The organism is Xanthomonas sp. LF06-19, from assembly GCF_034105425.1.
In the GTDB taxonomy this organism is placed as follows: domain Bacteria; phylum Pseudomonadota; class Gammaproteobacteria; order Xanthomonadales; family Xanthomonadaceae; genus Xanthomonas_A; species Xanthomonas_A sontii.
Map to the genome: position 1 here is coordinate 170,549 of NZ_JAXGGH010000007.1, position 111,028 is coordinate 281,576.

Consider the following 111,028-nt stretch of genomic DNA (forward strand, 5'->3'; position numbering starts at 1 on the left):
GCGCTGACTGCGCAGGGCCGCCTGCAGGGCATCGTAATGGCGATGCTGCCAGCTGGACTGGTCGGCTTCCTGGTGCTGTTCTACCCGGAAACCATGAACCCGATGTTCCATACGCTGCTTGGTTGGTGCGTCATCGCCCTGATGTGCGTGCTGGAGTATCTGGGCTATCGCATGTGCCGCAAGATCATGACGATCGATATATGAACTGGATGCTTGCCCTTGTCGCCGTGCTGGCCGTCACCGCCGTCGGCCTGGTGCTGTTCGCGCTGCGGGGCATGTTGCAGGCGGTACCGCAGGACGACCGCAACTATCAGGATCCGCTGCCGTCGGTCCTGCGCATGCTGTGGCCCCTGGTCACGGCTGCCACGCATGTGGTCGGACCGCGCCTCAAGTCCTCGCAATTGGAACGTGCCCACCGTAGCCTGCAGTCGGCAGGCCAGGATTTCGTGCTGACCCCCGAAGAGCTCTACGGGACCCGCATCGTCGCTGCCGGCACGGTCAGCGTGGTCTTCATCGTCGTCGTGATGCTGCTCGGCAAGCTCAGCGTCGGCGCGTTTTGCATGTGTTTGCTGTTCGGCATCCCGCTGGGATGGATGTATCCCACGCTGTGGCTGGGCGAACGACGCAAGCAGCGTAGCAAACATGTGGTCCGCGACCTGCCGACATTCCTGGATTTCATCACCATGGCGGTGGAGGCGGGCCTCAACATCACCGGCGCGATCGAGCAATCGGTACAAAAGGGTCCGCCCGGCCCGTTGGCGCAGGAGTTCTCGCGCATGCTGCGCGATCTGCGCGCCGGACTGCCGCGTGCCGAAGCGCTGCGCCGCATGGCCGACCGCATGGATATCTCGCAGATCTCCAACTTCACCAGTGCCCTGATCCAGGCCGACCGGGTCGGTGCCAGCCTCAGCGAAACCCTGCGCTCGCAAGCCATGCAAAGGCGCGAAGAGCGCTTCCTGCGTGCGGAGAAGCTGGCGCTGGAAGCACCGGTCAAGATGATGCTGCCGCTGGTGCTGTTCTTCTTTCCGTTGATTTTCGTGGTGCTGGCGTACTTCATCTACTTGCAGATGAAGCAGCAGGGGATCCTGTGAGGTGCGGCACACTCCAACGCGAGGGACAGGTGCTGCTGCACAGCGTATGGCGCGCTGACACGTGGTGGTTACGACTGCGCGGCCTGCTTGGGCGCGCAGCGCTGCAGCCGGGCGAAGGCCTGCTGATCGAGCCGTGCAACAGCGTGCACACCCTGGCCATGACGTACCCGCTCGATCTGCTGTTCTTCGATCGCGGTGGCCGCGTCCTGGACTGGCGCGAGCGTGTGCGCCCCTGGCGTGGCGCCCTGTGCCTGCACGCCCACGCCACACTCGAACTGCCACCCGGTACGCTGCAGGCGTTGCAACCCGTCCGCGACGAGCATCTGGCGTGGTTGCCCGCGGAATCTCCCATCGCCACAGGCATCGTCGCTCCCGCAGGAGACCGTTCGTGACCGTACTCCGACATTCGCCGCGACATCAACGTGGTCAATCCCTGATCGAGTTCTGCGTCGTCGTCCCGACTTTCCTCTTCCTGGTCCTGGTGATCTTCCAGTTCGTGCTGATCTACCGTACCAAGACAGTGCTGGACTATGCCGCTTTTCAGGCAGCCCGGGCTGGAGCGGTCAACGGCGTCAGAAAGAATGACATGGCAGACGCATTGGCGGGCGGATTGACGCCGCTGTTCGCTCAATCGCCTGACATCGCCAACGTCATGCTGACAAAGCAGAAGATCCGTTACACAGAAGTGCAGCTGTTTTCCAAAATCGAGGTCATTGCACCGACCCGGGCCGCCTACAACGAGTTCCGCGAACGCCAGTACGACGGCCGCTACGCGCTTCCCAACGACAGCCTGGCGTTCCGCAACGCCAACGTCGGCGGCAGTCAGGTCAATGTGCAGGATGCCAACATCCTCAAGATCAAGGTTACCTACAACATGCCGTTGATCGTGCCCTTCGTCGACCGCGTCATCGTCGGCCTGTCGGATCTGGTCAGCGGGGGCGAAAGCTATACGCCTGCCTCAATGCTGTTCGAAGAGCCAATCAGCGGCCATCGCCGCCTGCCGATCGAATCCTATGCGGTGGTACGCATGCAATCCCCTATCTACGAAGCTGGCAATCTTGACCATTGAACGACCGATCTTGGTGTTGCTGGCTAGCTTGCTGATCGCTGCGACAACCGATCCCAGAGATGCAGCTGCGCAGGAGCAGAGCGAAGCAGCGGAGCCGTTGCAGGCGCGCCTGCAGGCACGCGCCTATGGCGTGGGTCCGCTGGGTCCGAAACAGGCAGGCGACGCCGTCCTGGTCGAGGTACGTTTGCGTGGCGATGCCATCCGCATCGACTTCGTCGGTACGCAGGCGCCCGATGCCTATCTGATCAACCCAGGGACCCGCGGCCGCGGCTGGCTCGTCAGCCACTCCGGGGACTATCGCCTGCCGATCGCCGACGCCAGCGGCCCCTATTGGTACGATCCCGCCGATCCTTGCGCCAGGATTGGCGGTCGCTGCGCGCCGGCGCCCGGGGAATTCATCGCCAGCCGTTTGGCTACGGGGTGGCGCTACGACGCCGCGCAAGGCCCTGACGGCACGACCTCCGGCACGCTATGGCTAGACCGCAGCGGCCTGCTGCTCGGCTATCGCGGCAAGGTCGGCAACCGCCGCGAGGAGCGCAGCCTGCGCGTAGATGCGGTAAGTTTCGAAGCCGTTCCCGCCGAGGTATTCACACCCCAAGAGAGTCTTCGTACACCGGAAAGCTCCCGGCTGCTTCATTGAGCCGCTTGTTTCCCCTGCATCCACATCCCATGCATCTCCGGAATCTCGGCGCGAGTGCGGCCATTTGATCTGGTATTGCGCACCTGCAAGGCCCACGACCTAGACAGCGCGCTGGATGCGGTTAGATCGGCAAGTCACGATGTGGCCTGACCGCGAGGCCGGCCTTGTGCTCGCCTATCGCGGCAAGACCGGTCTGGAACAGCAACAGCACTGGGACATCCAACGCGTCGACTACGGCCCGCAGCCGGATGCCTTGTTCCAGCCGCCCGAGCTCGCGCACTGATCTCGCGTCCCCAGGTAACCCAAGCGTGAGTCGCCCACTACTGATAGACGCGGGTTCATGGTTCTGCAGCAAGATCGGCCGATCGCACCGTTACACTAGTTTGGTTCGTCCCCCGACAAGGAGTATCTCCGTGAAAAGAGCAGTAGCGGCGACGTTGGCCATGGCCGTCATCGCAAGCCTGAGCGCCTGCAAGAAGCATGAGCAGCCGGCGCATCCCGACGATCAGGCGACGCCCCCCGCGGCGACCACCAACGCCACGCAGGACGCGTCCACGCAACACGCTGCCGCCAGCACGGCCTTCGACCCGGCCAGCCTGCCGGTGTCCGACGTCCCGCTCGGAGATTTCCCCTATATCGCGCTGCCCACCGGCTATGTCACCGGCAGTACTCCCGATATCGCGGACTTCGACCAAGTGCCGTTCTGGACCGGCGATCAGCTGCAGCCGGTCGAGGGCAGGGTCTGGTCGGCGCACATCGATGCGGCGCAGGGCAAGACCTTCTCAGACCTGGAACTGTCCCGCAACATCGAGGCCGTGGTGACCACACTCGGCGGCAAGAAGATCTTCGACGGCCGTATTCCCGACGCCGCCACAAAAAAGATCAACGAATGGCCGCGCGATTTCGCAATCAAGTACAACAGCGGCCTAGGCGACATCTGGAACAACCCGGCGCAGGTCTTCGTGGTGCATCGCGCCGACCGCGACATCTGGATCCACCTGTGCAGCTACCAGTTCGGTGGCGGCCTGCTGATCGCCGAGACCAAGCCGCTGCAGGTCACCGCCAGCCTGCTGCCGGCCAGCGAACTGAAGACGCAGATCGACAAGACCGGCAAGGTGGCCCTGCACGTCAACTTCGCCACCGACAAGACCGACATCCTGCCCGATTCGCAGCCGCAGATCGCGCAGGTCGTGCAATTGCTCAAGCAGGACGCCGCGTTGAAGCTGGCCGTCAACGGCTACACCGACGGCACCGGCGATGCCGCGCACAACAAGACGCTGTCGGAAGGACGCGCCAAGGCGGTGGTCGCCGCGCTCGTCGCGCAGGGTATCGACGCGTCGCGTCTGACTGCGGCCGGCTTCGGCGATGCCGACCCGGTGGCGGACAATGCGACCGAGCAGGGCAAGTCGCAGAACCGCCGCGTCGAGCTGGTGAAGAAGAGCTGAGCCGCACCGGGTACCGCTGCATGCGGTCACCCTGATGCGTGCTGGTCGTGGTGCGGCGCAACGGCATAGCCGATTGCGCCGCATCGTCGATAGGACCGCACGCGCGCCCGCTTGCCGGCATGCGTTCCCGCAGTCGGACGCCTCCCACTCCATGGCGATCCACGTCTCATGCGTATCCTGATTCTCGGAGCCGGCGCGACCGGCGGTTATTTCGGCGGACGCCTTGCCCAGGCCGGCGTCGATGTCAGCTTTCTGGTGCGACCACCACGGGCCGCACGCCTGCAACGCGACGGGTTGCGCATCCGCAGCCCGCGCGGCGACGCGGCGATCGCGGTGAGCACGCTCACCGCCGAGACGCTGCCTGGCGCGGCACAGGCGCGGCCGTTCGATCTGGTGCTGCTGAGCTGCAAGGCCTACGACCTGGAAAGTTCGCTGGACGCGGTGGCGCCGGCGGTCCACGAGGGCACCAGCGTGCTGCCGATCCTCAATGGCCTGCGCCACTATGGGGCGCTGGATGCGCGCTTCGGTTCGGAGCGGGTCGTCGGCGGGCTGTGCTTCATCAGCGCGGTACTGGATGCCGACGGCGCGATCCAGCACCTAGCCAAGCCGGCCTCGCTGACCTTCGGCGAACGCGACGGCCGCGGCGCCGACAGCGCGCGCGTGCGCGCCCTGGCCGCGGCGTGCGCGCAGGCCGACCTGGACCATCTGGCCACGCCGCGGATCGCGCAGGAGCAATGGATCAAGTACACCTTCCTCACCGCGCTGGCCGCGGCCACCTGCCTGATGCGTGCGCCGATCGGGCGTATCGTCGCCAGCGACGATGGCGTGGCGCTAGTGCGTGGCCTGTATGTCGAATGCACGGCAGTGGCCGCGGCGGCCGGCGAACCGGTGCCGGAAGCGGCGCAGGCCAGCGCGCTGCAATTGCTGACCCAGCCGGGTTCGCCGATGAAGGCGTCGATGCTGCGCGACCTGGAAGCCGGGCAGCAGGTGGAGGCGCAGCAGATCGTCGGCGACATGCTGGTCCGCGCCCGCGCCGCCGGGCAGGACGCGCCGCTGCTGATGGCGGCGTACTGCCACCTGCAGGCGTACCAGGCCGGCCTGCCCGCGCGCTGAGGGTTGCCGCGGAAAGCCGGCGCCGCGCGCAGCGCACCCCTGTCCTGCGCACGCCCGCCACGGTGCTACGGGCAATGCCGTATCCGCGCCGTCCCAAGGGCGGCGCTGCATCTTCGCGCGCCGCTGACGCGCCTGGCGCCTATGCTCGCCCACCACACAGGGGGCAAGCGAGCGGGCACGCACATGGAAAAACTGTTCCGCGGCGGGCATTTCCTCATCATCCTGCTGTTCCTGCTGTGCGCGACCGGACTGATCTGCATGGCCGTGCTCGAGCTGTGGCACGGCCTGACCCCTGGCGGCGAACTGGTGGTGCGCGACCGCTTCAATGTGGTGCTGGAAGCGATCGGGCTGCTCACGGTGGCGCTTGTGACCCTGGAACTGGGCCAGACCATCTACGAGGAGGAGGTGCAGCGCGACGTCAAGGTCAGCGGACCGACCCGGGTGCGTCGCTACCTGTCGCGGTTCTTCGTGGTCATCGTCATCGCCCTGGCGATCGAGACCCTGGTGTCGATCTTCGAACTGATGCACGACGATCCGTCCAAGCTGCCCTACGCTTCGGCGGTCGGCCTGTGCGCGGCGCTGCTGCTGGTCGCCTGGGGCGTGTTCGTCAAGCTCAACCGCAGCGCCGAGGAACTGGAGCCGGAAGCCATGGCGGAAGCCAAGCGCGAGGACGCGCAGGTCGATTGAGAGGCGGTAGTGCCGCCAATGGCGTTACCTGCGCAGCAGCGGCTTCACCCGCGACGAATGCAGACTAAAGCCGACTGACACCGTCGTGCGTCGGGACTGAAGTCCCTCCCACAAGAAAATGCCAGCCCATTCCGTCCAGGATCTCCACCGGCGCATCGGCCGGCACGGTCGCGCAGAGGATCGGCATGGCCACCGGACCATCGGCAACGACGGGTTGACCGGTCGCGGCTGAAGCCGCCCCCACAAAAGACGCGTACAGCCAAGCGCGCTTTTACGGATCCCCAATCCCCAATCACGAATCCCCAAACACGAAACCCGCCGCGTCGACGTACTCAGCCCGGCATCGGTAAACGGAAGAATGTCCGCGCGGCAGAAGTGCTGGCCGCGGCGACAGTGGCCACGTCCTCGCCACGGTCGCGTGCCAGTTCCTCGACGATGTGCGCCAGGAACGCCGGTTCGTTGCGGCGGTCCTTCGGCGTCGGCTTGAGCGTGCGCGGCAGCAGGTACGGTGCATCGGTCTCGATCATCAGCCGCTCGGCGGGAATGTGCTTCACCAGCTCGCGCAAATGCGCGCCGCGGCGCTCGTCGCACAGCCAGCCGGTGATGCCGATGTACCAGTCGCGATCCAGGTAGTCGAACAGTTCCTCGCGGCTGCCGGTGAAGCAATGCACCACTGCCGGGCCGAGCTTGCCGTCGAACTGGCGCATCAGCGCCACGAAGTCGGCATGGGCATCGCGCTGGTGCAGGAACAGCGGCTTGCCGGTGTCCACCGCCAGCTGCAGCTGCCGCTCGAACGCACGGTGCTGCGCCGGCCGCGGGGAGAAATCGCGGAAGTAGTCCAGGCCGCACTCGCCCACCGCCACCACCTCGGCGTGCGCATGCAGCGCGCGCAGTTCGGCGTCGCACTCGGCGGTGTACTCCACCGCGTGATGCGGATGCACGCCGGCGGTGGCGTACAACACGCCCGGATGCTGTTGCGCCAGTTGCAGCGCCAGCGGCGAGTGCTCGCGGCTGGCGCCGGTGACCACCAGTTGCATGACGCCGGCAGCGTGGGCGCGCTGCAGCACGGCGTCGCGGTCGCGGTCGAAGGACTCGTGGGTGAGGTTGGCGCCGATGTCGATCAAGGTCATGCGGTTGCGCGGGAATCAGCCGGGACAGCAGCCAATTGTACGGGCCACGCGCCTGCCGCCGCTCCCCGGCGGCGCGGCGGCCACGTATCCTTTGCCGATGACGTCCGCCGTGTTTCCGATCGATCCGCTGCTGCCGCAACTTCGCGACAGCCTCGCCGCCCATCCGCGCCTGGTGCTGGAAGCCCCGCCCGGCGCCGGCAAGACCACCCAGGTGCCGCCGGCGCTGCTCGACGCGCCCTGGCTGCAGGGCCGGCGCATCGTGATGCTGGAGCCGCGCCGGGTCGCCGCGCGCAGCGCCGCCGCCTTCATGGCCCGGCAGCGCGGCGAGACGCCGGGCGAAACCGTGGGCTACCGCATCCGCTTCGAGAACAAGGTGTCCGCGCGTACCCGCATCGAGGTGGTCACCGAGGGCATCCTGACCCGCATGCTGCAGGACGACCCGATGCTTGAGGGCGTCGGCGCGCTGCTGTTCGACGAGTTCCACGAGCGCCACCTGGCCGCGGACCTGGGCCTGGCGCTGGCCCTGGACGTACAGGCGCAGGTGCGCGATGACCTGCGCATCGTGGTGATGTCGGCCACGCTGGACGGCGAGCGCCTGGCGCAGTTCCTCGATGCGCCGCGACTGTCCAGCGCCGGGCGCAGCTTCCCGGTGGAGATCGCGCACTTTCCCGCGCGGCGCGAGGAATCGCTGGAGGCGCAGACCCGGCGCGCGGTCGAGCACGCGCTGCAGCAGCACCCGGGCGACGTGCTGGTGTTCCTGCCCGGGCAGCGCGAGATCGGGCGGGTAAAGGCGGCGCTGGAAGCGGCGGGGGTTGGCGGTGGTGCGGCGGGTGGTGCTCCAGCAGGTGCCGCGTCCGGCTCGACCCCAGCTAGCACCGCCTCTGGCGTACCCTCATCCGGCGCTGCGCGCCACCTTCTCCCGGGGGGAGAAGGGAGCGGAGTGGAGGTCCTGCCGCTGCATGGCGAGTTGCCGGTGGAACAGCAGAGCAAGGTGCTGCAGCCGGATCCGCAGGGGCGGCGGCGCGTGGTGCTGGCGACCAACGTCGCCGAGTCCTCGGTGACGCTGCCCGGGGTGCGCGTGGTGATCGACGCCGGGCTGGCGCGGGAGCCGCACTACGATCCCAACAGCGGCTTCTCGCGGCTGGACGTGACCGCCATCGCCCAGGCCTCGGCCGATCAGCGCGCCGGCCGCGCCGGCCGTGTCGCCAGCGGCTGGACCTACCGGCTGTGGCCGCAATCGCAACGCCTGGAGGCGCAACGCCGCGCCGAGATCCTGCAGTTGGAGCTGGCCGGGCTGGCGCTGGAACTGGCCGCCTGGGGCAGCGATGGCCTGCGCTTCGTCGATCCGCCGCCAGCCGGCGCAATCGCCGCCGCCCGCGAGCTGCTGCAGCGGCTCGGCGCACTCGCAGAGAGTGGTGCCATCACCGCCAGCGGCCGGCGCATGCTCGCGCTGGGCACGCATCCGCGGCTGGCTGCGATGCTGCTGGCGGCCGGCGATGCGCGCGCACAGGCACTGGCCTGCGACCTCGCCGCGCTGATCGAAGCGCGCGATCCGCTACGCCAGGGCGGCGATGCGCTGGCCGCGCGCTGGCGCGCCCTGGCCGCATTTCGCCGCGGCCGCGTGCCGCACGACGCCAACCGCAGCGCGCTGGCGGCGATCGATGCCGCCGCCAAGCAGTGGCGACGGCGCCTGCGCAGCGACGCCGCCGCGCCGGACAGCGTGGAGGCGCACGAACTCGGCGATCTGCTGGCGCACGCCTTTCCCGACCGCGTCGGCACGCGTCACCCCAGCGATCCGCTGCGCTACCAGCTGGCCAATGGCCGCAGCGTGCGCTTGTTCGACAACAGCGACCTGCGCGGCGAGCCCTGGCTGGTCGCCACCGAACTGCGCCACGAGGCCAAGGACGCGTTGCTGCTGCGCGCCGCACCGTTGGACGAGCGCTACCTGCGCGCGCAGTTTCCGCAGCGCTTCGCACAGGAAGACGTGGTGCGTTGGGACCCGGAACGGCGCGCGCTCACGGCGCTGCGCGAAACTCGTTTCGATCGCATCGTGCTCGACAGCCGCCCCGCCGGCCGGGTCGAGCCGGCGCAGGCAGCCGCGGCGCTGACCGACGCGGTGCGCGAATTGGGACTGCAGGCGCTGCCCTGGAGCGAGAACCTGTCGCAATGGCGCGCACGGGTGGCGGGACTGCGCCAGTGGATGCCGGAACTGGAGCTGCCGGACCTGGGCGATACCGCGCTGCTGGCCAGCCTCGACGACTGGCTCCGCCCGGCCTTCGCCGGCAAGACCCGGCTCGATGCGCTGAGCGAGGACGAGCTGGGCGAGGCGCTGAAGGCGCGGCTGCCGTGGGACCGCCGCCAGGCCATCGACCGCCATGCCCCGGTGCGCATCGCGGTGCCCTCGGGCATGGAACGGCGCATCGACTACAGCCTGGACCATGCCGGGCAGCCGCAGCCGCCGGTGCTGGCGGTCAAGCTGCAGGAGCTGTTCGGCCTGGCCGACACCCCGCGCATCGCCGACGGCCGCGTGCCGCTGCTGCTGCACCTGCTCTCCCCCGGCGGAAGGCCGCTGCAGGTCACCCAGGACCTGCGCAACTTCTGGTCCAGCACCTACCCGGAAGTGAAGAAGGAGATGAAAGGCCGCTATCCGCGCCACCCGTGGCCGGACGACCCCTGGACCGCCACCGCCAGCCATCGCGCCAAGCCGCGCGGCACCTGAGCGCGCATCGAAGTCCGGGCGCACCCTCTCGCGGCGCGGCGCATTGTGCCTTCCACCCGCGTTGCGTATGTTGCGCTGGCAGAGATGTCCAAGGCGCCGCGGCGTTCTCGCATCACGCCGCGACAGCCCAGTCCGTTGGCCCCGGCAGCATCGTGTTGGTTCTTCCTGTCCGGGAAATCGCCGGTTTCACGACAACGCCGGCACATCACACAAGGCGACGTGCGCATGGCTCTGGACGGCGTGAAAATCCTCGATGGCGACTTGGCACACGATGCTTATGCGGCCGTGCTCGCGGCCGTTCAAGCCGGGCAACCGGCCACTGCCATCAGGAAGGCCTTCCCGCTGTTGCCTCGCAAGACATTCGACGACCTCGACAACGAACTCTATCTCACCAGCACCGCGCTCGCCTATTGGGAGTCGGGCCTGCTGTCCGCGTCCGACGTAGCGGACCTGGAAACGAAAGTCTGGAGCCTCTTTAATGAAAAGGACTGGGTAGGTCTTTTCGGCGCCAGTGAGGGGAAGAAGCGCAAGACGCAGCTCCAGGCACTTTTCAAGAAACTCGGCAAGCCGCACGCCGTCGCCGAACCGAAACCGATTGAAGGCATCTTTCGGGAAGACCAAGCCTATGCCTTCGCGCTGGGCGGGGGACTGTTCGGCGCCTTTCTCTGCGTGGGAATCGAGTACGTCGGAAGCAAGATCTCCCGTTACTCGATCGTCTTCTTCGATTACCAAGGTCCCCTGCCCCGTCTGGACGATCTGAAAAACGCCAGGCTGCAGGGTGGATTCGTTGCCAGTGCCGGGGATCGCTCCTTCGTGGCCCGGCATCAGCCGGGAGTGGAGAGGCTCTGGCAATTCGCCGGCAACGAGACGCTCGGCGAATTCGGACTACACCAGAACACGATTCGGCACACGCATCTCCTGGACATCGGAACGGAGGCCTTCGTGGAGCTGGGACGCATCCAACTCCAGGCGTCGCTGAAAGCGATGAAGTCCTCCAGCGTGCTCGAAGCACTGGAGCATTTCCAGGAAGATCTGGAGATCGCGCTATCGGCCGCCGCCTCACGGAAGGAATTGACTTTCTTCCCGGTCAGCCTGCTCGTCGATGCAGGAGCCTCAGGGTAGACGCCTCGCCACCGCGCCCCATTCATTCAGCCGGCAGACGAATCCACGGCGCCGCGCTAACGCCCCGTATACGGTAGGCGGGCGACACTGCAGCCTTCATTCCTGCCAGTAGGGGACGCCCATGAGCAAGCTGACCATCATCACCGATCGCGCCCTGGATCTCGCCAGCCACGCCGGCGACAGCCTCAAGCACTTCGGCCCGCAGGCGAACAAGTGGTTGCAGTCGGGCAAGGCGATGGGCGCGCTCAAGGCGGGCGCAGCGATGGGTGCAGTGAAGACCGGCTCCAAGGTCGCGCGCACCGCCGTGCGCCGCAACCCAGCCATCGCGATCGCCGCTGCCGCCGTGGGTGTGGGTCTGCTCGGCTACGCCATCTACCGCAAGCGCCAGCGCGACAAGGGCGCGCCGATCGAAGGCAATGCGCAGCGTATCGAAGCGGCCAACAAGCGCGGCAATGTCGGTGCGCGCCGCAGCGCCGCCAGCACCCGTGGCACGCGCCGCAATGCCGCAGCGCAGGACGCCACCGAAGAGTGAGATCCGCGCACTGCCGCTGACGGCAGCCGCCGCATGAAACGCAGCGACCGGGAGACATCCCGGTCGCTTTTTTATGGTTCGCCGCGCCTCTGCTTTTCCAACCCAGGAGTGGCTTCAGCCGCAACCGAGGCGTTACCGATGCGCTCCGGTCGCGGCTGACGCCGCTCCTGCAGGTCATTCGGCACAACACGCACTACAGCGCGCGCCAGGCCCCAGGCACCAACCCGTCCAGGCGGTGCGCGCCCATCGCCGCACGCACCAGGCGCAGCGTCGGCAGGCCGACCGCGGCCGTCATCCGCCGAACCTGGCGATTGCGGCCTTCGCGCAGCACGACCTGCAACCAGGCATCGGGCACGCTCTTGCGGAAGCGCACCGGGGGATCGCGCGGCCACAGCGATGGCGGCGCGTCCAGCAACGTCACCTCGGCCCGCGCGGTCGGGCCGTCGTTCAACAGCACGCCGTCGCGCAGGCGCTGCAGTTGCTCCGGTTGCGGCGCGCCTTCCACCTGCACCCAGTAGGTCTTGGGCTGCTTGTGCCGCGGATCGGTAAGACGGTGCGCCAGCGCGCCATCGTCGGTCAGCAGCAGCAGGCCCTCGCTGTCGTAGTCCAGGCGTCCGGCCGCATACACGTCGGCGGGCAGGCCGAACTCGGCCAGGGTGCGCCGCGGCGGCGTGCTGCGGTCGGTGAACTGGCACAGCACGTTGAAGGGCTTGTTGAAGGCGATCAGCATCGACGGGAACGGCGGCGGGCCTGCGCCGCACGGCGCGGCGCAGGCATTGTCCCATGCGTCCGCGCCGCGCCGCTCGTGCGCCGGCTCAGCGCTTGACGAATTTCAGGGTCATCCGGTCGCTCTCGCCGATCGCCTGGTACTTTGCATCATCGGCGGCCTCGTGCTGGTTGCTCGGCGGCAATGTCCATACGCCCCCCGGATAATCCTTGGTGTCGCGCGGATTGGCGTTGAGCTCGCTCTTGCCGGCCAGCTTGAAGCCGGCGGCCTCGGCCATAGCGATCACCTGCGCCTGACCGACATAGCCGCTCTTGTCGTCGGCCGGCACGTCGGCCTTGGCGCGGTGCTCGACCACGCCGAGCACGCCGCCGGGCTTGAGCACGTTGTAGAAGCCCTTGAACATGCCCTCGGCCTGGCCGGCCATGCGCCAGTTGTGCACGTTGCGGAAGGTCAGCACCAGGTCGGCCGAGCCGGGCGGGCCGAACACCGGTGCGTTCGGCGCATACGCGACGATGCGCGCGTGGTCGTACTGCGCCGGTGCCGCGGCGAACTTCTGCTCCAGGCCGGCGCGCGCCTTCTGCTGGTAGTCGCGGCCGCGCCCTTCAGGCACGGCGGTCGGATCCACCACCGCAGCGATGTACTGGCCGTGCTCGCGCAGGTACGGCGCCAGGATCTCCGCATACCAGCCGCCGCCCGGGGTGACCTCGATCACCGTCTGGGTCGGCTTGATGCCGAAGAACGCCAGGGTCTGGCCGGGATGGCGGTAAGCGTCGCGGGCGACGTTGGCGCGGTCGCGCCAGCTGCCGTTGATCGCCGCCTGCAGGGACGCGTCCGGCGCCGGCAGCGTCGCGGTGTCGGCAGGCTTGATCGCTTGCGCGGCAGGGGCGAGCAAGGCGGTGGCGACGGCCAGAGTACAGGCGCAGGCGAGCGAGGTTCGAAGCGTCATGGCAGGCATCCACAAGAGGAGGTGGGGCGAGCCTAGCATGCGGCCCGACAAGCCCGAATGTTGCGCTCCCGTTAGCACGAATCACGCCGGCGGAACGCTGTTTTCGCGAGCATTGGCCGATCCTTCGACCCCCGGCGACTATCCTGTCGCCTTTCCCCACAGTGGAGCGTTTTCCATGCTGCACACGCGCGAACTCGGCCGCTCTGGCCTGCATGCGGCACCGCTGGCGTTCGGCGGCAACGTGTTCGGCTGGAGCGCCGACGCCAAGACCTCCTTCGCCCTGCTCGATGCCTTCGTCGAGGCCGGCTGCAATCTCGTCGACACCGCCGACATCTACTCGGCCTGGGTCCCCGGCAATCACGGCGGCGAATCGGAAACGCTGATCGGACAATGGCTCAAGCGCAGCGGCAAGCGCGACAAGGTGCTGATCGCGACCAAGGTCGGCAAGTGGGCCGAACGCCCGGGCCTGTCGGCCGACACCATCGCCGCCGCCGCGGAGGACTCGCTGCAGCGCCTGCAGACCGACGTCATCGATCTGTACCAGGCGCACGCGGACGACGATTCGGTGCCGCTGGAAGCCACGCTGGCCGCGTTCGGGCGGCTGATCGAACAGGGCAAGGTGCGCGCCATCGGTGCTTCCAACTACAGCGCCGCGCGCCTGCGCGAGGCGCTGAACGTCTCCGCGCAATACGGCCTGCCCCGCTACGAAACGCTGCAGCCGGAGTACAACCTGTACGACCGCGCCGGCTACGAGGCCGAGCTGGAGCCGCTGGTGCACGAACAGGGACTGGGCGTGCTGTGCTACTACGCGCTGGCCAGCGGCTTCCTCAGCGGCAAGTACCGTCGCGCCGAAGACGCGGGCAAGAGCCAGGCACGCGGCGCCAGCGTGGTCGCGCGCTATCTCAACGCGCGCGGCCTGCGCATCCTCGCCGCGCTCGACGACATCGCCGGCAAGCATGCCGCCACGCCCACGCAGGTGGCGCTGGCCTGGTTGATGGCGCGGCCCGGCATCGTCGCGCCGATCGCCAGCGCGACCAGCCTGGAGCAACTGCAGGACTTGCTCGCCGCCGCGCGCCTGCAGCTGTCGGCCGAGGACATCGCGCAATTGAATACCGCAAGTGAGGAAACCGCATGACCACCCCCACCCAGACCACCCGCATCGTGCTCGCTTCGCGCCCGCAGGGCGCGCCGGGCACCGACAATTTCAGCATCGAACAGGCCCCGATTTCGCCACCCGGCCCCGGCCAGGTGCTGCTGCGCAATCGCTGGCTGTCGCTGGACCCGTACATGCGCGGGCGCATGAGCGATGCGCCGTCCTACGCGCCGCCGGTGCAACTGGGCGAGACCATGGTCGGCAGCACCGTGGCCGAGGTACTGCACTCCAATTCCCCCGACCATGCGCCGGGCGATCTGGTGCTGGTGCAGAACGGCGGCTGGCAGACCCATCTGGTCGTCGACGGCGCCAGCCTGCGGCGCAAGCTCGACCCCAACTCGCCGCTGCCGCCGAGCACCGCGCTGGGCGTGTACGGCATGCCCGGCTTCACCGCCTACGCCGGCCTGCACGAGATCGGCAAGCCGCAGCCGGGCGAGACCGTGGCGGTCGCCGCGGCCACCGGCCCGGTCGGCGCCACCGTGGCGCAGATCGCCAAACTGCGCGGGGCCAAGGTCATCGCCATCGCCGGCGGCGCGGAAAAATGCCGCTACCTGCGCGAGGAACTGGGCGTGGACGTGGCCCTGGACCACCGCGCCAAGGACTTTGCCGAGCAGTTGCGCGCCGCCGCGACCGACGGCATCGACGTGTACTTCGAGAACGTCGGCGGCCACGTGTTCGATGCGGTGCTGCCGCTGCTCAACGATTTCGCGCGGGTGCCGGTGTGCGGCACCATCGCCACCTACAACGCCAACGGCGCCTTGCCACCGGGGCCGGACCGGATGCCGGCACTGATGGGCCAGGTGCTGCGCCAGCGCCTGACCCTGCGCGGCTTCATCGTCGGCGACTTCGTCAAGCTGTACCCGGAGTTCCTGCGCGAGATGGGCGCCTGGCTGGCCGACGGCCGCGTACGCTACCGCGAGCACGTGGTGGACGGGCTGGAAAAGGCGCCACAGGCTTTCATCGACATGCTGAGCGGCGGCAACTTCGGCAAGCTGGTGGTGCGGCTGGGCGACTGAAGCGAGAAGGTCCGAGGCTGTCGGGACTGATCCCACAAAATGCACGAGAGTCCTTCCCACATCGTGCCCGGACACTGATCACCGCGAGTCGCTGTAGCAGTCGCGATCGCTTGGCTTTGGATGTTGCTGTTGCCCTTGTTTTTGACTTACTGGGTTCCCTTCCGAAGCGGCGGCCATCGCGGGGAAACACCCGAAGGGCGGCGTACATGGATGTACGCCGTCCGCGGCAGGGGCAGGATGCCCCTTCCGCGGATCCCCGTGATGGACGCGGACCCGGAGCGCGCAGCGCGGAGGGCGCGAGGCAGGGCGCGCTTTCTTTTGGTTACTTTTCTTTGCGCGAGCAAAGAAAAGTAACTCGCCCGTGAGGGCGAAAGCCTTAGCTTTCGCTTGAGATTTGCGTGTCGGATGAAAAAGAACCGTAGGAGCGGCTGTCGCAGCGCCCATCTGCTTCATGACGCGGGACGATCGCCTGGCGCCTGGCGCCCTCGACCACACCCCAGCATCGACGCCCGCGAGTACAGCCACTACCATCGGACGCATCGCCGCCGCCGCCGCTTCCATGTCCGAGTCCCCGCGTCCCCCTCGCGCACGCCGCACCGCGCGCGCCGCCACCGCCCCCACCCCGCCCGAGCGCGGCCTGGCCGCGGAACTGATGCGGCGCATCGGCGAGTGCGAAGGCGACCCGAACTTCATGACCTCGCTGGCACGCGGTCTGGCCGTGCTCAGCGCCTTCGGCCAGCACAGCCGCGACGTCAGCATGGCCCAGCTCAGCGCCGACACCGGCATCCCGCGTGCCGCGGTGCGGCGCGTGCTGTACACGCTGGAGAAGCTGGGCTACGCCGGCACCCACGGCCGCGGCTACGTGCTGCTGCCGCGCGCGCTGGGCATCGGCAGCGGCTACCTGTCCACCGCCGCGCTGTCGGTGGCGGCGCAGCCGGTGCTGGACGCGCTGCGCGACACCCTGCACGAGTCCTGCTCGCTGGGCGTGCTCGATGGCGACGACCTGCTGTACGTGGCGCGTGCGGAAACCGTGCGGATCATGTCGATCGGCCTGCGCGCCGGCAGCCGCCTGCCGGCGTACTGCACCTCAATGGGCCGGGTACTGCTGGCGGCGCAGCCGGGCGACACCTTGAACAGCTATCTGGAGCGCAATCCGCTGCGCCCGCGCACCGAACGCACCGTCACCGACCGCGCGCAGTTCCAGGCCCTGCTCGAGCGCGTGCAGCGCGACGGCTACGCGGTGGTGGACCAGGAACTGGAGATCGGCCTGCGCTCGGTGGCGGTGCCGGTGCGCAACCGCCAGGACCGCGTGGTCGCCGCGCTCAACGTCGGCAGCTCGGTGGCGCGGATGACCCTGGGCAGCCTGCAGAGCACGGTGCTGCCGGCGCTGCGGCATGCGGCGCAGCAGTTGAGTCGGGTGCTGGACTGACCCGCATCCGCCCCTGCGGGGCACCTTTCCCTCCGACGAAACAAGGGATAAGCCCCTCTCCCCCCGGGAGAGGGGTTGGGGTGAGGGTCCGGCACGCGCCGCGATCTGGCCGATACCACGCATCTGCCGAAGCAACGCAACGTGTCAGCCACGCGTCGCATCGTGTCGTTCGCGGCGCTCGGTGCAGCGGACCGCGTGTCACGATCATTCCCAGCCGAGCCGCAACAGCGGCGCCGGGCTCAATCCGTCCCTTCGGCGGCCTGCTCGGCCAGGATCGGCGCGGCCAGGGCGAAGGCGTGGTTGGCCGCGGGCACGCCGCAATAGATCGCCGCCTGCAGCAGCACTTCCTTGATTTCGTCGGCGCTGACGCCGTTGTTGCGCGCGGCGCGCACGTGCAGCTTGAACTCTTCGTCGTGGCCGCGCGCCACCATCATCGCCAGGGTCAGCAGCGAGCGCGTGTGCCGCGGCAGGCCCTCGCGGGTCCACACCGTGCCCCAGGCGGTACGGGTGATGAACTCCTGGAACTCCTCGGTGAACGGCGTGCGCGCGGCCAGCGAGCGGTCGACGTGGGCATCGCCGAGCACCGCGCGGCGCACCTGCAGGCCGGCGGCGTAGCGTTCGTTCTCGTGCATCGGGGGCGACTCCTGAAACGTGGGGAAAAGCGGGCGTTGGCTACTGCAGCAGGAAGCGCAGCAGCGCGTCGTTGAAGGCGTGCGGCGACTCGACGTTGCACAGGTGGCGGCCGTGCACCTCGGCCTCCTCGCCCTGCGCCACCTGCGCGGCGATGGCCTGCAGATCGGCCGGCGGACACACCGGATCGTCGTGCCCGGCCACGGCCAGCACCGGCACGCCGATCTCGCCCAGGCGCGCGCGGAAGTCGGCCTCGGCCAGCGCCTGGCAGCAGCCGATGTAGGCCTGCGCATCGGTGGCGCGGAAACTCTCCAGGATCGCCTCGACGGTGGCTGGCTGCGCCTCGGCGAAGGCCGCGGTGAACCAGCGCGTGCGGGTGCCGTCGCACAGCGGCGCCAGGCCCTCGGCGCGCACTTGCTCGATGCGCGCCTGCCAGCTCTCGGCGCTGCCGATTTTGGCCGCGGTGGCGCACAGGGCGAGGCTGAGCAGGCGCTCGCCCGCGTGCAGGCCCAGCCACTGCCCGGTCAGCCCGCCGATCGACAGGCCGCAGAAATGGCTGCGCTCGATCGACAGCGCATCCCAGAGCGCCACCACGTCGCCGCCGAGGTCGGCGATGGCATAGGGCGCCGGCGGGGTGGTGGACGCGCCATGGCCGCGACGGTCGTAGCGCAGCACGCGGAAGTGCGGCGACAGCGCGGCAATCTGCGCGTCCCACATGTGCAGGTCGGTGCCGAGCGAGTTGCACAGGGTCAGCCACGGACGGCCTTCGCTGCCGTCGATGCGGTAATGCAGACGATGCGTGGGCAGGTCGAGGATCGGCATGGGCGGCGCTCGCAGGAAAAGTGGAAGGGGCCACGGCGGCACGGAACCGCGCGACACCGGCAAGTCTAGAACGTGGCGCCGACGCTGCGGCAGACAGGCACGGCGCGACGGCTCACGCGCGCGCCTGCGCGGCGAGCACGCGCTCGATCCACACCGCGGCCATGCCGCGCCAGCTGTCGCTGGCGAACAGCGCATCCAGATCCGCCGGCGCCAGCACCGCGGTCACCTGCGGCTCCTCGGCCAGCACCGCGCGCAGGTGCTGCTGCGTGGCCAGCGCGCGGCGCACCGCGGTTTCCACCAGCGCGTGCGCGGCAGCCTTGCCCAGATGCGCAGCCAGGGTCACCGCCACCGCCTCGGCGTAGAGCAGGCCGCCGTGGCTGTCCAGATGCGCGGACATGCGCGCGCGGTCCAGCTCCAGGCCTTCGATCAGCACCCGCACCTGGGCCAGGCTGCCGGCGCTCAGACGCACCAGTTCCGGCAGGGTCTCCCATTCGGCATGCCAGCCGCCGACCGCGCGCTCGTGTTCCTGCGGCAGCGCCGCGAACAAGGTCGCCAGCAGGCCCGGCGCGCGCGTGGCCGCGGCGATCGCGACCACGCAGCCGACCGGATTGCGCTTGTGCGGCATCGCCGAGGAGCCGCCCTTGCCCGCCGCCGCCGGTTCGAACGCCTCGGCCACTTCCGACTGCATCAGCAAGGCGACGTCGCGGCCGATCTTGCCGAGGCTGCCAGCCAGCAGCGCGAACGCCGCGCCGATCTCGCCGATCCGGTCGCGCGCCGCGTGCCAGGGCAGCGCCGGCAACGGCAGCCGCAATTCCTCGGCCAACGCCTCGGCCACGGCCAGGCCCTGCGACTGCAGCGCAGCCAGGGTGCCGGCGGCACCGCCGAACTGCAGCACCAACGCATCCTCGCGCAGCGCCTGCAGGCGTCGGCGGCTGCGCTGCAGCGCGTCCAGCCAACCCGCGGCCTTCAGCCCGAAGGTCACCGGCACCGCCTGCTGCAACAGGGTGCGCCCGGGCAGCCCGGTGTCGCGCTCGCGCTGCGCCAACGCCGCCAGCGCCGTGCACAGCGCGTCCAGTTGCGCTTCCACGTGGTCGAGCGCGGCGCGCAGTTGCAGCACCGCGCCGCTGTCGATGATGTCCTGGCTGGTCGCGCCCCAGTGCACCCAGCGCGCGGCGTCTTCATCGGCGGCGGCGACCTGCGCGGTGAGCGCCTTGACCAGCGGAATCGCCGGATTGCCGGCCAATGCGGTGGCGGCGGCAAGCGCCGGCAGGTCGTAGCGCGCGGCATCGCAGGCGGCGGCGATCGGCGCCGCTGCGTCGGCCGGGATCACGCCGCAGCGTGCCTGCGCGCGCGCCAGCGCCGCTTCCACGTCGAGCATGGCCTGCAGGCGCGCGCGGTCGTCGAACAGCGCATCGACGGCCGGATCGCCGAACAGCGGACGCAACAGGGACTCGGAGACGCTCATCGGTTCGTAGGCGGTGGAGAGATCATGCAGCGTAACCGCTGCAGCCTGTGCGGGATGTCGCTGCGCTCAGTAGCGGAAGAACACGGTCTCGTGCTCGCCCTGCATGCGCACGTCCCACTGGTAGCGGTTGGGCGCCTGCGGTTGCGCGACCAGGGTCGCGCGGCACTCGGCCGGCACCTGCGCCAGGATCGCGTCGCCCTCCAGGTTGTCGTCGCCGAAGTACAGCCGGGTCGGCGCGGCGCGCAGCAGGCCGCGCATGAACACCAGCACCACCAGGTGCGGTGCCTGCAGACCCTTGGGCCCGGCGACGCACCCGGGCTTGACCGTGCGGAAGGCGAAGCGGCCCTGCGCGTCGGTCGGTACCCGGCCCCAACCGTGGAAGGCGGGATCGTGTTCGCCGCGGCGCGGATCGGCGGCATGGTCGTAGATGCCGGCGGCATCGGCCTGCCAGATCTCCAGCAGCGCATCGCCGACCGGTGCGCCGTTGCCGTCGAACACGCTGCCCACGATCTCCACGTGGGTACCCTGCGCCTGCGCCGGCGCGATCTCGGTGCGGTACAGCGGTTCCAGCCCGATCCGGTAATAGGGGCCGACCGTCTGCGAAGGGGTTGCCTGGAAACTCATCGCCTCACTCCCAAGGGGTCTGCTTGCGTCCGCGCAGGACGATGTCGAAACGGTAGCCCAGCGCGAACTCGTTGGCGGTGGTCTCCCAGTCGAACGCGGAGACCATGCGCTCGCGCGCCTTGGGGTCCTCCACGCAGTTGAAGATCGGGTCGAACGCCAGCAGCGGGTCGCCGGGGAAATACATCTGGGTGACCAGGCGCTGGCCGATGCCGTCGCCGTGCAGCGAGAAATGGATGTGCGCCGGGCGCCAGGCGTTGTAGTGGTTGCGCCACGGATAGGCGCCGGGCTTGATGGTGGTGAAGCGGTAGCGGCCGTGGTCGTCGGTCAGCACTTGGCCGGTGCCGATGAAGTTGGGATCCAGCGGCGCGTCGTGCTGGTCGCCGGCGTGCAGGTAGCGGCCGGCGGCGTTGCACTGCCACACCTCGACCACGCTGTTGCGCACCGGCTTGCCGTTCTCGTCGAGCAGGCGCCCGCTGACGATGATGCGCTCGCCCAGCGGCGCACCGGGGAAGCCGGCGGTGAGATCGGCGGCGTGTTCGCCGAGGGTGGTGCGGTCCAGGGTCGGGCCGGTCGCTTCGGACAGGGTCAGCGGGATCGCGATCGGATCGCGGGTCGGGCCGCGGGCGCCGGTGGAGGCGTAGGGCGGGTGCAGGTAAGCCGGCTGCGTCCCGGGGTACGGGCGGCGATAGCCGAGCAGGGGATCGATGGGGGTGTCGTCGCGCATCGTGCGGTCTCGCTGGCTCCGCGCGGAGCCGGTTGGCTGGAAGAATGATGCAGGTGTGCGGGGCGCAGCGTCGATGGGGCGAGCGGCTACAGCCGCTCGATCGCCAGCGCCACGCCCTGGCCGACGCCGATGCACATGGTCGCCAGACCGCGGCGACCACCGCTGGCCTCGAGCTGGCGCAGCAGGGTCAGGGCGAGGCGCGCGCCGCTCATGCCCAGCGGATGACCGAGCGCGATCGCGCCGCCGTTGGCGTTGACGTGTGCGGCATCGTCGGCGACGCCGAGTTCGCGCAGGCAGGCCAGGCCCTGCGCGGCAAACGCCTCGTTGAGTTCGATCGCATCGAAATCGCCGATGGACAGCCCCAGCCGCGCCAGCAGCTTGCGCGTGGCAGGCACCGGGCCGATGCCCATGTAGGCCGGCTCCACGCCGGCGCTGGCGAAGCCCAGCACGCGTGCGCGCGGGGTCAGGCCCAGCGCCTGCACCTGCGCGTCGCTGGCCAGCAGCAGCGCGGCGGCACCATCGTTGATGCCCGAGGCATTGCCGGCGGTGACGGTGCCGGGCTGGCGGAAGATCGGCTTGAGCCTGGCCAGCGCCTCGGGCGTGGTGTCGGCGCGCGGATGCTCGTCGACGCCGACCTCGATGGTCTCGCCGCGCTTCTTGCCCGGCGCGGTCACCGGCACGATCTCGCCGTCGAAGAAACCGGCGGCCTGCGCGGCCGCGGTGCGCTGCTGGCTGCGCAGGGCGAAGGCGTCCTGGTCCTCGCGCGAGATGCCGTAGCGTGCGGCCACGTTCTCGGCGGTCTCGCCCATCAGCTCCACGCCATACAGTTGCTGCAGCTTCGGATTGACGAAGCGCCAGCCCATGGTGGTGTCTTCGAGCTGCTGGTTGCGGGCGAAGGCGCTGTCGGCCTTGCCCATCACCCACGGCGCGCGCGACATCGACTCGACGCCGCCGGCGATGGCCAGGCCCAGCTCGCCGGCGCGGATGCCGCGCGCGACGGTGCCGATGGCATCCAGGCCGGAACCGCACAGGCGGTTGACCGTGCTGCCCGGCACGCCGAACGGCAGGCCCGCCAGCAGCAGGCTCATGCGCGCGACATTGCGGTTGTCCTCGCCTGCCTGGTTGGCGCAGCCCAGGTAGACGTCGTCGAGTTGCGCCGGATCCAGCTGCGGCTGCCGCGCCAGCAGCGCCTGCAGCGGCACTGCGCCGAGGTCGTCCGCACGCACCCCGGCCAGGGCGCCGCCGTAGCGGCCGATCGGCGTGCGGATGCCGTCGATGATGTAGGCCTCGTTCATGCCGCCTCCGTGGAATCGGCCAGGGTCAGCGCCAGCCCGGTGGCCTGGCGCAAGTCGTCCAGGCTCACGCCTTCGACCAGTTCGAGCACGCGCGCGCCATCCGGCCCCAGCGCGAACACGCCCAGGTCGGTGTACACCCGCGACACGCAGCGCAGCCCGGTCAACGGATAGCTGCAGGCGCTGACCAGCTTGGGCTCGCCGCGCTTGGTCAGCAGTTCCATCATCACGTAGACCTGCTTGGCGCCGATCGCCAGATCCATCGCGCCGCCGACCGCCGGGATCGCATCGGCCGCGCCGGTGCTCCAGTTGGCCAGGTCGCCGTGCACCGACACCTGGAACGCGCCGAGCACGCACACGTCCAGGCGCCCGCTGCGCATCATCGCGAACGAGTCGGCGTGGTGGAAATAGCAGCCACCGGTCAGCAGCGTCACCGGCTGCTTGCCGGCGTTGATCAGGTCCAGGTCCTCCTGCCCCGGCGGCGGCGCCGGCCCCATGCCGAGGAGGCCGTTCTCGCTGTGCAGGAAGATCTCCTTGTCCGCCGGCAGGAAGTTGGCCACCGCGGTCGGCAGGCCGATGCCCAGGTTGACGTAGGCGCCCTCGGGGATGTCGTGCGCCACCCGTGCGGCCAGCGCGTTGCGGTCGATGCCGCGCCCGTTCAATGCGTGCATGCGCCCTCCTGTGCGGTGGCCACCGCCACCACCCGTTGCACGAAGATGCCCGGCGTCACCACCGCTTCCGGATCCAGCGCGCCGAGTTCCACCACTTTCTCCACCTGCACGATCGCGCAGGTCGCGGCCATCGCCATCAGCGGGCCGAAGTTGCGCGCGGTCTTGCGGTACACCAGGTTGCCCCAGCGGTCGCCGTGGTGCGCCTTGATCAGCGCGAAATCGGCGCGGATCGGATACTCCAGTACGTAGTGGCGGCCGTCGATCTCGCGGGTCTCCTTGCCGGCGGCCAGCTCGGTGCCGTAGCCGGTGGGGGTGAAGATCGCGCCCAGGCCGTTGCCGGCCGCGTGAATGCGCGCGGCCAGGTTGCCCTGCGGCACCAGCTCCAGTTCCAGCTCGCCGGCGCGGTAGGCCGCGTCGAAGTGCTGCGAGTCGCTCTGCCGCGGGAACGAGCACACGATCTTGCGCACGCGCTTGTGCTTGATCAGCGCAGCCAGCCCGGTCTCGCCGTTGCCGGCGTTGTTGTTGACGATGGTCAGCTCGCGCGCGCCCTGCGCGATCAATGCATCGATCAGCGCATCGGGCATGCCCGCCGTGCCGAAGCCGCCGATCATCACCGTGGCGCCATCGTGGATGTCGGCCACTGCGTCGGCGCACGAAGCCAGGGTCTTGTCGATCATCGGCGCCGCTCCACCGTCGCCGGCCGCGGGCGCAGCACGCGTTGGCGCAAGCGCATTACAAGGTCTGCCACGACATCCTCCTCCAGGTCGCTCCGGGAGGCCACGTTAGGCCCGCTCCGGCGGGCGGTCAATCCGATTATCGGATGAGCAGTTCGATAAACGAACAATTTAACGATGTGGCAACGGCACGCCGGCCCATCCCTGTTGTATACATTCGGCCATCGCCGCATCTCGGGCGATGGCGTAAAGGCAGTGCCAGTTCGCCCTCCGCCCGCAACACGCAAGGATCTTCCCCAGCCCGTTGTATACACAATCGAGGTCGCCGCCATGCAGTCGTCCGCTCCGGCATTTCCGCTCAATGCCTGGTACGCCATCGCCTGGGATCACGAGGTCAAGCACGCGCTGCTGCCGCGCAAGGTGTGCAATCTGGACATCGTGCTGTACCGCACCAGCAGCGGCCGCGTCGCCGCGCTCGAGGACGCCTGCTGGCATCGGCTGGTGCCGCTGTCGATGGGCCGGCTGCGCGGCGACGACGTGGTCTGCGGCTACCACGGCCTGGTCTACGACGCGAACGGGCGCTGCGTGCACATGCCTTCGCAGGACACCATCAATCCGTCCGCCTGCGTGCGCCGCTTCCCCACCGTGGAACGGCACCGCTACGTCTGGGTGTGGCCGGGCGATGCGGCGCTGGCCGACCCTGCGCTGGTGCCGGACCTGCACTGGAACGACGACCCGGCCTGGGCCGGCGATGGCCGCACCATCCACGTCAAGTGCGACTACCGGCTGGTGCTGGACAACCTGATGGACCTGACCCACGAGACCTTCGTGCACGGCTCCAGCATCGGCCAGGACGAGGTCGCCGAGGCGCCGTTCGACGTGGTCCATGGCGAACGCAGCACGGTGGTCTCGCGCTGGATGCTGGACATCGACCCGCCGCCGTTCTGGGCCTGGCAGATCGAACATGCGCACGGCTACCGCGGCAAGGTCGACCGCTGGCAGATCATCCGCTTCGAGGCGCCCTGCACCATCGCCATCGATGTGGGCGTGGCGGTGGCCGGCAGCGGCGCGCCGCAGGGCGACCGCTCGCGCGGGGTCAACGGCTACGTGCTCAACACCATCACCCCGGAAACCGATCGCACGTGCCACTACTTCTGGGCATTCGCGCGCAACCATTCGTTGCACGAGCAGTCGATCACCACGCGCCTGCGCGACGGCGTCAGCGGTGTGTTCGGCGAGGACGAGCTGATCCTGGAAGCGCAGCAGCGCGCCATCGACGCGCATCCGGACCACGTGTTCTACAACCTCAACGTCGATGCCGGCGGCATGTGGGCGCGGCGGCTGATCGAGCGCATGGTCGCCGCCGAGCAGCGCAACCAGGACCTGCAGCTGCGCATGGTCGGATGAACCGCCGCCAGGATCCCGGAGCCACCGCCATGTCCGCCGCGCATCCGTTCCGCTCCAGTGCCGCGCAGACCACCCGCGCCCTGCTGGAAGTGCGCGAGCTGATCCTGGCCGGCGCCCTGCCCGCCGGCGAGCGCCTGTCCGAGGTCGCGCTGGTGGAGCGCCTGGGCGTCTCGCGCACGCCGGTGCGCGCCGCCCTGCAGCGACTGGCCGAGGAAGGCCTGGTGCAGCCGCTGCGTGGCGGCGGCTACGCGGTGCAGGCGTTCGACGAGGCCGATGTGGACGACGCCATCGAACTGCGCGGCACCCTGGAAGGGCTGGCCGCGCGCCGCGCGGCCGAGCGCGGTGCCGAGCCGGCCTTGCTGGCGCGGGCGCAGGCGCTGCTGGCGCAGATCGACGCCGTCCTGGCGGCGCGACCGCTGAGCGAGGAGGCCTTCGCCCGCTATGTGGACTGCAACGCGCAGTGGCACGCCTTGCTGTTCGAGATGGCCGGCAGTGCGCTGCTCTCGCGCGAGTTCGCGCGCGTCGCGCAACTGCCGTTCGCCTCGCCCAGCAGCTTCGTGCTCGAGCGCGGCCAGGCCGCCACTGTGCTGTCGATCGCGCAGGACCAGCACCGTCAGGTGCTGGACGCGATCGTGCGCCGCGAAGGCGCGCGCGCCGAAGCGCTGATGCGCGAACACGCGCGGCTGGCGCAGCGCAACGCCCACCACGCCCTGCACGACCAGAACGCGCTGGGCCAGATCCCCGGCAGCCGTCTGCTGCGGCGCCGCCCACCCGCCTGATCGCGGCGCACACGCGTCCGATCTCCCCCTCCGCCTGCCGGACCCCGCCATGCGCAAAGACACCCAGTGGACCACCGCCCGCGTCGTCGCCGTCGCCACGCCGTGCCAGGACGTGCGCGAGATCGTGCTCGATCCCGGCCGCGCCAGCCGCCCGTTCACCGTGGGCAGCCACCTCGACGTGCGCGTGCGCATCGGCGAGGCCTGGCACGAGCGCTCCTACTCGCTGGTCGGCGAGCCCGCCGCAGATGGCCACTACCGCATCGCGGTGCGCGCGGTGCCCGGCAGCCGCGGCGGGTCGCGCGCGATGTGGACGCTGGCGCCAGGCGACCAACTGGAGATTTCCTCTCCCAACAACCACTTCGCGCTGGACGAGACCGCCGAGCACATCGTGCTGGTCGCCGGCGGCATCGGCATCACCCCGATTCTGGGCATGGCGCAACGGCTGGCGCGCGGGCGCATCCCGTTCCAGGTGCTGTACGCCGGCCGCAGCCGCGCCAGCATGGCCTACCTGGAGCATCTGCAGGACCTGCTGGGCGAGCGCCTGCAGCTGTTCTGCCCGGAGCATCTGGGTCAGCTCGAGCTGGCCGCGCAGATCGCGCAATGGCCGCGCAACGCCGACGTCTACGCCTGCGGCCCGCTGCCGCTGCTGGACGAACTGCGGCAACGCTGGCGCGACGACGGCCGCGCGCGTGCACGCCTGCATTTCGAGACCTTCGGCAACAGCGGCAACGCACCGGCGCAGCCGTTCGTGGTGCAGGTGCCGGCGCTGGGCAAGACCGTGCAGGTCGCCGAGAACGAGTCGCTGCTGGATGCGCTGAGCGCGGCCGGCGTGGAAGTCATGGCCGACTGCCGCCGCGGCGAATGCGGCCTGTGCGTGGTCGAGGTGCTGGACGCGGCCGCGCCCCTGGACCACCGCGACGTGTTTCTCAGCGACGAGCAGCGCCACAGCAACCGCAAGCTGTGCGCTTGCGTCTCGCGCGCGCTCGGCGGCAGCGTCAGCATCGACACCGGCTACCGCGCCGACGCGTTCTGACGCCTGCGCGCATTCCCCTCGCAGCGCGCAGGTGCCGTCCACGCGGGTGGACGGCACCTGCCAGCGATCAACGCGCGCGACGCGACCTCACTTGGTCGCCGCGTCCCAATGCTCCTGGATCTTGCCGTTCTGGATGCGGAACATGTCGAACCAGGTAGTCGTGTAAGTCTTGCTGGCGTCCTTGGGATCGGGCAACGTGCGCACCGACACCAGGGTCACGTAGTCGCCCTCGGCCAGGATCGCCACCAGCGGCAACTGCACCCGCGGCTGGATCGGCGTCGGCTTGACGAAGGAGGTCAGGAACGCCAGGAACGCATCGCGGCCATTGGCCACGTTCGGGTTGTGCTGAATGTAGTCCTTGGCCATGTACATCGGCGCATATTCGGTGTGCCCGGCTTCGAACACGATGCGCCAGAAGTCGTAGACCAGGCGCTTGTTGGCGGTGGTGCGCCAGTCCTCGCCGTGCAGCAGCTGCGCGTGGTTGGGATTGGCGGTGACCGCGGTCTGCGCGAACGCGGACGCGACCGGGAGCGCAAGCAGCAGCGCCAGCAGACAGGCCTGAAAACGGATCTTCATGGAAGACTCTCCGGTGGGGGAACAGGGGGAATGCGCAGTGCCGCTGCGCTGCCGCGATGCGCGGCAACGTCGGCACCGGCGCGGCTGCAGCGTAGCAACGCGCCGTGCCTGCGCGAGGCAGGAAATCGCGAAAATCACGCGGATTTACCGGCTTTTTTCCTGGTCTGGGAGAATCGCCACAGTTACCTCGATATCAGAAATGGCGCGGTAACACGCACCTGAAGGTGCGCATGCAGTGCATGGCGCCGCGATGTGTTGGCGCTCTGCACCCTCATCCATCGGCGCGCCTGATCGCCGTCATCGATCGCAATGACCGACGGCTCTTCTGTCGAGAGTGGGAATTCGGAATTCGGGATTGAAAGAAAGCGGAGAAAGGACACCATCGACGTGCGCAGGGGAACCGGGACGCGGCTTTACGAATCCCCAATCCCGACTCCCCAATCCCCCCGCTAAAGCGCCAACGGCAATCCCGCGTAATTCTCGGCAATGGTCGCGCGTCCGGCGGCACTGCCGAGCAGGTAGTCCAGTTCCGCATCGTGCAGGCGCCGGCTGAACGCGTCCTCGTCCGGGAAGCGATGCAGCATCGTGGTCATCCACCAGGAAAAGCGCTCGGCCTTCCACACGCGCTGCAGGGCCAGTTCCGAGTAGCGCTGCAGCGGCGCGTCGCTGCGCTCCTGCTGCGCCTGCGCGAACAGGTGCGCGAGCAGGCCGACATCGCCGGCAGCGAGGTTCAGGCCCTTGGCGCCGGTCGGCGGCACGATGTGTGCGGCATCGCCGGCCAGGAACAGGCGGCCGTACTGCATCGGTTCGGCGACGTAACTGCGCAGCGGCGCGATGCTCTTCTCCAGCGACGGGCCGGTGACCAGCGCCTGCGCCACGTCGTCGGGCAGGCGCCGACGTAGCTCGTCCCAGAAGCGATCGTCCGACCAGTCCTCCACCCGCTCGTCCGCCGGCACCTGCACGTAGTAGCGGGTGCGGGTGGGAGAACGCATGCTGCACAGCGCGAAACCACGCGCATTGCGCGCATAGATCAGTTCGTCGGCCACCGGCGGAGTGTCGGCCAGCACGCCCAGCCAGCCGAACGGATAGATCCGCTCGTACACACGCAGCACCTCGGCCGGAATCGCGCGGCGGCTGACCCCGTGGAAGCCGTCGCAGCCGACCACGTAGTCGCAATCCAGGCGCTGCGTGACGCCATCCTGCAGGAAGCTCAGCCACGGCTGCAGCCCGGCGATGTCGTGCAACTGCACATCCTCGACGGAATAGAGGGTAGCGGCGCCGGCGGCGCGGCGTGCGTCCATCAGGTCGCGGGTCACTTCGGTCTGGCCGTAGACGGTGACCGCACGGCCACCGGTCGCCGCACTCAGTTCGATGCGTTCGCGGCGCTGCTCCAGCGCCAGTTCGAAGCCGTGGTGGACGATGCCTTCGCGCCGCATGCGCGCGCCGGCACCGGCGGCGCACAGCAGGTCGGCGGTGCCCTGCTCCAGTACGCCGGCACGGATCCGCGACAGCACGTGTTCCGGCGTCTGCCGCTCGACGATGACGGTGTCGATGCCGTGGCCGTGCAGCAACTGCCCGAGCAGCAGCCCTGCCGGGCCGGCGCCGACGATGGCGACCTGGGTACGCATACGTCCTCCGAAGGATGGGACAGACCCACAGTGTTCCGGTTGCGGCGTGCCGAGGACATGGATCATCGCGACCGATTCCGGTACTTTTCGCCGATGCCCCGCACTGCCTCCGCCGCTGTCGCGTCGCCCGCCACGGTCCCGGCGTTTCGCCTGTACGGCGAGACCGGCGACAGAGGGACATCGGACCTGTTGCACTGGGAATCCATCGCCGCGCGCAGCCGCCTGCACGACTGGCACATCCGCCCGCACCGCCACGGCGATCTGCTGCAACTGCTGTATCTGCAACGCGGCAGCGCCGGCCTGCACTTGGACGGAACGCAGCAGCGCCTGCGCGGGCCATGCCTGCTGCTGTTGCCGCCGCTGTGCGTGCACGGCTTCCGTTTCCAGCGCAACGTGCGCGGCCATGTCGTGACCGTGTCGGCGCCGCTGCGGCAGCGCCTGGCGGCGCAATGGCCGAATCTGGACGAAGCGCTGGCGCGGCCGCTGTGCCTGCCCGCCGGCGATCAGCAAGCGATGCTGGACGCCTGCTTCGCCGCCATCGCCGCCGAACACACACAGCACCGCCCCGGCCGCGAGCCGATGCTGCAGGCGCTGGTCACGCAGGCCTTGCTATGGGCGGCGCGCGGCGCTCTGGCGGATGCCCATCGCGATCCGCACGATGCCGACCGCGGCGCGCGCCACGTGCGCGCCTACACCGCGCTGATCGACGCGCATTACCGCGAGCATTGGCCGCTGGCCCGCTATGCCGACCGGCTCGGGCTGAGCCGCAGCCATCTCAACGCGCTGTGCCGGCGCCTGGCCGGCGCCTCGGCGCTGGAACTGTTGCAACGCCGGATCATGCTCGAGGCGCGGCGCAGCCTGGTCTACACCACCTTGACCGTGCAGCAGCTGGCCGAAGTCCTGGGTTATGCCGATGCGGCGTATTTCAGCCGCTGCTTCCGCCGGCATGCGGGGTGTTCGCCGATCCAGTTCCGGCAGCGCGCGCAGGGGTGACACGACCCGCAGCCAGTACGGAGATCGCGGTGCGGTCGCTTTACTGTGGGAGGGACTTCAGTCCCGACGCGTGATCGATGATCGACCAGTCCCGCTTCGTTCGTCGCGGCTGAAATGGCGAGTCACCGCAGAAGCGTCGGGACTGAAGTCCCTCCCACAATGCAGTGTCGGCGCCGGTGCCGGTGCCAGGGCCCTATTGGCCGCGCGTAGCTCAACACGCACGCAACGGAACAATCATCTCTCCCGCAATCAATGCATCCACGCGCACAACCGGGCGCCACATCGACGCCCGGCGACTTGTCCTCAGAACGGATACTGCGGCGCGCTGTCCTGGATCGTCACCCACTGCCAGTGCGTGTACTGGCCCCAGTCGGCCGGGCCGCCCATGCTGGTGCCGTTGCCGGAGGCGCCGGTACCGCCGAACGGATTGGTGACTTCGTCGGCCACGGTCTGGTCGTTGATGTGCAGCAGGCCGGTGTGCAGGCGCTCACCCAACGCCATCGCGCGACCGACCGACGCCGACAGGATGCCGGCGGACAGGCCGTACTCGGTCTGGTTGGCCAGCGCCACCGCCTCGTCGTCGCTGTCGAAGGCGATGACGTTGGCGACCGGTCCGAACACTTCCTCCTCGAACGCCGGCATGCCCGGCTGCACGTTCGACAGCACCGTGGCCGCATAGAACAGGCCCTCGTGGGTGCCGCCGGCCTCGACCACGGCGCCGGCCGCCACCGAGGCATCCACCACGTCCTTGACGTGCTGCAGCTGGCGCTGGTCGATGATCGGACCGAGCGCGACGTGTGCGGTGGCCGGGTCGCCGACCGGCAGGTGCCGTGCCTTCTCGGCCAGGCGCCGGGTCAGCTCCGCGGCGATGCTGCGCTGGACCAGCACGCGGCCGGTGGCCATGCAGATCTGGCCCTGGTGGAAGTACGCGCCGAAGGCGATCGCCGACACCGCCTTGTCCAGGTCGGCATCCTCGAGCACGATCAACGAGTTCTTGCCGCCCAGTTCCAGCGCGGTCTTCTTGAGGTGCTTGCCGGCCAGTTCGCCGATACGGCGGCCGGCGGCGGTGGAACCGGTGAACGCGATCATCGGCACGCCCGGCGCTTCGACCAGCGCCTGGCCGGCATCCGCGCCGCCTGGCAGCACGTGCAGCAGGCCCTTCGGCAGGCCGGCCTGCTGCAGCACCTCGGCGATGACGAAACCGCCAGCGTACGGCGTGCGCGGATCGGGCTTGAGCACCACCGCATTGCCCACCGCCAGCGCCGGCGCCACCGAACGCAACGACAGCACCAGCGGGAAATTGAACGGCGAGATCACCCCGACCACGCCCAGCGGCAAGCGTCGCGCCAGGCTCAGCCGGCCCGGCGCGGTCGGCAGCACCTGGCCCTGCGCCTGCAGCGGCATCGCCGCGGCCTGCTGCAGCAGCACGATCGCCTCGCGCACCTCGTGCTCGCCCTTGGGCAGGATGCCGCCGGTCTCGCGGGCAATCAGCGCGGCGGCCGCGGCCGCATGCTGCTGCAATACCTGCGCGGCGCGATGGAACACGGCCGCGCGCTCGCGCGGCGGCGTGGCCGCCCAGGCGCGTTGCGCGTCGCGCGCCTGGGCTACCGCCGCGGCCACGTCGGCGGCATTGGCCTGGCCGACGCGGTGCAGCGGCGTGCCGCTGCCCGGTTCGATCACCTCGAGGACGCCGCCCTGGGCGGCGACCCACTCGCCGTTGAAGATGCGCTCGCTCCAGGTGGATGCGGCGGCCAGGGGTTCGGTGCTGTGCATGCTGTGTGCTCTCGTGGAAAGAGGAAGAAAGAGTCGTTCAGAGGGCGGTGGCGGCCAGTCCGCCATCCACCGGCAGGTTGACGCCGTTGATCCAGCGCGCCGCATCGGAGGCGAGGAACACCACCGCTTCGGCGACCTCGTCGGCATAGGCAGGACGCTTCATCTTTCCGGCATCGGCCTGGACCCGCTCGGGCCCGAGCATGGTGACGAAATCGCCCAGGATCGGCGTGAACACCGGACCGGGCGCGACGCTGTTGACCCGCACCGAATGCGCGGCGAACCAGTCGCGCGAGCGCAGCAGCGTCCACACGATCAGCGCTTCCTTGAAGTACTGGTAGCAGGTCGCCTGCGGCACCGGATGCGCCGCCAGCCAGTCGCTGCCGGCGGCGTAGCTGTCGGCGGCGGCCAGCTGCTTGTGCAGGTCCAGCCGCTGCGGCCACTCGGCGCCGAGGATGGAGGCGATGTTGATGATGCTGCCGCCGGGCACGATGCGCGGCAGCAACGCCTGGCTGAGGTGGCGCAGGCCCAGGTAGTTGACCTTCGCCACCACGTCCACCGGCGCGGTGCCGGGCACGCCGGCGATGTTGGCCAGCGCATCGATGCGCTCGGGCAGCTGCGCCACCAGCGCGTCGATCGAGGCCGGGTCGCCCAGATCGGCCTGGTGGAAGCCGTGCAGGGTCATGTTGACCGGCTGGCGGTCGATGCCGATCACGGTGGCGCCGTGGAAGCGCGCCAGGCGCGCGACCTCGGCGCCGATGCCGGAGGCCACGCCGGTGACGAGGATTGTCTTGTTGTGCAGGTTCATGGCAGCGCGTGTCCGTTGCGAAGTTGGTCAGAAGACGTGGATGTACTGGACGTTGACGTTGTGGCCGGAGGGCGCGTTCTTGACCTCCACCGGCATGTAGAAGTTGGCGTTGAAGATGTTCTTCTGGTCGATCCGCCAGGACAGGCCGGGGCCCAGGTAGAACTGGGTCTGCTTGCTGTCGGCGACGCGTTCGCCATTGGTGCGGTTGTCGCGCAACTGCTTGAGGTAGTAGCCGTTGATGCCCAGGTGCAGGTCCTTGACCACTTCCAGCGAACTGGCGAAGTTGAGCCAGGCGGCGTCGCCGGCCTGGCCGTTGCGGAACACGAAGCCGTCGCCCTGCGGCACGTTGGAGGCCTTGTCGGCGCGGAAGTTGTAGAGGTAGTTCAGGCGTCCGCTGATTTCCCAGCGCGGCGTCGGCAGGATGCTGAAGGCCCAGCTCGGCAGCACCGACCAGTAGCCCGCGCCCTGGTTGACGTCGCGGTTGCGGTCGAACTTGCCGATCGGCGCCAGCACATCCAGTTCGAAGCGTTGCGAGAACACCGGGCGGCCATTGCGGATCACCGGTGCCATCTGCAGGTAGGGGCCGATGGTCAGGTCGCCCAGGCCGGCGCCGTTGTCGCGCAGCGCCACCGGGCTGTCGTACGCGAACGACGTATCCAGATCGACCAGCGCCGCCAGTGCGGTGATGCCGAGGGAGCCGCCGAACAGCTTGTAGTCGCTGAGGTAGGCGACCTGGGTGACCCACACCGAGGAGCCGATGTGCGGATCGCGAAACACCGGCACGTCGTCGCCGTGCGCGTCCTTGATCGCGTCGAAGTCGTAGCGGCGCAGGTACTGGATCGCGGTCCAGCCCGGGTTGGGCTTGCTGAAACCGTCGAAGAAACTGGTGCCGCCGGTATTGATACCGGTCGGCAGGGTGGCGCTCTGCGGCACCGATTGCGCGGCCGCCGGGGCGACCCAGGCGATGGCCAGCACGGCGAGCAGAGACAGGCGCGCACGGGCACGCGGCGACGAGGGGACACGGTAGCGGACACGCTTCACGGGCAGGCACTCCAAGCGAAAGGGGAACGGCGGGGTGCGGGGGGACAGGAACGCGAACACGCAGCGCGCGCAGGGCGCGACCACGCGGCGACGCACGCCGTCAGCGGGACGCTGGCGGCGGGTCGGGAATCAGCGAGAAAGAAGGGCGGGCGGCAAGAACCAGCCGCGCCGCAGGGGGCCGCTACAGGCGGTCGAGCGCGTCTAGCCGGTCCAGCGCCTGCAGCAGCGCGCGTGCGGAGGTCGCGCCGAGCGCGGTGCCGAGTTGCTGCTCCATGCGCACCACTTCGGCTTCGGCCTGCGCCAGCAGCGCCGTGCCGGCGGTGGTCAGATGCAGGTGCTGCATGCGCCGATCCTGGCGCCCGCGGACCTGCCGCAGCAGCTTGCGCTTGACCAGGCGCGCGACCACGATCGCCAGGTTCGGCGGCGACACGCTCAGCACTTCGCCCAGTTGCCGTTGGTTGATGCCGGGATTGGCGTCCACCAGCACCAGCAGCGAATACTCCACCGGCTTCAGTTCGAAGGCGCGCACACAGTCCTGGAACAGCCGCCGCACCTGCAGTTCGGTGCGGGTGATGCGGTAGCCGATCAGGCTGGTCAGGCGTCGCTGGTCCACGCTGTCCGCCATGTGCGGATCGGCGGGCAACGCGCTGTTGGACATCTCGGGACTCGGTTTCGAACTCACTGCGCTTCCTGCATGGGGCGTCCTGCGGCCAGGTCACGGCGGCTGCGCACGCATCCGTCGGCGCCGGCCGGCGGTGCCGTCGCCATTGCATTGTAGGGGCATGGCCGCGCATGGTCACAACGCCGCGTCCACGCGCCGCAGCAGCGCCCGGTACGGCGCGGCGGCGGTCCACAGGCACAGCGCGCCGAGCAGCGCCGCACCCATGCACACCACGCCCAGCGACAGCCCGACCTGGCGCTCGTCGGCGAGCACGTGGTCGGTACCCAGCGCCACCAGGTATGGCCCCAGGCCCAGCCCGATCAGGTTGACCAACAGCAGGTAGATCGAGGTGACCTGGCCGCGCAGCCGGTTCGGCGTGACCGCCTGCAGGATCGCCGGCGCCAGCGCCACCGGCATGCCCAGCACGAACGTGGTCAGCGCGACTGCCGCCAGTGCCAGCCACGGCCCCGGCGCGATCGCGAACAACGCGTTGCTGACCACCAGCAGCACCGCCCCGACCAGCGAGATCTTCAGCGCCGCATCGCGGCTGCCGCGCGCCGCCAGGCGGTCGGCCAGAAAGCCGCTGAACAGCATGCCGGCGATGCCGAAGGTGAGGATGATGATGCCGTAGGCCGGGCCGATCTCGCCCGGGGTCCACTGCCAGCGGCGGATGAAGGTGGCCGGCAGCCAGGCGGTGATGCCGAAGGTGATCATCGCGATCACGCCGTTGGCCAGGAACAGCGACACGTACACCCGCGCGTTGTCGCGCAGGTGGCTCAGGTCCGGGCGCACGCTCGGCACCGCCGCGGCCTGCTCGCGCCGCGCCGGCTCGCGCACCGTGGCCATCAGCGCGATCACCACCAGGCCGGGCAGCGCGACCAGGATGAAGGCCGCCTGCCAGGGCCGGAAGCTGCCCAGCAGCGGCAGCACCACCGTGCTCTCCTTGCTGGTGGCCGCGATCACCAGGCCACCGACGATGAACGCCGCCGCCGAGCCGATGTAGACGCCGGAGGTGTACACGCTCATCGCCCGCGCGCGTTTTTCCGGCGGGAAGTAGTCGGCCAGCATCGAGTACGCCGCCGGCGACAGCGAGGCCTCGCCGACGCCAACGAACACCCGCGCCAGGAACAGGGTGAAGAAGCTGGTGACGTAGGCGCCGGCGGCGGTCGCCGCGATCCATATCACCACGCCGAGCACGATCAGGTTGCGGCGGTTGCGGCGGTCGGCGACGCGGCCGAGCATCACCCCGATCAGCGTGTAGAACACCGCGAAGGCGAAGCCATGGACCAGGCTGAAGGCCGAGTCGGACAGCTGCAGGTCGCGCTTGATCGGCTGCACCAGCAATCCGAGGATCTGCCGGTCGACGAAGGACAGCGTGTAGGCCAGCAACAGCACGATGGTGACGTACCACGCATACAGCGGGCGGTACGGCGCAGACGATGGCAGCGGATCGCGCATGGAAAGGCTCCGGCTCAGAAGCGCAGGGTCAGGAAGGGGGCGATGTAGAAGTAGTCGCGGCCGCGCACCGGTCCCTCGCGCAGGAACGGCCCGGCCTGGGTGTAGTGGGCGTACACGTCCAGGCTGGCGAAGGCGTTGAAGCGATACTTCACCCACAGCACCGAGCGCGTGCCGATGTCGCGCGCGTCGTTGGCGTCGCCCGGCTGCAGCACCCGCCAGCCGGCCGCGTACACGCCGTCGTGCAGGCTCTGCCGCTGCAGCTTGAGCACGTACATGTCGATCCACAGCCGCTCGCTGGGACGCAGTACCAGTTCCGGGCCGATGGCGCGCACGTTGCTGCTGATCATGCTGCCGTCGAACACCGAGGCGCGCGCGTACAGGCCATTGAAGGTGTTCAGTTCGCCATCGCGCGGATCGCGGTCGCCGGAAGACACCTCCATGCGCCAGCCCAGGCGCGGCGACCACGTCGTCGTGGCGAAGGTGTAGCCGCCGAACAGCGTGCCCTGCCAGGCGCGCACGCGCTGGCCGGCGAAATGGCCGCGCTGGCCGATCAGCTCCAGGTCGTAGTCCCAGCCCTGCACCGCGCCGCTCAGGCGCGTGGACAAGGTGTGCCGATGCTCCTCGCCGACCACCCCGCCATAGCGACGCCCGTCCTGCACGGTGTCCAGGTACAGCGTCTCCAGCAGCGCCGCCTTCGGCTGGCTGGGCGACAGCGGCACTTCGGCGTGCGCGCCCCACAGGCGCTGGTCGCGGTTGGCACGGTCGTCGAAGCTGCCGGTGCGGGTCAGCACCGGGCGTCCCCACAGCAGGCCGCCGCTCCAGCGCGGCTGCCGGGTCAGCAGCCGCACCGCATCGAACGGCATGCGCGAGTTGGCCGGATCGCGCGGGTCGAGCAGGCGCTGCCAGGCGTAGGCGATCTGCTGGCGGCCAGCGCGCAGGCGCCAGGCCGGCGCCTTCTGTCCGTCGGACAGTTCGACGAACCCCTGCGCCAGGTCCAGCGGATTGCGGTCGGTGGCCTGCACCGGCCGCGTCTGCAGGCCGGCCACGCGGCTGTCGGCGAGTTCGCCGAACAGACGCACATACGCCGACGGCCGGTAGTCGGCCCACAAGCGCAGGCGCTGCTGCGCATAGCCGTGCGGATCGGTGGCGAAGCGGCCGAAGCCGGCGTGCTCGCGGTAGTCGTACAGCGTGCGGCTCTCGCCGCCGAGGCTGAGCCAGCCGTCGCCGAGCGGGAGGTACTTCCACTTCTCCCAGCCCTGGCGCGGACGCTCGGCCAGCGCCGAATAGTCTTCCTGATCGGCCAGCAGCTTGCCCTGCGGGCCGTTGGGTTCGGCATCGGCCTGGGCGCAGCCGACGCTGCACAACATTGCCAGGCACGCGGTACGGGGCGCACGGCGCGCGCGCGCATGAGGCACAGTCATCGATTCCCTCCCAAGTCTCGAAGCCGGTGATGCGAAGGAGCGCGGTCCGCTATCCGGTCGCGCGGCCGAGTGGTGCGGTCATGACGGCGGCGCCGCCACCGCGCCCGGTGCGGTGCCGGCGTAGAGCTGTTCGACCAGCGCCGCCCGCGCGCGCAGCACGTTGCGCTGGTTGATCGAACCCTTGTCGGTGATTTCGCCGGCCTCCAGGTTCGGCGGCTGCTCCAGCCACGCCGCGCGCGCGACGTGGCTGGCGCTGCCGGTGGCGCTGCGGTTGAGCGTGTCGAGCAGGCGCTGCAGCCAGGCGCGCACCGGCGGCGCCTGCAGCACCTGCGCCGTCTCGGCCTGCGCCGGCAGCCCGGACAGCGCCTGCAGCGCGTCCAGCCGCGGGAACAGCAGCAGGCCGATGGCGTCGCGGTCGGCACCGGTGACCACCACGTCCTGCACGTACGCAGCACCTTCCATCAGCACCCGCGTGCGCAAGGGGCCGACGCTGACGAACACGCCGGAAGACAGCTTGAAGTCCTCGGCCAGGCGGCCGTCGAACAACAGGCCGCGCTCGGGATGCTGCGGATCGATCGGCTTGAGCGCGTCGCCGGAGCGGTAGAAGCCTTCCTCGTCGAAGGCCTCGGCGGTCTGCTGCGGCGCGTTCCAGTAGCCCGGCATCACGTGCGGCCCGCGGAAGCGCGCTTCCAGCTTGTCGCCGACCGGCACCAGCTTGACCTCGCAGCCCGGCGCCGGCACGCCGACATCGCCGGGGGTATTGCTGGTGCCGTGGGTGAAGGTGCACGACGGCGCGCACTCGGTCATGCCCAGGCCGGCGAGCATGCGGATGCGCTCGCCGCAGTGCGCCTCGGCGATGCGCTCCAGGCGATCCCAGACTTCCTGCGACAGCGCCGCGGCGGCGAAGAAGAACATGCGCATGCGCGACAGGAACGTCTCGCGCAGCGCCGCATCCTGTTCCAGCGCCTGCGCCAGTTGTTCCCAGCCGCGCGGCACGCTCAGGTACACGGTGGGCGCGATCTCGCGCAGGTTGCGCAGGGTCTGCTCGAACAGCGCCGGGGTCGGCTTGCCGTCGTCGAGGTAGAAGCTGCCGCCGTTGTACAGGGCGATGCCGATGTTGTGGCTGCCGCCGAAGGTGTGGTTCCACGGCAGCCAGTCGACCAGCACCGGCGTCTGCCCGAGCACCGGGAAGGTCTGCAGCAGCATCTGCTGGTTCGCGCACAGCATGCGCTGGGTGGTGATCACCGCCTTGGGCAGCAGGGTGGAGCCGGAGGTGAACAAGAACTTGGCGATGCTGTGCGGGCCGCAGGCGGCGAAGGCGGCATCGGCGGCCTCCAGCGCGCGTGGCGCCAGCAACTCCTCGAAACGCAGGCAGGCACGATCGCCCACGGCACCACGCACGCACACTGCCGGGACATCGGTGGGGAACACCGCCGCGATCGCCGGGGCGAAGGCAGCGCCGTCGCTGGCGAACAGCAGGCCTGGGCGCAGCACCTCGGCCACATGCCGCAGCTTGGCGAAATCGCGCGACAGCAACGCATAGCCCGGCGACACCGGGCAGTACGGGATGCCGGCGTACATCGCCGCGAACGCGAGCTGCAGGTGCTCCAGGTCGTTGCCGGACAGGATCGCCAGCGGCCGTTGCGCCGACAGGCCCATGTCCAGCAGATGCGCGGCAATGCGGCGGGTGCGCTCGAGCATCTGCGCGTAGCTCAGCCGCCGCCACTGCCCGGCGTCGTCGCGCTGCGCCACGAAGGTGGCATCAGGGGTGCGCAGCGCCCAGTGCTGCAGGCGCTGCAGCAGGTGCCTGGGCAGCGGTGCCAGCGGTTCGCGCGCGCGCAGGCGCAGCACGCCGTCGGCATCGCGGTGGACCTCGGTATCCGCGTGGCTCAGTCCGACAGGACGGTAGCGCGCGGCGGTGGCAACGGACTCAGCGGCATTCATCGGAACCATCCGGGGGAGAGAGACGGCACGGCGTGCGGCAACGCCGCCGCGGCCCCCGCGGGGCCGCAGGCGACGCGACGGGTCAGCGCTTGTAGGTCTGCAGACCGGGCTTGATGGTTTTGTCGTCCAGGAATTGCTTCAGGCCCTGTTGCCGGCCCTTCTCGGGATCGCGGTGATTGGACTGGTCGACCTTGGCGTACAGGTAGTCCTCGTTCTGCTCCCAGGTCAGCTCGCGGCAGCGCTTGAAGCCGTGCTTGGCGAAGCGCAGCACCACCGGGTTCTTCTGCTGCAGTTCCTGCGCCAGCTTGGTCACTTCCTCACGCAGCTGCGCGCGCGGCACGCTGGCGTTGACCAGGCCCATCTGCGCCGCCTCGGTGCCGGTGAAGGTGCGCCCGGTCATGATGTAGAGCATGGCGTTGCGGTGGCCCATGGTGTCGGCGACGGCCTTGCTGACCAGGTTGCCCGGGGGGATGCCCCAGTTGATCTCCGACAACCCGAACACCGCTTCGTCCGCGGCGATGGCCAGGTCGCAGGCGACCAGCGGCGAGAACGCGCCACCGAAACACCAGCCGTTGACCGCGGCGATGGTCGGCTTGCTGTAGAAGCGCAGCAGGCGCCACTGCCACTGCGAGCAGTCGCGGCGCATGCGCTCCTGCACGATCTCTTCCTTGCCATCGGTCTCGCGGAAGTATTCCTTCAGGTCCATGCCGGCCGACCAGGATTCGCCGGCGCCGGTCAGCACCAGCACCTCGGCGCTGCTGTCCAGCTCCAGCGTCTCCAGCACGTCGATCATTTCGCGATTGAGGGTGGGACTCATCGCGTTGCGCTTGTCCGGCCGGTTCAGGGTGACCCAGGCGATGCCTGCGTCGATCTCGACCTGGACGGTCTGCCAGCGGTCTTGGTAGCTGCTCATGGATAGGCCTGCATAGGGAGGGAGGAGAGAGCGGATCACTTAGGACTGATAATAGTTATAGATCATCATTATCTCGGCGCAAGCTGCAGTGCAGCATGGCGGGCGGCGCTGTGGCGGGAGCATGGCGGCACGCCCATGGGCGGGGTGACAGTAACCGCGATACGGATTGCTTGGACTCGCGAAGGGAGCAAGCCATCCCAGGACCTTGGATCCGCCGCCACGTCGCCGCGAGTCTTCACGCCCAGCAAACGCAATGCTCACAGGGGGCGTTCAGTCCCGGGTTAGCATCCAGCCCACAGGGGTTCCGTCGACACCGGGGTGATGTGATGCACACCGTCTCCGCGCTTGACCAACCGACCCACGCTCGCGTCAGCATCGATCTGGACGCCGAGATGGCGTACTGGCAGCAGGCCCATGCCGAGGGCCGTCTCGGCCGCCAGGGCTTCGCCGACTACGCGCAACTGCTGAAGATCGGCTATGACGTGTACCTGGCCTACCCGCGCGCCAACGAGGCGCAGCTGTACCGCGTGCTGCAGGACGCTTATCACCAGTGCGCGCCGATGCTGTCGGTGCCATGGGACGAGGCGCGCTGGCTGGTGCGGCATGCCTGGCAGCACCTGGCGCATTCGGGGCGGCGGCACTGAACAGCGCCCAGCGCAGCCCGGCATCTCGTCGTTGCCCGCGCAGGATCGGCTTCAGCCGCGACGGGCGTTACCGAGAATGCCTGTCGCGGTGCACGCCGCTGCTACGCTGCGTCTTCGGACGCGATGGAAGGCGCCCCCGCTGCGCCGTCTCCCGGCGCAGCGGCGACAACCGGATAGCAGCCCATCGCGCGCTCGGCACACCGCGGCTTGCGCCGCGTGTTGCTGGCGCACGCATCCGGCACCGCATGCGCCTCAACGCGACGAAGCGGGTGGCGAGGCGCTGTGCTCCTTCGCTTCCAGGCGCCCATGGAACGCGTTCGATCCCTTGCCGGGCGCCGTCGCCGCCTCGCCCTCGCTGCGCTTGAGGCGCTGCTTGCGCTGTTCGACCACGCGGCTGGCCAGGGCCACGCGGCGCCCGATCACCATGTCGGTCAGCCAGTCGATCAGGTGGCGCGTATAGGCGGCCTGGTGCGCCTTCTCGGTCAGCGCGTGATCGGCGCCGGCGATCATGCGGGTGGTCAGCGAGCGCGCGTTGGAGAACGCTGCCGCGTAGTTGTGCAGTACCTGGCTCGGCACGATGGTGTCGCGTTCGGCCTCCACCAGCAGCACATCGCCGCGATAGCGCTGGCAGGCCGCCAGGGCGCGGTTGTCCGCCGGCGTCACCACGCGGTTGCGGTACGGCATCAGGTCCGGATCGCGGTTCAGCGCGACCTTCGGCCCGTCCCAGTGCGCGTCCTTGTACAGCGCCGGCGAGCGCAGGGCCAGCCACTCCACCGGCCGTTCCAGGGTCAGCAACGCGGCCAGGTAGCCGCCGTAGCTCAGCCCCACCACCGCGATCGCCTCCGGATCCACCTGCGGCGACGCCGCCAGGCAATCGTAGGCGGCCTTGATGTCGTCCAGGTTCTGCGCGCGCGTCACCGTCTCGCGCATCGCGGCCAGGCCTTCGTGGCCACGCAGGTCGAAGGTCAGGCACACGCAACCCAGCCCCGCCGCCTCGCGCGCGCGCACCAGATTGTGATGCTGATTGCCGCCCCAGCCGTGCACGAACAGCACGCCGGGCAGGCGGCTGGTCGGGGTCAGCAAGGTGCCGCTGAGCGCCTCGCCGTCGACCGGGATGTCGATGCTGGAAAGTTCGGCTTCCATGGTCAGGTCACGCTGCGCATGTAGCGGTACTTGGTCAGCAGACCGGTGCGCGGCTCTTCGCCCACGTAGTACACCTGCGCCCCGGCCGGCGGCGGCGGATGCGCGCCATAGCGCTCGACGGTGGCGGCGACCACGCGTTGCAGCGTCGGCGACTGCTGGAACGCAGCGACCGCGGCCAGTTCCGCCGGCGTGGCGCCGCCGACGCGCCAGGACTGCTCGAGGACGCCGCAGGCGATGCTGCCATCGGCAAGCAGCCCCTCGATCACGTCGTAGTTGCGCCGCGACGCATAGAAGCCCGGATAGGCCGCGGCCACCAGCCGATCGTAGTCGCGCGCCTTCAGCACCGCGGTGCGCTGACGTGGCGGCAACGGCTGCGCCAGCAGCGTGTCGAAGGTGCCACGGATCACGTGCAACTCCGAACCGCCGTACGCCTCACGGCCGCTGCAATCGCGGGTGACCGACTGCGTGCCGCAATAGGCGATGGTGATGCCGGCGCAGTGCGTTTCGCCGACGCTGAAAGTGGTCGGCTGCTGCAGGTGCCGTTCCAGCACCACGCCATGCCGGTGCAATTCATGGACGGACAAGGCCGACAGCGCCGCGTCCAGCGCCGCCGCATCGTGCGGCAGGACCTGCCCCAGCCCGCCCACGCCGTGGCACGGCTTCAGGCGCACCTGGCCGCCGTCGCACAGGCGCGCGAACGCGCGCCGGGCATCTGCGGCGCTGAAGGCGGTGTAGCCCGGCAGCGTCGCGGCCGCCAGGGCCACGCCGAGGTCCGGCTGCCATCCTTCCGGCGCCTGCGCATCGCCATCGACCAGCGGATGGCTGATCGCCTTGCTGGCGACGAAGGCATGTGGCACCACGCCGCCCAGCAGATCGGCCGCGCCATGCACGCCGAGTTGCGCGGCCTGCGCTTCCGTCAGGGTTTCATCGGGCACGTAGAACGCACCCGACTCGACCGCATCCGACCCGGCGGCAAGCCGTGCGTCGTGCAACGGCAGGCGCATCAATCGCGCGACCTCGGCGACCACCCAGGCATGCGTGGCGGCCTCGTGGCCCCCGGACGCCGTATCGCGTACGCGGTAGGCGCGGACATTGGCGTGCGCAGCGAACCGGGACATGTCGGGCGCTCCGTGCGAATGGAGAAGACGCGACGTCTCAGCCATGGCCGTACCCGCGCAGCAGCACGGCCACGGCAAGGGCGATCACCAGGAGCGACACGACCATGCGCAGCCAGCGGCTAGCGCACAGTTGCTTCCACCAGGCCGAGACCTCGGGCGTGCCGCTGGCATCCCGGGCGCGCTGTGGCGGCGGCGCGGACGCTGGAGGGGAAGCCGCAGAGTGGCGGTCGTCGTGGCGCATGGCACAAGGCTGTCGCGCGGGCTGTCGCACGCGGGTGAACGCGATGTGGTGCGTGTGTCATCGCGCGAGTACACGCATCGGCTGCACCCGGGCAACCGCATCGCCACTCGGCGATGCGCCTGGCGTTTGCAACAAAGCAGACGCAGCGCGCGCAGCACGTCAGTGCAAACAGAAAACGGGCCGCGTCATCGGGATCGCCAGAACGCGCGGCAGCGCGTGCAGGCTGCGCCCGGCGCCGCGCTCAGGCGGCAGCCGTCGCCGCCGCGTGGTGCGCGGGCAACCGCGCATCGATCCGGTGCTTGCCGGCCAGCGCCTGCATGCCCTGCAAGGTGGCCTGCACCGCGCTGGCATAGCCGCTGCGCCACAAGTCGGCGCGCGACTGACGCGATGCCGCCGCATTCAGCGCCAGTGCGAAGGCCTGCACGCGCGGATCGGCCAGCGCGGCGCGCTCCAGGAAGGGCTGCTCCGGGGCGATGACGTCGACCGGGGCCAGCCAGGCGTCGGCGACCAGTTCGGCCACGCCGGCGCGGTGCGAGAGCTGGTGCATGGCAGTGAGCGTCTCGTGCAGCATTTCCAGGCACGCCCATTGCCACAGCGCGGCCTTGTACTGCGGGTCGGCCTGGTCCAGGGCGGACAAGGCGCCATCGACATGATCGATGCGAAGATCCTGCATGGCCGACTCCACGATACGGCGTTGCGATCCGCACATTCTGCGCGGCGAAAGTGAGCGCAACGTGAGTCGTGCGGCGGCAGCGGCAGCGTACAGGCGGTCACAGCGGGCGCGGCGGCAGCCATCGCGTATACTGGCCGCGCGCCTGCTCGCGCCGCTCTCTCACTACGCGCTTCCCATGACGCCACCCTGACACCCGCAGCTTGCATCGGCCCGCCTCGACGGCAGGCCGCAAGTTGTTGGTTTTCCATTGCATACAGCGAGCGCTGCCCTGCGACAGGGCGGTGTCGGGAGCGTTTACCTTGAAATTTTCCTCTTCCCTGCGCCAGTCCTGGTGCGGCAATCTCCGTGGCGACGTGCTCGCCGGCCTGGTCGTGGCATTGGCGCTGATTCCCGAGGCGATCGCGTTCTCGATCATCGCCGGCGTCGATCCCAAAATCGGCCTCTATGCCGCCTTCTGCATCTGCGTGACCATCGCCTTCGCCGGCGGGCGCCCCGGCATGATTTCCGCCGCCACCGGCGCGATGGCGCTGCTGATGATCGGCCTCGTCAAAGAGCACGGCGTGCCCTATCTGCTCGCGGCCACGCTGCTGACCGGGGTGCTGCAGATCCTGGCCGGGCTGTTCAAGCTCGGCGCGCTGATGCGCTTCGTCTCGCGCTCGGTGATCACCGGCTTCGTCAATGCGCTGGCGATCCTGATCTTCATGGCACAACTGCCCGAACTGATCGGCGTGCCCGTCCCGGTCTACCCGCTGGTCGCGCTGGGTCTGCTGCTGATCTACGGCCTGCCCTGGCTGTCGCAGCGCAGTTTCCCGGGTATCGGCCTGTGGCTGCTGGTGCTGGGCGCCGCCTTGACCGCCGGTAGCATGGCGCCGTGGACGCTGCTGCCGGTCGCCGTGGGTGGCGCCGCGGCGCTGCTGTTAGGGCACCGCTGGACGCGCGGCCTGGCCGTGCCGCCGCCGTTGGTGGCGATCGTGCTGCTGACCGGGCTGGCACTGTACTTCGGCATCCACGTGCCCACCGTCGGCGACAAGGGACAACTGCCCGATCGCCTCCCCAGCCTGCTGCTGCCGGCCGTGCCGTGGACGCTGGAAACGCTGCGGATCGTGTTCCCGGTCGCGGCGACGATGGCCGTGGTCGGCCTGCTCGAGTCGATGATGACCGCACAGATCGTCGACTACATGACCGACACGCCCAGCGACAAGAACCGCGAATGCGTGGGCCAGGGCATGGCCAACATCGTCAGCGGCCTGTTCGGCGGCATGGCCGGCTGCGCGATGATCGGACAATCGGTGATCAACGTGAAGTCCGGCGGGCGCGGCCGCCTGTCCGCGCTGGTCGCCGGCAGCGTGCTGTTGCTGCTGGTGGTGTTCGCCGGCGCCTGGGTACGGCAGATCCCGATGGCCGCACTGGTGGCGGTGATGATCATGGTCTCGGTGGGCACCTTCAGCTGGCGCTCGCTGGCGCAGTTGCGCACCCACCCGACCAGCTCCAGCGTGGTGATGCTCGGCACCGTCGCGGTGACCGTGGCCACCCACGACCTGGCGCGCGGCGTGCTCACCGGCGTGCTGCTGTCGGCGCTGTTCTTCGCGCGCAAGGTCGGGCGCATGCTGCACATTGCGCGCAGCGAGGACACCGATGGCGGCCACACCTACCGCATCCGCGGCCAACTGTTCTTCGCCTCGGCCGGCGGCTTCGCCGGTGCCTTCGACTTCGCCCACGCGCCAACGCGGGTCACCCTGGACCTGAGCGACGCGCATGTCTGGGACATCAGCGCGATCGGCGCGCTGGACCAAGTGGTGATGAAATTTCGCCGCCACGGCGCGCAGGTCCAGGTGCTGGGACTGAACCCGGACAGTGCGGCGATTGTCGGGCGGCTGGGGACGCACCATCGTGAGGACGCGCAGCGCATTCCCCTGCATTGAGGCCGCCGAGCAGCATCCACACCGCGGCGAGAGGACGTGTGGTGCGGCGAACACGTCATCTGGCGGTCGCCGCGCGCCAAGCATCGCGCTCCTCTCATGCGCTGACATGGCGACGACGTCGCACGATTAGCATCGGCCTGCCGACCGACTGCCCAGGAGACCCGCGATGCCGCTGGACCACTGGCAACTGCCGCCACACGACTGGATGCCCAACCACCCGTTCCTGCCAGTGCTGCACTACCGGCAGTGCGTCGGCACCCTCGACGCCGACGGCTTCGAACGCCGCTTCGCCGCGCACGGCTGGCCGCCGCAATGGCGCGACGGCATCTACGACTACCACCACTACCACTCCACCGCGCACGAGGTGCTGGGCGTCGCCCGCGGCAACGCCCGTGTGCTGCTCGGCGGCCCGGGCGGTATCGAGGTCGCGCTCGCGGCCGGCGATGCGCTGCTACTGCCGGCCGGGACAGGCCACTGCCGGCTGTCGGCCAGCGCCGACTTCATGGTCGTCGGCGCCTATCCCGACGGGCAGGATTGGGATATCTGCCGGGAAGCGCCTACGGCCGAGATGCTGCAACGCATCGCGCAGGTGCCGGTTCCGCAGAGCGACCCGCTGCTCGGGACGGGTGGGCCGGTACTGGAGTATTGGCGAATGCAGAACCCGCTGCGGTAGCGGCATTCACAACGCTCCGAAGGTCAGGACTTGGGGATCCACACCTCATCCAGCGGATCGAACTCGCTCGTCTGCATCTGATCCGCGCGCCAGCCAAATCCACAGATCGCCATGACGCCTTCTTCCATCGGATCCAGCCCAAGCCAGGCTTCGATGTCCAGTTCGTTGATCGCCGAGGTGACGAATGCGCCCATGCCCAGTTCCGTGGCGCTGAGATAGAGCGTCTGCGAGATATGCCCGACGTCGAGAATCGTGGCGCGGTACGCCTTTGCATGCCGCCTGTACTTCCAGAAGCTGCGCGCGAAACGCGTCGTCAGCACCAGCATCACCGGAGCGTCGGAGAACCAGTGCTGTCCGGCCAGTGCTTGCTTCGCCAGCTCAGACAACGACGCATGGTCGATCGTCATGGGCTCCAGCGCATGGTCGACAGCATGGTAGTGGTAGATTCCCGGCGCGACTTCGTCCACGTTCTGCACGATCAGGTAGGCCTCCGTCGGGTGCAGACCACCGCCTGACGGCACGTTCTTCTTGAGGAAGCGCGCGTCATCGGCGACACGAACCACTGCATGCGCCATCAACACACGCTGCAACATATGTGACAGCAATCCGACGGGCACGGGCCGTGTCTGATCGAAGTTCCTGCAGGTCGCGCGTCTGGCTAGCAGCGCATCGAATTCGCTTCCCGGCTGCCTTGCCAGCGGAACGCGATTGCTTGGCTCTGTCAGCGCATGGCTCTCCGATGGCGGCGGCCCCATCTTCTCCCGAAGATCGGCAGCAGTCGCCATTCCTCCCGTCTCCATCGCGGCAGCGCTGTCCAGACCGCCCCATCGGCCGAGGCGCTGCATCAGCGCAGCGGCGGGCCACCAATGCATGGAGCGTAGCGATTCGTCGCGCTGCCTGTGAACCAGATACTTCCTTCCGTCACCTATCAGCAACCCTTTTTGCAGAAGACCGAGCAACAACGCCCTGGGATGCGATTTCGTCTGTTCGCTCGTCATCCATTGATGAGGGCTAATCGTTCCGAGCAGCGCCATTTCAGAGTCACTGACGTCGACTTCCGCGTCCAGATGCGCAGCGTAGGCGAGCCAACTCTGGGAGCGCACCAGACCGTCCCCACCCTGGAGAATAGATTCCAGGCTGAAATCCGCTTTCTCCCTTCTTTCAAAAAATAATATGGCGCAACGTCGAATTTTCATGAAAATTCTGATTTAAGTTATTTTAGTACGCGATGGCAATGGATCGCATGATCCATGCCAACATCAGAACACGGACACAATTCGCATCCATATGATTTTGTTAGATTTGTGCGAGAAATCGCCATACTCTCGCGGCGATGCACATGCTAAGCTGAGTTCGCGACCGGATACTGCCGTGCCCGACGCGCACAACAGCACCATTAACTACAGGGGAATGACATGAGCGCACAAACGATACAGCTGGACCTTGCTTGCGTAGAAAAGTTGTTGGACAAGTTGAGCACGGACAATGTGTTCCGCAAATTGTTCAAGAAGTCGCCACTGGATGCGCTGATCAGCATTGGGTGCAAGCCGCCGGAAGGATGTCCGGTTCCCCCATGCCTGATCGTGCACAAGATCGCGCCAAAGGAGGAAATCGTCCGGGCATTGCAGGAGCTTCGCGCCTATCTGACCTCACACGCGTCTCAAACCAATCCCCACTGCTTCGAAGCGGGCAAGATCCTGGGAACAATCGGAAAGAAGTGAGGTGCGCCATCAGTTGAGCGCGACGCGGTCTCCCTGCCTCGGCCGGGTATCGCTCACGTTCAACGGTTGCATGACGATACTCCCCGCGGCCTGGATGTAGGCCAGTCCGCGGTTTTTCTCCAGCCACGCGTCCTGCCGCGCGACCAAGCCACTTTCGCGACACGCCTGTGCCGCATCACGCAGTGCAACATGGGCCTGGAATATCTCCCGTCCGGAGAGCAATTCGTTAAGCGACCCGATCGATCCAGCGCAGTTACCTTTCAATCGCAGGTCGCCTGCCTTCAGGATGGCCAGCAGTTGAGAGACGTTGCTGTCGCCTGTGGCATGCGCCACGGCGTCCATCTGGGACGCACGCTCCGTGTAGAACGTGGCATTACCAGAGCGTTGCGCAAGATACGCATAGCCAAGGGCGATGAAGGCCAGATCCGATCGATCCGCAGGATTGGCCCGCGCCGCCGCCGCGACGGCCTGGGCATAGCCGGCCTCCAGCTCCGACGTCTTCAGCGCTCCAGTGGTGAGGAAGTCGACGCAGTGCCGCATGAACAGAAATTGCTGATAGACCTGTTCGTTGCGGGACTTGAAGTGGTCGGCGTAGGTTGCCGCGGTGCGGCGGGCATCCCGCCATTTCCTGCGGTCGACCGCGATGCTGATCGTCTCGAAGCCTGCGGACTGCGTCGCCTCGGACAAGGCATCCTGCTTGGCGAGAGACTTCAAGAGCGTCTCCGCATCGTCCAGACGGCCCATTGCGGCAAGTGTTGCGGCGCGCTGCCGCGTCGCGCTCAGGCCACGCGACGCTTCGCTTTCGCGAAACAGTTCCAGCGCTGAAGCGTAGTTGTTCTCCGCCAGCCGCGCCCGCGCCATCGTGTCGATCGCGAACCCGCGCAAGGGATTCTGCTGCACCGCGGCGCGCTGCGCGGTTTTGTACGCACCTTCGTAGTCGCCGGCAACGAAGGCGCTCCACGCATAGTTCGCCGTTCCCGCGTAGTAGTCCGGGTAGATGTCGGCCAACGTCTTCCAGCGCTCCGGAGAGTTCATCGCAGGTTTGTCCGAAAACTCGGCGCTCCACGCATCCAGATACAACCTGTCGCGCGGCGGCAATCGGTCCCGAAGCTTCATGGCCAACCGCAGGTACTTCTCGGCGTTGGCGTTGTCGCTGGCGCTGACGTACACCCTCAGGATTCCCAGGTAGGCGAGCGCGAACTCCGGATCAAGCTCGACTGCACGGCGATACAACGCCAGAGCCTGGTCGCGCTTGGATCGTCCGTAAGCGTCCACGCCGAGCGCATAGGCCCTCAATGCGTCGAGGTTGGCGGTCGCCACCTGAGGGAGCGGAATGGATTCCTTCTCCACATTCGCCAATGCTTCGCCGAGGTTCTGTCTCAACTCATGGGTGATCGTGTCGACGGAGGCCAGCGCAGAGCCCATCCCCCTCCCATCCGCGACCTGTGCGTAGACGGTGGATTGGGTCCTGGGATCCACCACCTCCGCGCTGATCCGCAACCTGCCACCAAACTCGGAAACGGTGGGAAGAATCACCGCACGCGCCCCGCTTCTCAAGGCGACTTCGGATGCGGTTTCCCGGTTCAGGACCGTGCTTTCCGGATCGCGCCGCATCCCACCCAGGGTTTCGCGCACCTTCAGATCACTGAGCACATTGACGTAGCGCGACTGTTCCAGGCTGATGCGGAAGGCCTGCTGCAGGGAGTCGTCCAGTGCGACGTCGCCGGTCAGATTGCGCAAATCCCCCACCACCACCCAGTCGCGTTCGGCGAAGGCGATGGCCGGCTGCGGGCGGGTGACGAACCAGGCGCCGACGGCGAACGCGGCGATCAGCGCCGCTTCCGCCGCCAGCGCCGCCGGCCGCCGCCACAGCGGGATGTCGCGCCAGGCCTTGGGCGTGGGCTTGGGCGCGCGCAGCGGGGTGTGGCCGATCTCGCCGACTTCGTAGATCTCCAGCGGGGTCGGCACACCCTTGAAGCGCCAGCGGCCGTGCGATTTCCACAGCAGGCGCTCGCCGCGTTCGCCCAGCTCGCGCGCGGCGCGGTGGGTCAGCGACTCGGCCACCGCCGAGAGCAGGATCTGCCCGGGCCGGGCCAGGGTCATCAGCCGCGCCGCGGTCGGCTTGGCCAGGCCTTCCACCTCCAGCGGCTTGGCGCCCACCTGCACGGCGGCGTCGCTGTTGCGCCAGGTCAGCACTTCGCCCACGTGCAGGCCGGCGCGCACCTTCAGGTCGAGCGCGCGCGACGTGCCCAGTGCGTGCAGGCCGCGGCTGTAGTCCAGGGCGAAACCAAGGCCGTCGATCGGCCGTTCGAACAGCAACAGCAGGCCATCGGAGCGGTCGATCAGACGGCCGCGCCAACGCTGCTGCAACTCCAGCACCAGCGAGTCGTGCCGCCTGAACAGGTCGGCCGCATTGGCGTCGCCGAGCTTTTCCACCAGCGCCACCGAATCGCACAGGTCGGTCAGCAGCAGGGTACGAAGCTGCGGGACCTCGGGTTGCGGTGCGGTGGCATCGGTCATGGCGGCGGCTCGGCGGGACGCGGTGACTCAGCAGGGGGCAGAGGCGAGGTCGTGCCAGTACAGGCGGTTGCCGCCCTGGCGCTTGGCTTCGTACAGCGCCGCGTCGGCGTTGGCGTACCAGTCGTTCCAGTCCGAATGCGGATCCACCCGGCTGATGCCGATGCTGACCGGGCAGATGTGCGGCGCCGGGTGCGGCACGCCCAGCAGGTTCTGCACGGTGGCGAGCACGAACTCGCCGATGCGGCGCAGGTCCTCGACCGTGCCGGCGGCCACCAGCAGGCAGAACTCGTCGCCGCCCAGGCGGCACGCCGTGTCGTCCGGCCCGGCCACCGAGCGCAGGATGTTGGCGACGTTCTGCAGCACGCGATCGCCGACCAGGTGACCGTGGGCGTCGTTGATGTGCTTGAAGCGGTCGCAGTCGATCAGCAGCAGGCCCGGGCCGGGCGAGCGGCCATCGCGGCGACGCTCCTGCAGGCGCAGGATCAGTCCGCGGCGGTTGTGCAGGCCGGTCAGTTCGTCGGTCCGCACCAGTTCCTCGGTCTGGCTGAGCTGGTGGGTGGTGGCGTAGAGGTTGTCCAGCGCCGCTTCCAGGTCGCGGTTGCGCCGGCGCAGCTGACGGATCAGGGTCTGCTCGTTCATCACCACGCGCATGATCGTGCGGCGCAGGAAGTAGGCGACCACGCCCGGGTCGCGCTCGACCAGGCGCTGGAAGTCGTCGTGGTCCAGTTCCACCAGGGCGCCGTCGCTGGCGGCGAGCGCGTCGGCGCTGCGCATGTGGTTGCCGATCAGCAGGCCCAGCTCGCCGAAGAACTCGCCATGGCCGAGGTGCTTGACCACCAGGTCCTCGCCGAAATCCAGATCGATCACGCCGCTGGTGATCACGAACATCGCGCTGCCGCCGTCGCCACGGCGGAACAGCACATCGCCGGCGCGCACCGTCCGGGCGCGACCGAACTCGGAAAACAGACGCAATTCTGCGGCGGTCAGCACCGCCAGCTCGTTCGGCTTCGGAGCGACCGCAGCGTTGGAAATTGTGCCGCGTGCGGTGGATGCGGCGCTGTCGCAGCTCATCCGGCCCCCTAATGTGACGTCGCTGGCCCTGTCCGCGGAGCATAGCACCTACACGCCGCGCTCACGATACGTTTCACAGGCAATCTCGCCCCTGCAAGAGACATCGCAAGCCGCCGCTGCGACGATCTGTCGCACGCGGTAGACAGCGCCGTTCCGCTGACGGCAGCGCAAAAAAAGCCCGGGCGAACCCGGGCTTCCCACCTCCTGCCAGGGAGGGGCGATCGATCGGCGCGCCTGGCTGCAGGTCAGGCCGCTTTCTCGCCATGGAACTGCTCTTCCTCGGTCGAGCCCTTCAGCGCGGTGGTCGAGGACTGACCCTGCTGGATTGCCTGGGTCACCGCATCGAAGTAGCCGGTGCCGACCTCGCGCTGGTGCTTGACCGCGGTGAAGCCGCGGTCGGCGGCGGCGAACTCGGCCTCCTGCAGTTCGACGAAGGCGCTCATCTGCCGGCGCGCGTAGCCATGCGCCAGGTTGAACATCGAGTAGTTCAGCGCATGGAAGCCGGCCAGGGTGATGAACTGGAACTTGTAGCCGTAGCTGGCGATCTCGCGCTGGAACTTGGCGATGGTGGCGTCGTCCAGGTTCTTCTTCCAGTTGAAGCTGGGCGAGCAGTTGTAGGCCAGCAGCTTGCCGGGGAACTTGGCGTGGATGGCCTCGGCGAACTTGCGCGCGAACTCCAGGTCCGGCTTGCCGGTCTCGCACCAGATCAGGTCGGCGTAGGGCGCGTACGCCAGGCCGCGGCTGATCGCCTGGTCCAGGCCCTTGTGGGTGCGGAAGAAGCCCTCGACCGTGCGCTCGCCGGTGGTGAAAGGGCGATCGTTGGGGTCGATGTCGCTGGTCACCAGGTCGGCGGCCTCGGCATCGGTGCGCGCCACCAGCAGGGTCGGCACGCCCATCACGTCGGCGGCCAGGCGCGCGGCGTTCAACTTCTCGATCGCCTCGCGGGTCGGCACCAGCACCTTGCCACCCATGTGTCCGCACTTCTTCACCGAGGCCAACTGGTCCTCGAAGTGCACGCCGGCCGCGCCGGCCTCGATCATCGCCTTCATCAGTTCGAAGGCATTGAGCACGCCGCCGAAGCCGGCCTCGGCATCGGCCACGATCGGCTGCAGGAAGTCGATCTCGTCCTTGCCCTCGGCGTGGTGCAACTGGTCGGCGCGCAGCAGGGTGTTGTTGATGCGCTTGACCACCGCCGGCACCGAGTCGGCCGGGTACAGCGACTGGTCCGGGTACATCTGCCCGGCCAGGTTGGCGTCGGCGGCGACCTGCCAGCCGGACAGGTAGATGGCGTTGAGCCCGGCCTTGACCTGCTGCATCGCCTGGTTGCCGGTCAGCGCGCCCAGCGCGTTGACGAAATCCTTTTCGTGCAGGTACTTCCACAGCTTCTCGGCACCGAGCCGGGCCAGCGAATGCTCCACGTGCACCGTGCCGCGCAGGCGCACCACGTCGGCGGCGGTGTAGTTGCGGGTAATCCCGGCCCAGCGCGGATCGGTGTCCCAGTCGCGCTGGATCTGTTCGGCGGTCTGCAGCGTGGTGCTCATCTGGCGTTCTCCTCGAAATGGATACAGCGATGAAACGGTGGGGGTGTGGCTGGATTGAAGGCGTGGCCGGCATGGAAGGGGTCCGACGCGGGAACATCGCTTTCACGATTCCCCATTCCCGACTCCCCACTCCCGGCTTCCAATCAATCAATCAACTGATAGGCCGGCAAGGTCAGGAAATCGGCCAGTTCTTCGTCACGCGTCAGCCGATCCAGCAGCGCGATGGCCTCGTCCACCCGCGCCCCGCCCGGCAGCAGCGCGCGCTCGCCCAGCCGTGCCGGCAACTGCCGCAGGCAGGCGTCGAACAGGGCGAAGTCGATGGCGGTGCCGTCGTCCAGGTGCAGGCCGCCCACGTGCAGCCACTGCCACAGCTGGCTGCGGCTGATCTCGGCGGTGGCGGCGTCTTCCATCAGGTGGTGGATCGGCACGCAGCCGTTGCCGTCCAGCCACGCCGCCAGGTAGCGCACGCACACTTCGATGTTGCCCTCGAAGCCGGCGCGGGTGATGGTGCCGGTGGACGGGGCGATCAGCGTGTCGCGGTCGGCCTGCACGTCCTCGCGACGCACCGCGTGCTGGTTCGGCGTGCGCATGTGCTCGTCGAACACGGCGCGGGCGATCGGGATCAGCGCCGGGTGCGCCACCCAGGTGCCGTCGTGGCCGGCGGTGACCTCGCGCAGCTTGTCCGCGCGCACCCGCGCCATCGCCTGCTCGTTGGCCGCCTCGTCGTGGCCGATCGGGATCTGCGCGGCCATGCCGCCCATCGCATGCGCGCCACGGCGGTGGCAGGTGCGGATCAGCAGTTCCGAGTAGGCCTTCAGGAACGGCTGGGTCATGGTTACCTGGCCGCGTTCGGGCAGCACCCGGTCCGGATGCCGGCGGAAGGTCTTCAGGTAGGAAAAGATGTAGTCCCAGCGGCCGCAGTTCAGGCCGACGATGCGCCCGCGCAGCGCATGCAGGATCTCGTCCATCTCGAACACCGCCGGCAGCGTCTCGATCAGCACGGTGACCTTGATCTGGCCCTGCGGCAGGCCGAGCATGTCCTCGATGTGGGCCAGCGCGTTCTCCCACAGCGCCGCTTCCTCCATCGACTGCAGCTTGGGCAGGTACAGATACGGACCGCGGTCCTTGGCCTGCAGCGCGCGACCGTTGTGGAAGGCGAACAGCGCCGCATCGAACAGGCCGCCGGCCAGGGGCTGGCCATCGACCAGCACGTGCTTCTCATCCAGGTGCCAGCCGCGCGGGCGCACGATCAGCACCGCCTGCTCCTCGTAGGGCCGCAACGTATAGCGCTTGCCCGGGCTGCCGTCGCGCGCGGCCGGCGCGGTGAAGGTCAGGGTCCCGGCCACCGCCTCGGCCAGCGCGCGCTGGCCGGCGACCAGGTTGCGCCAGGTCGGCGCGGTCGAATCCTCGAAGTCCGCCATGTACACCTTGGCGCCGGAGTTCAGCGCGTTGATGACCATCTTCGGATCGGTCGGGCCGGTGATCTCGACCCGGCGGTCCTGCAGCGCCTCGGGCAGCGGCGCCACCTGCCAGTCGCCCTCGCGGATCGCGCGGGTGTCGTCGCGAAAGTCCGGCAGGCCGCCGGCGTCGAAGAACGCCTGGCGCTCGCGCCGCGCGGCCAGCCGCGCCTGCCGCTCCGGCTCGATCGACCGGTGCAGCGACACCAGCAGGGCCAGCAGCGGCGGCGGCAGCAAGGCGTCCTGGCCGGCCAGCGAGGTGGTCAGGGCGATCCCCGGCGTTGAACGCGTGGGGTCTGGAGCGACAGCGAAAGCGGGGGCGGACATGTGGGGATTCCTCGATGTTTCCGGGGCTCCACCCTGCTTCCAGGCCATGTATTTGACAAAGCAGTTTTGTCAATGCTTTATATAAGTAAGCCTTATATCTGTCACATCATGGCCACGGGAAGCGCTGCAACCCCCCGATTTCCTTACAAATCCGACCGGCTCAAGCCGTTGCGCGCGTTCTGCCAGACGGTGCGTCTGGGGGCGGTGTCGCGGGCCGCGGAGGCCTTGTTCGTCAGCCAGCCGGCGGTGACCCTGCAATTGCAGGCGCTGGAACGCGAACTGGGCGTGGTGCTGTTCGAGCGCAGCGGCCGGCGCCTGGTGCCCAGCCGCGAGGGCCAGTTGCTGTACGAGATGGCGCAGCCGCTGGTGGAGAGCCTGGACCGGCTGGAGGCGGATTTCCGCGAGAAGGCGCGCGGGCTGGACGCCGGCGAACTCAACGTCGCTGCCAACAGTTCCACCATCCTCTATCTGCTGCCGAAGATCGTGGAGGCCTTCCGCGCCCGCCACCCGCAGGTGCGGCTGACCCTGCACAACGCGATCAGCGCCGACGGCACCGACCTGCTGCGCGAGGACGCGGTGGACCTGGCGGTCGGCTCCATGCTCGACGTCCCCGCCGACCTCAGCTACGCCCCGGTGTACCGCTTCGAACAGTTGCTGATCGCCCCGCCCGACCACCCGCTGGCGCGCAAGCCGAAGCTGACCCTGGAGGACCTGTCGCCGTACCCGCTGATCCTGCCGCCGCGGCGCCAGGTCACCTATCGCCTGGTCGACCTGGTGTTCCAGCAGGCGCGCGTGCCCTACACCGTGGCGCTGGAGGTCGGCGGCTGGGAAGTGATCAAGCAGTACGTGGCGATGGGCATGGGCGTGTCCATCGTCAGTTCGATCTGCCTCACCGACGCCGACCGCGCGCGCCTGGCCACCCGCGCGCTGGGCGATTACTTCCCGGCGCGCAGCTACGGCGTGGTGGTGCGCAAGGGCAAGTACCTGTCGCCGCAGGCGCGCGCCTTCATCGAGCTGATCCAGCCGGACCTGTTCACCCCGCGCGGCTACGACGAGAGCGGGCCGTCGGAGCGGTAGAAACGCCACACCCGCGCTCCGCAGCAGCACCACCGGGCTCTGCTACCGTGGCGGCACGCCCGCTGCACACCACCGACCGCCCGTGTCCCTGCCCTCCCGCTACGCCGAAGCCGACGCACCACCGGCGTTGCGCGATCGCCTGCGCTGCAGTTGGCGTTTCCGCCAGGGTCAGGCCGACACCGCCGCGACACAGGTGCTGCCCGATGGCTGCGTCGACCTGATCTGGGACGGCCGCGCGTTGTTCGTCGCCGGACCGGATCGCCGCGCCACTGACGCCACGTTGGCGCCTGGCAGTGTGCTCAGCGGCGTGCGCCTGGCGGCAGGGGCCGGCGCCAGCCTGCTCGGTGTACCGCTGCAGGCCATCGCCGACCAGCGCGTGCCGCTGGACGCGCTGTGGGGCGTCCGCGGCCGCGACTGGCAGGCACGGCTGGAGGATGCCGCCGATCCGCTGGCGGCCTTGCACGCGCTGTGCGCCAGCCGCCCGCTGCAGGCCGACAGCGCGATGGCCTGGCTGTTCGCGCAACTCGCCGGCGCGACGCCGCCGCGGCTGGCCGCATTGACAGCCGCGCTGGGCGTCAGCGAACGCACGCTGCGCCGGCGCAGCCACGAGGCGTTCGGCTACGGCGCCAAGACCCTGGAGCGCATCCTGCGCCTGCAGCGCTTCCTGGGTCTGGCGCGCCAGCATCCCAGCCTGACCGCGGCGGCGCTGGAGGCCGGCTACGGCGACGCCCCGCACCTGGTGCGCGACAGCCGGCAACTGACCGGCCTGAGCCCGCGCGAGCTGGTGCAGCGGCACGCGCGCTGATTTGGCCTGCGACGTCGCCACGCAGCGCGACGGCGCCGCCACGGCATCGTCCCTGAAGCCTCGTGTGGCACCATTTGTTACCGTGCCGACAGACGCGGACCCGAGGTGATACATGGCCAGAGATCCAGGCTTGGAACACATGCTGCGCGACGTGCTCCAAGCGCGGCCGGGCCTGACCGAGAAAGCGATGTTCGGCGGCTGGGCCTGGCTGGTGCACGGCCACCTGCTGTGCGGCGCACGCGACGACGGCGTGCTAGTGCGGCTCGGCAAGGGTAACGACGGATGGGCGTTGGCGATCCCCGGCATCGTGCCGATGCTGTCGCGCGGCCGGGCCATGGCGGGCTGGATCAGGGTCGCGCCAGAGACCTTCGCCGACGACGCGCTCGCCGCGCGCCTGCTGCGCGAGGCAACCGCCTTCGTGCGCACGCTGCCGCCGAAGTGAGCGCAGTGCCGGCCTTCCCAGGCCGGCCGCGCGCGGCGTCGGCGCGACGTCGCTGCAGGAAACCGGCGTGTCGCTCGACCGAAGCAGGACGCCGCCGCTCGCCAACGGCGGCACGCATGCTGGCCGTTTTCGCCAAGCCGGCGCCGCCCCGGCGATGGATACTGGCGGCTCTTCCACAGGAGCCGCCCATGTCCCGCGCCGAGCAGCATCACCGCATCGACTATCTGGAATTCGCCGTCGCCTCGATCGCCGCGGCAAAGGCCTTCTACGGCCAGGCCTTCGACTGGACCTTCCAGGACTACGGCCCGGACTACTGCGAATTCCGCGACGGCCGCCTGAGCGGCGGCTTCTTCCACGGCACGCCGCAACCCGGCGGCGCCCTGGTGGTGCTGTACTCCAACGACCTGGCCGCCACCCAGGCGCGCATCGAAGCCGCCGGCGGCCGCATCGTGCGCCCGCTGTTCGACTTCCCAGGCGGGCGCCGCTTCCACTTCGCCGACCGCGACGGCTACGAACTGGCGGTGTGGTGCGAGGGCTTCTGACGGCACCGCGGCACCAGCAGGTTGCCTCCGCAGGAGCGGCTTCAGTCGTGACGGGCACTCCCGGTAACGCCTGTCGCGGCTGAAACCGTTCCTACGGATCAGGTCGCGTCATTGCGCGCGGTGCCCTACAGCCGCGCCCACTCGAATCCCTCGCCGCGGCGGTAGAACACCGCCAGCGCCTTGCCGTAGACGCTGTCGGCATCGACGAAGCCGAAATAGCGGCCATCGAAACTGTCGCCGCGATGATCGCCCATGACCAGCAGCTTACCGGGCGGCACCCACACGTCGTGCAGATCCGGGCCACCACCCGCATCGAGGTCCAGCCGCGCAGTGCGCGCGCCGAACCGCTCGGCATCGTCTGCGGCGCCCACCTGCAACGGCTGGCCGTTGATGGAGAGATGGCCATCGCGCACATCCACACGGTCGCCCGCCACCGCCACCACGCGCTTGATCAGGCGGGTGCCGTCGTGCGGCGAATCGAACACCGCCACGTCGCCACGCTGCGGCCGACCGCGTTCGAACACGCGGTATTCGGTGAACGGCACGCGCAGCCCGTAAGCGCTCATGTCCACGGCGACGCGATCGCCGGGCTGCAGCGTCGGCTGCATCGAGCCGGAGGGCACCACATAGTGATTGGCGAAGGACGACCGCGCGGCGGTGAGCAGCAACAGCATCACCACCATCGGCACCAGCTCCTTGCGGGTCCAGCGCGCGGCGCGCTGCAGGCGGGAGGCATGCGGATCGGCGTGGGTCATGGGGTACCTGTGGCGAGCGAGGGCGGCACGGGTCGTGCCATCGCGACAGTGCGCGCTCGGCGGCTCGCGGGGCCAGTGACGAAAGGCATGGCGCCGCCCGGCACAGACGCCTGCCGACACCATGCAGACGGCAACTACTTGCAGTCCGGAAACTCGCCCACTTTGACGACCGGAGGCAGACGTTCCTCGTTTCCGCCATCACTCCCTTGCTCGCCATCGAGATAGGTGATCCGCGCGCCTTTACCGTCGCGACGCACCGCGTAAAGCGGTTCGTTCCGGTCGGAGTACACCACGAGCTTTCCGTCTTCGACGCGCGTCGACAACAAGGCCGGCGTCAAAGGCCCGCCCTCGTAGCGCTGGATCAACAGCCGAGTGCCATCGACGGCAGGCAGGATCCATAGCGTCGTCCCCAGCAACTCCCCCTCTTCCTCGATGCGACAGACGTTGGAGAAGCTTTGCGGCCGCGATGCGCTGAAATGCGCCGGCCCCGTCGCCGCGCTCACCAGGAGCGCCATGGCAAACATCATGCTTCGATACTCCCATGCGTCAGATGGATAAATCAGCAGCGATCATGCCGCCCTGTCGAGACACGTTACCAGGGCGCCCTTCCCCCGGCCGCAGCGCGCGTCAGCGTGCGAGCAAAAGAACGGCAGTCACGCCGTCGGCCGATTCCTACGGCATGACCTCGATGCGGTTGGACGTAGCGGCCTTGAGGGAACCCACCTGATCGGAAACATTCGCGGCGGTGGTCGCCGGAAGTTCGCGGTACCGCAACAACGGCTGCACAGCCACCAAATAGCGGCGTCCAGGGACGATCCCGTAGTTCCGGGACAGATCCACCGTCGCGGATTTCGACTCGCCCGGACCCAGGATCACGTCGGGCCTCGAACCCGGCAGCTGGCTCACGTAGATGCCGCGGTAGGCCACAGCGCTTCCGTCCTCCTGCAGCACTCGTAACACATTCGCTTGCAGTCGCCCGTCGCGGTTCACCTCGGGGATATCGGCATCCGGCACCGCGATCGGCTGATCGCCCGCATTGACCAGGGTGATCGTGATGACCGCTGCGCCCGCGCGCTTGCTGCCTGCTTGCGCGTGTTCCAGCCGGATCTCCAACCGCCCTGCGGCAGACGCCGCAAAACAGGCGCCCAGCAGCGCCATACCGACAATCCAGCGTCCCTTCATGACCATCTCCTTGTGGATGGAGTATCCGGACACTCCAACAAAAAACGGGATGGCCGCAAGGCCATCCCGTTCTCGACACACTCGATCGGCGCAGCGCCGATCAGTTCTTCAGACCGCGGTTTTCCAGCAGCGGCTCGACGCTGGGGTCCTTGCCGCGGAAGTCGCGGTACAGGGTGGCCAGGTCGACGGTGTTGCCGCGCGAGAGGATCTTGGCGCGGAAGATGTCGCCGTTGGCGCGGGTCAGGCCGCCGTGCTCCTTGAACCACTGGAACGCGTCGTCGTCGAGCACTTCCGACCAGAAGTAGGCGTAGTAGCCGGCCGAGTAGCCGCCGCCCCAGATGTGGTCGAAATAGGTGGTGCGGTAGCGCGGCGGCACTTCCGGCAGGTCCACCTTGTACTTCTTCAGCGAGTCGGCCTCGTACTTGTCCACGTCCTGCAGCGGCGCGTCGGCCGGCAGGGTGTGCCAGGACAGGTCGAGCAGCGCCGCCGACAGGTACTCGGTGGTGGCGTAGCCCTGGTTGAAGGTGCGCGACTTCTTGATCTTCTCCACCAGGTCGGCCGGCATCGCTTCGCCGGTCTGGTAGTGCTTGGCGTAGTGCGCGAACACCTTCGGATCCGACGCCCAGTGCTCGTTGAACTGCGACGGGAACTCGACGAAGTCGCGCGAGGTGGCGGTGCCGGCCAGGGTCGGGTACTTCACGTTGGAGAACATGCCATGCAGCGCATGGCCGAACTCGTGGAACATGGTGGTGACGTCGTCGAAGCTCAGCAGCGCCGGCTGGCCCGGGGCGGGCTTGGTGAAGTTGCAGACGTTGTAGACCACCGGCTTGGTGCCGGTCAGGCCGTTCTGGCCGACGAACTCGTCCATCCAGGCGCCGCCGGACTTGCTGTCGCGCTTGAAGTAGTCGGTGTAGAACAGCGCCAGCGACTTGCCGTCCTTGTCGAACACTTCATAGACCTTCATCCCGTCGTGGTAGGTGGGGATGTCGGTGCGTTCCTTGAAGGTGAGGCCGTACAGCTGGTTGGCGGCGTAGAAGACGCCGTTCTGCAGCACGTTGTCCAGTTCGAAGTACGGCTTGATCTGCGCTTCGTCGAGGTCGTACTTGGCCTTGCGCACCTGCTCGGCGTAGAAGTCCCAATCGGCGGCGGTGAGCTTGAAGCCGCCCTTCTGCGCGTCGATCACCTTCTGCATCTCGGCCGCTTCGCTGCGCGCCTTGGCGGTGGCGGCGGGCACGGTGTCGGTGAGCAGCTTCAGCGCCGCGTCCGGGGTCTTGGCCATCTGGTCGCTGAGGCTGTAGGCGGCGTAGCTGTCGAAGCCGAGCAGCTTGGCCTTCTGCGCGCGCAGCTGCGCCAGGCGCTGCACGGTCTGGCGGGTGTCGTTGGCATCGCCCTTCTCGGCGCGCGACTGCGAGGCGGCCATCACCTGCTGACGCAGGTCGCGGTCCTTCAGCGAGGCCAGCACCGGCTGCTGGGTGGTGTTCTGCAGGGCCAGCAGGTACTTGCCGTCGAGCTTGCGCGCGGTGGCGTCCTGCGCGGCCGAGGCGATGTCGCCGTCGGACAGGCCGTCGAGCTTGGCCTTGTCGTCCACCACCACCGCACCGGCGGCGGTGGCCGCGACCAGCTTGGTGTGGAACTGCGTGGCCAGGGTGGTCTCTTCGACGTTGAGCTTGCGCAGGGTGGCCTTGTCGGCGTCGGACAGCTGCGCGCCGGCACGCACGAACTCCTGGTATTCGTACTCGACCAGGCGCTTCTGCTCCGGGTCCAGGGTCAGCGTGTCGCGCTGGTCGTACAGGCTCTTGATGCGCGCGAACAGCTTCGGGTCCAGGCTGATCTCGTCCTGGTGCGCGGCCAGCTTGGGCGCGATCTCTTCCTGGATCTTCTGGCGGGCATCGTTGGTGTCGGCCTGGACCAGACCGAAGAAGATGCGCGACACGCGGGTCAGGGTCTCGCCGCTGCGCTCCATCGCTTCCAGGGTGTTGGCGAAGGTGGCCGGTTCCGGGTTGTCGGCGATCTTGCGGATCTCGGCCAGGTGCTGCTTCATGCCCTCTTCGAAGGCCGGCAGGTAGTCGCTGTCCTTGATCTTGTCGAACGGCGGCGCCTGGAACGGCAGCGTGCTGGGGGTCAGCAGCGGGTTGGCGGCGGCGGCGGGCTGCGCGGCGGCCGGAGCAGCGGGGGCGGCGGGCACGGGGGTGGACTCCTTACCGGAACAGGCAGCCAGCGCCAGGCTGATGGCGGCGGCCAGAACGACGTTACGCGACATGAGGTGGAACTCCTGGGAGGACCTTGGGGCCAAGACAGCCGCTCACGTTACCGGGTTTGCATGGCAGCGGCATGTGCCATTGGCTCGGCCCGGCGCGGCAGCCAGCCGGCGTACAGATGGCCGGGCGCAGGCATGGCGCCAGCGCCCCGACACGGTGCCGGCCACGCGACGCGTTGCACGGCCGGCGCCCCGCAGGGAGCGCCGGCGCGCGAGGCTCACTGCCCGCCGGGCAGCGGCAACGCCTCGTCCTTGAAGATGGCCACGTGCGGCACGCCGTCGGCGCCGATCCAGCCGCGGTACATGCCCTCGGTGTTGAACGGGAAGGCCACGCTGCCGTCGGCGCCCAGCGCGATCGCACCGCCGTCGCCGCCGGCCTTGGGGATCTGCTGGTCGATCACCGCGTCGGCGGCCTGGGCCAGGCTCTGTCCGGCGTACTTCACCCGCGCGCAGATGTCGTAGGCGGCCACCGCGCGGATGTAGAACTCGCCCCAGCCGGTGCCGGACACCGCGCAGCGGCTGTCGGCGAAGGTGCCGGCGCCGATGATCGGCGAATCGCCGACGCGGCCGTAGCGCTTGTTGGTCATGCCGCCGGTGGAGGTGCCGGCGGCCAGGTTGCCCTGCAGGTCCAGCGCCAGCGCACCGACCGTGCCGAAGTGCTTGGCGGTCTCCAGATCGGCGTGCGCCTGCTTGTTGGCTTCTTCCTTCAGCGCCTGCTGCAGTTGCTGCCAGCGCTTCTCGGTGCGGAAGTAGGACGGCGCGACCAGCGCGATCCCGTGCTGCTTTGCGAAGACCTCGGCGCCATCGCCGACCAGCATCACGTGCTCGGACTGGTCCATCACCGCGCGCGCCAGTTCGATCGGGTTCTTGACCCGGTGCACGCCGGCCACCGCGCCGGCCTTGCCGGTGCGGCCGTCCATGATCGCCGCGTCCAGTTCGTTGCGGCCGTCGTGGGTGAACACCGCGCCCTTGCCGGCGTTGAACTGTGGCGAGTCCTCCAGCACAGTGATCGCCGCGGCGACCGCATCCACCGCCGGCTTGCCCTGCGCCAGCAGCGCCTGCCCGGTACGCAGCGCCTTCTCCATGGCCGCGCGCGCCTCGGCCAGGTCGGCCGGGCTGCTGCTGGCGCGCTCGACGCCGGCGCCGCCATGGATCACCAGCGTGGTGGCCGGGATCTCGCGCATGCGCCCGTCCTGCACCGCGTAGTAGCGGTGGAAGACCGGTGCCTCGACGCGGCCGTCGGGCAGGTGCAGGGTGGAACCGGGGCCGACCCCGACGGTCTCGATGCGGGCGGCCTGCAGCGGCTGTCCGGCCGGGGTGGGCGGTTGCAGCGGCCCGGCGACCACGGTGGCCACGGCCTGCGGATCGGTGGCATAGACGCGCGCGGTACCGTCGCCCTCCACCGCCACCGCGGCGCTCTCGTCCACGCCCAGGCCGATCAGCGGTTCCCCCTTGGGCGCCAGGGTGGCGGCCTTGGCGCGGAACGCGAACAGGCGGCCGAGGCGGTCGCGCTCGCGGAAGTGGGTATCGGTGATGACCCGCTTGAGCAGGTCCAGGTGCAGGAAGTCGGTCTCGATGGTGACCGCCGGCCCCAGCGGATCGGCCAGCGCCGCCGGGCTGGTGATGCTGCCGCCGTCCATCGAGCCGTACAGGTACTCGCCCAGCATCGCCAGGCCGGCGCTGGTGCCGCCCAGCGGCTTGCCGGCGCGCACGTGCGCATCCAGCGCGTCGGCCACCGGGGTGTTCTTCCAGTAGCGCACGTAGCGCGACTGGTCGCCGCCGGCGATGAAGATGCCGTCGGCGCGGGCCAGCGCGCGCAGCAGCGCCGGATCGCTGGAGGCGCCGCGGCCGCTGAACACGAACGTCTCGACCGAGGCCACGCCGCCGACCTTGCGGTAGAACTCCTCGCCCACCTCGTTGGCCTGCGAGGCGCGCAGCACCACCACGTGGCCGTGCCCAGCCTTGGCCATGAACCAACGCAGCGCGTCGTAGTTGCGGTCGCCGCCCCCCATCAGCAGCAGGCCGGGCGACACCGGGCCGGGTGTGGGCGCGGCCGGATCGCCGACCAGGTACTGGCGGTAATCGCGCGCGACGGCGGGCGTGGCCAGGCACAGGCCCAGCAGCAGCGACATCCAGGGCCGGAACATGCCGACGGAACGGGTCATGCGGATCTCCTCGGGAACGGGGCGGGCAGGCGAGCGTGCGGCTCGTTGCTGAGAGGGGACGAACGGCGGCACGGTTTCCCCCCGCCGCCGTCACCCTCCCACGTCGGCGCGCGCGGCACTTGCCCGCACGCACCGGCGATCGGCTAATGTGGGATCCATGTCCGCTTCCCTCGACGATTGGTTCGTCCAAGAAATCCTCGTCCACGAGCAGGCGCTCAGCGGCTACCTGCGGCGCTGCTGGCCGCATCGCGAGGAGTGGCACGACCTGCGCCAGGAGATCTACGTGCGCGTCTACGAGGCCGCCGGCAAGGCCCGGCCGAGCCTGCCCAAGTCGTTCCTGTTCGCCACCGCGCGGCACCTGATGACCGATCGGTTGCGCCGCAACCGGGTGGTGTCGATCGAGGCAGTGGGGGATCTGGAGTCGATGCACGTCCTGATAGACGAGCTGTCGCCGGAACGCTGGTGCGGCGGACGGCAGGTGCTGGGCCGGCTGGCGGCGGCCTTCGACCGGTTGCCGGACCGCTGCCGCAGCGTGGTCTGGCTGCGGCGGGTCGAGGAACTGCCGCAGAAGGAGGTGGCCGTGCGCCTGGGAATCAGCGAGAAGAGCGTGGAGAAGCACGTGGCCCGGGGCATGCGCCTGCTGGCCGATCATTTCCATGGCGACGAGGGCGCGGCGGCGCCGGCGAAGCCGATGCAGGCGCGGGCACGCGATGGACAGCAGGTGGATTGAGGCGCGTGCGGCGGCCTGGCTGGCGCGGCGCGACCGCGACGACTGGTCCGACGCACGGCAGGCGCGCCTGGATGCCTGGCTGGCCGCGGCCACCGCGCACCGGGTGGCGTTCCTGCGCCTGCAGGCCGCCTGGCAGGAGAGTGGGCGCCTGCAGGCACTCGGCGCCGGCCAGCGCGATGGGCAGGTGCCCGAACGCGGCCGCTGGCAGGGTCTGGGCGGCCGCAGCACGCTGGCGCCGGCCGCCACGGCCGCCACCGCCGCGCCGGACCTGCGCGGCCTGCGCTTCGCCCCGCGGCCGCGTGCGCCGCGGCGACGGCGCTGGCCGGCGGCGCTGGCGGCCGCGCTGCTCGGTGCCGCGGTGCTGTCCCTGGTCTGGCGGCATGCCGTCGAACCGGTGCCGACCGCCTATGCCAGCGTCACCGGCCAACTGCGTCCGGTGGCCCTGGCCGACGGCTCGCAGGCCACGCTGAGCAGCGACAGCCGCATCGCGGTGGCGCTGTCGCGCGCGCAGCGGCGCATCGACCTGCAGCGCGGCGAGGCGTTCTTCGCGGTGAGCAAGGACCCGGGCCGGCCCTTCGTGGTCGACAGCGGCGCGCGCCGGGTGGTGGCGGTGGGCACGCGCTTCGCGGTGCGCCGCGAGGCCGATGCGCTGCGCGTGGTGGTCACCGAAGGCACGGTGCGGCTGGAATCGGCGGGCGCGCCGCAGGCGCCGCCGCTGCTGCTGCATGCCGGCAGCATCGCCCAGGCCGGGCCGCACGGGGTGCTGGTACGCCGGGTCGCACTGGCCGAGGCCGAGCGCGCGCTGGACTGGCGCAGCGGCTACCTGAGTTTCGACGACACCCCGCTGCAGGCGGCGGTGGCCGAGTTCAACCGCTACAACACGGTCAAGCTGCAGGTCGCCGACGCCGGTGCCGCGGCGCTGCGGGTCGGCGGCAACGTGCGCTGGTCCAACGTCGACGCCTTCGTGCGCCTGCTCGAACAGGGGTTCCCGATCCGCGCCGAGCGCCACGGCGACACGGTGTTGTTGCACAGCCGGTAAGCCGTCCCGCGTCGCGCCGGGCGGGCGCGGCGGCGGGGGGATTTGTCGGTCTCGTTCGTCTGGAGCTACTGAGGCGCGCTCCGCGCCCGTTTGGGGAGAAAACTCGATGCGGTATCCGATGCGTGCCCTGCTGCTGAGCATGGCCTGTGCGAGCGCCTGTGCGGCGCAGGCGCAACCCGCTGCCGTTGCCGCCACCGGCACGGTGGACGTCCCCGCCGGCCCGCTGCGCGCGGCGCTGGACACCCTGGCGCGGCAATCCGGCGCGCAACTGATCTACCGCGCCGACCAACTGGGCCAGGCCCGCAGCGGCGGCGCGCACGGCCAACTGGACACCGCACAGGCGCTGCAGCAGGTGCTGCGCGGCAGCGGCTTCGTCGCCCAGCGCGACCCCTCCGGCGCGTGGCTGGTGCGGCGCCAGGAGCCGGCCCCGGCCCGCGCGCAGCCGGTCCGTGCCGCCGCGCCTGCGCCGGCCGCGCCGGCCGAGGCGCCGGTGGCGCAACTGGACACCCTGCGCGTGACCGGCTCGCGCATCCCGCGCACGCAGGTGGAAGGCCCCGCGCCGATCAGCGTGATCAGCGCCGAGCAGATCAAGGCCAACGGCTTCACCTCGGTGCCGGACGTGCTGCGCGCGATGACCCAGAACGGCGGCGAGACGCAGAGCCCGCAGTCGGCCAGCGGCGCGGACTTCTCGCCCGGCGCGCAGCAGGTGGACCTGCGCGGGCTCGGCCCCAACCACACCCTGGTGCTGGTCAACGGCCGCCGCATCGCCGACTTCCCGATGCCGTTCAAGGGCCGCAGCAACTTCACCGACATCTCCAACATCCCGCTGGGCATGATCGACCGCATCGAGATCCTGACCGGCAGCGCCTCGGCGATCTACGGCTCGGACGCGATCTCCGGCGTGGTCAACTTCATCCTCAAGAAGCACGCCGACGGCACCACGCTGGACTACCGTTTCGGCGACACCACCCGCGGCGGCGGCGAGAGCTTCAACCTCAGCCTCAGCAGCGGTTGGTCGCGCGGCAATTTCGACGCGGTGTTCGGCGCCGAACTGGTCTCGCAGACGCCGCTGTGGGCCTACGAGCGCAGCCGCCAGGACAGCACCCTGGACGGCCCCACCGCACGCTCGCAGGTGCCGCGCCGCACCTTCCTGCGCACCGACGGCAACGACGACTACCTGGACCCGGGCGCGGACACCTGCGCGGCGGTGTCCGGCCTCAACGGCGGCAGCACCGGCTACGCCACCCGCCCCGGCTACGGCGCGTTCTGCGGCAGCAGTGCCTCGATCGGCTACGGCACCATCACCAACAAGCGCCGCGGCCTCAACGGCTACGCCTCGCTGCGCTACGCCTTCGACAACGGTAGCGAGTGGTTCGCCGACGTGCAGGTGGGCTACCACGAGCTGTCGCTGTTCCGCGACGTGACCCAGTGGGGCTACATGGCCCCGGACGGCAACGAGGAAGGCTATTTCTACAACCAGGCCACCAACCAGGTGGAAGCCTGGGGGCGCCAGTTCAGCCCGGAAGAAATGGGCGGCCTCAACGCCGGCACCATCCGCACCCGGCAGAAGACCTTCAGCGTCACCACCGGTTTCAAGGGCCACCTGGGCGCGGACTGGGACTACGAGACCAGCCTCAGCCACTCGCAGTACCAGGCCACGATCAGCTGGCCGCAGATCGTCGCCGCGCGCGCCAACGCGCTGTTCCTCGGCCCGCAGCTGGGCGTGGACGAAGACTCGGGGCTGCCGATCTTCAACGCCGACCCGCAGCGCCTGTACACGCCGCTGAGCCGCGCCGAGTACGACAGCATCGCCCAGCGCACGGTGTATCAGCCGCGCTCGCGCACCGACACCCTCGCCTTCACCGCCACCAACACCGCGCTGTTCTCGCTGCCCGGCGGCGATGCCGGCATGGCGGCGACCGCCGAATTCGGCAACCAGGCCTACAACCTGCGCCCGGATCCGCTGGCCACGCAGTACTACTACTACAGTTGGAAGGACTCCGACGGCCACGGCAGCCGCAACCGCTGGGCGTTGGCCAGCGAGCTGCGCCTGCCGGTGCTGTCGACGGTGTCACTGAGCCTGGCCGGGCGCTACGACCAGTACCGCTTCGCCGGGCGCTCGCTGGGCAAGTTCACCTACAGCGGCGGGCTGGAGTGGCGGCCGGTGGACACGCTGCTGGTGCGCGCCTCCTACGGCACCGCGTTCCGCGCCCCCGACCTGCACTACGTGTATGCCGGCCCCGGCAACGACGAGACCACCGGCGTGGACTACTACCGCTGCGCCAGCGAGGAACCGGGCGTGGCGATCCAGGACTGCAGCTACAACGAGGAGGCGGTGATCCGCGGCCGCAGCGGCAACCGCGCGCTGAACCCGGAGAACAGCACCTCGTGGACCGCCGGCCTGGTGTGGTCGCCGATGGCCGACCTGGACCTGTCGGTGGACTACTTCAACATCGACATGCGCGACCAGGTGCAGGACCTGCGCGTGGACCAGGTTCTGCGCGACGAGGCCGACTGCCGCCTCGGCGTGCTGCAGGCCACCTCCACCACCTGCCAGCAGGCGCTGGCACGGGTCACCCGCAGCGCCGACGGCCGCCTGTACGGGGTCTACGTCAACCCGATCAACATCGCCCGCGAACGCACCAACGGCATCGACCTCAGCGCGCAGTACCGCCTCGACACCGGCATCGGCATCTTCCGCCTGAGCGGCAACTACACCTGGGTGCGCCGCCACGACATCCAGGTGTACGCGGGCGAAGCGATGGTGGACGAGTTCGCGGTCAACAGCGGCTACGACATCCCGCGCACCAAGGCCAGCGCCAGCGTGTCCTGGGAGCGCAACGCCTGGACCGCGACGCTGCACGGCGAACGCCTGGGCCGCCTGCCGACCTCCGATTCCTACGACCAGGTGTACGACCCGGAGAGCGGCGACAGCCCGTGGATCGGCGCCACCTACCGCTACAACGCCTCGCTGCAGTACCGCTTCACCGACCACGCGCAGTTGTCGCTGACGGTGACCAACCTGTTCGACAAGATGCCGCCGCACGACCGCACCTATACGTCGTACCCGTACTACGACGTGTCCTGGTTCGACACCGTGGGCCGCAACGTGTACCTGCAGTACACGCAGAAGTTCGGCGGCAGCGCGCTGTAGCGCCGGGGGTCAAGGCCTGCATGTGGGAGCGGCGTCAGCGGCGACGAGCGAAAGGTCGGCTGACACCGTCCGTCGTCGGGACTGAAGTCCCTCCCACAGTGCAGCCCTCAAGCGATCCTGGCACCGCACTTGTGGGAGCGGCTTCAGCCGCAACGAGGGAAGCCCAAAGCCACCCGGCACCTTCCTGCATCGGACTGAGATCCTCCACACAGTGCAGTCTTCCGGCGATCCTGGAGGCACACTTGTGGGAGCGGCGTCAGCAGCGACGAGCGGAAGGTCGGCTGACACCGTCCGTCGTCGGGACTGAAGTCCCTCCCACAGTGCAGCCCTCAAGCGATCCTGGCACCGCACTTGTGGGAGCGGCTTCAGCCGCGACGAGGGAAGCTCAAAGCCACCAGGCACCTTCCTGCGTCGGACTGAGATCCTCCACACAGTGCAGTCTTCCGGCGATCCTTGGGGCGGCACTTGTGGGAGCGGCTTCAGCCGCGACGAGTGAAGACCAAAGCCACCTGGAACATTGCTGCGTCGGGACTGAAGTCCCTCCCACAACAACATCCGACCCATGCGCTGCTCCTACGGCATCGGTTAGCGCCGTGGGGCAAAACGGCGGATGGCGCCGCCGTCAGCCGCCGCTGCCCGTCACAAGGTATCGCGATGCTTGCCGCGCCACGGCCGGTACCATTCGCGGATCGCGGCGATGTCCGCCTGCATGTCCTCGCCGGTCCACACCACCTCGCCGAGGCCGACGGTGCGGCTGGGGTAGTCGAAGTACACCGGGAAAATCGGCACCTGCGCGCCGTGGGCGATCTTCCAGAACCCGGTCTTCCACTTCTCCACGCGCTTGCGCGTGCCCTCGGGGGTGATCACGTACCACATGCGTTCGGCGCCGCGGATCAGCGCCACCGCCTGTTCGACCACGCCGCGCGGCGAGTTGCGGTCCAGCGGGATGCCGCCGAGCCTGCGCAGCAGCGGTCCCAGCGGCCACCAGAACAACTGGGTCTTGCCCAGCACGCGCACCTCGAAGCCGACCGCGAACTTGACCGCGAAGCCCAGGAACCCGTCCCAGTTGGACGAATGCGGGGCCACGATCATCACCAGCTTGGGCACGTTGGGGAACTCGCCCACGACCCGCCAGCCGGTCAGCCGCAAGGCGGTGCGGCCGAGCCAGCGCATGAAGCGGTTGGGCCTGACCATCGGCATGTTCGGGGGCGCTGCGGGCAGGCGGTAATCGCGTTCGGTCAAAAGTCACTCCCAGCGGCCGGGCGAGCGGCCGCGTTTGATCTGGCTGCGCTCGCGCTTGGCGTCCAGGCGTCGCAGCTTGGCGCCGTGCGAGGGTTTGGTGGCGATGCGCCGCTTCGGCACCGACAGCCCGGCGGCGATGAACTCGGCCAGGCGCTGGCGCGCATCGTCGCGGTTGCGGTCCTGGGTACGGAAGCGCTGCGCATCGATCACCAGCACGCCGTCGGCAGTGATGCGGCGGTCGCGCCGCGCCAACAAGCGCGCACGCAGTGGCTCCGGCAGCGACGGTGAACCGGCCAGGTCGAAGCGCAACTCGACCGCGGTGGCGACCTTGTTGACGTTCTGCCCGCCGGCGCCGCTGGCGCGCACGAAGCGCTCGACGATTTCGTCCTCCGGAATCGTCAGGCTGCTCGAGATGTGGATGGCCCCGTTACCCATGGCGCGGATTGTAGGGTATTCGCCGGACCGCCCGGTTTCCGCGTCGGCACCGCCTGAACGAGCCAGGGAGCGGACGCCGGCCGGTCGCACGTCCCCACGCGCGGCGGCGGCGGCACGGCGATTGCCGTATTCTGGCCGCCGGTCATCGTTCTGCAGGATGCTCCATGCCCCCGATTCCGCGCTTCTTCCGTTGGCCGCAGCGCCTGCTGCTGGCCTTGCTGCTGGCCCTGGCCGCCCTCCCGGCGCTGGCCGAACCGCCCACCGATGCCGACGTCAATCGCCTGCTGTCGGCCTCGCGCGCGCAGAACATGCTCGACACCATGCTGCCGCAGATCGAGGCGATGCAGCGCCAGCAGTTCGCCCAGCTCACCGCGCAGCACCCGCTCGACGCCGCGCAGCAGCAGAAGCTGCAGCAGATCCAGGAGCGTACCCAGGCCACCGTGCGCAAGGCGCTGTCGTGGCAGGAGATGCGTCCGCTCTACGTCAACCTGTACAAGCAGACCTTCTCCAAGCAGGACGTGCTGGCGATGGCCGAGTTCTACGAGAGCCCGGCCGGCCAGAGCCTGCTCGACAAGACCCCGCAGCTGATGCAGAACCTGATGGGCGCGATCCAGCAGAAGATGACCCCGCTGTTCGCCGACCTGCAGAAGGACCTGGAACAGACGGTCAACGCGCCGCCGGCCAAGTGACACAGCGCTGGCCCTGCGCGTCGCAGGAGCGGCTTCGGCCGCGACCGGGCTTACCTAGGAAGCCTGATCGCGGCTGAAGCCGCTCCTGCACTTCGTTGGCCAGCGAGGTAGCGAATGGTTCGCGCGGATCGTCCACCTATAACCGATCGATCAGGCGCGCCCGCATTCCCTGGACGGGCAACAGGGCATTTCAGTTGTCGATCAGAACATAGGCGACAGTTTCCCGATCCCCCCATGCGGAACAGTCCCCTGTCCCGTGCACGGTCACCGGCTTGCCTTGTGCGACGGCGCTCAGGATCAACGCGTACTGCGCTCTGCCGGAGTTGGTCGACAATGACAATGACCACGGCGTGCTCGAGCATGCAGGTGGATTTGTATGCGGCCCATCCAACGTGAAGAAGACGACATCCTGCGTGTGAGCTATTACCTGGATCACTTTTCCAGCGCCATCGTCTGCCCACGCAGAAAATGACAACGCGGAAAACATTGAAGCGAGAAGTGTCGAACGAACGCGGTTCCGCATGTATCCCCCTTAGAATCAACGAAATTCAGTCTCGTACACTAGATAGAAATCACGTCCATCGCCATCCTGCCGAGAAAGGACGGCGCTGCCTTCGGGAGCACGGCCAGGCCTGAGCGGCTCCGCACGCCGCGGCTGAAGCTCCCTCAATGCGTGCGCGGCGTGTGTCGGCGATTATTCCGCCACACCCCGTCCCACATCCACCTGCCAAGGCGCCGCATCCCACCCGAACAACCCGAACGCCCGCACGAACTCCGCATCCAGCGGCGCCGTCACCGTGATCCGATGGCCGTCCGGATGCGGAAACGCCAAACGTTCGGCGTGCAGCAGCATGCGGTGCACGCCCTGCATGCGGAAGATGCGATTGTGGCGGCCGTCGCCATGGCTGGTGTCGCCGATCAGGTGATGCGAGAGGTGCTTGAGGTGGCGGCGGATCTGCCGGAAGCGCCCGGTCACCGGGCTGCAGCGCAGCAGCGCATAGCGCGAGGTGGCGAACTCGCCCGACGGTACCTGCAGTTCGCCGCAGGCCAGGCGCGCGAAGCGGGTCTGCGCCGGTTTCTTCAGCGGCTTGCCAGGGCCGCCGTCGAGGTCGTGGTCGACCTCGAAGCGGTCTTCGGCCGGCCAGCCGCGGCAGATCGCCAGGTAATTCTTGTCCACTTCGCCCCCCATCAGCGCCTTGCCCAGCGCACTGGCGGTGTCGCGGTCGAAGGCCAGCAGCAGGCAGCCGCTGGTGGCGCGGTCGAGCCGGTGCACCAGGAAGATCGGCCGGCCCAACTGCGCACGCAGGCGATCGGCAAGGAAATCGTCCTCGCCGCGGGCGAGCTTGCTGTCGTGGACCATCAGCCCGGCGGGCTTGTCGACCACGGCGAGCAGCGGGTCCTGGTAGAGGATCTGCAAAGGGGCTTCGGCGGTATTCACCTGCGGATTATCCGTGCCGCATCGGCGCGCCACAATGCGCATCGTCTGGCCGCGTCCAGACGCGCGATGCGTCGGCACGATCCGGCACGGAGACACCCGCATTGCGTTGGATGCGCGACCGGGATGCCGCGCCTGGATGGCGTGTCGCTGTGGCGCGACGGTCCACCGCTACCTGGGAAGACGCGACTTTCGACGCCGACGCTACGCGTCCTTGACCGCCAACAACTCGCCATTGCCGACGGGCAACGTGGTGCAGGTGAACGCGGCATCGGCCTGCAACAGCGCGGCGAAGGGCGCCATCTCCGTCGCGTGCGACAGCGCGTTGTCCACGACCAGCAGGCCGCCCGGCCGCAACACGCGACGCAGCTGCGGCCACCAGTGGCAATACAGCGTGCGCTCGGCGTCCAGGAACACCAGGTCGAACGTGGCCGACACCGCGTCGGTCAGCCAGACGCCGGCATCCGTGAGGATCAGATCGACGCAGCCCTCCACGCCGGCGTTGGCGAAGTTGCGCTGCGCCAGCGCGATCTTGTGCGCGGCATATTCCAGCGTGGTCACGCCGCCACCCAACGCCGCCGCGGCCTCGGCCAGCCACAGGGTGGAATAGCCGTTGGACGTGCCGATCTCCAGCACCCGCCGCGCAGCCGTGGCGCGCACCAGCACCGCCAGCAGTTCGCCGGTCTCCGGGGTGATATTGAGCAGGCGCTGCGCGCGCTCGGGCTGGCCTGCATCGTGACGCGGACCTTCCTCACCGAGTTCGGCGCGCACCGCGTGCAGCCGCGCGCGATCCAGCGCCGCCACGCTCAGCGCCGCCACCACGCCGACAGCAAGGCCGCGGTGCCGGCACCGCCGCTGATCCAGGCCCACAGCGACACCCCGCCCAGCTGCGGCCCGCCCGCGTCGAGCGCGTACAGCAGCGTGGCCACGGTGAGCAGGCCGACGCCGGCGATCGCCGCCACCACCCGCCGCTGCATGCGCCGCACCAGCAGGTTGAGTTCGAACAGGTCGCGCGAGCGCATCGACAGTTCGTGCCGGCCCTCGACCTGCTGGCGCAGCCAGCCGTGGATCAGCCGCGGCATGTCCGGCGCGTGGGTCATGATCTCCGGCAGGCGCTTGCGCAGTTCGTGCAGCGCGCGCTGCGGGCTGTAGCGCTCGATGAGGATGCGTTCGAGCACCGGCCGCGCCACCGCCCAGATGTCCAGTTCCGGATCGAGCTGGCGGCCGACGCCTTCGATGTTGAGCAGGGTCTTCTGCAGCAGGATCAGTTGCGGCTGCAGGGTCAGCTGGTAGCGCTGGGCCACGCGGAACAGCTTGATCAGTACCTCGGCCAGCGAGATCTGCGACAGCGGCCGGGTGAAGTACGGCTCGCACACCGAGCGCGCCGCCGCCTCCAGCTCGTCGATGCGCACGTTGGCCGGCATCCAGCCCGCCTCCACGTGCAGCTCGGCCATGCGCCGGTAATCCTTGTTGAAGATGGCCATGAAGTTCTCGGCGAGGTAGTACTGATCTTCCTGCGAGAGCTGGCCCATGATGCCGAAGTCCAGCGCGATGAAGCGCGGGTTGTCGCGGCGCGCCGGGTCGCTGTCGACCCAGATGTTGCCGGCGTGCGCATCGGCATGGAAGAAGTTGTCGCGGAACACCTGGGTGTAGAACACCCGCACGCCCTTGGCCGCCAGCGCGCGGCGGTCGATGCCGGCGGCGTCCAGCGAGGCGATGTCGTCGGAGGGGATGCCGCGCACCCGCTCCAGGGTCAGCGCGCGCTCGGCGGTGTGGGTCCAGATCACCTCCGGCACGTAGAGGTCGTCCGAGTGCAGCCAGAAACGGCGCAACACGCTGGCGTTGGCGCCCTCGCGCTGCAGGTCCAGCTCCGCGGCCAGGGTGGTCTCGATCTCGGCCACCACCTCGCGCGGGCGGATCTTGTCGGCGCGCGGATGGGTGCGCTCGACCAGCGCGGCGGCCGATTTCAGCAAGGCGATGTCGGCGTCGATCTGCCGCTCGATGTCCGGGCGCAGCACCTTGACCACCACTTCGCGGCCGTCGTGCAGCGTCGCCGCGTGCACCTGCGCGATCGAGGCCGAGGCCAGCGGTTCGGTATCGAAGCTGGCGAAGGCCACCGCGATCGGCCGCCCCAGCGCCTGCTCGACGATGCGCCGCGCGGCCTCGCCGTCGAACGGGCGCACCCGGTCCTGCAGCAGGGTCAGTTCCTCGGCCACGTCCGGCGGCATCAGGTCGCGGCGGGTGGAGAGGATCTGCCCGAACTTGACGAAGATCGGCCCCAGGTCCTGCAGCGCCAGGCGCAGCCGGGCGCCGCGCGACTGCGCGGCGATGTCCGGGCTGGCGCGCGGCACGAACGGCTTGGCCAGGCGCAACCAACGCTCGGCCGGGGTGCCGTCGAGCAGGTCGTCCAAGCGATAGCGCAGGATCACCCGACCGATGCGGCTGGCGCGGAACATCGCCTTCATGCGCCGCGCTCCGGCTGCAGCCGCGCCACACGCGCGGCCAGGCGTTCGATGTCGTCGCGCAGCACGTCGACGTCGTCGTAGAAGGCCTCCAGCTCGGCGCGCGCGACCACGTCGCGCGACTCCTCGGTGACATATTCGGCCGCGCTCTGCGCCAGATCCTGCGCACTGCGCCGGGCCTGCTGCAGCGCCGAGCGCGCGGTGTTGGCCACCTGCACGCCGAGCACCTCGCCGAACACCTGCACGAACGGCCGCTGCCAGTCCGGGTCGAAGCGCGTCGCCAACTGCTGCAGGCGCCGCGCCAGTTCGGCATCGCCGGAGACCCGCACCCGCCCGCCGGGGCCGCCGGGGCGCCGCGCCTGCGCCAGGAATGGCAACTGCGCGAGCAGGCCGCCGAGGGTGCTGCGCACCGCCAGCTCCGGCTCCTGCGCCGGATCCACCGGGCCGACCCGCAGCTGGGTGCCGTCGACACGGATCTGCAGCGCCAGCGCCGGCGCCTCCAGGGTCAGCGCCACGCGCTGGCCGTCGAGGTCGCGTAGGGCCTCGCCGGTTTCCGGGTCCAGCGCCAGCGCGCGATTGAGCGCCGCTTCCAGCGCGCGGCCGGCCAGGGGCTTGAGAGCATCGAGGGGGGATCCAGACATCCCCGCATTCTAGCGGCAGACACGTCGCCAGGCCGTGCGCAGGGCGAGACAGATGTCCCGCCCATGCCATCGCCAACCGCTACTGCGCCTGCGCGCCGCCCAAGTGCTTGCTCAGGAACGTCCGAACTGCGCCTAGCCTGCGCGCCGCCGCGCTTCGCTACGCGGCTACTCCGGTGGAGCCGGTACACCGCAGCGTCTACCCCAGAAACGACTTGCCCGCGACGCAGGGCGCCGCGGGCAAGTATCGACGTTGGATTGTCGCGGCGGACTACACCTTGCCGCGGCGGAACATCGAGATCACCGCCAGGATCAGGAACACCACGAACAGGATCCAGGCGATGTTGGTCGCCGCGCCGGCGATGCCGCTGAAACCGAGCACGGCGGCGATGATGGCGATCACGAAGAAGATGATGGCGTAATGCAGCATGGCAATGTCCAGAAGGTTGTCGTGCCGAATCGGCGCGGCATCATCTTCGGAAACGCGTGGTCGTCAGCGGGTGACGGACGCGTCGTGGCGCCATGACGACGCCAGCCGCTGCAGGCCCTGCTCGATCGACACGTGCGGCACGTAGCCGAAGTCGCGCCGCGCCGGCTCCATGCTGTACCAGTGCGGGGTGCACAGCTGCTCGGCCAGGAACCGCGTCAGCGGCGGCTCGCCGCGCAGGCGAAGCAGCGGCCACAGGGTTTCGCAGGCAGCGCCGATGCGGTACGCGGCCTTGAACGAGAGCGTCTTGGTCACCGCCGGTGCGCCGACGGCGGCCAGCAGCTTGTTGAGCAGTTCGCGCATCGGCAACGGTTCGCCGTTGGAGATGAAGTAGGCCTTGCCGGCGCAGGGCGCGCCCACCGCCAGGTGCTCGAAGGCGTCGAAGTGCGCCTGTGCGGCGTTGTCGATGTAGGTGGAATCGACCTTGTTGTCGCCGCTGCCGACCAGACGCACGCGCCCGGCCTGCGCCCGCGCGACCAGCTTGGGCAGGATCTGGTTGTCGCCCGGCCCCCAGATCAGCCGCGGGCGCAGCGCGACCACCGCCAGCTGCGCGTCGTTGGCCGCGAGCGCCATGCGCTCGGCGATCGCCTTGGTCGCCGCGTACGGCGCCTGGAAATCCTCGCCGTAGGGCACTTGGTCCGCGCCCAGGCCTTCGACCGGATGGGTGGCGCGGTGGGTCACGCTCGGTGTGGAGGTGTAGACCAAGCGCGACACGCCGTGCATGCGGCAGGCCGCCAGCACGTTCTCGGTGCCGACCACGTTGGGCTGGTAGTAGCTGTCGTAGCTGCCCCAGGCGCCGGCCTTGGCGGCGTTGTGGAACACCGCATCGGCGCCGGCCAGCGCATGCTGCAGCGCCTGCGCGTCGACCAGATCGCCCCGCACCTGGGCCACGCCCAAGGCCTGCAGTTCCGGGTAGTGCCCGCGGTTGTAGCTGACCACCTGGTGCCCGCGCGCCACCAACCCGCGGCACAGCGCCTGGCCCAGGAATCCACCGCCACCGGTCACCACGATCTTCATCGCCACACTCCATGATCAGGGTGACCATTCTGGGGCCGGCCATGCGCCGCGCCAACGGTGTCCTGCTGCGCAGCCGCGCCGGTGCACATGCTGCGCGCGCTCATTTGCGCTGTTCCGCGGCCCACAGCGCCAGCTTCTCGCGGCCGATCTTGGCGTTGTGGCGGATGTCCACCGGAAAGCCCGGGTGGCTCAGGAAATCGACGATGCCGGCCGTGTGCGCATGCGCGGCAGCGGTATCGCGCAGTCGCTGCTGCAGCGCCTGCAGTTCAGGGCCGCTCGAGAGCATGGCGCCCACTTCCAGCTCGTAGCACAGCACCGGGCGATGCTGCCCCGGCGCGCCGATGCCGACCAGGGCGGTGCGGCCGATGCCCGGCAGCGCGTTGAAGATCGGCTCCACCTGTTCGGTGTACAGCGGCCCCTGCGCGGTTTCCACGCGCTGGGTCTTGCGCCCGCAGAACCACAGCCGGCCCTGCGCGTCGAAATAGCCGACGTCGCCCATGCGGTGCACGACGCGCTCGCTGCCGTCGTCCAGGCGTTCGCGGATCTTGGCCAGGCGCGTGGCCGCATCGCGGTTGAAATAGGTGTCGGTGGCGGTCGGCCCGGCCACGGTGATCTCGCCGACGGTGCCGTTGGGGATTTCGCGCACGCCGCTCCACTCGGGAATCGCGGCGTCGTCGATGGCGATGATGCGCACCTGGTTGGGCGGCACCACCGTGCCGACGCAGGTGCCGGCACCGCGCTCGGTCGCCGCACGCGTGTCCTGCAGCTCGCGGCCCTCGATCACCGCCACCGGCAGGCACTCGGTGGCGCCGTAGGGCGTCCAGAACTGACCGTCCTCCGGCAGCAGGCTGCGGATCCGCGCCACCACGTCCGGCGGCACCGGCGCGCCGGCCGAGGTGGCGCAGCGCACGTTGGTCAACGGCTTGCCGTAGTCGGCCAGCACCCGCATCAGCGCCGGCGAGCCGAACAGCTGGGTCACGCCGAAGCGCTGCATCGCATCGTGCAGCTTGCGCGGATCGACCTTGGCCGGACGCGTCGGGTCCATGTCCGGGATCACCGAGGTCAGCCCCAGCGCCGGGTCGAACAGCGCGAACGGCGGGAAAGTCGGCAGATCGATCCCGCCAGGCTGCATGTCGAAGGCATTGCGCATCAGCTCGATCTGGCCGACGAAATGCCGGTGCCGGTAGACCACGCCCTTGGGCACGCCGGTGGAGCCGCTGGTGAACAGGATCGCGGCGACGTCGTCCGCGGCCGTGTCTGCGAGCTGGCTGCCGGCGCCCTGGCCGGCGCGCTCGATCCGCGCCAGCGTGGTGCCGCCCCAGGCCCAGCGCCGGCCGACGGTGACGATCCGTTTCGCCGAGCGCGCCCAGCCGAGCAGGCGCCGCGCCAGTTGCGCCAAGGGGATGCCGATGAAGGCCTCCGGCTGCGCCTCGTCCAGGCACTGCTTGAGCGCGCGCCGGTCGATGCCCGGATCGACCAGCACCGGCACCGCGCCGGCCTTGAACAGCGCGAACATGAGCAGGAAGAACTCCGGCGACGGCCGCACCATCACCACCGTGCGGGTGCCGCGGCCGATGCCGTAGGCGCCCAGGCCGGCGGCGATGGCATCGCTGCGCGCATCCAGCTGCGCATAGCTCAGGGTCACGTCGTAGGCCGCCATGCCGCCGGGGCCGGGCCGGCCGGGGCAGCGCATGGCGATCTGGTCCGGGCGCTCGCGCGCCAGCCGCGGCAGCGTCGCCGCGATGTTGCAGGTCGTGGTCATACGCCGATTATCGCCGATGCGCCCGGCCGCAGCCGACACCCCGGCCGCGGCCGCCGCGGCTGAATGCCGGCGTGCTTGCAGCGCGCCGCGGTTCGGTCAGAATGCCGCGCCCCCCACGCTGTTCGCCGCGCAAGGCCCGGCCGCCATGTCCCATCCCTGCCTCACCTGCGGCGCCTGCTGCGCCTACTTCCGCGTCAGTTTCCACTGGAGCGAAGCCGATCCCGCGCTGGGCGGCAGGGTCCCGTTCGAGCTGACCGAACCGCTGCGCACCCATGAGCGGGTGATGCGCGGCACCTCGCAGGCGCAGCCGCGCTGCATCGCCCTGGACGCGGACATCGGCCGCTACAGTCGCTGCAGCATCCACGAGCGGCGTCCGTCGGTGTGCGCCGCGGTGCCGGCCTCGCTGGAATTCGGCGAACGCAGCGCGCAGTGCGACAAGTCGCGGCTGGCGCACGGCCTGCCGCTGCTGACCCTGGCCGACTGGGACGGCGTAGTCGAACGCAATCTGCCGGACGCCTGAGCGGCGGCGCCGCCAGCATGGCAGGGAGGCCGTAGCATCTGCCCTTGTCGCCGCGGGACCAGGCGCGATCCGCGGTCCCGGCAACGCCCGGTCCCGGCAACGCCCGGTCGCGGCTGTAGCCGCGCCTACGCAAACTCCTGCAAACGCCCATCCTGGCGGTACCCGAAGAGCGGCGGACGCGCGCCGCATCGGCTCAGCGGTGCTTCCACGCCGTCGGCACCGGATTGGTCACGGTGTTCTTTTCCAGGGTGTAGGTGCCGTTCTGCTGGGCGATGGCCTCGCCGGTGTCGACGATCGCGTTCTGGATGAAGACGTTCCTGTCCTCGCCACGGATGAAGGTCAGCTGGTGGAAGGCGGTCTTGTTGCCCCAGTCCTCCGACGGCAGCGAGATGAAGCGGATCGTGTAGGTCTGGTCCTCGAAGCTGCCCTGCAGCACGTACACGCCATAGTGGTTCTCGCCCTGCGAGATGATCTTGTACATGCCGTTGCTGTAGTAGTAAATCTCCGCATCGGGGAACGGCTTCTTGTCGTACAGCTTACGGTAGTGCAGCACCTGCTTCCAGGTGGGCTGGCCGAATCCGACCGTCAGCGTCTTGCCGTCCGCGGACGTGGTCAGGTCTTCCGCATGCGCACCAGGCACGCTCATCGCCGTCAACAGCATCGCCATCGCCATCGCTTTCACTCTCTGTCTCCTGTCCGATTGCGTGCAGCGTCCGCTTCCGCGCGACGCGCACGTCAGCGGGGACTGTACCCAGCCAACAATGTTGCATCACGGCAATCGGTAGCAGTTTGCGCGCGCCCGTGTAGACGATCCACGGCGCAACGCCGGCGGCGGCATCACGGCGCAACCGGCGGCAATCCCCCTTCCTGCATGTGCAGTGCGCCGATACGGCGCGCCGCAGGAAGACGCCGGATCTGGCCGGCGTGCGTGCTCAGGACAGCGGATGTGCGTCCAGAAACCGGCGGATCGCCGGCACCAGCACCTCGTGCTTGTCTTCCAGCACGTAGTGGTTGGCATCCTCGAAGGCCATCACCTCGGCCTGCGGTAACGCGCGGCGGAAGCCTTCCAGGAAATGATGGTCGAAGCAGATGTCGCGCAGGCCCCAGCCGATGAAGGCCGGGCGATCGGCGAACGACGGCAATGCCTGCTCGGCCCGCGCCAGCAGCGACCAGGCCTTGTCGGCCGGCGACAGCGGAATGTCCTGCATGAAACGGATCGTGGAAATGCGGTTGGCCCAATTGTCGTACGGCGCCACGTAGGCGCGGCGCACATCGGCGGGCATGCGCCGCGACACGCCCAGCCACGACGCGCCCGAAGAGAATGCATTGAACGTGCGGATGAACCACTCGCCCGGGCGCCAGTGCCGGCCCATCGCGATCTGCCACGGCATCGGCTTGGCCGCCGGCAGCGGGAACGCCGCGGTATTGGTGATGACCAGGCGCCGCACCTGCGCATGGTGCGACAGCGCCCAGCCGAAACCGATCATGCCGCCCCAGTCGTGCACCGCCAGCGTCACCGGCCCGTCGATGCGCAGATGCCGCAGCAACGCATCCAGGTCGTCCACGCGCGACTGCAGGGTGTACTCGTAGCCCGGCCGCGCGCCCGGCGCATCGTCCGGCTTGTCCGACAGGCCCATGCCGATGTGGTCGGGCACGATGCAGCGGTAGCGGTCCGACAGCCCGCTCACCAGCGTGCGCCACAGATAGCTCCACGACGGATTTCCGTGCAGCATCACCACCACCTCGCCGTCGCGCGGGCCTTCGTCGAGATAGGACATGTGCAGCCCCGGGCGGACCTGGAAGCGCTGCGGGGTGAAGGGATAGCCGGGGTAGTTCATGCGGGGCGCTTCTCGGATGGAGACAGTGGAATGTTGCATCGCTCGCGACGCTGCACCGATGGCGAAAGCGCCGTGACGTTTCAGGTGGAGGCCGTTGTCTCGGCGCCGCGCCCGAGCAACTCGAACAGAGGGAGATTCACATAGTAGTTGTTGCGGCCGACCCGGCGCTTCTCCAGTACTCCGTCCTGCGCAAGGAGATCGAGATACTTGGTGGCGGTCAGACGCGAGACGCTCAGATCGCGTTGCACGAACTCCACCCGCGTGTACGGATGGTTGAACAGGTTGTTGATCAGGTCCTGACTGTAGAAACGGTAGGTCTCGCGCACGCGCTGTTTGGTCTCCTGCAACAACGCCTTGATCGCGACGATGGTGGCGACAGTTTCGGCCGCGGTGATGGCGACGGCATCGAGCATGTACAGCACCCAGTCTTCCCAGGCATCGTCTTCGCGCACCGCCTGCAACAGCCGGTAATACTCGGGCTTGGTCCGGACGATGTGCCGGCTGAGGTACAGCACCGGAATATCGAGCAGGCGCTCCTTGACCAGGTACAGCACGTTGAGGATGCGCCCGGTGCGGCCATTGCCGTCGTAGAACGGATGGATACTTTCGAACTGGTGATGGATCAGCGCCATCTTCACCAGCGGATCTGCCGTGAATGGCGGTGCGTCGTGAATGAAGCGCTCCAGTTCGCCCATGAGGCGGACGACATCGTCAGCGCCTTGCGGTGGTTCGTAGACCACGCGCCCCAGCCCGTCACGCAATGCCGTCCCAGGCAGTTTGCGGAAACCTGCACGATTGCATTCGAGCTGCTCTTGGATGTCGACGACCGTGTTGAGGGTCAGCAACCCCGATGTCCGCACCTGCTCGAATCCCGCACGCAGTGCCTGCCGATAACGCAGCACTTCCTTGATCGCGGTGCCGGTCGCATCGGCCGGATCGTCTTCGCGATACAGGTCATCCTGGGTGGTGACGATGTTTTCGATCGCCGAACTGTCCCGTGCTTCCTGCAGGGTCAGCGTATTGATCAGGATGTTCTGATTCGGGATGCTGGCGGCGACACCTTTCAGTTCCGCCAGACTGCGGCTGGCGACCGTGAGTCGCTTCAGGATCGCCGTGGTGTCGAAGCGGGCCGGATCCAGCTGCTGTAAGGCAGAGAGGGGCATCGAGGCCGCCACATGCAAAGAAAAGCGGAGTTTAGATGCATTTCTGCATGGACATGCATAATTTCAGAAGGAAATTATGCATGTTTGCAACAGCGTGCACCGCAGTGCATGCCTCGCTTACCAGACCACCTCGGCCATCGAGCAGTTCAAGCCCGAGCCGATGCCCATCAACGCGATCCGGTCGCCCTTCTTCAGGCGGCCCAGCTCGCGCAGCTTGCTCAGCACGATCGGCACGCTGGCCGGGCCGATGTTGCCGTATTCGCCGAAGATGGTCATGACCTTCTTCTGGTCGATCCCGAAGCTCTTCATGAAGGCCTTGGTGTGCGGAAGGCTGACCTGGTGGATGACGAACTGGTCCAGTTCGTCCACCGCCCACCCCAGCGCCTGCCGCGCGGCGGCGAAGGTCTTCTGGCCCAGCTTGAGGCCTTCGATCAGCAGCATGCGGGTGTCGGTGACCATGCGGTCCATGTTGCCCCGGCACAGGGTGTTCCACTGCGTGGCCGAGCGGGTCACGCCGCCGCGGTAGCGCGGCGCATCCGGTGCCAGGTCGGTACGCGCCATCACCATCGCCACGGCACCGCACCCCAGGGTCAGGGTCGCCATTTCGTCGCGGAAGGCGTCGGCGGTCAGGTCCTGCGAGGCCATCCGCTCCAGGGTCTTCTCGTACACCAGGTTGGCGGTCTCGCCATCGACCACCATCGCATAGTCGATATCGCCACGCTCGATCATGCGCGCCGCGATGTCCATGCCGTTGATGAAGGCCAGGCAGGCGTTGGCGACGTCGAAGGTCATGCACTGCTCGCTCACGCCCAGATTGCCGGCGACGATGCTGGCGGTGGACGGCTCCAGGTAATCGCGACTCACCGACGTGTTGACCAGCAGCCCGACCTGCCCAGCCTCGATGCCCGCATCGCCCATCGCCTTGCGCGCCGCCAGCGTCGCCACGTCGGACGCCTGCAGGTCCTGGTCCCACATGCGCCGCGCGTGGACGCCGGCGATGTCGCCGAGCACGTCGGCACGGATCCGCAGCCGGTCCAAGGTAGGCTGCAGGCGCGCGTTGATCTGCTTGGAGGTCAGCGTGTGCGGCGCGTCGATATGCGCCAGTCCCGCGATCGAGACGTTGGTGAAGAGCATCGAGGTGTACGCCAGGGTCAGGCGAGGGGGCGCCAATTCTAGCGGTTACACCGTTTTACCGCATCTTTAACAAATCCCCGGAAAGCGTATGGTCTGAGCGGTTCAGCGGCCGCTGCATTGGTAGGCGGTGAAGCGCTGGTCGCCGTCGACCGGGTCGCCCATCGCCTGCACGGTGTTGGCGCCCACGCCGGGCGCCTCGTTGCGGGCCAGGGTCTCCAGCTCCTCGCGCACCCGCAGCGGGTTGCGCTGGTAGAAGCCGACGCTGCTCTTCACCGACACCACCACCTCGCCGCGCTTCTCGCAGCCGCTGGCGGCCTGACCTGGCGGCAGGACTCGCACCCCTTTGCCTTCCGGCGCCATCGGCACCCAGGTGCAGCCGGCGAGCGTGGCGAGCAGGACGAAGGCGATCGGTAGACGCATGGACGGGCCCGTTGGCAGGTGAATCCGGATTGTGCCGCAAAACGCTGAATCGGCCATGACACCGTCGGCCCGCCGGCGCCGGCAGGCGGCGCGCGCCGGCCCTCGCCGACGCGCACCTGCCGCACTCAGCGCGGCGCCGGGGCCGCCGCCGCGCCCTGCGGCACCCCGTCGGCATCGATCACGGTGACCTCGCCCAGCTTCAGCGCGCGCACCGGCGCCTCGATCTGCTTGAGGTCGCCCACCACCACCCAGGTCAAGGTGTTCGGGTCGAGCATCGACGCCGCCTCGCGCACCTGCGCCGGGGTCATCGCCTCGATCTCGGCCTTGCGCTTGAACACGTAGTCGTCGGGGCGGCCATAGCGGACGATGCCGCCGATCGCGCCCATCACCGCGCTGGCCGTCTCATAGGCGCCCGGCAGGCTCAGGGTCTGGATGTTGCGGATGCGCGCCACCTCCTCCGCCGTCGGCGGCGCCTTGCCGCTCGCGAAGGCGCTGATCTCCTTGTACATCTCCTGCAGCGCCGGGGCGGTCTTGTCGATCTGCACCGGGGCCGACGCGGTCCAGGGCCGCTGGCCAAGGGCGCTGGCCGCGCCGCTGCGCGCGCCGTAGGACCAATGCTTGTTCTCGCGCAGGTTCATGTTCAGGCGCGAGGTGAAGTCGCCGCCGATCACGCCATTGGCGATGTCGAAGCGGACCGCCGCCGGATCGGTGGTCGGCGGCACCAGTTCCGAGGCGAACAGGTTTGCCTGCACCGCGCCGGGCTGGTCGATCAGGTACACGCGTGGCTTGGCCGGCCGCGCCACGCGGGCCGGGACCGGCACCGACGGCGCCGTCCCTTCACCCTTCCAGTCGCCGAACTGCGCGTCCAGCAGCGGCACGATCTCGGCCAGGGTGGTGTCGCCGACCACGATCAGGGTGGCGTGCTCCGGGCGCACCCAGTCGCGGTGGAAGTCGACCAGATCCTCGCGCTGCAGGGCCGCGATCGCCGCCTCGGTGCCGATGCCGCTGAACGGCATCGCGTAGGGATGGCCGACGCCGTACAGCAGCGGCGGCAGCACCCGCATCGCCACGCCGTTGGGCTGCGCCTTCTCCTGGCGGATGCTGGCGATCCAGCTGGCGCGGACCCGTTCGATCTCGTTCGGCGCGAAGCGCGGCCGCCGCAGCATGTCCGCGTACAGCGCCAGCGACGGCGCCAGGTTCTCCTTCAGCGCCGACAGGTAGGCATTGCTGCCGTCCAGCGCAGCGCCGGCCGCCAGCGACGCCCCCAATGCCTCGGCCGCATCGGCGAACGCCAGCGCATCGCGCTCGCCGGCGCCATCGTCGAGCATGCCCATGGTGAAGTTGGCCGTCCCCGGCTTGCGCCCCTGGTCGGCGCTGTAGCCGCCCTGGAACTCGTAGCTGAACTGCACCACCGGTACCTCGTGGCGTTCGGCCAGGATCACCGTGGTGCCGTTCTTCAGCGTCGCGCGCTGCAGCGTCGGGAACGTCAGTTTCGGAAACTGGGTGGTCTTGGGCGGGCCGGCGCTGCGGTCGACCACGCTGGGCAGGGTGCGGTACTTGGGATCGACCGGCGGCGGATTCAGCGGCGCCGGTTGCACCGTCGGCTCCTCGGCCTGCGCCACGCGTTCGCCCGGCTGCACCAGCAGGGTGTAGTCGCCCTTGCCCAGCCACTTGCGGCCGACGGCGGTGAGATCGCGCGGGCGGGTCTCGGCGATGGTCGCCAGCGAGGTACGGAAGCAGCCGGGGTCGCCGGTGTACACCGCGCACTCGGCCAGCACGTCGGCCTTGCCGCCGAAGCCGCCGATACGCTCGACGCCACGGATGAAGCCGGCGCGGAAGGCGGTCTTGGCGCGCGCCAGTTCGGCCTTGTCCGGCCCCTTGTCCAGCAGCCGGCGCAGTTCCTCGTCGATCGCCGCCTCGACCCTGGCCGGGTCCACGCCCTGCTTGACCATGGCGATGATGCCGAAGCCGGAGCCGAGCTGCGACGGCCAGACCGAGGCGCTGACCATATCCACCAGCTTGTCCTGGTGGACCAGGCGCCGGTCCAGCCGCGAGGAGGTGGCGCCGCCCAGCACCTGCGCCAGCAGTTGCAGGCGGTCGACGTCCTCGGTGCCGGTCTGCGCCACGTTCCAGACGCGATAGATCCGCGTCTGCGGCACCTTGTCGGTCATGGTCTCGCGGGTGGACTGGCTGCGCTGGGCCACGTCGACCTTGGGCTGGGCCATGCTCGGGCCGGCCGGGATGTCGCCGAAGTAGCGCGTCACCTTCTCCTTGGCCGTGGCCACGTCGATGTCGCCGGCCAGCACCAGCACCGCGTTGTTGGGGCCGTACCAGGTGCGGAACCACTGCTTCACGTCGGCCAGCGACGCCGCGTTGAGGTCGTTCATCGAGCCTATGACGGTGTGGTGGTACGGGTGGCCGGCCGGGTACAGCGCGCGACTCAGCCGGCTCCAGGCCTGCCCGTAAGGCTGGTTTTCGCCCTGGCGCTTCTCGTTCTGCACCACCCCGCGCTGCTCGTCCAGCGCCGCCTGATCGATGGCGCCGAGCAGGTGTCCCATGCGGTCCGACTCCATCCACAGCGCCATGTCCAGCGCGGTGGTCGGCACGTTCTCGAAGTAATTGGTGCGGTCGCTGTTGGTGGTGCCGTTCTGGTCGGTGACGCCGACCTGCTTGAACGGCTCGAAGAACTCGCCGTGGTGGTTCTCGCTGCCCTGGAACATCAGGTGCTCGAACAGATGCGCGAACCCGGTGCGCCCGGCCGGCTCGTCCTTGGCGCCGACGTGGTACCAGAGATTGACCGCCACGATCGGCGCCTTGCGATCGGTGTGCACCACCACCCGCAACCCATTGGGCAGGGTGAATTGCTCGTAGGCGATATCCACCGACGCGGCGGCAGCAGGCCTGGCCGCCGTCGAAGGCGGCGCGTAGCTCAATGCGCCGAGCGCGACGGACAGGGCAACGGCCAACAGGGCGCCACGCGGGCGGGTCGAGACGGTCATGCGGATTCCTTCTTCCTTGGGGCGAGTGAAACAGCCGGTGAACGCCGATCGTACCGGGCGTACTGCACGACGCGCATTCCGCCGTTGTCGCTGACGTCCTCCTTCAACGGCGTCACCTCCGACCCATCAGCGGGTCGGCTGCCGCCGCGGACGGCGCCGCGGTGTCCGCGTCCGGCGTACGCGAGCGCCCGGGTGTCCGCCCGCGGACACATCGCCAAGGAAAATTCTCATTCAAAAACAGAAACTTGGAATTGGCACGCGGTCTGCTTACACATCCTCAAGCGCAAGAGCCACCGGCATTAAGTGAATGAAAGCTTAATAAAACAACCGGGCGCAAAAAAGTTCTTGCAACCCCTGATTAGGTGTACTACTTTACTACCACACCACTGATCAACAACACCAACGAGGCCCGCCATGAAGACCACCACCCTGCTCCTGACCGCCGCCATCGCCGCCCTGTTCGCCGCGCCGTCCTTCGCCGCCGCGCAGATCACCACCCTGGAGACCGTGCAGGTGCGCCCGTCGGCCGACCAGATCGCCCAGCGCAACGTCGAGCAGACCAGCGGCATCGCCACCCTGGCGGCGGTGCAGGTGCGCCCCTCGGCCGAGCAGATCGCCCAGCGCGACGCCGAACTGTCCAGTCGCATCGCCACCCTGGCGGCGGTGCAGGTGCGGCCCTCGGCCGAGCAGCTCGCCGAGCGCAACCAGGAGCAGGCCGCCAGCCAGCACGTGGTGACCCTGGCCACCGTGCAGGTGCGTCCGGATGCGGACATGGGCAGCATGCTGGCGATCGGCGACGTGGTCGGCGAGACGCTGGACACCGCGATGCTGCAGCTGCAGCCGAGCCTGCAGAAGCTGGGCCAGGACCTGGCGGTCGGCCTGGTGCGCTGAATCGGCACCAAGGCCTCCGCGTCGGCGCGTACACTGCGCCGATGATCGCCACCCCAACGCTGCACGTTCTGCTGTACCAGCCCGAAATTCCGCCCAACACGGGCAACGTCATCCGTCTCTGCGCCAACACCGGCGCGCAACTGCACCTGATCGAGCCGCTGGGCTTCGACCTCGGCGACCGTCAGCTCAAGCGCGCCGGCCTGGATTACCACGAGTACGCACGATTGCAGGTCCATGCATCGCTGGATGCGGCCCTGCAGGCCATCGCCCCGCGCCGCCTGTTCGCCCTCAGCACCCGCAGCAGCACCCGCTACGACACGCCCGCCTTCGCCGACGGCGACGCCTTCCTGTTCGGCCCGGAAACCCGCGGCCTGCCGGACACGGTGCTGGAGCAAGTGCCCGACGCGCAGCGCCTGCGCCTGCCGATGCAGCCGCACAACCGCAGCCTCAACCTGTCCAACGCGGTCGCGGTGGTGGTGTTCGAGGCGTGGCGGCAACTGGGCTTTCCCGGCGCCGACTGAGCGTACGTCGCGCGTCGCCTGGCAACGCGCCATCCAGTGTTCTATCGCTGCATCGCTGACGCGGCACGCGCCACGGCACTGCAGGCGTCAGGACAGATCGTGCAGGTCCTTGCCCAGCACCGGCCCCAGGCTCCAGTCGGAGAAGCGGACCATCAATCCTTCCCGTTCCGGTGTGCACGTCATCGGGCCGACGAGATAGGAGGAGGCGACCGGGAATGGGCACAACCGCACCAGCGGCCAGGATTTCCCGTCGCGCGAGACCTGCAGGCGCAGCACGCCCTTGTCCACGGTGGCGCGCATCCAGAAATCCGACGCGTCCGCTTCGTACGGGCCGGTGGCCCAGTCCGAACGGCCGTCGGTCAATACGCTGCTGAGCATCGGCCGCCCATCGCTCAGTTCGATGCCGGCCTTGACCCAGCGGCGCTCGTCGACCCGCACCATGAGGCCGGCCTGATCGTAGAGCTGTTCGAACTTGCCGCGCACGCGCAATTGGCAGGTGAAGCGCGCAGGCGCGGCGATGCCGAGGAAATGCCCGCTGTCGCGGGTGAACCCGTAATGGGTTTCGCGCCAGAAATCGCCGCCCTTGTCGGTGACGACCTCGAGCACGCCGCCCGGCAGGATCCGATGGACCTTGGGCGCGTTGAGCCAGGTGCCCGCCTCCCAGCCGGAAGTTGCCCCCGCGCACGCACCGCTCGCCAGCACGACGCTGCCGGCGGCGAGCCCACCCAGGGTCGCCCGACGACCGATATCCACGTCCTGCTCCCCGGAATTCGCCATCGCACTGCTCCTCACGTCGCTGTTTCGGAGGCGCCATCGCGGCGATGGCCTTCGTCGACCTCATCGGCGAATTTGTACATCTGTACCAATTGAGGCGTCAACCGCGACCTGCGATCATCGGCTTCGTCGAGACAGCGTTGGACAGGCATGAGCGGCAGGACCTGGCGCCAGGATCCGCACCGGAAGGAAGCGATCGAGCAGGCCGCGCTGCGGGTGATCCTGGATCACGGCGTCACCGGCACCACCTTCCGCAAGGTCGCCGAGGAAGCCGGCGTTCCGCTCAGCGCCACCACCTACTATTTCGGCTCGATGCACGACCTGCTGGTCGCCGCGTTCACCCGATTTTCCCAGGAGGTGTCCGCCGACTTCGCCGCCGAAATCCGCACCGCGCAGAACCGCGACCAGGCCTGCGAGGCGGTGGTGAACATCATCTTCGCCGAGGGGACGGCGTCCCCGCGGGTGCTGCTGCTGAGCTACGAACTGTATGCGTTCGCCCGCCGGCATCCGGAGATGACCGCGATCATGCAGCAGTGGATGGCCAGGAGCCGGGCCGCCCTCGAAACGCAGTTCTCCGTCGCCGCATCCGCCGCCATCGATGCCTTCATCGAAGGCGCGACCATCCACCGCTCGGTCGTGCCCATGGACAAGCAGCGCGTGCGCGCGGCGATCGAGACGCTTGCCACGCTGTAGCGTGCCGCTCGCACGCGGTGGGCGTCGCCACCTGCGCCGACAGTCCTGAAATTCCCTGTTGCCTGGAATGCAACGGCGCGCATCACAACAATGCATCGCGAGCGCCTGAACGGGGCGTTTAATTTATGGACTGGTCGGTTTGGGATTCAGGGCGAGTTCGGGTCGCTAACGGATAATTTACATATCGGCAGCGAACGGCCCCACGCCTCAGCGCCGACAAACCAATAACGAAGGTACCCCGATTATGAAGACCTCTCTGCTTGCTCTCGGCCTCCTGGCCACCCTGCCGTTCGCCGCTTCGGCCGCCGAAGGCCTTTCCTACAACTATGCCGAAGCCGGCTACGTCAAGACCGACGCCAGCGGCGGCGATGCCGACGGCTGGGCGGTCAAGGGTTCCTACGCGTTCCACCCGAACTTCAGCGTGTTCGGCGACTTCAACCGCCAGAAGACCGACTTTGCCGACGCACGCGTCGACCAGTGGCGCGTCGGCGCCGGCTACAACCACGAGATCGCGACCAGCACCGACCTGGTGACCCGCGTGGCCTACAACCGTTTCGCCCCGGAATACGGCACCAAGTTCAACGGCTGGAGCGCCGAAGCGGGTATCCGCACCGCGTTCAACCCGTACCTGGAAGTCTATGCTCTGGGTGGTTACGAGGACTACCTGAAGAAGGACGGCGTCAATCCGGAAGGCACCTTCTACGGCCGTCTGGGCGCCCAGGCCAAGCTGAACCAGAACTGGGGCCTGAGCGCCGACCTGAAGATGGACCGCCACGGCGACAAGGAATGGTTCGTCGGCCCGCGCTTCAGCTGGTAAGCGTTGCCTAGCGCCGCGCGCGTCGTCTCTCTCCCGCCGCGCGCGGTTCGGAAAGCCCGGTTCCACGACCGGGCTTTTTTTTGCCTGACGATCCGGCGCATCGCTGACCCACGGATGTGCAGACACGCAAACGCCCGGCCAGGCCGGGCGCTTTCGTGTCCGGCGGTAGCCGGATCAACTGAACAAGGTGGTCGGGTACTCGGGCTTCTGTTCGCGCGCCAGCAACTGCTGCAGGCCGACCGCCGGGGTCAGCTCGCCATGCAGGACCGCGCGCACCGCGTTGGAGATCGGCAGATCGATGCCGTGGCGCTCGGCCTGGCGCATCACCTCGTCGGCGGTCTGCACCGACTCGACCACCTGACCGATCGCGCGCACCGCCTCCTGCAGCGGTTGCCCACGGCCCAGCGCCAGGCCCAGCCGACGGTTGCGCGAGAGGTCGCCGGTACAGGTGAGCACCAGGTCGCCGAGTCCGGCCAGCCCCATCAGGGTTTCCGGCTTGGCGCCGATCGCCGCGGCCAGCCGCAGCATCTCGTTGAGGCCGCGGGTGATCAGGCCGGCACGGGCGTTGAGGCCCAGTTCCATGCCGTCGGCCACACCGGTGGCCACCGCCAGCACGTTCTTCATCGCCCCGCCCAGCTCGGCGCCGACCATGTCGTCGCCGGTATAGGCGCGGAAGGTCGGGCCGTGCATCGCATCGGCGACCTGCTGCGCGAACGCGGCATCGCCGTGCACGGTCACCGCGGTCGGCAGGTCCAGGGCCACTTCCTTGGCGAAGGACGGGCCGGTGACCACCGCCAGCGGGACCTCCTCGCCGAGGATCTCCTGCGCCACTTCGTGCAGGAAACGCCCGGACCCGGGCTCGAAGCCCTTGGTCGCCCAGGCCACGCCGGCCTGCGCCGGGCGCAGCGGCGCGAGCTGGCGCAGGGTTTCGGTGAACGCATGCGACGGCACCACCACCAGGATCCAGTCGGCGCCATCGATGGCCGCCGCCAGGTCGGTGGTGGCCTGCAGGCCCTCCGGCAACGCGATCCCCGGCAGGTAGCGCGGGTTTTCGTGGCGCTGCCCGATGGCCTCGGCGACCACGGCATCGCGGCCCCACAGCACGGTCGGGTACCCGTGCCGTGCGGTCAGCGACGCCAGCGCCGTGCCCCAGGAGCCGGCGCCGAGGACGGCGATCTTCTTCTTGGCGTTATCGCGCATGCGCAACGGCGAACGCGCTCAGGCGTTGCCGGCCGGCTCCGAATCGGCCAGCGACTGGCCCTCGCCCTGCTGCGCGCGCTGGCGCAGGGTCTCGGCGTACAGGGCCTCGAAGTTGATCGGCTGCAGGAAGAACGGCGGGAAGCCGCCGGCCTGGATCAGGTCGCTGACCAGCGAGCGCACGTACGGGAACAGGATGCTCGGGCACTGGGTGCCGAGCAGCACGTCCACCGCCTGCGGGTCCAGGCCGACCAGGCCGAACACGCCGGCCTGCTGCACTTCGGCCACGTAGGCGGTCTTGCCGCCGGCGGTGCAGGTCAGGGTCACGGCCAGCACGACTTCGAAGGCCTGCTCGTTCAGCTGCTGCACGCGCTGGTTGAGGTTGAGCTGCAGTTCCGGCTGCGCGTTGTCGTTGAACACCGACGGCGCGTTGGGGGACTCGAAGGACACGTCCTTGACGTAGATCTTCTCGATGGTGAAAGCGGGACCGGCCGCGGCGTCGGCCGGCGCCGCGGCGCCGTTGTTGGTGAGGTCGGACATTGCTTGACTCCGGTGGATTCGGTAACAGAAAGAAACGGGATTATCACACGCCAGCCGCGACCCTCGAGGTCGGACCGGACGCGGTGTCTCAGCGGCCCTTGACCAGCGGCAGCTCGGCCTGCTGCCAGGCGGCGATGCCGCCCTCGAGCACGTAGACCTGCTCGAAGCCGGCCTTCTTCAACTGCTTGGCGGCGCCGTCGGCGGTGGTGCCGGTGCGGCAGACCAGCACGACCGGCTGCGCCTTGGCGTTGGCCACCAGCTTGTGCTCGGGGCCGAACTGGCTGGCGGTGGCGTTGCGGCTGCCGGCGATGTGCCCCTTCTCGAAATCGGCCGAGGCCGACAGGTCGACCACCACCGCATTGCCGGCGTTGATCAGGCGGGTCAGCTCCGCCGGCCGCAGGCTCTTGTAGCCACGGAACAGGCGCGCCACTTCGGTGACGATCAGGGCGATGGTCAGGCCTACCAGGGCCAGGGCCAGCATCGGGTTGCGGCCGGCGAAGGCCAGCAGTTCTTCGAAGTTCACGGGACTCGGGGGCTGGAAGCGGGCGCCGATTGTCGCACAGCTCGGCGACCGCGCTACTGGCCGTTCCACAGGTCCGGCAGGCCGTCCTGCAGCCACCAGGTCTTGGCCTCGGGGTCCCAGCGCCAACGCTCGCGGTAGCGGACGATGCGCTCGGCCTGGGTATTGCGGTTGATCACGCCCAGTTCGATCTCGCGCAGGGCCTCGCCGTCGCCGACCGCGCCGCCGCCGACCTTGTAGGAGGAGACCTGGATCTGCCGGTAGCGCTCCAGTTGCAGGTCGGTCAGCGGATGCGCCTGGCGGTAGGCCGGGTCGACCACCTGCCAGGCGGTCTCGAACTCGCTCCAGCGCACCGCCGCGGCGTAGGCGGTCTGCAGATCGTCGAGCTTGCGCTGTTGCGCGCGGCTGCCGGCCACGGCCGCGCCGGTCCAGCCCAGCAGCAACAGCAGCGCGAGCGCGCGGAACATCGAGGGCATGGCGGCGTCCAGGTGGCGGCGCGCGGGGCGCACGATCCGCGCATCCTACCCCTTGGCGAGGGCCACGAAGCGACCGCTCAGGGTCGCCGCCGCGGCCGCGCCGGGCGCGCCGACCTGGGCCTGGATGCCGATGCGGGCGCGGCCGCGCTGGCGGAAGGTATTCACGAACACGGCCCAGTCGCCCTCCGCATCGGCATTGGCCTGGGCATGCAGATCGGCGTACAGCGGCGACAGGTAGCGCACCTGGCTGTCGGCGACATAGACGTCGGCCTGCAGGCCGGCGCGGTGCAGCTCGCAGTTGACCAGCCCCCAGCCCGCCAGGGTCATCACCGAGCCCAGGCTGCCGCCGAAGGCGTTGCCCTTGTCGTTAATGTTGGCCGCCAGTGGTGCGACCAGCTGCAGGCGCTGCTCGGCATACTCGTGCACGGCGACCTGCAGCGCCGCCACCGGCGGCATGGCCTGGAACTGCCGTTGCAACTGCTGCAGGAACGCCTCGAAGGAAAGATCCGCTGCCATGGTGCGATTGTGCTGCCGGTGGGGGCTCGCATAATGCCTGGCATGAGCGCGCATGCAACCGCCGCCCCGGCCTGGACCCTGATCTCGCTGCGCCCGCAGGGCGAGCACGCGCCGCTGCGGCGGGCCGCGGCGCGCTGCGGCGCACGGGTGCTGGCGGTGTCGCCGTGGCGGCTGCGGCCGCGCGCCGATCCCGCCACCCGCGCGGCCCTGGCCGCGGCGCTGGCTGCGCCGCGGGTCATCGTCAGCAGCCCGGCGGCGGTGCGCGCGGCCGCGGCGCTGCAGCCGCTGACCGCACGCCCCGGCCAGTGCTGGCTGGCGGTGGGCGCGGGCACGGCGCGCGCCTTGCGCCAGCACGGCATCGCCGAGGTGGCGACGCCGACGCGAATGGACAGCGACGGCCTGCTGGCGCTGCCGGAAATGTCCGCGCACGACCTGCCGGTGGGACTGATCACCGCTCCCGGCGGCCGCGGCCTGATCGCCGCACACCTGCAGGCGCGCGGCACCCCGCTGATGCGCGCGGACGTGTACGTGCGCGAACCGGTACGACTGCGCGCGGCCGACCTGGCCCGCCTGCGTGCGGCGCCGCCCGGTGTGCTGGCGCTGAGCAGCGGCGAGGCGCTGCAACAGCTGCTGGCGCAGTTGCCGGAGGAGTTGGCCCGGGCCTGGCGCGCGCGGCCGGTGGTCGCGGCCAGCGCGCGCCTGGCGACCCTGGCCGCGGACCTGGGGTTCGTCGACGTCGCCCAGGCGGCCGGACCGATGCCGCAGCAGTTGGTCGCCGCAGCGGCCGCGATCGTAACGCGCTCGCCACCTCGCTGAACGCGGACCGCCGCCCGGGTTGCGGCCGCAGTGCCGCTCACGCCATGCTCCGGCGGTGCCGCGCCGACCGCCGCCTTGCTCGCGACGGGCGACGGCCCCCAGGACGCTGCCGATGACCGACGAAATCCCGATCACGCCTCGCCGTTCCACACGCTGGATCTGGTTGCTGCTGGTGCTCGCCACGCTGGCCGCGCTGGCGTTCGCCGGCTGGCGTGGCTGGGACTGGTGGCAGGCGCGCAGCGCGCGCGAACTGGCCCAGCAGTCGGACCTGCAGCAGCAACTGCAGGCCTTGCAGCAGGCCCAGGACAGCCTGCGCCGCGACCAGCGCGCCACCGCGCAGCGGCTGCAGGACGCGGCCAGCACCAACCGCGTGCTGCGCGACGAAATGCTCGGCCTGAGCCAGCGCAGCGCGCTGCTGGAGGCCAATGTCGCCAAGCTCGCCGATTCCAACCGTCACGGCGCGCAGGCGCTGCGCCTGGACGAGGTCGAACTGCTGCTCAACCAGGGCCAGCAGCGCCTGCTGCTGGCCGGCGATGCGGCCGGCGCGCGGCGTGCCTACGCGCTGGCCAGCGGTGTGCTGGACGGCATCGACGATCCGCAATTCCTCAACCTGCGCCAGGCGCTGCTGCAGGAACGTACCGCGCTGGACGCGCTGGGCGACGGGCCGCAGGCACGCCTGGCGGCGCAGCTGGATGCCTTCGCCGCCAGCCTGGACAAGCTGCCGACGCAATTGCCGGAGAGCGCGCAGCAGCCGCTGTGGCAGCGCCTGCTGGCGCCGCTGGTGAAGATCCGCCCCTCGCAGGGCGGCGTGCTGGCCGCCGGCTCGGAGCGCGTGGCCGCCCACGACGCGCTGCAGCTCGACCTGACCCTGGCGCGCGCAGCGCTGGAACGCGGCGACACGCGTGGCTATCGCAGCGCCCTGGCCGGCGCCGGGCGCTGGCTGTCGCGGCTGTGGCCGGAGTCGCCGCAACTGCGCGAACGCCGCGCCGCGCTGCGCACCCTGGCCAATGCCGATCTGCGCCCGACCATTCCCGAACTCGGAACCACCCTGCAACAGTTGCGCGCGATGCGCGACGCAAGGAGCCCGTCATGAAATCCCTCCGTTCCCTGATCGTGCTGTTGATCGTCATCGCGCTGGGCGTGATCGGTGCGCAATGGCTGGGGCAGGACCAGGTGCGCCAGCTCGGCGAGGTGATCGTGCGCGTCGGCGGCACCGACTACATCGCCTCGCTGCCGCAGGCCTCGCTGCTGCTGGTGATCGCGTTCCTGGCGCTGTGGCTGGTGTGGAACGTGCTCAGTTTCCCGTTCCGCGCCTGGGGCCGGCGCCGCCGCAAGCAGTCGCGCGCGCGCCTGCTCGACGGCCTGGCCGCCGCCCACGCCGGCCAGTGGACGCGGGCCGAGAAGCAGCTCAACGCCGCCGCCGAAGACCCCGAGGTGAGCGCCATCGCCCTGATCGCCGCGGTGCGCGCGGCCGATGCGCGCGGCGACCGCGAGGCGACCGAGCGCCACCTGCGGCGCCTGGCCGAACGCGATCCCGCCGCGCATGCACTGCTGCTGGCCGAACTGCATCTGGAGCAGCAGCGCCCGGTCGATGCGATCAATGCGCTGGACGTGGCCGCGGCGCAGCCGCTGCCGCCGCGCGGGCTGTTGCTGCGCACCGAGGCACTGACCCGCATCGGTCGTGCCGGCGAGGCCTACGGCCAGCTCGGCGCGATCCGCCAGCAGCAGGCGCTGCCGCTGGAGGCGATCGCCACGCTGGAAACGCGCCTGGCCGCGGCCTCGCTGGACCAGGCCGCCGATGCCAATGCCCTGGCCGAGCGCTGGGAGAGCCTGCCCAAATCGCTGCGCAGCGAGCCGGCGGTGGTCGCCGCCTACGCGGTGCGCGCGGCCGCCCTGCGCTGGGACGATGCGGCGCTGCGCAGCCTGGAGCAGGCGCTGGACACGCGCTGGGACGAAGGCCTGGCCGCGCTGTACGGGCGCCTGCCGGTGGAGAAGTACGATTCGCGCCGCGCCAGCGCGCAGCGCTGGCTGCAGGCGCATCCGGACAGCCCGGCGCTGCTGCTGACCCTGGCGCGTCTGGCCAGCCGCCAGCAGCAGTGGCCGCAGGCGGAGGAATTCCTGCACCGCGCGCTGGCGCTGGGTGCCGGTGCCGAGGCTTGGGAGGTGTTCGGTGACGGCTATGCCGACGCCGGCGACATGCTCGCGGCGCAGCGCTGCTACGCCAATGCGCTACGCGTGCAGCGCGGCGACATCGCGCAGCCGCTGCCCGAGCCGGTCGCGCCGGTGACCCCGATCGCGCCGGCGCCGGACAGCACGGAACGCCGCGACGACCATGGATTCCCGCGGCTGGAGGGTTGAGTCCGTCCCGGTGTTGTCAGAGATGGCCGAGCCTGCAAGACCAGGCCGGGCACGCTGATCCGCGGCGAAAGCGCGTCATGGCTGCCTCCGGACGCGGCAGCGCACGCGCATCGCTCCTGCGCCGATCAGCGAAGAGGAGCACGGCAGAACGCATGGGCCGCGTCGTGTGCCCAGGCCGGCGGCGCGCCGGTCATCGCATCCGAAGGTAGGCCGGCCGCGTCCGTCCGCTCAGCGCCGCAAGGCCGGCGGCAGCGCAGGCAGGCGCGCCAGGAACGCGGGTGCCAGGCCCTTGTAGCGCGCGTAGCGCTCGTCCATGCGCCGCGGCACCAGGATGCGCGCGCCGAACATGCCCCAGATCAGCATGACCAGGAACACGGCGCCTCCCAGCCAGAACCCACTCTCACCGCCGACGGCGAATCCCAGCAGCGGGCCAACCAGGAAGGCACCGGCGATCAACAGGATGTACCGGTTGCGCCGACGCCGATGCACCGCGCACATCCCGAGCACATGGCTGCTGCGCTTGCGCGCGACCAGCGCCGCGATCGCATAGACCAGGATGCTCACCAGGATCAGCGCGTACCAGCCCGGCGCGTGCCAGTAGAAGGTGCGCTTCTTGAGTTCGTCGTTGCCCAGCGCCGCCCCGCACTTCACACAGTGCGGCGGGAACGGCGCATCCCGCAGGCACAGCAAATCCGTGCCATCGCGCCACAACGTCTCGCCCGGCAACGGCGGCGGCAGGCTGGACGGACTGGCGACGCTGGGCGCCTGGTACGGATTGAAACTGCCCTGCTCGGTCATGGCCTGCGCCCCCTGCGCGCCGTGTCGCCCGCGTGACGCAGGCGAATCGGCGGGCATGGTAGCGCGACGGATGCGGCGCGGTCAGCGCCGGGGCGGCGCCGCAGGGCCGAAGGCCGTGGCGCGGCGCACGCCGGCACGAGTGCCAGCGCGCGGTGACGCTCAGCGTTCGACGATCGCCACCACGCCCATGCCGCCGGCGGTGCAGATGGAGATCAGCGCGCGGCCACCGCCGCGTTCGACCAGTTGCTTGGCGACGGTGGCGACGATGCGCGCGCCGGTCGCGGCGAACGGATGGCCGGTGGCCAGCGACGAGCCTACCGGATTGATCTTGGCCGGATCGATCTGCCCCAGCGGCGCATCCAGGCCCAGCCGGGTGCGGCAGTAATCCTCGCTCTCCCAGGCACGCAGGGTGCACAGCACCTGCGCGGCGAAGGCCTCGTGGATCTCGTAGATGTCGAAGTCCTGCAGGCGCAGGCCATGGCGCTTGAGCATCTCCGGCACGGCCACGGTCGGCGCCATCAACAGGCCTTCGCCGTGCACGAAATCCACCGCCGACACCTGCGCATCGCGCAGATAGGCCATCGGCACGTGGCCATGCGCCTGCGCCCATTCTTCCGAGGCCAGCAACACCGCGGCGGCGCCGTCGGTCAGCGGGGTCGAGTTGGCCGCGGTCAGGGTGCCGCGGCCGCTGACCTTGTCGAAGGCCGGCTTCAGCGTGGCCAGCTTCTCCAGCGAGGTATCCGCGCGCAGGATGTTGTCGCGCTCCACGCCGCGGAACGGCGCGATCAGGTCGGCGAAGAAGCCGCGCTCGTAGGCGGCGGCCAGCTTGTGGTGCGAGGACACCGCCCAGGCGTCCTGCGAATCGCGCGAGATGTTCCACTGCTTGGCCATGTCCTCGCAGTGGTCGCCCATGCTCTTGCCGGTGCGCGGCTCGGCCACGCCCGGGAACTCAGGCTTGAGCTCGGCGAACTTGAAGCCGCGGGTCAGCGCGCGCAGCTTGTCGCCGGTGCTCTTGGCGCGGTTGGCCGCCAGCAGGCGCGCGCGCAGTTTCTTGCCGTAGACGATCGGCACTTCGGAGGTGGTGTCCGAGCCGCCGCCGATGCCCGACTCGATCTGCCCCAGCGCGATCTTGTTGGCGACGGTGATGATGCTGTCCAGGCTGGTGCCGCAGGCGCGTTGCAGGGTGATGCCCGGAGTCAGCGGCGACAGCCCGGAGGACAGCGCCGCCTCGCGGCCCAGGTTCCAGTCGCTGGAATGTTTGATCACCGCGCCCATCGCCACTTCGCCCAGCTGCTGCCCGTGCAGCCCGTAACGCTCGACCAGCGCGCCCAGCGTGCGCACCGACATGCCGAGGTTCCCGACATCCGCATACGCCGTGTTCTGCCGGCAAAACGGAATGCGGACGCCGCCGAGAATGGCGACGGGACGGGCTGCTGGCATGGGATTACCTCGCGCGAGGGGAGTCGGGGACATGGCCTGCACGGTAGCGCAGGCATAATGAAGCGAGTGTAGCTATGCGCCCGCGACGGGCCAACCGCCAATCCCATGACCCAAGCCTCCGCCACTCGCCACGCCCACGGGGTCATCGCCCTGGAATTGTCCTCCGGGCGCGAACCGGCGCACCCGGCGCTGCCGCATGCGCAGGCCGCCGAACTGGCCGAGAAGGTCGGCCGCGACCTGGCGCAACTGGTGCCGGCGGTGCGCGAACTGGAACTGAGCCTGGCCGGCGCGCATTTCGACCCGGCCGAAGCGTTGCGTCCGGGCTGGCCGCTGCACCGGCGCCTGGAGGAACTCGCCGCCCGCGCGCCGGGCCGCGCCGACGGCCCGCGCCTGCTGGCCTTCGGCACCGATGCCGACGGCAGCGTGCCGCTGCCGTTCCAGGCCGACGCCGGCCTGCGCGGCGGCGCATTGCGGGTGGTGCCGTTCCTGCTCAGCGGCCCGGCCGACACCGTGCAGTCCGTGGCCGAGGCACTGGAGGACGTGTTGCTGGCGCAGGGCATGGCGCAGGCCGATACCGCGCTGCTCGCGCAGAAGGGCTTTGGCGCGGAGATCGAGCACGCCCGCTACCTGACCGGCCACGACCTGGCGGCGATGATGTCCATGCAGTACGACAACCAGGGTCTGGCACCGCTGTGGCCGCTGATCGAGACCGCGCTGCTGGCGCCGGACCAGGAAGAATGGCTGCAGGCCCCGCCCGAGCCGCTGCTGCGCTACCGCGAAGGCGAGGTGCGCATGGCGCTGTTCGACCCGGCCAGTTGGTGCGCGCACTACGCCTACGACCGCCAGGACTGCGAGCGCCTGCAGCGGGTCTACGAGCAGTACCTGGCGCGCCAGCGGCAACTGGCCGCGGTACTCGAGGCCCACGGCCTGCCGGTGCTGTACGTGCATTGCGAGAGCGGGCAGGACGCCAAGCAGGCGTTGCTGGCGGCCTGAGCCGCGTCGGCACTTCCACTGGCTTGCGCCGCTCGACCGGAGCAAGCGGGCCAGCGGTGGCATGCGGGCAGGCGCGCGTTGCAGAGAGACCGCGATGCCGGGCTGACGCGGCAACAGGTGGTCGCACCGGCATGTCGCAGCATGCGCGGCGCTGCCCTGGCATCGCGGGGTTGCAGCAGTGCAGACGAACTTGATTTCCAGCGGGGACATCCATGCACACCGTGTTGACCGTGGACGCGCTGTGCGCACGTCAGCAGGCGGGCGAACACCTCAAGTTCGTCCACTTCTGGGGGCATACGCCGAAGCAGCCCGGCGCCATCGACCGCAGTTGCTTCAGCCAATGGTTCGAGGCGCCCTTCGTGCTCGATTCGGTGACCTACCCCACCGCCGAGCATTACATGATGGCCGGCAAGGCGCGGCTGTTCGGCGACCATGCAGCCTGTGCCCGCATTCTGGCCGCCGCGCATCCCGGAGAAGCCAAGGCGATCGGGCGGGAGATCCAGGGTTTCGATGAATCCACCTGGCGCGATGCCCGCATGCAGTTGGTCATCGCGGGCAACCTGGGCAAATTCGGCCAGCACGCGGCGCTGAAGACCTTCCTGCTCGGGACCGGCGACAGGGTGCTGGTCGAAGCCAGTCCGGTCGATCGGATCTGGGGCATCGGCCTGGCGGCGGACGACCCGCGCGCCGCCGATCCCACGACGTGGCAGGGCGAGAACCTGCTGGGCTTCGCCCTGATGGAGGTCCGCCGGCGACTGGCGGAATCAGATCCTCGCTGAGCGCGACGCACGATGCCGCTCTGCTTCATGCAGCCTCGATCCGACGCGACTGGAGCCACTTTCCGGATATCAGCGGATCCAGGAAGCGGAAAACGGCGGCGCCCGCAACCCGGACGCCGCCATCGCGAACGCCATCCAGCGTGCGCTTACTGCGCCGGCGCAGCCGCCGCGTCGCCCTTGATCACGCCGCAGGCCAGGCGGCCGCCGGCATTGCCGGTGGGCTGGCTCTTGTAGTCGTCCGGGTCGGCGTGGACGATCACCGCGTGGTTGAGGATGTCGAAGCCGTCGCCCTTGCCGATGTTGACGTTGTTGGACACCGCCGCATCGATGGTCGCCTTGCCCTCGGCGTCGGCCTTGAGGTTGGGCATGTCGCCGCCGTGGTGCGGATCGCTGCCGACCTGGCCGTGCTCGGTCTTGGCCGGGTTGAAGTGGCCGCCGGCGCTGCTGCCGTCCGGCGCGCTGCAATCGCCGAACTCGTGGATGTGGAAGCCGTGCTCGCTGTTGGGCTTGAGCCCGGTGATGGTGCCGGTGACGTGCACGGCGCCGTCGACGGTGGTGAACTTGACCTCGCCGGCCACTTCGTTGCCCTGGGTCGGGCTGAGCGCGGCGCTGGCGCTGCCGGTGGCGTTGGTCGCGGCCGGCGGTGCGCTCGCGGCCGGGGCGGCGGCGGGTTCGGGGGTCGCCGCCGGGGTGGAGGCGGGTTCTTCGCGCTTGCAGGCGCTCAGCGCCAGGGTGGTGGCCAGGAACAGCAGACTGGGAAGGGTACGACGCACGGGGGTTCTCCTTCGTTGCAGAGCCGCGGAATGCGGACGGACCTCCCAGGCGGACCCGGGCGGAAGTAGCGATGCGAGGTCAGCGCAGCGGGCGGATCACGCCGCAGGCCACGCGCGCGCCGGCGTTGCCGGCCGGCTGGCTGCGGTAGTCGTCCGGATCGGCATGCGCGACCAGCGCGCGGCCGACGATATCGTTGGCCGCGCCGCCGCCGAGCACCACGCCGTGCAGCAGCACGTCGATCTGCGCGGTGCCGTCGGCCGTGGCGTTGAGGTTGTCCATGTCGCCGGCGTGGTGCGGACCGCTGCCGGCGCGGCCGTGCGGCGCGCCGAGCGGATTGAAGTGGCCGCCGGCGCTGCTGGCATCGGCCGCGCTGCAGTCGCCGCGCTCATGCACATGGAAGGCAAAGCTGTGGTTGGGCTGCAGGCCACCCAGCGTGCCGGTGATGCGCACGCCGCCGGGCGCGGCGACCAGCGACAGCTTGCCGCTGACCAGGCTGCCGGAGGCCGGCGCCAGCACGGCCTGCGCCTGCTGCACCGTGCCGGCGCTGGCCAGCGGCGGCGCCTTGGGCGGCGGCGGCGGCGGGGCCTTGGGCGGCGCGCTGCTGCACGCGGCCAGCATCAACAAGGCGCTCGCGGCGAGGGGCAATCCATAACGCATCGACATCGACTCCTGTGGCATGGCGAAACTAGAGGGGCGGCCGTGCAGACCCCATGAAGGTGCACGGGGCGCAGTCTAGCTGGCCGGAGGCGGGGCTTGTTGGTGCGGTGGCGGTCGGGACCCGGGACCCGGGACCCGGGACCCGGAAAGCGTAGCGACGCGTCAGCGCAGCGGCGCATGAGGCAATGCCACAGCGAATCCCCTGGCGTGTAAACGAGCGCGAACCGGAAATTACCGTCCCGAGTCCAGCAAGCGCATGTCGCACATCTGTCCGCCCCTGAGTCCGCGCTGTCCCGGGTCCCGGGTCCCGGCTCCTTCCTCAGCGCCGCCGCCGCCCGGGCCCCAGCTTGCGGGTGACGGTGTTGCGGCCCACGCCCAGGCGGGCGGCGGCTTCGGCGCGGCGGCCCTGGGTGAAGCGCAGCGCCACTTCCAGCAGCGCCTTGTCGAAGCGTTCGCGGGCCTCGGCATGCAGGCCCTCGGCGCCGTCGGACAGGCGCTGCTGCGCCCAGGCCGACAGTTGCGTGTCCCACTCGCCGCCGTCGCCGCTGCGCTCGCGGCGGCCGCCGCGCAGCAGGGCGGCCTCGACGTCGCCGGCATCGATGATTTCCGCCGGCGCCAGCGCGGCCAGGCGCCAGCATACGTTCTCCAGTTCGCGCACGTTGCCCGGCCACGGATAGGCGCGCAATGCGTCCAGCGCCGCCGGCGCCAGCCGCTTGGGCGGGGTGTCGAGCTTGCGCGCGGCCATCGCCAGGAAGTTCTCGGCCAGTTGCGGCACGTCGGCGCGACGCTCGCGCAGCGGCGGCAACTGCAGCCGCACCACGTCCAGGCGGTGCAACAGGTCGGCGCGGAAGCGGCCCTGTTCGACCAGCGCTTCCAGATCCTGGTGGGTGGCGGCGATGACCCGCACGTCGACCCGGATCAGTTCGCGCCCGCCGACGCGGAAGAACTCGTTCTCGGCCAGCACGCGCAGCAGCCGGGTCTGCAGCGGCAGCGGCATGTCGCCGATTTCGTCGAGGAACAGGGTGCCGCCGTCGGCCTGCTCGAAGCGACCGATGTGGCGGCGCTGCGCGCCGGTGAAGGCGCCGGCCTCGTGGCCGAACAGTTCGCTCTCCAGCAGTTCGGCCGGGATCGCGGCGGTGTTGAGCGCGACGAACGGTTTGCGCGCGCGCGGCGACTCGGTGTGCAGCGCGTGCGCGACCAGTTCCTTGCCGGTGCCGGTCTCGCCGTTGATCAGCACCGACAGCGGCGCCTGCGCCAGCCGGCCGATGGCACGGAACAGCGCGCGCATCGCCGGGGTGTCGCCGATCAGTTCGGTGCTGCCCTGCCCGGCCGGCGCCACTGGCGGTGCCGCGGCGATGGCGCTGCCGGCATCGGGCAGCGCGCGTGCGGCTAGCGCCACCGCATCGTCCAGGTCGAACGGCTTGGACAGGAACTCGTGGGCGCCGCCGCGGAACGCGCCGGCGGTGCTGGCCACGTCGGTGTAGGCGGACATCACGATCACCGGCAGTTGCGGGTGCGCGGCCTTGAGCTTGTCCAGCAGCACCAGGCCGTCGTCGCCGGGCATGCGCACGTCGGTGAACAGCAGGTCGGGCATGGGCCGCTGCGCCAGCGCCTGCAGCGCGGCGGCGGCGCTGTCGAAGCCGTCGACGCTGTAGCCGGCGTCGCGCAGCGCGGTGGACAGCACGAAGCGCACCGAACGGTCGTCGTCGACCACCCAGATACGTTGCGTTCCTTGCAGGGAGTCGGTCATCGCAGTGCTCCTAATCGGTGTCCGCTGCGCGCTGCGGCAGCAGCAGGGTGAACACGGTGTGGCCGGGGCGGGAGCGGTAGGTCAGCGAGCCGGCATGCTCGCGCGCCACCTGCTGGGCCAGCGCCAGGCCCAGGCCGCTGCCTTCGGCGCGGCCGCTGACCAGCGGCAGGAACAGGTGTTCGGCCAGTTCCTCGGGCACGCCGCGGCCGTCGTCGACGATCTCCAGGCGCAGGCCGCGCGCGTGCACGCGGTCGCGGATGCGCTGGCCGTGCTCGACACGGGTGCGCATGGTGACCTGCGCGGCGCCGGCCTGGATCGCGTTGCGCACCAGGTTCCACACCGCCTGGGTGAGGCGGTCGGCATCGCCGAGGAATTCGGGGATGCTGGGGTCGTAGTCGCGCTGCAGGCGCACCGACCAGCCGCCTTCGTTCTCGGCCAGGCGCAGCACCCGCTCCAGCACCGCGTGGATGTTGAGCATGGCGTGCGGGCGTGCCGGCGCCGGCGACAGCAACTGGTCGAGCAGGCTGTTGAGGCGCTCGATCTCCGCGCCGATCAGTTCGATCAGTTCGCGTTCGTCCTCGTCGCGGTGCTGGGCGCGCCGCGCCAGCAGCTGGGCAGCACCCTTGAGCCCGGCCAGCGGATTGCGCAGTTCGTGGGCCAGGCCCTTCAGCGCCGCGCTGAGCGCGTTCGGCAGGGCCTGCGCCGGGTCCGGCGTGGGGAACTCGTCGACCGGATGCGCTTCCAGCAGCCAGCCGCCGTCGTCCAGCCGCGACAGCCAGCCCTCGGCAAAGCGCGGGGGTTCGCCGGGCACCGCCAGGGCCATGCGGTGCAGGCGCAGCACGTCGCGCTCGTCGTTGCGCAGGAACCGGGCCAGCGCATCGCCCTGCACTTCCAGCGAGGCCAGCGGCTGGTCGAGCAGGCGCCGCACGCTGACCCCGAGCCAGCGCGCGAAGGCGGGATTGGCGCCGCGCAGGCGGCCGTCGGTATCGGCCCAGACCACCGGGGTGCCAAGGGCGGAAAGCGGGGGCGGCGGGGTGTTCATGGCCATTGCACCAATGTAGTGCAAAGCCGAGCAGGCGGCACGGGCGAGCGGCGCATGGCGCGGCCGCTGCCCTCGCGGATGGCGCGTCGCGCAGCCGCCTGACGACCAGTGGGTGGTGCCACCCGGCCCTGCATCGCGACGCAACCAGGAATCTTGCGGAAAGCCGGGGGTGTGGCGAGGCGAATGGCCACGCGGAATACCTCGATCTTTTGAGAATGGCCGGCGCTTCCCCCCAGGAAGCGCCGGCGAAGGCCGCGGCCGCGCGGACCGGCCACCAGCGCCGGCCACACGTCCTGCGACAAGGCCCGCGACCGCCGTCGCGGGCCGGCGAAACTCACAATTCGTAGGCGGATTCGCCATGCGAGGTGATGTCCAGACCCTCGCGCTCGGCGTCTTCCGGCACGCGCAGGCCGATCACCAGCTTGGCGATCAGGAAGCCGACCACCGAGACCACGCCGATCCAGCCGACGGTGATCAGCACGCCTTCGGCCTGCACCAGCACTTGGTGGCCCATGGTCACGCCCTCGGCGTAGCCCATGCCACCCAGCGCCTTGTCGGTGAACACGCCGGTGAGGATCGCGCCGACGATGCCGCCGACGCCGTGCACGCCGAACACGTCCAGGGTGTCGTCGGCATTGAGCAGCTTCTTCAGCCCGGTCACGCCCCACACGCAGATCACTCCGGCGGCCACGCCGATGGCGATGGCGCCGAACGGCCCCACGGTGCCGGCGGCGGGGGTGATGCCGACCAGGCCGGCGACCATGCCCGAGGCCACGCCCAGCGCCGAGGACTTGCCCTTGATCACCTTCTCGGTCAGCGACCAGGCCAGCACCGCCGCGGCGGTGGCCAGCAGGGTGTTGAGGAAGGCCAGTGCGGCGGTGGCGTTGGCTTCCAGCGCCGAGCCGGCGTTGAAGCCGAACCAGCCCACCCACAGCAGCGAGGCGCCGACGAAGGTCAGGGTCACGTTGTGCGGCTTCAGCGCGGTGTGGCCGAAGCCCAGGCGCTTGCCGACGAAGTAGGACCCGACCAGACCGGCCACGCCGGCATTGATGTGGACCACGGTGCCGCCGGCGAAGTCCAGCGCGCCCTTGCCGAACAGGAAGCCGGGGGCCGACCACACCATGTGCGCCAGCGGCAGGTAGCCGAAGGTGAACCAGATGACCACGAACAGCAGCACCGCGGCGAACTTCACCCGCTCGGCGAAGGCGCCGACGATCAGCGCGCCGGTGATGCCGGCGAAGGTCAACTGGAAGGCGACGAACACATACTCCGGCAGCTTGAAGCCCTTGGAGAAGGTGTCGGCCAGCGTGGTGGTGTCGACGCCGGCCAGCAGCGCCTTGTGCAGCGTGCCGATGAACGGACCGCCATCGGCGAACGCCAGGCTGTAGCCGTACACCACCCACAGCACCGCGATCAGCGAGAACACCACGCCGACCTGGATCAGCACCGACAGCACGTTCTTGGCGCGGACCATGCCGCCGTAGAACAGCGCCAGGCCGGGCACCACCATCAGCAGCACCAGCAGCGTGGAGGTGAGCATCCAGGCGACGTCGCCCTTGTCCACCACCGGCGCCGGCGTGGCCGCGGCCGCGGCCGCGGCCGGCGCGGCGGCCGGCGCAGGCGGCGGCGTCAGTTGTTCGGTGACCACGTCCGGCGTCGGCGCCGGGGTGGTTTCGGCCTGGGCGAAGGCCTTGCCGGGGATGCCGACCGCCATCGCGCTGACCAGCATCAGCATGCATACCGCGTAGAACCGGGCCTTCCACCCGGCGAACAGACCTGTCTTCATGAAGGGCTCCAAGGTGGGGTTAGAGCGCATCGGCGCCGATTTCGCCGGTACGGATGCGGACGACCTGCTCGATGGCGGTGACGAAGATCTTGCCGTCGCCGATCTTGCCGGTGCCGGCCGCGCCCTGGATCGCCTCGACCACGGCATCCAGACGCTCGTCGGTCACCACGGTCTCGATCTTGATCTTGGGCAGGAAGTCGACGACGTACTCGGCACCGCGATACAACTCGGTGTGGCCCTTCTGCCGACCGAAGCCCTTGACCTCGGTGACGGTGATGCCGGACACCCCAGCCTGCGACAAGGCCTCGCGGACCTCGTCGAGCTTGAATGGCCGGATGATGGCGGTGATCAGTTTCATGCGCATACCCCGTTGGTGGAAGGAACCGGCCGCCGAAGGCCGACCGGCACTGGGCCCATCGACCGCGCCGCGAACGGCGCGGGTGCTGCTGCGCGATGCGTTCCGTGGATCACGCCGTGGCCCACCGCACCCAAGGTGCGGCGGCGACGGCGACGTGGGAGGGAACGTGGCCCACGGCACGCAAGCGCTCTGTTGCGCGGTCCATCCCCTGGACACTCGATGACGCGATGGTGGGCGCGGACCACCTGCGCGGCTCCCCAGCCGGGCAGGTGGCGGCGATGGCGAAGGAGGGAGGGGAAGCCTTCGCCATCGCCGCGCGTGGAACTCAGTTGGCGTAGTACAGCTGGTATTCCAGCGGGTGCGTGGCCGCGCGGAACTTGGTCACTTCCTGCATCTTCAGCGCGATGTAGCCGTCGATGAAGTCGTCGGTGAACACGCCGCCGGCCTTGAGGAACTCGCGGTCGGCGTCCAGCGCTTCCAGCGCCTGGTCGAGGCTGGAGCACACCTGCGGGATCTGCTTCTCCTCTTCCGGCGGTAGGTCGTACAGGTCCTTGTCGCTGGGCGCGCCCGGGTCGATCTGGTTCTTGATGCCGTCCAGGCCGGCCATCATCAGCGCGGCGAAGGTCAGGTAGCCGGACTGCAGCGGATCCGGGAAACGGATCTCGATGCGGCGCGCCTTCGGGTTGGACACCCACGGAATGCGGCACGAGGCCGAACGGTTGCGCGCCGAGTAGGCCAGCATCACCGGCGCCTCGAAGCCCGGGACCAGACGCTTGTAGCTGTTGGTGCCGGAATTGGTGAAGGCGTTGATCGCCTTGGCGTGCTTGAAGATGCCGCCGATGTACCACAGCGCCATCTGCGACAGGCCGCCGTAGCCGTCGCCGGAGAACAGGTTGGTGCCGCCCTTGGCCAACGACTGGTGCACGTGCATGCCCGAGCCGTTGTCGCCGACGATCGGCTTGGGCATGAAGGTCGCGGTCTTGCCGTTGCGGTAGGCGACGTTCTTGATGATGTACTTCATCATCATCAGCTCGTCGGCCTTCTTCACCAGCGAGTTGAACTTGGTGCCGATCTCGCACTGGCCGGCGGTGGCCACTTCGTGGTGGTGCACTTCGACTTCGATGCCGACCTGCTCCAGGGTCTTGCACATCTCGGCGCGCAGGTCCTGCAGCGAGTCGGTCGGCGGCACCGGGAAGTAGCCGCCCTTGACCGCCGGACGGTAACCGCTGTTGCCGCCTTCGATCTTGCTGCCGCTGCTCCAGGCCGCCTCTTCCGAATCGATCTTGAAGAAGGTGTGGCCCATCTCGTTGCCGAAGCGCACGCCGTCGAAGATGAAGAATTCCGGCTCCGGGCCGAAGAACGCCTGGTCGGCGATGCCGCTGGACTTCAGGTAGGCCTCGGCGCGCTTGGCCACGCCGCGCGGGTCGCGGCCGTAGCTCTGCATGGTGGCCGGGTCGAGGATGTCGCAGGTCAGCACCAGGGTCGGATCGGCCATGAACGGATCGACGAAGGCGGTGTCGGCGTCTGGCAGCAGGACCATGTCCGACTCGTTGATGCCCTTCCAGCCGGCGATCGAGCTGCCGTCGAACATCTTGCCTTCCTCGAACAGCGCCGGCTCGATGATGCTGACCGGGAAGGTGACGTGCTGCTGCACGCCGCGCATGTCGACGAAGCGCAGGTCGACGAACTCGATCTTGTTGTCCTTGACCAGCTTCTCAATAGTTTCCGCAGACATTCGATGCAACCTCGGGTTGTGAAGGGCGTGGGCGAGTATCAGCAATCGCCATGCCAAGCGTGTGGCACTCACAAGCCCTTGATTCTGCTGAAGCGTGCACGCGAAGGATGCAAATGCACTGCACTTTCGTGGTGCATTCACACCTGAACGCACCAAATTTGTGCGCGAGGCGGATGCTCTATCCTTGCGCAGCTTCCCCTCCCCCAAAGCGACCCTCTCCCCCATGAGCGATCTGTTGTCGGCCCTGCTGCTGGGCATCATCGAAGGCCTGACCGAATTCCTGCCCATTTCCAGCACCGGGCACCTGTTGATCGCCGAGCGCTGGCTCGGCCACCGGTCCGACTTCTTCAACATCGTGATCCAGGCCGGCGCGATCCTGGCCACCACCCTGGTGTTCCGGCAGCGCCTGTGGGATCTGGCCACCGGCCTGGGCGACCGTGCCAACCGCGACTACGCCTTCAAGCTGGGCGCCGCCTTCCTGGTGACCGCGGTGGTCGGTCTCATCGTCCGCAAGGCCGGCTGGCAGTTGCCGGACAGCGTGCAGCCGGTGGCCTGGGCGCTGGTGATCGGCGGCGTGTGGATGCTGGTGGCCGAGTACTTCGCTGCGCGCATGCCAGAGCGCGAGACGGTGACCTGGACGGTGGCCATCGCGGTCGGCCTGGCGCAGGTGGTGGCCGGCGTGTTCCCCGGCACCTCGCGCTCGGCGGCGACGATCTTCCTGGCGATGCTGCTGGGCCTGAGCAAGCGCTCGGCCGCGGCCGAGTTCGCCTTCCTGGTCGGCATTCCGACCATGTTCGCGGCCAGCGCCTACTCGTTCCTGGAGCTGTACAAGGACGGCGGCCTGGGCAGCGAGAACTGGGGCGACGTGGCCCTGGCCTTCGTCGCCTCGATGGTCACCGGCTTCGTGGTGGTGAAGTGGCTGCTGGGCTACATCAAGTCGCACCGCTTCACCGCCTTCGCGGTGTACCGGATCGTGCTGGGCGCGGCGCTGCTGCTGTGGTTGCCGGCGGCGTGAGGGTTTGAGCTGGCGTCTCCCTTCTCCCATCGGGAGAAGGTGCCCCGCAGGAGCGGATGAGGGTACGGACGAAGCCTCGCAATGACAGATCGGCGAGGCGCTGCGCGCCCCGACCCTCACCCCAACCCCTCTCCCGAGGGGAGAGGGGCTTCGGCTTCTCCCTTCTCCCATCGGGACCATGGCCCCCTT

The 111,028-nt window shown here is 69.3% G+C and carries 107 protein-coding genes and 1 pseudogene (1 of these 108 only partly in view); 42 read left to right on the forward strand and 66 right to left on the reverse strand.

The annotated features are described in order from the left end of the window. The 9 genes from SLW55_RS14990 to SLW55_RS15030 all read left to right on the forward strand — a co-directional run. Nucleotides 1–204 carry the 3' portion of a type II secretion system F family protein gene (locus tag SLW55_RS14990; protein ID WP_043094193.1) on the forward strand. It extends 648 nt beyond the left edge of the window, so 204 of the gene's 852 nt are visible here — the last part of the coding sequence; its start codon lies off the left edge, out of view; it ends in the stop codon at nt 202–204. After that, the gene (locus tag SLW55_RS14995; protein WP_152236837.1) at nt 201–1,091 is read left to right on the forward strand and encodes a type II secretion system F family protein; all 891 of its coding nucleotides are present in this window, start codon (nt 201–203) and stop codon (nt 1,089–1,091) included. Before SLW55_RS14990 ends, SLW55_RS14995 begins: the two co-directional genes overlap by 4 nt. A 29-nt stretch (nt 1,092–1,120) precedes the next feature. Then, a complete protein-coding gene (locus SLW55_RS15000; protein ID WP_267100089.1) occupies nt 1,121–1,483 on the forward strand; it encodes a DUF192 domain-containing protein in 363 nt (120 codons plus the stop codon). Further along, a complete protein-coding gene (locus SLW55_RS15005; RefSeq protein WP_150410811.1) occupies nt 1,480–2,160 on the forward strand; it encodes a TadE family protein in 681 nt (226 codons plus the stop codon). The genes SLW55_RS15000 and SLW55_RS15005 overlap by 4 nt, the downstream gene beginning before the upstream one ends. Then, nucleotides 2,150–2,800 carry a hypothetical protein gene (locus SLW55_RS15010; protein ID WP_267100088.1) on the forward strand — a complete coding sequence of 217 codons (651 nt, stop codon included), beginning with the start codon at nt 2,150–2,152 and terminating at the stop codon, nt 2,798–2,800. Before SLW55_RS15005 ends, SLW55_RS15010 begins: the two co-directional genes overlap by 11 nt. Nucleotides 2,801–2,939: 139 nt before the next feature. Then, entirely contained in the window at nt 2,940–3,083 is a 144-nt protein-coding gene (locus tag SLW55_RS15015) for a hypothetical protein (protein ID WP_267100087.1), read from the forward strand. 160 nt (nt 3,084–3,243) lie between these two features. Beyond that, nucleotides 3,244–4,245, forward strand: coding sequence for an OmpA family protein (locus tag SLW55_RS15020; RefSeq protein ID WP_267100086.1), 1,002 nt, complete (start codon nt 3,244–3,246; stop codon nt 4,243–4,245). Between the two features lie 168 nt (nt 4,246–4,413). Then, nucleotides 4,414–5,358 carry a 2-dehydropantoate 2-reductase gene (gene panE / locus SLW55_RS15025; RefSeq protein ID WP_267100085.1) on the forward strand — a complete coding sequence of 315 codons (945 nt, stop codon included), beginning with the start codon at nt 4,414–4,416 and terminating at the stop codon, nt 5,356–5,358. A gap of 183 nt (nt 5,359–5,541) precedes the next feature. Continuing rightward, a complete protein-coding gene (locus SLW55_RS15030) occupies nt 5,542–6,045 on the forward strand; it encodes a hypothetical protein (RefSeq protein ID WP_267100084.1) in 504 nt (167 codons plus the stop codon). Nucleotides 6,046–6,377: 332 nt separating this feature from the next. On the opposite strand, the gene SLW55_RS15035 is transcribed toward SLW55_RS15030, so the two are convergent. After that, entirely contained in the window at nt 6,378–7,175 is a 798-nt protein-coding gene (locus SLW55_RS15035; RefSeq protein WP_267100083.1) for a TatD family hydrolase, read from the reverse strand. 97 nt (nt 7,176–7,272) lie between these two features. Between SLW55_RS15035 and hrpB the strand changes: the two genes are divergently transcribed. From hrpB to SLW55_RS15050, 3 genes are all read left to right on the forward strand, one after another. Then, a complete protein-coding gene (gene hrpB, locus SLW55_RS15040; RefSeq protein ID WP_267100082.1) occupies nt 7,273–9,894 on the forward strand; it encodes an ATP-dependent helicase HrpB in 2,622 nt (873 codons plus the stop codon). A gap of 225 nt (nt 9,895–10,119) precedes the next feature. After that, on the forward strand, nt 10,120–11,016 hold the full coding sequence (locus tag SLW55_RS15045; protein WP_267100081.1) for a hypothetical protein: 897 nt from the start codon (nt 10,120–10,122) through the stop codon (nt 11,014–11,016). A 121-nt stretch (nt 11,017–11,137) separates the two neighbouring features. Beyond that, nucleotides 11,138–11,548 (forward strand): hypothetical protein, encoded by a 411-nt coding sequence (locus SLW55_RS15050; protein ID WP_017908157.1) that lies wholly within the window; start codon nt 11,138–11,140, stop codon nt 11,546–11,548. A 193-nt stretch (nt 11,549–11,741) separates the two neighbouring features. Here SLW55_RS15050 and SLW55_RS15055 read toward each other — a convergent pair whose 3' ends face one another. After that, complete coding sequence (locus tag SLW55_RS15055) at nt 11,742–12,278, reverse strand: pseudouridine synthase (protein WP_320745353.1); 537 nt, start codon at nt 12,276–12,278, stop codon at nt 11,742–11,744. Nucleotides 12,279–12,363: 85 nt separating this feature from the next. Beyond that, nucleotides 12,364–13,221, reverse strand: coding sequence for a class I SAM-dependent methyltransferase (locus SLW55_RS15060; RefSeq protein ID WP_043094171.1), 858 nt, complete (start codon nt 13,219–13,221; stop codon nt 12,364–12,366). Between the two features lie 175 nt (nt 13,222–13,396). Between SLW55_RS15060 and SLW55_RS15065 the strand changes: the two genes are divergently transcribed. The 3 genes from SLW55_RS15065 (at nt 13,397) to SLW55_RS15075 (ending at nt 16,819) form a co-directional block, all read left to right on the forward strand. Next, a complete protein-coding gene (locus tag SLW55_RS15065) occupies nt 13,397–14,356 on the forward strand; it encodes an aldo/keto reductase (protein WP_267085495.1) in 960 nt (319 codons plus the stop codon). Continuing rightward, complete coding sequence (locus tag SLW55_RS15070; protein WP_295941831.1) at nt 14,353–15,390, forward strand: NADP-dependent oxidoreductase; 1,038 nt, start codon at nt 14,353–14,355, stop codon at nt 15,388–15,390. The genes SLW55_RS15065 and SLW55_RS15070 overlap by 4 nt, the downstream gene beginning before the upstream one ends. Nucleotides 15,391–15,949: 559 nt before the next feature. Continuing rightward, the gene (locus tag SLW55_RS15075; RefSeq protein WP_017908152.1) at nt 15,950–16,819 is read left to right on the forward strand and encodes an IclR family transcriptional regulator C-terminal domain-containing protein; all 870 of its coding nucleotides are present in this window, start codon (nt 15,950–15,952) and stop codon (nt 16,817–16,819) included. 239 nt (nt 16,820–17,058) lie between these two features. Here SLW55_RS15075 and pcaC read toward each other — a convergent pair whose 3' ends face one another. From pcaC to SLW55_RS15115, 8 genes are all read right to left on the reverse strand, one after another. Further along, entirely contained in the window at nt 17,059–17,451 is a 393-nt protein-coding gene (gene pcaC / locus SLW55_RS15080) for a 4-carboxymuconolactone decarboxylase (RefSeq protein ID WP_267096278.1), read from the reverse strand. A gap of 40 nt (nt 17,452–17,491) precedes the next feature. Then, nucleotides 17,492–18,271 (reverse strand): 3-oxoadipate enol-lactonase, encoded by a 780-nt coding sequence (pcaD, locus tag SLW55_RS15085; RefSeq protein ID WP_267121761.1) that lies wholly within the window; start codon nt 18,269–18,271, stop codon nt 17,492–17,494. Between the two features lie 112 nt (nt 18,272–18,383). Next, a complete protein-coding gene (locus tag SLW55_RS15090) occupies nt 18,384–19,736 on the reverse strand; it encodes a 3-carboxy-cis,cis-muconate cycloisomerase (protein ID WP_295935205.1) in 1,353 nt (450 codons plus the stop codon). A 66-nt stretch (nt 19,737–19,802) separates the two neighbouring features. After that, complete coding sequence (pcaG, locus tag SLW55_RS15095) at nt 19,803–20,360, reverse strand: protocatechuate 3,4-dioxygenase subunit alpha (protein ID WP_295935206.1); 558 nt, start codon at nt 20,358–20,360, stop codon at nt 19,803–19,805. Nucleotides 20,361–20,364: 4 nt separating this feature from the next. Beyond that, nucleotides 20,365–21,084 carry a protocatechuate 3,4-dioxygenase subunit beta gene (gene pcaH, locus SLW55_RS15100; RefSeq protein WP_209231246.1) on the reverse strand — a complete coding sequence of 240 codons (720 nt, stop codon included), beginning with the start codon at nt 21,082–21,084 and terminating at the stop codon, nt 20,365–20,367. 86 nt (nt 21,085–21,170) lie between these two features. Then, the gene (gene pcaF / locus SLW55_RS15105) at nt 21,171–22,379 is read right to left on the reverse strand and encodes a 3-oxoadipyl-CoA thiolase (protein ID WP_267100073.1); all 1,209 of its coding nucleotides are present in this window, start codon (nt 22,377–22,379) and stop codon (nt 21,171–21,173) included. Further along, on the reverse strand, nt 22,376–23,047 hold the full coding sequence (locus SLW55_RS15110; protein ID WP_295965774.1) for a 3-oxoacid CoA-transferase subunit B: 672 nt from the start codon (nt 23,045–23,047) through the stop codon (nt 22,376–22,378). The genes pcaF and SLW55_RS15110 overlap by 4 nt, the downstream gene beginning before the upstream one ends. After that, a complete protein-coding gene (locus SLW55_RS15115; RefSeq protein ID WP_017911717.1) occupies nt 23,035–23,724 on the reverse strand; it encodes a 3-oxoacid CoA-transferase subunit A in 690 nt (229 codons plus the stop codon). The genes SLW55_RS15110 and SLW55_RS15115 overlap by 13 nt, the downstream gene beginning before the upstream one ends. A gap of 327 nt (nt 23,725–24,051) precedes the next feature. Between SLW55_RS15115 and SLW55_RS15120 the strand changes: the two genes are divergently transcribed. Genes SLW55_RS15120 through SLW55_RS15130 form a run of 3 tightly spaced genes read left to right on the forward strand, consistent with a single transcriptional unit; the run spans nt 24,052 to nt 26,940 of the window. Continuing rightward, on the forward strand, nt 24,052–25,128 hold the full coding sequence (locus SLW55_RS15120) for an aromatic ring-hydroxylating dioxygenase subunit alpha (protein WP_017908143.1): 1,077 nt from the start codon (nt 24,052–24,054) through the stop codon (nt 25,126–25,128). 29 nt (nt 25,129–25,157) lie between these two features. Continuing rightward, nucleotides 25,158–25,907 carry a GntR family transcriptional regulator gene (locus SLW55_RS15125; RefSeq protein ID WP_043090427.1) on the forward strand — a complete coding sequence of 250 codons (750 nt, stop codon included), beginning with the start codon at nt 25,158–25,160 and terminating at the stop codon, nt 25,905–25,907. A 49-nt stretch (nt 25,908–25,956) separates the two neighbouring features. Further along, nucleotides 25,957–26,940, forward strand: a complete 984-nt coding sequence (locus tag SLW55_RS15130) for a PDR/VanB family oxidoreductase (protein WP_295965776.1) — start codon at nt 25,957–25,959, stop codon at nt 26,938–26,940. A gap of 87 nt (nt 26,941–27,027) precedes the next feature. Here SLW55_RS15130 and SLW55_RS15135 read toward each other — a convergent pair whose 3' ends face one another. Beyond that, nucleotides 27,028–27,516, reverse strand: a complete 489-nt coding sequence (locus SLW55_RS15135; protein WP_017911713.1) for a nuclear transport factor 2 family protein — start codon at nt 27,514–27,516, stop codon at nt 27,028–27,030. Nucleotides 27,517–27,965: 449 nt separating this feature from the next. Beyond that, entirely contained in the window at nt 27,966–29,144 is a 1,179-nt protein-coding gene (gene pobA, locus SLW55_RS15140; RefSeq protein ID WP_295965778.1) for a 4-hydroxybenzoate 3-monooxygenase, read from the reverse strand. A 93-nt stretch (nt 29,145–29,237) separates the two neighbouring features. Here pobA and SLW55_RS15145 point away from each other — a divergent pair, with 93 nt between their 5' ends. Beyond that, nucleotides 29,238–30,137, forward strand: a complete 900-nt coding sequence (locus tag SLW55_RS15145) for a helix-turn-helix domain-containing protein (RefSeq protein ID WP_017916016.1) — start codon at nt 29,238–29,240, stop codon at nt 30,135–30,137. 303 nt (nt 30,138–30,440) lie between these two features. Here the strand turns inward: SLW55_RS15145 and SLW55_RS15150 are convergent, their stop codons facing one another. From SLW55_RS15150 to SLW55_RS15185, 8 genes are all read right to left on the reverse strand, one after another. Continuing rightward, nucleotides 30,441–31,910: a benzaldehyde dehydrogenase gene (locus tag SLW55_RS15150; protein WP_267112278.1), complete on the reverse strand. Its 1,470-nt coding sequence runs from the start codon at nt 31,908–31,910 to the stop codon at nt 30,441–30,443. Nucleotides 31,911–31,947: 37 nt separating this feature from the next. Then, nucleotides 31,948–32,715: a coniferyl-alcohol dehydrogenase gene (locus SLW55_RS15155; protein ID WP_152235708.1), complete on the reverse strand. Its 768-nt coding sequence runs from the start codon at nt 32,713–32,715 to the stop codon at nt 31,948–31,950. Between the two features lie 27 nt (nt 32,716–32,742). Continuing rightward, entirely contained in the window at nt 32,743–33,705 is a 963-nt protein-coding gene (locus tag SLW55_RS15160; RefSeq protein WP_267083482.1) for a transporter, read from the reverse strand. Between the two features lie 232 nt (nt 33,706–33,937). Next, complete coding sequence (locus SLW55_RS15165) at nt 33,938–34,414, reverse strand: MarR family transcriptional regulator (protein WP_010343729.1); 477 nt, start codon at nt 34,412–34,414, stop codon at nt 33,938–33,940. A 138-nt stretch (nt 34,415–34,552) separates the two neighbouring features. Beyond that, the gene (locus SLW55_RS15170) at nt 34,553–35,875 is read right to left on the reverse strand and encodes an MFS transporter (protein ID WP_320745354.1); all 1,323 of its coding nucleotides are present in this window, start codon (nt 35,873–35,875) and stop codon (nt 34,553–34,555) included. A 14-nt stretch (nt 35,876–35,889) separates the two neighbouring features. Beyond that, nucleotides 35,890–37,242: an alginate export family protein gene (locus SLW55_RS15175; protein ID WP_267121754.1), complete on the reverse strand. Its 1,353-nt coding sequence runs from the start codon at nt 37,240–37,242 to the stop codon at nt 35,890–35,892. A 132-nt stretch (nt 37,243–37,374) separates the two neighbouring features. Next, nucleotides 37,375–39,240: a feruloyl-CoA synthase gene (locus SLW55_RS15180; RefSeq protein WP_320745355.1), complete on the reverse strand. Its 1,866-nt coding sequence runs from the start codon at nt 39,238–39,240 to the stop codon at nt 37,375–37,377. A gap of 82 nt (nt 39,241–39,322) precedes the next feature. Beyond that, a complete protein-coding gene (locus SLW55_RS15185; RefSeq protein WP_017908079.1) occupies nt 39,323–40,153 on the reverse strand; it encodes a p-hydroxycinnamoyl CoA hydratase/lyase in 831 nt (276 codons plus the stop codon). Nucleotides 40,154–40,479: 326 nt separating this feature from the next. Between SLW55_RS15185 and SLW55_RS15190 the strand changes: the two genes are divergently transcribed. Next, nucleotides 40,480–40,797, forward strand: a complete 318-nt coding sequence (locus SLW55_RS15190; RefSeq protein WP_152182349.1) for a hypothetical protein — start codon at nt 40,480–40,482, stop codon at nt 40,795–40,797. 252 nt (nt 40,798–41,049) lie between these two features. On the opposite strand, the gene SLW55_RS15195 is transcribed toward SLW55_RS15190, so the two are convergent. From SLW55_RS15195 to SLW55_RS15210, 4 genes are all read right to left on the reverse strand, one after another. After that, complete coding sequence (locus tag SLW55_RS15195; protein WP_320745356.1) at nt 41,050–41,940, reverse strand: alpha/beta fold hydrolase; 891 nt, start codon at nt 41,938–41,940, stop codon at nt 41,050–41,052. A gap of 2 nt (nt 41,941–41,942) precedes the next feature. Then, the gene (locus tag SLW55_RS15200; protein ID WP_320745357.1) at nt 41,943–43,058 is read right to left on the reverse strand and encodes a DUF3182 family protein; all 1,116 of its coding nucleotides are present in this window, start codon (nt 43,056–43,058) and stop codon (nt 41,943–41,945) included. A 37-nt stretch (nt 43,059–43,095) separates the two neighbouring features. Next, on the reverse strand, nt 43,096–43,299 hold the full coding sequence (locus SLW55_RS15205; RefSeq protein WP_295969286.1) for a hypothetical protein: 204 nt from the start codon (nt 43,297–43,299) through the stop codon (nt 43,096–43,098). A 241-nt stretch (nt 43,300–43,540) separates the two neighbouring features. Next, a complete protein-coding gene (locus SLW55_RS15210; protein WP_017911874.1) occupies nt 43,541–43,972 on the reverse strand; it encodes a hypothetical protein in 432 nt (143 codons plus the stop codon). 299 nt (nt 43,973–44,271) lie between these two features. On the opposite strand from SLW55_RS15210, the gene SLW55_RS15215 reads away from it, so the two are divergent. After that, complete coding sequence (locus SLW55_RS15215; protein WP_267100064.1) at nt 44,272–45,894, forward strand: SulP family inorganic anion transporter; 1,623 nt, start codon at nt 44,272–44,274, stop codon at nt 45,892–45,894. A gap of 166 nt (nt 45,895–46,060) precedes the next feature. Continuing rightward, complete coding sequence (locus SLW55_RS15220) at nt 46,061–46,567, forward strand: cupin (RefSeq protein ID WP_267085475.1); 507 nt, start codon at nt 46,061–46,063, stop codon at nt 46,565–46,567. A gap of 23 nt (nt 46,568–46,590) precedes the next feature. Here SLW55_RS15220 and SLW55_RS15225 read toward each other — a convergent pair whose 3' ends face one another. Next, nucleotides 46,591–47,763: a putative peptide maturation dehydrogenase gene (locus SLW55_RS15225; protein WP_267100063.1), complete on the reverse strand. Its 1,173-nt coding sequence runs from the start codon at nt 47,761–47,763 to the stop codon at nt 46,591–46,593. Between the two features lie 219 nt (nt 47,764–47,982). Here SLW55_RS15225 and SLW55_RS15230 point away from each other — a divergent pair, with 219 nt between their 5' ends. Further along, nucleotides 47,983–48,288, forward strand: a complete 306-nt coding sequence (locus tag SLW55_RS15230) for an NHLP-related RiPP peptide (RefSeq protein WP_267085473.1) — start codon at nt 47,983–47,985, stop codon at nt 48,286–48,288. A gap of 9 nt (nt 48,289–48,297) precedes the next feature. Here SLW55_RS15230 and SLW55_RS15235 read toward each other — a convergent pair whose 3' ends face one another. The 4 genes from SLW55_RS15235 to aceB form a co-directional block, all read right to left on the reverse strand. Beyond that, nucleotides 48,298–50,808: a putative peptide modification system cyclase gene (locus SLW55_RS15235; protein ID WP_267116640.1), complete on the reverse strand. Its 2,511-nt coding sequence runs from the start codon at nt 50,806–50,808 to the stop codon at nt 48,298–48,300. A gap of 27 nt (nt 50,809–50,835) precedes the next feature. Continuing rightward, nucleotides 50,836–51,879, reverse strand: a complete 1,044-nt coding sequence (locus SLW55_RS15240; RefSeq protein ID WP_320745358.1) for a GGDEF domain-containing protein — start codon at nt 51,877–51,879, stop codon at nt 50,836–50,838. Nucleotides 51,880–52,124: 245 nt separating this feature from the next. Then, nucleotides 52,125–53,420, reverse strand: coding sequence for an isocitrate lyase (aceA, locus tag SLW55_RS15245; RefSeq protein ID WP_017908067.1), 1,296 nt, complete (start codon nt 53,418–53,420; stop codon nt 52,125–52,127). Nucleotides 53,421–53,563: 143 nt separating this feature from the next. Then, on the reverse strand, nt 53,564–55,204 hold the full coding sequence (gene aceB / locus SLW55_RS15250) for a malate synthase A (RefSeq protein ID WP_295965791.1): 1,641 nt from the start codon (nt 55,202–55,204) through the stop codon (nt 53,564–53,566). A 108-nt stretch (nt 55,205–55,312) separates the two neighbouring features. On the opposite strand from aceB, the gene SLW55_RS15255 reads away from it, so the two are divergent. The 4 genes from SLW55_RS15255 (at nt 55,313) to SLW55_RS15270 (ending at nt 58,070) form a co-directional block, all read left to right on the forward strand. After that, nucleotides 55,313–56,281, forward strand: a complete 969-nt coding sequence (locus SLW55_RS15255) for a LysR family transcriptional regulator (RefSeq protein WP_267101521.1) — start codon at nt 55,313–55,315, stop codon at nt 56,279–56,281. 82 nt (nt 56,282–56,363) lie between these two features. Continuing rightward, entirely contained in the window at nt 56,364–57,086 is a 723-nt protein-coding gene (locus SLW55_RS15260; protein WP_284468142.1) for a helix-turn-helix domain-containing protein, read from the forward strand. Nucleotides 57,087–57,225: 139 nt separating this feature from the next. Further along, nucleotides 57,226–57,528, forward strand: coding sequence for a TfoX/Sxy family protein (locus tag SLW55_RS15265; RefSeq protein ID WP_226978459.1), 303 nt, complete (start codon nt 57,226–57,228; stop codon nt 57,526–57,528). A 188-nt stretch (nt 57,529–57,716) separates the two neighbouring features. Then, the gene (locus SLW55_RS15270; RefSeq protein ID WP_152182337.1) at nt 57,717–58,070 is read left to right on the forward strand and encodes a VOC family protein; all 354 of its coding nucleotides are present in this window, start codon (nt 57,717–57,719) and stop codon (nt 58,068–58,070) included. Between the two features lie 125 nt (nt 58,071–58,195). On the opposite strand, the gene lepB is transcribed toward SLW55_RS15270, so the two are convergent. From lepB to SLW55_RS15300, 6 genes and pseudogenes are all read right to left on the reverse strand, one after another. After that, nucleotides 58,196–58,825 carry a signal peptidase I gene (gene lepB, locus SLW55_RS15275; RefSeq protein ID WP_267105347.1) on the reverse strand — a complete coding sequence of 210 codons (630 nt, stop codon included), beginning with the start codon at nt 58,823–58,825 and terminating at the stop codon, nt 58,196–58,198. Between the two features lie 134 nt (nt 58,826–58,959). Beyond that, nucleotides 58,960–59,340, reverse strand: a complete 381-nt coding sequence (locus SLW55_RS15280) for a hypothetical protein (RefSeq protein ID WP_320745359.1) — start codon at nt 59,338–59,340, stop codon at nt 58,960–58,962. A 157-nt stretch (nt 59,341–59,497) separates the two neighbouring features. After that, entirely contained in the window at nt 59,498–60,007 is a 510-nt protein-coding gene (locus SLW55_RS15285; protein WP_295969296.1) for a hypothetical protein, read from the reverse strand. Nucleotides 60,008–60,107: 100 nt separating this feature from the next. Beyond that, nucleotides 60,108–62,267 (reverse strand): peptidyl-dipeptidase Dcp, encoded by a 2,160-nt coding sequence (gene dcp / locus SLW55_RS15290; protein WP_265531285.1) that lies wholly within the window; start codon nt 62,265–62,267, stop codon nt 60,108–60,110. Between the two features lie 215 nt (nt 62,268–62,482). Continuing rightward, nucleotides 62,483–63,448, reverse strand: a complete 966-nt coding sequence (locus SLW55_RS15295) for an isoaspartyl peptidase/L-asparaginase (protein ID WP_232757215.1) — start codon at nt 63,446–63,448, stop codon at nt 62,483–62,485. Nucleotides 63,449–63,664: 216 nt separating this feature from the next. Further along, nucleotides 63,665–64,429 (reverse strand): annotated as a pseudogene (locus SLW55_RS15300) (cyanophycinase); the annotation flags it as partial. Nucleotides 64,430–64,586: 157 nt separating this feature from the next. Here SLW55_RS15300 and SLW55_RS15305 point away from each other — a divergent pair. From SLW55_RS15305 to SLW55_RS15315, 3 genes are all read left to right on the forward strand, one after another. After that, nucleotides 64,587–65,159, forward strand: coding sequence for a sigma-70 family RNA polymerase sigma factor (locus SLW55_RS15305; protein WP_017911627.1), 573 nt, complete (start codon nt 64,587–64,589; stop codon nt 65,157–65,159). After that, a complete protein-coding gene (locus SLW55_RS15310; protein ID WP_043094103.1) occupies nt 65,140–66,198 on the forward strand; it encodes a FecR domain-containing protein in 1,059 nt (352 codons plus the stop codon). Before SLW55_RS15305 ends, SLW55_RS15310 begins: the two co-directional genes overlap by 20 nt. A 118-nt stretch (nt 66,199–66,316) precedes the next feature. Continuing rightward, nucleotides 66,317–69,352, forward strand: coding sequence for a TonB-dependent receptor (locus SLW55_RS15315; RefSeq protein WP_320745360.1), 3,036 nt, complete (start codon nt 66,317–66,319; stop codon nt 69,350–69,352). Nucleotides 69,353–69,991: 639 nt separating this feature from the next. Here SLW55_RS15315 and SLW55_RS15320 read toward each other — a convergent pair. Both SLW55_RS15320 and arfB read right to left on the reverse strand, forming a co-directional pair. Beyond that, nucleotides 69,992–70,546: a lysophospholipid acyltransferase family protein gene (locus SLW55_RS15320; protein ID WP_320745377.1), complete on the reverse strand. Its 555-nt coding sequence runs from the start codon at nt 70,544–70,546 to the stop codon at nt 69,992–69,994. A 51-nt stretch (nt 70,547–70,597) separates the two neighbouring features. Beyond that, the gene (gene arfB / locus SLW55_RS15325) at nt 70,598–71,029 is read right to left on the reverse strand and encodes an alternative ribosome rescue aminoacyl-tRNA hydrolase ArfB (protein WP_017907723.1); all 432 of its coding nucleotides are present in this window, start codon (nt 71,027–71,029) and stop codon (nt 70,598–70,600) included. 164 nt (nt 71,030–71,193) lie between these two features. On the opposite strand from arfB, the gene SLW55_RS15330 reads away from it, so the two are divergent. After that, nucleotides 71,194–71,718 (forward strand): DUF2059 domain-containing protein, encoded by a 525-nt coding sequence (locus SLW55_RS15330; RefSeq protein ID WP_017915507.1) that lies wholly within the window; start codon nt 71,194–71,196, stop codon nt 71,716–71,718. 694 nt (nt 71,719–72,412) lie between these two features. Here the strand turns inward: SLW55_RS15330 and SLW55_RS15335 are convergent. The 7 genes from SLW55_RS15335 to oleC all read right to left on the reverse strand — a co-directional run bounded on the left by SLW55_RS15335 (nt 72,413) and on the right by oleC (nt 79,519). Then, entirely contained in the window at nt 72,413–73,198 is a 786-nt protein-coding gene (locus SLW55_RS15335; protein WP_267100685.1) for a pseudouridine synthase, read from the reverse strand. Nucleotides 73,199–73,357: 159 nt separating this feature from the next. Continuing rightward, the gene (locus SLW55_RS15340) at nt 73,358–73,933 is read right to left on the reverse strand and encodes a class I SAM-dependent methyltransferase (protein ID WP_267100687.1); all 576 of its coding nucleotides are present in this window, start codon (nt 73,931–73,933) and stop codon (nt 73,358–73,360) included. Nucleotides 73,934–73,959: 26 nt separating this feature from the next. Further along, entirely contained in the window at nt 73,960–75,618 is a 1,659-nt protein-coding gene (gene ubiB, locus SLW55_RS15345; protein ID WP_010340081.1) for a ubiquinone biosynthesis regulatory protein kinase UbiB, read from the reverse strand. Further along, the gene (locus tag SLW55_RS15350) at nt 75,615–76,256 is read right to left on the reverse strand and encodes an SCP2 sterol-binding domain-containing protein (RefSeq protein ID WP_017907728.1); all 642 of its coding nucleotides are present in this window, start codon (nt 76,254–76,256) and stop codon (nt 75,615–75,617) included. The genes ubiB and SLW55_RS15350 overlap by 4 nt, the downstream gene beginning before the upstream one ends. A gap of 268 nt (nt 76,257–76,524) precedes the next feature. Next, complete coding sequence (locus tag SLW55_RS15355) at nt 76,525–76,683, reverse strand: DUF1328 domain-containing protein (protein ID WP_003468167.1); 159 nt, start codon at nt 76,681–76,683, stop codon at nt 76,525–76,527. Nucleotides 76,684–76,746: 63 nt separating this feature from the next. Further along, nucleotides 76,747–77,757, reverse strand: coding sequence for a 2-alkyl-3-oxoalkanoate reductase (gene oleD / locus SLW55_RS15360; protein WP_267085341.1), 1,011 nt, complete (start codon nt 77,755–77,757; stop codon nt 76,747–76,749). Nucleotides 77,758–77,857: 100 nt separating this feature from the next. Further along, nucleotides 77,858–79,519 (reverse strand): olefin beta-lactone synthetase, encoded by a 1,662-nt coding sequence (gene oleC, locus SLW55_RS15365; RefSeq protein ID WP_267085342.1) that lies wholly within the window; start codon nt 79,517–79,519, stop codon nt 77,858–77,860. Nucleotides 79,520–79,664: 145 nt separating this feature from the next. On the opposite strand from oleC, the gene SLW55_RS15370 reads away from it, so the two are divergent. Continuing rightward, a complete protein-coding gene (locus tag SLW55_RS15370) occupies nt 79,665–80,039 on the forward strand; it encodes a YkgJ family cysteine cluster protein (protein WP_017911452.1) in 375 nt (124 codons plus the stop codon). Between the two features lie 193 nt (nt 80,040–80,232). Here the strand turns inward: SLW55_RS15370 and SLW55_RS15375 are convergent, their stop codons facing one another. The 6 genes from SLW55_RS15375 to SLW55_RS15400 all read right to left on the reverse strand — a co-directional run bounded on the left by SLW55_RS15375 (nt 80,233) and on the right by SLW55_RS15400 (nt 87,593). Then, nucleotides 80,233–80,712, reverse strand: coding sequence for a hypothetical protein (locus SLW55_RS15375; protein ID WP_017911453.1), 480 nt, complete (start codon nt 80,710–80,712; stop codon nt 80,233–80,235). A 259-nt stretch (nt 80,713–80,971) separates the two neighbouring features. Next, nucleotides 80,972–81,877 carry an alpha/beta fold hydrolase gene (locus SLW55_RS15380; protein WP_267082547.1) on the reverse strand — a complete coding sequence of 302 codons (906 nt, stop codon included), beginning with the start codon at nt 81,875–81,877 and terminating at the stop codon, nt 80,972–80,974. An 80-nt stretch (nt 81,878–81,957) separates the two neighbouring features. Next, nucleotides 81,958–83,040, reverse strand: coding sequence for a Fic family protein (locus SLW55_RS15385; protein WP_267100683.1), 1,083 nt, complete (start codon nt 83,038–83,040; stop codon nt 81,958–81,960). Nucleotides 83,041–83,157: 117 nt separating this feature from the next. Continuing rightward, nucleotides 83,158–84,174 carry a 3-oxoacyl-ACP synthase III gene (locus SLW55_RS15390; RefSeq protein ID WP_017907736.1) on the reverse strand — a complete coding sequence of 339 codons (1,017 nt, stop codon included), beginning with the start codon at nt 84,172–84,174 and terminating at the stop codon, nt 83,158–83,160. A 102-nt stretch (nt 84,175–84,276) separates the two neighbouring features. Further along, on the reverse strand, nt 84,277–84,594 hold the full coding sequence (locus tag SLW55_RS15395; protein WP_152237149.1) for a DUF4156 domain-containing protein: 318 nt from the start codon (nt 84,592–84,594) through the stop codon (nt 84,277–84,279). 125 nt (nt 84,595–84,719) lie between these two features. Next, the gene (locus SLW55_RS15400; RefSeq protein ID WP_153751650.1) at nt 84,720–87,593 is read right to left on the reverse strand and encodes a pitrilysin family protein; all 2,874 of its coding nucleotides are present in this window, start codon (nt 87,591–87,593) and stop codon (nt 84,720–84,722) included. A gap of 414 nt (nt 87,594–88,007) precedes the next feature. Here SLW55_RS15400 and SLW55_RS15405 point away from each other — a divergent pair, with 414 nt between their 5' ends. Next, on the forward strand, nt 88,008–88,484 hold the full coding sequence (locus tag SLW55_RS15405; protein WP_043094087.1) for a hypothetical protein: 477 nt from the start codon (nt 88,008–88,010) through the stop codon (nt 88,482–88,484). A gap of 41 nt (nt 88,485–88,525) precedes the next feature. Then, on the forward strand, nt 88,526–89,005 hold the full coding sequence (locus SLW55_RS15410) for a tRNA (cytidine(34)-2'-O)-methyltransferase (RefSeq protein ID WP_017907740.1): 480 nt from the start codon (nt 88,526–88,528) through the stop codon (nt 89,003–89,005). An 87-nt stretch (nt 89,006–89,092) separates the two neighbouring features. On the opposite strand, the gene SLW55_RS15415 is transcribed toward SLW55_RS15410, so the two are convergent. Beyond that, a complete protein-coding gene (locus SLW55_RS15415) occupies nt 89,093–89,782 on the reverse strand; it encodes a DUF1349 domain-containing protein (protein WP_152237151.1) in 690 nt (229 codons plus the stop codon). Between the two features lie 147 nt (nt 89,783–89,929). Here SLW55_RS15415 and SLW55_RS15420 point away from each other — a divergent pair, with 147 nt between their 5' ends. Further along, the gene (locus SLW55_RS15420; protein WP_295965805.1) at nt 89,930–90,472 is read left to right on the forward strand and encodes a TetR family transcriptional regulator; all 543 of its coding nucleotides are present in this window, start codon (nt 89,930–89,932) and stop codon (nt 90,470–90,472) included. A gap of 244 nt (nt 90,473–90,716) precedes the next feature. Continuing rightward, nucleotides 90,717–91,289, forward strand: coding sequence for an Ax21 family protein (locus SLW55_RS15425; RefSeq protein WP_017907743.1), 573 nt, complete (start codon nt 90,717–90,719; stop codon nt 91,287–91,289). A gap of 174 nt (nt 91,290–91,463) precedes the next feature. On the opposite strand, the gene SLW55_RS15430 is transcribed toward SLW55_RS15425, so the two are convergent. The 5 genes from SLW55_RS15430 to SLW55_RS15450 form a co-directional block, all read right to left on the reverse strand. Continuing rightward, on the reverse strand, nt 91,464–92,489 hold the full coding sequence (locus SLW55_RS15430; protein ID WP_148829788.1) for an NAD(P)H-dependent glycerol-3-phosphate dehydrogenase: 1,026 nt from the start codon (nt 92,487–92,489) through the stop codon (nt 91,464–91,466). 18 nt (nt 92,490–92,507) lie between these two features. Next, on the reverse strand, nt 92,508–93,026 hold the full coding sequence (gene secB, locus SLW55_RS15435; RefSeq protein WP_017907745.1) for a protein-export chaperone SecB: 519 nt from the start codon (nt 93,024–93,026) through the stop codon (nt 92,508–92,510). An 88-nt stretch (nt 93,027–93,114) separates the two neighbouring features. Continuing rightward, complete coding sequence (locus SLW55_RS15440) at nt 93,115–93,549, reverse strand: rhodanese-like domain-containing protein (protein WP_017907746.1); 435 nt, start codon at nt 93,547–93,549, stop codon at nt 93,115–93,117. A gap of 53 nt (nt 93,550–93,602) precedes the next feature. Next, on the reverse strand, nt 93,603–94,022 hold the full coding sequence (locus SLW55_RS15445) for a hypothetical protein (protein ID WP_026144149.1): 420 nt from the start codon (nt 94,020–94,022) through the stop codon (nt 93,603–93,605). A gap of 45 nt (nt 94,023–94,067) precedes the next feature. Next, nucleotides 94,068–94,538, reverse strand: coding sequence for a YiiD C-terminal domain-containing protein (locus SLW55_RS15450; protein ID WP_267100679.1), 471 nt, complete (start codon nt 94,536–94,538; stop codon nt 94,068–94,070). Between the two features lie 33 nt (nt 94,539–94,571). On the opposite strand from SLW55_RS15450, the gene SLW55_RS15455 reads away from it, so the two are divergent. The 3 genes from SLW55_RS15455 (at nt 94,572) to SLW55_RS15465 (ending at nt 97,712) form a co-directional block, all read left to right on the forward strand. Further along, nucleotides 94,572–95,354: a uroporphyrinogen-III synthase gene (locus tag SLW55_RS15455; protein WP_295965809.1), complete on the forward strand. Its 783-nt coding sequence runs from the start codon at nt 94,572–94,574 to the stop codon at nt 95,352–95,354. A gap of 112 nt (nt 95,355–95,466) precedes the next feature. Next, on the forward strand, nt 95,467–96,447 hold the full coding sequence (locus SLW55_RS15460) for a uroporphyrinogen-III C-methyltransferase (RefSeq protein ID WP_017908650.1): 981 nt from the start codon (nt 95,467–95,469) through the stop codon (nt 96,445–96,447). Continuing rightward, a complete protein-coding gene (locus SLW55_RS15465) occupies nt 96,444–97,712 on the forward strand; it encodes a heme biosynthesis HemY N-terminal domain-containing protein (RefSeq protein ID WP_017908649.1) in 1,269 nt (422 codons plus the stop codon). The genes SLW55_RS15460 and SLW55_RS15465 overlap by 4 nt, the downstream gene beginning before the upstream one ends. A 228-nt stretch (nt 97,713–97,940) precedes the next feature. On the opposite strand, the gene SLW55_RS15470 is transcribed toward SLW55_RS15465, so the two are convergent. Beyond that, nucleotides 97,941–98,510, reverse strand: a complete 570-nt coding sequence (locus SLW55_RS15470) for a hypothetical protein (protein ID WP_267093284.1) — start codon at nt 98,508–98,510, stop codon at nt 97,941–97,943. Nucleotides 98,511–98,669: 159 nt separating this feature from the next. Next, entirely contained in the window at nt 98,670–99,950 is a 1,281-nt protein-coding gene (locus tag SLW55_RS15475; protein WP_026143786.1) for an acetyl-CoA C-acetyltransferase, read from the reverse strand. A 105-nt stretch (nt 99,951–100,055) separates the two neighbouring features. Between SLW55_RS15475 and SLW55_RS15480 the strand changes: the two genes are divergently transcribed. Then, a complete protein-coding gene (locus SLW55_RS15480; protein ID WP_267087491.1) occupies nt 100,056–100,943 on the forward strand; it encodes a hypothetical protein in 888 nt (295 codons plus the stop codon). 212 nt (nt 100,944–101,155) lie between these two features. Next, nucleotides 101,156–101,722: an NADAR family protein gene (locus SLW55_RS15485; RefSeq protein WP_320745361.1), complete on the forward strand. Its 567-nt coding sequence runs from the start codon at nt 101,156–101,158 to the stop codon at nt 101,720–101,722. A 146-nt stretch (nt 101,723–101,868) separates the two neighbouring features. Here SLW55_RS15485 and SLW55_RS15490 read toward each other — a convergent pair whose 3' ends face one another. The 7 genes from SLW55_RS15490 to glnA all read right to left on the reverse strand — a co-directional run bounded on the left by SLW55_RS15490 (nt 101,869) and on the right by glnA (nt 109,824). After that, nucleotides 101,869–102,495 carry a superoxide dismutase family protein gene (locus tag SLW55_RS15490; protein WP_265531112.1) on the reverse strand — a complete coding sequence of 209 codons (627 nt, stop codon included), beginning with the start codon at nt 102,493–102,495 and terminating at the stop codon, nt 101,869–101,871. Nucleotides 102,496–102,574: 79 nt separating this feature from the next. After that, nucleotides 102,575–103,153 carry a superoxide dismutase family protein gene (locus tag SLW55_RS15495; RefSeq protein WP_267085350.1) on the reverse strand — a complete coding sequence of 193 codons (579 nt, stop codon included), beginning with the start codon at nt 103,151–103,153 and terminating at the stop codon, nt 102,575–102,577. Nucleotides 103,154–103,472: 319 nt separating this feature from the next. Next, nucleotides 103,473–104,903 (reverse strand): nitrogen regulation protein NR(I), encoded by a 1,431-nt coding sequence (gene ntrC, locus SLW55_RS15500; protein ID WP_017908905.1) that lies wholly within the window; start codon nt 104,901–104,903, stop codon nt 103,473–103,475. Nucleotides 104,904–104,913: 10 nt separating this feature from the next. Continuing rightward, entirely contained in the window at nt 104,914–105,945 is a 1,032-nt protein-coding gene (locus SLW55_RS15505) for an ATP-binding protein (RefSeq protein WP_267100527.1), read from the reverse strand. Nucleotides 105,946–106,279: 334 nt separating this feature from the next. Next, entirely contained in the window at nt 106,280–107,731 is a 1,452-nt protein-coding gene (gene amt / locus SLW55_RS15510; protein ID WP_320745362.1) for an ammonium transporter, read from the reverse strand. A gap of 19 nt (nt 107,732–107,750) precedes the next feature. Beyond that, entirely contained in the window at nt 107,751–108,089 is a 339-nt protein-coding gene (locus tag SLW55_RS15515; RefSeq protein WP_010341076.1) for a P-II family nitrogen regulator, read from the reverse strand. Between the two features lie 325 nt (nt 108,090–108,414). Beyond that, complete coding sequence (glnA, locus tag SLW55_RS15520) at nt 108,415–109,824, reverse strand: type I glutamate--ammonia ligase (RefSeq protein WP_017908900.1); 1,410 nt, start codon at nt 109,822–109,824, stop codon at nt 108,415–108,417. A 223-nt stretch (nt 109,825–110,047) separates the two neighbouring features. Between glnA and SLW55_RS15525 the strand changes: the two genes are divergently transcribed. Continuing rightward, a complete protein-coding gene (locus tag SLW55_RS15525) occupies nt 110,048–110,839 on the forward strand; it encodes an undecaprenyl-diphosphate phosphatase (RefSeq protein ID WP_017908899.1) in 792 nt (263 codons plus the stop codon). Nucleotides 110,840–111,028: the final 189 nt, after the last annotated feature.

Coding starts and splice junctions, on each gene's coding strand:
- SLW55_RS15350 (WP_017907728.1), bottom strand. CDS start 76,256: ATGTCTGGATCCCCCCTCGATGCTCTCAAGCCCCTGGCCGGCCGCGCG.
- lepB (WP_267105347.1), bottom strand. CDS start 58,825: ATGACCCACGCCGATCCGCATGCCTCCCGCCTGCAGCGCGCCGCGCGC.
- SLW55_RS15420 (WP_295965805.1), top strand. CDS start 89,930: ATGAGCGGCAGGACCTGGCGCCAGGATCCGCACCGGAAGGAAGCGATC.
- pcaF (WP_267100073.1), bottom strand. CDS start 22,379: ATGAACGAGGCCTACATCATCGACGGCATCCGCACGCCGATCGGCCGC.
- pobA (WP_295965778.1), bottom strand. CDS start 29,144: ATGCGTACCCAGGTCGCCATCGTCGGCGCCGGCCCGGCAGGGCTGCTG.
- SLW55_RS15425 (WP_017907743.1), top strand. CDS start 90,717: ATGAAGACCTCTCTGCTTGCTCTCGGCCTCCTGGCCACCCTGCCGTTC.
- ubiB (WP_010340081.1), bottom strand. CDS start 75,618: ATGAAGGCGATGTTCCGCGCCAGCCGCATCGGTCGGGTGATCCTGCGC.
- aceA (WP_017908067.1), bottom strand. CDS start 53,420: ATGAGCACCACGCTGCAGACCGCCGAACAGATCCAGCGCGACTGGGAC.
- glnA (WP_017908900.1), bottom strand. CDS start 109,824: ATGTCTGCGGAAACTATTGAGAAGCTGGTCAAGGACAACAAGATCGAG.
- SLW55_RS15525 (WP_017908899.1), top strand. CDS start 110,048: ATGAGCGATCTGTTGTCGGCCCTGCTGCTGGGCATCATCGAAGGCCTG.
- SLW55_RS15165 (WP_010343729.1), bottom strand. CDS start 34,414: ATGTCCAACAGCGCGTTGCCCGCCGATCCGCACATGGCGGACAGCGTG.
- SLW55_RS15265 (WP_226978459.1), top strand. CDS start 57,226: ATGCTGCGCGACGTGCTCCAAGCGCGGCCGGGCCTGACCGAGAAAGCG.
- SLW55_RS15185 (WP_017908079.1), bottom strand. CDS start 40,153: ATGAGCAGCTACCAAGACCGCTGGCAGACCGTCCAGGTCGAGATCGAC.
- SLW55_RS15320 (WP_320745377.1), bottom strand. CDS start 70,546: ATGGTCAGGCCCAACCGCTTCATGCGCTGGCTCGGCCGCACCGCCTTG.
- SLW55_RS15430 (WP_148829788.1), bottom strand. CDS start 92,489: ATGCGCGATAACGCCAAGAAGAAGATCGCCGTCCTCGGCGCCGGCTCC.
- SLW55_RS15150 (WP_267112278.1), bottom strand. CDS start 31,910: ATGCACAGCACCGAACCCCTGGCCGCCGCATCCACCTGGAGCGAGCGC.
- SLW55_RS15280 (WP_320745359.1), bottom strand. CDS start 59,340: ATGGCGCTCCTGGTGAGCGCGGCGACGGGGCCGGCGCATTTCAGCGCA.
- SLW55_RS15060 (WP_043094171.1), bottom strand. CDS start 13,221: ATGACGCTTCGAACCTCGCTCGCCTGCGCCTGTACTCTGGCCGTCGCC.
- amt (WP_320745362.1), bottom strand. CDS start 107,731: ATGAAGACAGGTCTGTTCGCCGGGTGGAAGGCCCGGTTCTACGCGGTA.
- SLW55_RS15110 (WP_295965774.1), bottom strand. CDS start 23,047: ATGCACGCATTGAACGGGCGCGGCATCGACCGCAACGCGCTGGCCGCA.
- SLW55_RS15455 (WP_295965809.1), top strand. CDS start 94,572: ATGCCTGGCATGAGCGCGCATGCAACCGCCGCCCCGGCCTGGACCCTG.
- arfB (WP_017907723.1), bottom strand. CDS start 71,029: ATGGGTAACGGGGCCATCCACATCTCGAGCAGCCTGACGATTCCGGAG.
- SLW55_RS15190 (WP_152182349.1), top strand. CDS start 40,480: ATGCACACCGTCTCCGCGCTTGACCAACCGACCCACGCTCGCGTCAGC.
- SLW55_RS15145 (WP_017916016.1), top strand. CDS start 29,238: ATGCCCCGCACTGCCTCCGCCGCTGTCGCGTCGCCCGCCACGGTCCCG.
- SLW55_RS15390 (WP_017907736.1), bottom strand. CDS start 84,174: ATGCTCTTCACCAACGTCTCGATCGCGGGACTGGCGCATATCGACGCG.
- SLW55_RS15210 (WP_017911874.1), bottom strand. CDS start 43,972: ATGCAGGATCTTCGCATCGATCATGTCGATGGCGCCTTGTCCGCCCTG.
- SLW55_RS15515 (WP_010341076.1), bottom strand. CDS start 108,089: ATGAAACTGATCACCGCCATCATCCGGCCATTCAAGCTCGACGAGGTC.
- SLW55_RS15415 (WP_152237151.1), bottom strand. CDS start 89,782: ATGGCGAATTCCGGGGAGCAGGACGTGGATATCGGTCGTCGGGCGACC.
- SLW55_RS15395 (WP_152237149.1), bottom strand. CDS start 84,594: ATGCGTCTACCGATCGCCTTCGTCCTGCTCGCCACGCTCGCCGGCTGC.
- SLW55_RS15445 (WP_026144149.1), bottom strand. CDS start 94,022: ATGCCCTCGATGTTCCGCGCGCTCGCGCTGCTGTTGCTGCTGGGCTGG.
- aceB (WP_295965791.1), bottom strand. CDS start 55,204: ATGTCCGCCCCCGCTTTCGCTGTCGCTCCAGACCCCACGCGTTCAACG.
- SLW55_RS15045 (WP_267100081.1), top strand. CDS start 10,120: ATGGCTCTGGACGGCGTGAAAATCCTCGATGGCGACTTGGCACACGAT.
- SLW55_RS15125 (WP_043090427.1), top strand. CDS start 25,158: ATGTCCGCCGCGCATCCGTTCCGCTCCAGTGCCGCGCAGACCACCCGC.
- SLW55_RS15355 (WP_003468167.1), bottom strand. CDS start 76,683: ATGCTGCATTACGCCATCATCTTCTTCGTGATCGCCATCATCGCCGCC.
- SLW55_RS15305 (WP_017911627.1), top strand. CDS start 64,587: ATGTCCGCTTCCCTCGACGATTGGTTCGTCCAAGAAATCCTCGTCCAC.
- SLW55_RS15155 (WP_152235708.1), bottom strand. CDS start 32,715: ATGAACCTGCACAACAAGACAATCCTCGTCACCGGCGTGGCCTCCGGC.
- pcaD (WP_267121761.1), bottom strand. CDS start 18,271: ATGCCGATCCTCGACCTGCCCACGCATCGTCTGCATTACCGCATCGAC.
- SLW55_RS15400 (WP_153751650.1), bottom strand. CDS start 87,593: ATGACCGTCTCGACCCGCCCGCGTGGCGCCCTGTTGGCCGTTGCCCTG.
- SLW55_RS15020 (WP_267100086.1), top strand. CDS start 3,244: ATGGCCGTCATCGCAAGCCTGAGCGCCTGCAAGAAGCATGAGCAGCCG.
- SLW55_RS15370 (WP_017911452.1), top strand. CDS start 79,665: ATGTCCCATCCCTGCCTCACCTGCGGCGCCTGCTGCGCCTACTTCCGC.
- SLW55_RS15135 (WP_017911713.1), bottom strand. CDS start 27,516: ATGAAGATCCGTTTTCAGGCCTGTCTGCTGGCGCTGCTGCTTGCGCTC.
- secB (WP_017907745.1), bottom strand. CDS start 93,026: ATGTCCGACCTCACCAACAACGGCGCCGCGGCGCCGGCCGACGCCGCG.
- SLW55_RS15175 (WP_267121754.1), bottom strand. CDS start 37,242: ATGTTGTGCAGCGTCGGCTGCGCCCAGGCCGATGCCGAACCCAACGGC.
- oleD (WP_267085341.1), bottom strand. CDS start 77,757: ATGAAGATCGTGGTGACCGGTGGCGGTGGATTCCTGGGCCAGGCGCTG.
- SLW55_RS15030 (WP_267100084.1), top strand. CDS start 5,542: ATGGAAAAACTGTTCCGCGGCGGGCATTTCCTCATCATCCTGCTGTTC.
- SLW55_RS15450 (WP_267100679.1), bottom strand. CDS start 94,538: ATGGCAGCGGATCTTTCCTTCGAGGCGTTCCTGCAGCAGTTGCAACGG.
- SLW55_RS15375 (WP_017911453.1), bottom strand. CDS start 80,712: ATGGCGATGGCGATGCTGTTGACGGCGATGAGCGTGCCTGGTGCGCAT.
- SLW55_RS15050 (WP_017908157.1), top strand. CDS start 11,138: ATGAGCAAGCTGACCATCATCACCGATCGCGCCCTGGATCTCGCCAGC.
- SLW55_RS15070 (WP_295941831.1), top strand. CDS start 14,353: ATGACCACCCCCACCCAGACCACCCGCATCGTGCTCGCTTCGCGCCCG.
- SLW55_RS15220 (WP_267085475.1), top strand. CDS start 46,061: ATGCCGCTGGACCACTGGCAACTGCCGCCACACGACTGGATGCCCAAC.
- SLW55_RS15090 (WP_295935205.1), bottom strand. CDS start 19,736: ATGAGCGTCTCCGAGTCCCTGTTGCGTCCGCTGTTCGGCGATCCGGCC.
- SLW55_RS15465 (WP_017908649.1), top strand. CDS start 96,444: ATGAAATCCCTCCGTTCCCTGATCGTGCTGTTGATCGTCATCGCGCTG.
- SLW55_RS15195 (WP_320745356.1), bottom strand. CDS start 41,940: ATGGAAGCCGAACTTTCCAGCATCGACATCCCGGTCGACGGCGAGGCG.
- SLW55_RS15385 (WP_267100683.1), bottom strand. CDS start 83,040: ATGCCCCTCTCTGCCTTACAGCAGCTGGATCCGGCCCGCTTCGACACC.
- SLW55_RS15065 (WP_267085495.1), top strand. CDS start 13,397: ATGCTGCACACGCGCGAACTCGGCCGCTCTGGCCTGCATGCGGCACCG.
- SLW55_RS15240 (WP_320745358.1), bottom strand. CDS start 51,879: ATGAGCTGCGACAGCGCCGCATCCACCGCACGCGGCACAATTTCCAAC.
- ntrC (WP_017908905.1), bottom strand. CDS start 104,903: ATGACCGACTCCCTGCAAGGAACGCAACGTATCTGGGTGGTCGACGAC.
- SLW55_RS15120 (WP_017908143.1), top strand. CDS start 24,052: ATGCAGTCGTCCGCTCCGGCATTTCCGCTCAATGCCTGGTACGCCATC.
- SLW55_RS15180 (WP_320745355.1), bottom strand. CDS start 39,240: ATGAATGCCGCTGAGTCCGTTGCCACCGCCGCGCGCTACCGTCCTGTC.
- SLW55_RS15230 (WP_267085473.1), top strand. CDS start 47,983: ATGAGCGCACAAACGATACAGCTGGACCTTGCTTGCGTAGAAAAGTTG.
- SLW55_RS14995 (WP_152236837.1), top strand. CDS start 201: ATGAACTGGATGCTTGCCCTTGTCGCCGTGCTGGCCGTCACCGCCGTC.
- SLW55_RS15295 (WP_232757215.1), bottom strand. CDS start 63,448: ATGCGCGAGATCCCGGCCACCACGCTGGTGATCCATGGCGGCGCCGGC.
- SLW55_RS15505 (WP_267100527.1), bottom strand. CDS start 105,945: ATGAACACCCCGCCGCCCCCGCTTTCCGCCCTTGGCACCCCGGTGGTC.
- SLW55_RS15170 (WP_320745354.1), bottom strand. CDS start 35,875: ATGCGCGATCCGCTGCCATCGTCTGCGCCGTACCGCCCGCTGTATGCG.
- SLW55_RS15200 (WP_320745357.1), bottom strand. CDS start 43,058: ATGTCCCGGTTCGCTGCGCACGCCAATGTCCGCGCCTACCGCGTACGC.
- SLW55_RS15470 (WP_267093284.1), bottom strand. CDS start 98,510: ATGACCGAGCAGGGCAGTTTCAATCCGTACCAGGCGCCCAGCGTCGCC.
- SLW55_RS15205 (WP_295969286.1), bottom strand. CDS start 43,299: ATGCGCCACGACGACCGCCACTCTGCGGCTTCCCCTCCAGCGTCCGCG.
- SLW55_RS15285 (WP_295969296.1), bottom strand. CDS start 60,007: ATGAAGGGACGCTGGATTGTCGGTATGGCGCTGCTGGGCGCCTGTTTT.
- dcp (WP_265531285.1), bottom strand. CDS start 62,267: ATGTCGCGTAACGTCGTTCTGGCCGCCGCCATCAGCCTGGCGCTGGCT.
- oleC (WP_267085342.1), bottom strand. CDS start 79,519: ATGACCACGACCTGCAACATCGCGGCGACGCTGCCGCGGCTGGCGCGC.
- panE (WP_267100085.1), top strand. CDS start 4,414: ATGCGTATCCTGATTCTCGGAGCCGGCGCGACCGGCGGTTATTTCGGC.
- SLW55_RS15405 (WP_043094087.1), top strand. CDS start 88,008: ATGAAGACCACCACCCTGCTCCTGACCGCCGCCATCGCCGCCCTGTTC.
- SLW55_RS15225 (WP_267100063.1), bottom strand. CDS start 47,763: ATGAAAATTCGACGTTGCGCCATATTATTTTTTGAAAGAAGGGAGAAA.
- SLW55_RS15035 (WP_267100083.1), bottom strand. CDS start 7,175: ATGACCTTGATCGACATCGGCGCCAACCTCACCCACGAGTCCTTCGAC.
- SLW55_RS15310 (WP_043094103.1), top strand. CDS start 65,140: ATGGACAGCAGGTGGATTGAGGCGCGTGCGGCGGCCTGGCTGGCGCGG.
- SLW55_RS15475 (WP_026143786.1), bottom strand. CDS start 99,950: ATGCCAGCAGCCCGTCCCGTCGCCATTCTCGGCGGCGTCCGCATTCCG.
- SLW55_RS15410 (WP_017907740.1), top strand. CDS start 88,526: ATGATCGCCACCCCAACGCTGCACGTTCTGCTGTACCAGCCCGAAATT.
- SLW55_RS15055 (WP_320745353.1), bottom strand. CDS start 12,278: ATGCTGATCGCCTTCAACAAGCCCTTCAACGTGCTGTGCCAGTTCACC.
- pcaG (WP_295935206.1), bottom strand. CDS start 20,360: ATGAGTTTCCAGGCAACCCCTTCGCAGACGGTCGGCCCCTATTACCGG.
- SLW55_RS15255 (WP_267101521.1), top strand. CDS start 55,313: ATGGCCACGGGAAGCGCTGCAACCCCCCGATTTCCTTACAAATCCGAC.
- SLW55_RS15115 (WP_017911717.1), bottom strand. CDS start 23,724: ATGATCGACAAGACCCTGGCTTCGTGCGCCGACGCAGTGGCCGACATC.
- pcaC (WP_267096278.1), bottom strand. CDS start 17,451: ATGCACGAGAACGAACGCTACGCCGCCGGCCTGCAGGTGCGCCGCGCG.
- SLW55_RS15480 (WP_267087491.1), top strand. CDS start 100,056: ATGACCCAAGCCTCCGCCACTCGCCACGCCCACGGGGTCATCGCCCTG.
- pcaH (WP_209231246.1), bottom strand. CDS start 21,084: ATGCGCGACGACACCCCCATCGATCCCCTGCTCGGCTATCGCCGCCCG.
- SLW55_RS15075 (WP_017908152.1), top strand. CDS start 15,950: ATGTCCGAGTCCCCGCGTCCCCCTCGCGCACGCCGCACCGCGCGCGCC.
- hrpB (WP_267100082.1), top strand. CDS start 7,273: ATGACGTCCGCCGTGTTTCCGATCGATCCGCTGCTGCCGCAACTTCGC.
- SLW55_RS15460 (WP_017908650.1), top strand. CDS start 95,467: ATGACCGACGAAATCCCGATCACGCCTCGCCGTTCCACACGCTGGATC.
- SLW55_RS15270 (WP_152182337.1), top strand. CDS start 57,717: ATGTCCCGCGCCGAGCAGCATCACCGCATCGACTATCTGGAATTCGCC.
- SLW55_RS15315 (WP_320745360.1), top strand. CDS start 66,317: ATGCGTGCCCTGCTGCTGAGCATGGCCTGTGCGAGCGCCTGTGCGGCG.
- SLW55_RS15495 (WP_267085350.1), bottom strand. CDS start 103,153: ATGCGTTATGGATTGCCCCTCGCCGCGAGCGCCTTGTTGATGCTGGCC.
- SLW55_RS15330 (WP_017915507.1), top strand. CDS start 71,194: ATGCCCCCGATTCCGCGCTTCTTCCGTTGGCCGCAGCGCCTGCTGCTG.
- SLW55_RS15335 (WP_267100685.1), bottom strand. CDS start 73,198: ATGCGCATTGTGGCGCGCCGATGCGGCACGGATAATCCGCAGGTGAAT.
- SLW55_RS15485 (WP_320745361.1), top strand. CDS start 101,156: ATGCACACCGTGTTGACCGTGGACGCGCTGTGCGCACGTCAGCAGGCG.
- SLW55_RS15015 (WP_267100087.1), top strand. CDS start 2,940: ATGTGGCCTGACCGCGAGGCCGGCCTTGTGCTCGCCTATCGCGGCAAG.
- SLW55_RS15235 (WP_267116640.1), bottom strand. CDS start 50,808: ATGACCGATGCCACCGCACCGCAACCCGAGGTCCCGCAGCTTCGTACC.
- SLW55_RS15130 (WP_295965776.1), top strand. CDS start 25,957: ATGCGCAAAGACACCCAGTGGACCACCGCCCGCGTCGTCGCCGTCGCC.
- SLW55_RS15380 (WP_267082547.1), bottom strand. CDS start 81,877: ATGAACTACCCCGGCTATCCCTTCACCCCGCAGCGCTTCCAGGTCCGC.